At 59.8% G+C, this 112,791-nt stretch carries 108 protein-coding genes and 1 pseudogene (2 of these 109 cut by a window edge); 43 read left to right on the plus strand and 66 right to left on the minus strand.

The genetic code is table 11. The features are described from left to right. Both infC and thrS read right to left on the minus strand, forming a co-directional pair. Positions 1-343 carry the 5' portion of a translation initiation factor IF-3 gene (gene infC, locus BLR16_RS16595; protein ID WP_170846037.1) on the minus strand. It extends 209 nt beyond the left edge of the window, so only the first 343 of its 552 coding nucleotides appear in the window; it begins with the start codon at positions 341-343; the stop codon falls past the left edge of the window. Continuing rightward, the gene (gene thrS, locus BLR16_RS16600; protein WP_003315564.1) at positions 343-2,265 is read right to left on the minus strand and encodes a threonine--tRNA ligase; all 1,923 of its coding nucleotides are present in this window, start codon (positions 2,263-2,265) and stop codon (positions 343-345) included. The genes infC and thrS overlap by 1 nt, the downstream gene beginning before the upstream one ends. Before the next feature lie 350 nt (positions 2,266-2,615). Between thrS and BLR16_RS16605 the strand changes: the two genes are divergently transcribed. Next, positions 2,616-2,921, plus strand: a complete 306-nt coding sequence (locus BLR16_RS16605; protein ID WP_003432999.1) for a hypothetical protein — start codon at positions 2,616-2,618, stop codon at positions 2,919-2,921. A 295-nt stretch (positions 2,922-3,216) separates the two neighbouring features. Beyond that, complete coding sequence (locus tag BLR16_RS16610) at positions 3,217-3,429, plus strand: cold-shock protein (RefSeq protein ID WP_003315566.1); 213 nt, start codon at positions 3,217-3,219, stop codon at positions 3,427-3,429. A gap of 64 nt (positions 3,430-3,493) precedes the next feature. On the opposite strand, the gene BLR16_RS16615 is transcribed toward BLR16_RS16610, so the two are convergent. Next, on the minus strand, positions 3,494-3,835 hold the full coding sequence (locus tag BLR16_RS16615) for an I78 family peptidase inhibitor (protein WP_003367010.1): 342 nt from the start codon (positions 3,833-3,835) through the stop codon (positions 3,494-3,496). A 309-nt stretch (positions 3,836-4,144) separates the two neighbouring features. On the opposite strand from BLR16_RS16615, the gene BLR16_RS16620 reads away from it, so the two are divergent. Next, on the plus strand, positions 4,145-4,339 hold the full coding sequence (locus BLR16_RS16620) for a hypothetical protein (protein ID WP_003367008.1): 195 nt from the start codon (positions 4,145-4,147) through the stop codon (positions 4,337-4,339). A gap of 22 nt (positions 4,340-4,361) precedes the next feature. On the opposite strand, the gene BLR16_RS16625 is transcribed toward BLR16_RS16620, so the two are convergent. The 8 genes from BLR16_RS16625 to BLR16_RS16660 form a co-directional block, all read right to left on the minus strand. Continuing rightward, entirely contained in the window at positions 4,362-5,387 is a 1,026-nt protein-coding gene (locus tag BLR16_RS16625) for a nucleoside hydrolase (protein ID WP_003319093.1), read from the minus strand. A gap of 166 nt (positions 5,388-5,553) precedes the next feature. Continuing rightward, the gene (gene rbsD / locus BLR16_RS16630; RefSeq protein ID WP_003350274.1) at positions 5,554-5,958 is read right to left on the minus strand and encodes a D-ribose pyranase; all 405 of its coding nucleotides are present in this window, start codon (positions 5,956-5,958) and stop codon (positions 5,554-5,556) included. Beyond that, a complete protein-coding gene (gene rbsK / locus BLR16_RS16635; RefSeq protein ID WP_044308301.1) occupies positions 5,955-6,875 on the minus strand; it encodes a ribokinase in 921 nt (306 codons plus the stop codon). The genes rbsD and rbsK overlap by 4 nt, the downstream gene beginning before the upstream one ends. A gap of 30 nt (positions 6,876-6,905) precedes the next feature. After that, the gene (locus tag BLR16_RS16640) at positions 6,906-7,922 is read right to left on the minus strand and encodes a LacI family DNA-binding transcriptional regulator (protein ID WP_074808487.1); all 1,017 of its coding nucleotides are present in this window, start codon (positions 7,920-7,922) and stop codon (positions 6,906-6,908) included. 1 nt (position 7,923) lies between these two features. Then, a complete protein-coding gene (locus tag BLR16_RS16645; RefSeq protein WP_003366998.1) occupies positions 7,924-8,916 on the minus strand; it encodes an ABC transporter permease in 993 nt (330 codons plus the stop codon). Next, the gene (locus tag BLR16_RS16650) at positions 8,913-10,466 is read right to left on the minus strand and encodes a sugar ABC transporter ATP-binding protein (RefSeq protein WP_003366996.1); all 1,554 of its coding nucleotides are present in this window, start codon (positions 10,464-10,466) and stop codon (positions 8,913-8,915) included. The genes BLR16_RS16645 and BLR16_RS16650 overlap by 4 nt, the downstream gene beginning before the upstream one ends. Before the next feature lie 53 nt (positions 10,467-10,519). Continuing rightward, complete coding sequence (locus BLR16_RS16655) at positions 10,520-11,479, minus strand: sugar ABC transporter substrate-binding protein (RefSeq protein ID WP_003366993.1); 960 nt, start codon at positions 11,477-11,479, stop codon at positions 10,520-10,522. Positions 11,480-11,672: 193 nt separating this feature from the next. Continuing rightward, positions 11,673-11,897, minus strand: coding sequence for a YgdI/YgdR family lipoprotein (locus BLR16_RS16660; protein ID WP_003433005.1), 225 nt, complete (start codon positions 11,895-11,897; stop codon positions 11,673-11,675). Positions 11,898-12,036: 139 nt separating this feature from the next. Between BLR16_RS16660 and BLR16_RS16665 the strand changes: the two genes are divergently transcribed. The 3 genes from BLR16_RS16665 (at position 12,037) to BLR16_RS16675 (ending at position 13,453) form a co-directional block, all read left to right on the plus strand. Beyond that, positions 12,037-12,288, plus strand: coding sequence for a DUF1654 domain-containing protein (locus tag BLR16_RS16665; RefSeq protein ID WP_003366989.1), 252 nt, complete (start codon positions 12,037-12,039; stop codon positions 12,286-12,288). A 4-nt stretch (positions 12,289-12,292) separates the two neighbouring features. Then, entirely contained in the window at positions 12,293-12,994 is a 702-nt protein-coding gene (locus tag BLR16_RS16670) for an endonuclease (protein ID WP_060707593.1), read from the plus strand. Between the two features lie 222 nt (positions 12,995-13,216). Continuing rightward, on the plus strand, positions 13,217-13,453 hold the full coding sequence (locus tag BLR16_RS16675) for a DUF6555 family protein (RefSeq protein WP_003366986.1): 237 nt from the start codon (positions 13,217-13,219) through the stop codon (positions 13,451-13,453). A gap of 74 nt (positions 13,454-13,527) precedes the next feature. Here BLR16_RS16675 and map read toward each other — a convergent pair whose 3' ends face one another. The 4 genes from map to BLR16_RS16695 all read right to left on the minus strand — a co-directional run bounded on the left by map (position 13,528) and on the right by BLR16_RS16695 (position 15,992). After that, positions 13,528-14,319, minus strand: coding sequence for a type I methionyl aminopeptidase (gene map / locus BLR16_RS16680; protein ID WP_003433008.1), 792 nt, complete (start codon positions 14,317-14,319; stop codon positions 13,528-13,530). Continuing rightward, on the minus strand, positions 14,316-14,573 hold the full coding sequence (locus BLR16_RS16685) for a ParD-like family protein (protein WP_003366981.1): 258 nt from the start codon (positions 14,571-14,573) through the stop codon (positions 14,316-14,318). Before BLR16_RS16685 ends, map begins: the two co-directional genes overlap by 4 nt. Before the next feature lie 87 nt (positions 14,574-14,660). After that, complete coding sequence (locus BLR16_RS16690; RefSeq protein ID WP_003366979.1) at positions 14,661-14,858, minus strand: hypothetical protein; 198 nt, start codon at positions 14,856-14,858, stop codon at positions 14,661-14,663. Between the two features lie 102 nt (positions 14,859-14,960). Then, positions 14,961-15,992, minus strand: coding sequence for an Ldh family oxidoreductase (locus BLR16_RS16695; protein WP_074808490.1), 1,032 nt, complete (start codon positions 15,990-15,992; stop codon positions 14,961-14,963). A 270-nt stretch (positions 15,993-16,262) separates the two neighbouring features. Here BLR16_RS16695 and BLR16_RS16700 point away from each other — a divergent pair, with 270 nt between their 5' ends. Both BLR16_RS16700 and BLR16_RS16705 read left to right on the plus strand, forming a co-directional pair. Continuing rightward, entirely contained in the window at positions 16,263-17,291 is a 1,029-nt protein-coding gene (locus tag BLR16_RS16700) for a FecR family protein (RefSeq protein WP_074808492.1), read from the plus strand. A 227-nt stretch (positions 17,292-17,518) separates the two neighbouring features. Next, positions 17,519-17,923, plus strand: a complete 405-nt coding sequence (locus BLR16_RS16705) for a Fe2+/Zn2+ uptake regulation protein (RefSeq protein ID WP_074808494.1) — start codon at positions 17,519-17,521, stop codon at positions 17,921-17,923. 33 nt (positions 17,924-17,956) lie between these two features. On the opposite strand, the gene BLR16_RS16710 is transcribed toward BLR16_RS16705, so the two are convergent. After that, a complete protein-coding gene (locus BLR16_RS16710) occupies positions 17,957-18,145 on the minus strand; it encodes a hypothetical protein (protein ID WP_003366968.1) in 189 nt (62 codons plus the stop codon). A 249-nt stretch (positions 18,146-18,394) separates the two neighbouring features. Between BLR16_RS16710 and BLR16_RS16715 the strand changes: the two genes are divergently transcribed. Then, positions 18,395-20,203 (plus strand): monovalent cation:proton antiporter-2 (CPA2) family protein, encoded by a 1,809-nt coding sequence (locus BLR16_RS16715; protein ID WP_054081860.1) that lies wholly within the window; start codon positions 18,395-18,397, stop codon positions 20,201-20,203. A 37-nt stretch (positions 20,204-20,240) separates the two neighbouring features. On the opposite strand, the gene BLR16_RS16720 is transcribed toward BLR16_RS16715, so the two are convergent. The 3 genes from BLR16_RS16720 to moaB all read right to left on the minus strand — a co-directional run bounded on the left by BLR16_RS16720 (position 20,241) and on the right by moaB (position 23,014). Further along, entirely contained in the window at positions 20,241-21,167 is a 927-nt protein-coding gene (locus BLR16_RS16720) for a glycosyltransferase family 2 protein (RefSeq protein ID WP_003366963.1), read from the minus strand. An 89-nt stretch (positions 21,168-21,256) separates the two neighbouring features. Continuing rightward, positions 21,257-22,468 carry a molybdopterin molybdotransferase MoeA gene (gene glp, locus BLR16_RS16725; RefSeq protein ID WP_003433014.1) on the minus strand — a complete coding sequence of 404 codons (1,212 nt, stop codon included), beginning with the start codon at positions 22,466-22,468 and terminating at the stop codon, positions 21,257-21,259. 6 nt (positions 22,469-22,474) lie between these two features. Then, positions 22,475-23,014 (minus strand): molybdenum cofactor biosynthesis protein B, encoded by a 540-nt coding sequence (moaB, locus tag BLR16_RS16730; RefSeq protein ID WP_002553131.1) that lies wholly within the window; start codon positions 23,012-23,014, stop codon positions 22,475-22,477. A 75-nt stretch (positions 23,015-23,089) separates the two neighbouring features. Here moaB and mobA point away from each other — a divergent pair, with 75 nt between their 5' ends. After that, on the plus strand, positions 23,090-23,695 hold the full coding sequence (gene mobA / locus BLR16_RS16735; protein ID WP_074808496.1) for a molybdenum cofactor guanylyltransferase MobA: 606 nt from the start codon (positions 23,090-23,092) through the stop codon (positions 23,693-23,695). Between the two features lie 96 nt (positions 23,696-23,791). Next, positions 23,792-24,016, plus strand: coding sequence for a YgdI/YgdR family lipoprotein (locus tag BLR16_RS16740; protein ID WP_002553129.1), 225 nt, complete (start codon positions 23,792-23,794; stop codon positions 24,014-24,016). Positions 24,017-24,093: 77 nt separating this feature from the next. On the opposite strand, the gene BLR16_RS16745 is transcribed toward BLR16_RS16740, so the two are convergent. Next, entirely contained in the window at positions 24,094-24,984 is an 891-nt protein-coding gene (locus BLR16_RS16745; RefSeq protein ID WP_074808499.1) for a pseudouridine synthase, read from the minus strand. Between the two features lie 184 nt (positions 24,985-25,168). On the opposite strand from BLR16_RS16745, the gene BLR16_RS16750 reads away from it, so the two are divergent. Next, positions 25,169-26,023 carry a shikimate dehydrogenase gene (locus BLR16_RS16750; RefSeq protein ID WP_003433016.1) on the plus strand — a complete coding sequence of 285 codons (855 nt, stop codon included), beginning with the start codon at positions 25,169-25,171 and terminating at the stop codon, positions 26,021-26,023. A gap of 3 nt (positions 26,024-26,026) precedes the next feature. Here BLR16_RS16750 and BLR16_RS16755 read toward each other — a convergent pair whose 3' ends face one another. Further along, positions 26,027-26,683, minus strand: coding sequence for a TetR/AcrR family transcriptional regulator (locus BLR16_RS16755; RefSeq protein ID WP_003433017.1), 657 nt, complete (start codon positions 26,681-26,683; stop codon positions 26,027-26,029). A gap of 107 nt (positions 26,684-26,790) precedes the next feature. Then, positions 26,791-28,698 carry a 3-dehydroshikimate dehydratase QuiC gene (gene quiC / locus BLR16_RS16760; protein WP_003433018.1) on the minus strand — a complete coding sequence of 636 codons (1,908 nt, stop codon included), beginning with the start codon at positions 28,696-28,698 and terminating at the stop codon, positions 26,791-26,793. 617 nt (positions 28,699-29,315) lie between these two features. Between quiC and BLR16_RS16765 the strand changes: the two genes are divergently transcribed. Next, positions 29,316-30,644 carry an MFS transporter gene (locus tag BLR16_RS16765; RefSeq protein ID WP_092194428.1) on the plus strand — a complete coding sequence of 443 codons (1,329 nt, stop codon included), beginning with the start codon at positions 29,316-29,318 and terminating at the stop codon, positions 30,642-30,644. A gap of 611 nt (positions 30,645-31,255) precedes the next feature. On the opposite strand, the gene BLR16_RS16775 is transcribed toward BLR16_RS16765, so the two are convergent. Beyond that, positions 31,256-32,143 carry a DMT family transporter gene (locus tag BLR16_RS16775; RefSeq protein WP_054081863.1) on the minus strand — a complete coding sequence of 296 codons (888 nt, stop codon included), beginning with the start codon at positions 32,141-32,143 and terminating at the stop codon, positions 31,256-31,258. Between the two features lie 246 nt (positions 32,144-32,389). Here BLR16_RS16775 and BLR16_RS16780 point away from each other — a divergent pair, with 246 nt between their 5' ends. Then, entirely contained in the window at positions 32,390-33,646 is a 1,257-nt protein-coding gene (locus tag BLR16_RS16780) for an OprD family porin (RefSeq protein ID WP_074808504.1), read from the plus strand. A gap of 55 nt (positions 33,647-33,701) precedes the next feature. On the opposite strand, the gene pcaC is transcribed toward BLR16_RS16780, so the two are convergent. From pcaC to BLR16_RS16820, 8 genes are all read right to left on the minus strand, one after another. Next, positions 33,702-34,100, minus strand: a complete 399-nt coding sequence (pcaC, locus tag BLR16_RS16785) for a 4-carboxymuconolactone decarboxylase (RefSeq protein ID WP_003366946.1) — start codon at positions 34,098-34,100, stop codon at positions 33,702-33,704. Next, positions 34,097-35,458 (minus strand): 3-carboxy-cis,cis-muconate cycloisomerase, encoded by a 1,362-nt coding sequence (locus BLR16_RS16790; protein ID WP_058416996.1) that lies wholly within the window; start codon positions 35,456-35,458, stop codon positions 34,097-34,099. The genes pcaC and BLR16_RS16790 overlap by 4 nt, the downstream gene beginning before the upstream one ends. A gap of 24 nt (positions 35,459-35,482) precedes the next feature. Further along, entirely contained in the window at positions 35,483-36,832 is a 1,350-nt protein-coding gene (locus BLR16_RS16795; RefSeq protein WP_044308284.1) for a 4-hydroxybenzoate transporter PcaK, read from the minus strand. Between the two features lie 87 nt (positions 36,833-36,919). Then, positions 36,920-37,522 carry a protocatechuate 3,4-dioxygenase subunit alpha gene (gene pcaG, locus BLR16_RS16800; RefSeq protein ID WP_003366941.1) on the minus strand — a complete coding sequence of 201 codons (603 nt, stop codon included), beginning with the start codon at positions 37,520-37,522 and terminating at the stop codon, positions 36,920-36,922. Between the two features lie 11 nt (positions 37,523-37,533). Then, positions 37,534-38,253 (minus strand): protocatechuate 3,4-dioxygenase subunit beta, encoded by a 720-nt coding sequence (gene pcaH / locus BLR16_RS16805; RefSeq protein ID WP_003366939.1) that lies wholly within the window; start codon positions 38,251-38,253, stop codon positions 37,534-37,536. A gap of 137 nt (positions 38,254-38,390) precedes the next feature. After that, complete coding sequence (gene pcaQ, locus BLR16_RS16810; protein WP_003366937.1) at positions 38,391-39,311, minus strand: pca operon transcription factor PcaQ; 921 nt, start codon at positions 39,309-39,311, stop codon at positions 38,391-38,393. Positions 39,312-39,363: 52 nt separating this feature from the next. Further along, positions 39,364-39,606, minus strand: coding sequence for a glutaredoxin family protein (locus BLR16_RS16815; RefSeq protein WP_003433025.1), 243 nt, complete (start codon positions 39,604-39,606; stop codon positions 39,364-39,366). 57 nt (positions 39,607-39,663) lie between these two features. Next, complete coding sequence (locus BLR16_RS16820) at positions 39,664-40,734, minus strand: acyltransferase family protein (protein ID WP_074808511.1); 1,071 nt, start codon at positions 40,732-40,734, stop codon at positions 39,664-39,666. A 247-nt stretch (positions 40,735-40,981) separates the two neighbouring features. On the opposite strand from BLR16_RS16820, the gene BLR16_RS16825 reads away from it, so the two are divergent. From BLR16_RS16825 to BLR16_RS16855, 7 genes are all read left to right on the plus strand, one after another. After that, complete coding sequence (locus tag BLR16_RS16825; protein ID WP_002553118.1) at positions 40,982-41,296, plus strand: ElaB/YgaM/YqjD family protein; 315 nt, start codon at positions 40,982-40,984, stop codon at positions 41,294-41,296. A 4-nt stretch (positions 41,297-41,300) separates the two neighbouring features. Then, the gene (locus tag BLR16_RS16830; RefSeq protein ID WP_002553117.1) at positions 41,301-41,693 is read left to right on the plus strand and encodes a phage holin family protein; all 393 of its coding nucleotides are present in this window, start codon (positions 41,301-41,303) and stop codon (positions 41,691-41,693) included. After that, complete coding sequence (locus BLR16_RS16835; protein ID WP_003366928.1) at positions 41,690-42,046, plus strand: hypothetical protein; 357 nt, start codon at positions 41,690-41,692, stop codon at positions 42,044-42,046. The genes BLR16_RS16830 and BLR16_RS16835 overlap by 4 nt, the downstream gene beginning before the upstream one ends. Before the next feature lie 178 nt (positions 42,047-42,224). Then, positions 42,225-43,556 carry a deoxyguanosinetriphosphate triphosphohydrolase gene (locus tag BLR16_RS16840; RefSeq protein WP_003433027.1) on the plus strand — a complete coding sequence of 444 codons (1,332 nt, stop codon included), beginning with the start codon at positions 42,225-42,227 and terminating at the stop codon, positions 43,554-43,556. A gap of 249 nt (positions 43,557-43,805) precedes the next feature. Next, positions 43,806-44,198: a response regulator gene (locus BLR16_RS16845; protein ID WP_003366924.1), complete on the plus strand. Its 393-nt coding sequence runs from the start codon at positions 43,806-43,808 to the stop codon at positions 44,196-44,198. Between the two features lie 358 nt (positions 44,199-44,556). Beyond that, positions 44,557-45,183: a response regulator transcription factor gene (locus tag BLR16_RS16850; protein ID WP_003366922.1), complete on the plus strand. Its 627-nt coding sequence runs from the start codon at positions 44,557-44,559 to the stop codon at positions 45,181-45,183. Between the two features lie 8 nt (positions 45,184-45,191). Further along, positions 45,192-48,812: a transporter substrate-binding domain-containing protein gene (locus tag BLR16_RS16855; protein ID WP_058396437.1), complete on the plus strand. Its 3,621-nt coding sequence runs from the start codon at positions 45,192-45,194 to the stop codon at positions 48,810-48,812. 91 nt (positions 48,813-48,903) lie between these two features. On the opposite strand, the gene BLR16_RS16860 is transcribed toward BLR16_RS16855, so the two are convergent. Next, a complete protein-coding gene (locus BLR16_RS16860) occupies positions 48,904-49,248 on the minus strand; it encodes a YggL family protein (RefSeq protein WP_003346101.1) in 345 nt (114 codons plus the stop codon). Between the two features lie 338 nt (positions 49,249-49,586). Between BLR16_RS16860 and dacB the strand changes: the two genes are divergently transcribed. Next, positions 49,587-51,053 carry a D-alanyl-D-alanine carboxypeptidase/D-alanyl-D-alanine endopeptidase gene (dacB, locus tag BLR16_RS16865; RefSeq protein ID WP_003366890.1) on the plus strand — a complete coding sequence of 489 codons (1,467 nt, stop codon included), beginning with the start codon at positions 49,587-49,589 and terminating at the stop codon, positions 51,051-51,053. A gap of 55 nt (positions 51,054-51,108) precedes the next feature. On the opposite strand, the gene BLR16_RS16870 is transcribed toward dacB, so the two are convergent. Both BLR16_RS16870 and rlmKL read right to left on the minus strand, forming a co-directional pair. Next, the gene (locus tag BLR16_RS16870; RefSeq protein ID WP_092194430.1) at positions 51,109-53,499 is read right to left on the minus strand and encodes a sensor domain-containing diguanylate cyclase; all 2,391 of its coding nucleotides are present in this window, start codon (positions 53,497-53,499) and stop codon (positions 51,109-51,111) included. Between the two features lie 202 nt (positions 53,500-53,701). Further along, complete coding sequence (gene rlmKL / locus BLR16_RS16875; RefSeq protein WP_074808520.1) at positions 53,702-55,954, minus strand: bifunctional 23S rRNA (guanine(2069)-N(7))-methyltransferase RlmK/23S rRNA (guanine(2445)-N(2))-methyltransferase RlmL; 2,253 nt, start codon at positions 55,952-55,954, stop codon at positions 53,702-53,704. A 588-nt stretch (positions 55,955-56,542) separates the two neighbouring features. Between rlmKL and rmf the strand changes: the two genes are divergently transcribed. Next, positions 56,543-56,758 carry a ribosome modulation factor gene (gene rmf, locus BLR16_RS16880; protein ID WP_002553055.1) on the plus strand — a complete coding sequence of 72 codons (216 nt, stop codon included), beginning with the start codon at positions 56,543-56,545 and terminating at the stop codon, positions 56,756-56,758. A gap of 142 nt (positions 56,759-56,900) precedes the next feature. Here the strand turns inward: rmf and BLR16_RS16885 are convergent, their stop codons facing one another. Beyond that, positions 56,901-57,932 (minus strand): quinone-dependent dihydroorotate dehydrogenase, encoded by a 1,032-nt coding sequence (locus BLR16_RS16885; protein WP_003346110.1) that lies wholly within the window; start codon positions 57,930-57,932, stop codon positions 56,901-56,903. Between the two features lie 251 nt (positions 57,933-58,183). Between BLR16_RS16885 and BLR16_RS16895 the strand changes: the two genes are divergently transcribed. Together BLR16_RS16895 and BLR16_RS16900 are read left to right on the plus strand one after the other, a co-directional pair. Beyond that, entirely contained in the window at positions 58,184-59,395 is a 1,212-nt protein-coding gene (locus tag BLR16_RS16895; RefSeq protein ID WP_065350071.1) for a CmpA/NrtA family ABC transporter substrate-binding protein, read from the plus strand. Between the two features lie 14 nt (positions 59,396-59,409). Continuing rightward, positions 59,410-59,985, plus strand: a complete 576-nt coding sequence (locus BLR16_RS16900) for an ANTAR domain-containing response regulator (protein WP_074808524.1) — start codon at positions 59,410-59,412, stop codon at positions 59,983-59,985. Between the two features lie 59 nt (positions 59,986-60,044). Here BLR16_RS16900 and BLR16_RS16905 read toward each other — a convergent pair whose 3' ends face one another. Further along, positions 60,045-61,292 carry a glycoside hydrolase family 68 protein gene (locus BLR16_RS16905; protein ID WP_092194432.1) on the minus strand — a complete coding sequence of 416 codons (1,248 nt, stop codon included), beginning with the start codon at positions 61,290-61,292 and terminating at the stop codon, positions 60,045-60,047. A gap of 899 nt (positions 61,293-62,191) precedes the next feature. Here BLR16_RS16905 and BLR16_RS16910 point away from each other — a divergent pair. From BLR16_RS16910 to cobA, 5 genes and pseudogenes are all read left to right on the plus strand, one after another. Then, positions 62,192-63,403: a nitrate/nitrite transporter gene (locus BLR16_RS16910; RefSeq protein ID WP_003433035.1), complete on the plus strand. Its 1,212-nt coding sequence runs from the start codon at positions 62,192-62,194 to the stop codon at positions 63,401-63,403. 7 nt (positions 63,404-63,410) lie between these two features. Next, positions 63,411-65,072, plus strand: a complete 1,662-nt coding sequence (locus BLR16_RS16915) for a bifunctional protein-serine/threonine kinase/phosphatase (protein WP_003366867.1) — start codon at positions 63,411-63,413, stop codon at positions 65,070-65,072. Positions 65,073-65,348: 276 nt separating this feature from the next. Continuing rightward, positions 65,349-66,548, plus strand: a pseudogene (locus BLR16_RS16920) (NAD(P)/FAD-dependent oxidoreductase); the annotation flags it as partial. 26 nt (positions 66,549-66,574) lie between these two features. Continuing rightward, positions 66,575-69,295: a nitrate reductase gene (locus BLR16_RS16925; RefSeq protein WP_074808530.1), complete on the plus strand. Its 2,721-nt coding sequence runs from the start codon at positions 66,575-66,577 to the stop codon at positions 69,293-69,295. Between the two features lie 10 nt (positions 69,296-69,305). After that, a complete protein-coding gene (gene cobA, locus BLR16_RS16930; protein WP_060707578.1) occupies positions 69,306-70,067 on the plus strand; it encodes a uroporphyrinogen-III C-methyltransferase in 762 nt (253 codons plus the stop codon). 87 nt (positions 70,068-70,154) lie between these two features. On the opposite strand, the gene BLR16_RS16935 is transcribed toward cobA, so the two are convergent. The 8 genes from BLR16_RS16935 to ppsA all read right to left on the minus strand — a co-directional run bounded on the left by BLR16_RS16935 (position 70,155) and on the right by ppsA (position 78,278). Next, positions 70,155-71,189, minus strand: coding sequence for an OmpA family protein (locus BLR16_RS16935; RefSeq protein WP_003366856.1), 1,035 nt, complete (start codon positions 71,187-71,189; stop codon positions 70,155-70,157). 105 nt (positions 71,190-71,294) lie between these two features. Then, positions 71,295-71,885 (minus strand): RNA polymerase sigma factor SigX, encoded by a 591-nt coding sequence (gene sigX / locus BLR16_RS16940; RefSeq protein WP_003315686.1) that lies wholly within the window; start codon positions 71,883-71,885, stop codon positions 71,295-71,297. 82 nt (positions 71,886-71,967) lie between these two features. After that, positions 71,968-72,792: a mechanosensitive ion channel family protein gene (locus tag BLR16_RS16945; protein ID WP_003315687.1), complete on the minus strand. Its 825-nt coding sequence runs from the start codon at positions 72,790-72,792 to the stop codon at positions 71,968-71,970. A 2-nt stretch (positions 72,793-72,794) separates the two neighbouring features. Continuing rightward, positions 72,795-73,043, minus strand: coding sequence for a hypothetical protein (locus tag BLR16_RS16950; RefSeq protein WP_003433041.1), 249 nt, complete (start codon positions 73,041-73,043; stop codon positions 72,795-72,797). A gap of 86 nt (positions 73,044-73,129) precedes the next feature. After that, positions 73,130-74,125 (minus strand): zinc transporter ZntB, encoded by a 996-nt coding sequence (locus BLR16_RS16955; protein ID WP_003366851.1) that lies wholly within the window; start codon positions 74,123-74,125, stop codon positions 73,130-73,132. An 11-nt stretch (positions 74,126-74,136) separates the two neighbouring features. Further along, positions 74,137-74,625 carry a ribonuclease E activity regulator RraA gene (gene rraA / locus BLR16_RS16960; protein ID WP_092194434.1) on the minus strand — a complete coding sequence of 163 codons (489 nt, stop codon included), beginning with the start codon at positions 74,623-74,625 and terminating at the stop codon, positions 74,137-74,139. Positions 74,626-74,723: 98 nt separating this feature from the next. Next, entirely contained in the window at positions 74,724-75,713 is a 990-nt protein-coding gene (locus BLR16_RS16965; protein ID WP_074808538.1) for an alpha/beta fold hydrolase, read from the minus strand. Between the two features lie 189 nt (positions 75,714-75,902). Further along, positions 75,903-78,278 (minus strand): phosphoenolpyruvate synthase, encoded by a 2,376-nt coding sequence (ppsA, locus tag BLR16_RS16970; protein WP_003366845.1) that lies wholly within the window; start codon positions 78,276-78,278, stop codon positions 75,903-75,905. Between the two features lie 221 nt (positions 78,279-78,499). Here ppsA and BLR16_RS16975 point away from each other — a divergent pair, with 221 nt between their 5' ends. After that, positions 78,500-79,318, plus strand: coding sequence for a posphoenolpyruvate synthetase regulatory kinase/phosphorylase PpsR (locus tag BLR16_RS16975; RefSeq protein WP_003347114.1), 819 nt, complete (start codon positions 78,500-78,502; stop codon positions 79,316-79,318). 31 nt (positions 79,319-79,349) lie between these two features. Here BLR16_RS16975 and prpF read toward each other — a convergent pair whose 3' ends face one another. The 5 genes from prpF to BLR16_RS17000 form a co-directional block, all read right to left on the minus strand. After that, the gene (gene prpF, locus BLR16_RS16980; RefSeq protein ID WP_003366843.1) at positions 79,350-80,540 is read right to left on the minus strand and encodes a 2-methylaconitate cis-trans isomerase PrpF; all 1,191 of its coding nucleotides are present in this window, start codon (positions 80,538-80,540) and stop codon (positions 79,350-79,352) included. 136 nt (positions 80,541-80,676) lie between these two features. Then, the gene (acnD, locus tag BLR16_RS16985) at positions 80,677-83,265 is read right to left on the minus strand and encodes a Fe/S-dependent 2-methylisocitrate dehydratase AcnD (protein WP_003433048.1); all 2,589 of its coding nucleotides are present in this window, start codon (positions 83,263-83,265) and stop codon (positions 80,677-80,679) included. 69 nt (positions 83,266-83,334) lie between these two features. Then, a complete protein-coding gene (gene prpC / locus BLR16_RS16990) occupies positions 83,335-84,462 on the minus strand; it encodes a bifunctional 2-methylcitrate synthase/citrate synthase (RefSeq protein WP_003433049.1) in 1,128 nt (375 codons plus the stop codon). Positions 84,463-84,530: 68 nt separating this feature from the next. Beyond that, positions 84,531-85,424, minus strand: a complete 894-nt coding sequence (gene prpB, locus BLR16_RS16995) for a methylisocitrate lyase (protein ID WP_003433051.1) — start codon at positions 85,422-85,424, stop codon at positions 84,531-84,533. Continuing rightward, the gene (locus tag BLR16_RS17000) at positions 85,421-86,140 is read right to left on the minus strand and encodes a GntR family transcriptional regulator (RefSeq protein ID WP_003433052.1); all 720 of its coding nucleotides are present in this window, start codon (positions 86,138-86,140) and stop codon (positions 85,421-85,423) included. The genes prpB and BLR16_RS17000 overlap by 4 nt, the downstream gene beginning before the upstream one ends. A gap of 297 nt (positions 86,141-86,437) precedes the next feature. On the opposite strand from BLR16_RS17000, the gene BLR16_RS17005 reads away from it, so the two are divergent. The 4 genes from BLR16_RS17005 to pabB all read left to right on the plus strand — a co-directional run bounded on the left by BLR16_RS17005 (position 86,438) and on the right by pabB (position 90,910). Then, positions 86,438-86,974 (plus strand): retropepsin-like aspartic peptidase RloA, encoded by a 537-nt coding sequence (locus tag BLR16_RS17005; protein WP_003366834.1) that lies wholly within the window; start codon positions 86,438-86,440, stop codon positions 86,972-86,974. 4 nt (positions 86,975-86,978) lie between these two features. Further along, positions 86,979-88,514, plus strand: a complete 1,536-nt coding sequence (locus BLR16_RS17010) for an osmotic stress tolerance membrane protein RloB (protein ID WP_003433053.1) — start codon at positions 86,979-86,981, stop codon at positions 88,512-88,514. Continuing rightward, on the plus strand, positions 88,514-89,491 hold the full coding sequence (locus BLR16_RS17015; RefSeq protein WP_161428781.1) for an alpha-L-glutamate ligase-like protein: 978 nt from the start codon (positions 88,514-88,516) through the stop codon (positions 89,489-89,491). Before BLR16_RS17010 ends, BLR16_RS17015 begins: the two co-directional genes overlap by 1 nt. Positions 89,492-89,566: 75 nt before the next feature. Further along, positions 89,567-90,910: an aminodeoxychorismate synthase component I gene (gene pabB / locus BLR16_RS17020; protein WP_074808544.1), complete on the plus strand. Its 1,344-nt coding sequence runs from the start codon at positions 89,567-89,569 to the stop codon at positions 90,908-90,910. 43 nt (positions 90,911-90,953) lie between these two features. Here pabB and thrH read toward each other — a convergent pair whose 3' ends face one another. After that, on the minus strand, positions 90,954-91,571 hold the full coding sequence (gene thrH, locus BLR16_RS17025; RefSeq protein ID WP_003366824.1) for a bifunctional phosphoserine phosphatase/homoserine phosphotransferase ThrH: 618 nt from the start codon (positions 91,569-91,571) through the stop codon (positions 90,954-90,956). A 139-nt stretch (positions 91,572-91,710) separates the two neighbouring features. On the opposite strand from thrH, the gene BLR16_RS17030 reads away from it, so the two are divergent. Continuing rightward, positions 91,711-92,445, plus strand: coding sequence for a phosphoadenylyl-sulfate reductase (locus BLR16_RS17030; protein ID WP_003366821.1), 735 nt, complete (start codon positions 91,711-91,713; stop codon positions 92,443-92,445). Between the two features lie 78 nt (positions 92,446-92,523). Here BLR16_RS17030 and cysB read toward each other — a convergent pair whose 3' ends face one another. The 4 genes from cysB to BLR16_RS17050 all read right to left on the minus strand — a co-directional run bounded on the left by cysB (position 92,524) and on the right by BLR16_RS17050 (position 96,115). Beyond that, the gene (gene cysB / locus BLR16_RS17035) at positions 92,524-93,498 is read right to left on the minus strand and encodes an HTH-type transcriptional regulator CysB (protein ID WP_003315705.1); all 975 of its coding nucleotides are present in this window, start codon (positions 93,496-93,498) and stop codon (positions 92,524-92,526) included. Between the two features lie 150 nt (positions 93,499-93,648). Next, entirely contained in the window at positions 93,649-94,143 is a 495-nt protein-coding gene (locus tag BLR16_RS17040; protein ID WP_044308264.1) for a universal stress protein, read from the minus strand. Between the two features lie 76 nt (positions 94,144-94,219). After that, entirely contained in the window at positions 94,220-95,140 is a 921-nt protein-coding gene (locus BLR16_RS17045; RefSeq protein ID WP_003347087.1) for a 5'-nucleotidase, read from the minus strand. A gap of 3 nt (positions 95,141-95,143) precedes the next feature. Further along, complete coding sequence (locus tag BLR16_RS17050; protein ID WP_074808547.1) at positions 95,144-96,115, minus strand: putative 2-dehydropantoate 2-reductase; 972 nt, start codon at positions 96,113-96,115, stop codon at positions 95,144-95,146. A 233-nt stretch (positions 96,116-96,348) separates the two neighbouring features. Here BLR16_RS17050 and BLR16_RS17055 point away from each other — a divergent pair, with 233 nt between their 5' ends. After that, the gene (locus BLR16_RS17055) at positions 96,349-97,425 is read left to right on the plus strand and encodes a 3-deoxy-7-phosphoheptulonate synthase (protein WP_003366814.1); all 1,077 of its coding nucleotides are present in this window, start codon (positions 96,349-96,351) and stop codon (positions 97,423-97,425) included. An 88-nt stretch (positions 97,426-97,513) separates the two neighbouring features. Here BLR16_RS17055 and BLR16_RS17060 read toward each other — a convergent pair whose 3' ends face one another. Next, positions 97,514-97,801, minus strand: a complete 288-nt coding sequence (locus BLR16_RS17060; protein WP_003315710.1) for a GNAT family N-acetyltransferase — start codon at positions 97,799-97,801, stop codon at positions 97,514-97,516. 461 nt (positions 97,802-98,262) lie between these two features. Between BLR16_RS17060 and oprI the strand changes: the two genes are divergently transcribed. Continuing rightward, positions 98,263-98,514, plus strand: a complete 252-nt coding sequence (gene oprI, locus BLR16_RS17065) for an outer membrane lipoprotei OprI (protein WP_002553018.1) — start codon at positions 98,263-98,265, stop codon at positions 98,512-98,514. A 185-nt stretch (positions 98,515-98,699) separates the two neighbouring features. Here oprI and BLR16_RS17070 read toward each other — a convergent pair whose 3' ends face one another. The 3 genes from BLR16_RS17070 to BLR16_RS17080 form a co-directional block, all read right to left on the minus strand. Next, a complete protein-coding gene (locus BLR16_RS17070) occupies positions 98,700-99,665 on the minus strand; it encodes a L,D-transpeptidase family protein (RefSeq protein WP_003433060.1) in 966 nt (321 codons plus the stop codon). 112 nt (positions 99,666-99,777) lie between these two features. Further along, positions 99,778-100,059: a hypothetical protein gene (locus BLR16_RS17075; protein WP_003315714.1), complete on the minus strand. Its 282-nt coding sequence runs from the start codon at positions 100,057-100,059 to the stop codon at positions 99,778-99,780. A 56-nt stretch (positions 100,060-100,115) separates the two neighbouring features. After that, positions 100,116-100,721 carry an arylesterase gene (locus tag BLR16_RS17080; protein WP_003366808.1) on the minus strand — a complete coding sequence of 202 codons (606 nt, stop codon included), beginning with the start codon at positions 100,719-100,721 and terminating at the stop codon, positions 100,116-100,118. 10 nt (positions 100,722-100,731) lie between these two features. Between BLR16_RS17080 and BLR16_RS17085 the strand changes: the two genes are divergently transcribed. After that, the gene (locus BLR16_RS17085) at positions 100,732-101,415 is read left to right on the plus strand and encodes an ABC transporter ATP-binding protein (RefSeq protein WP_003366807.1); all 684 of its coding nucleotides are present in this window, start codon (positions 100,732-100,734) and stop codon (positions 101,413-101,415) included. Then, complete coding sequence (locus tag BLR16_RS17090; RefSeq protein ID WP_074808548.1) at positions 101,415-103,931, plus strand: ABC transporter permease; 2,517 nt, start codon at positions 101,415-101,417, stop codon at positions 103,929-103,931. Before BLR16_RS17085 ends, BLR16_RS17090 begins: the two co-directional genes overlap by 1 nt. Positions 103,932-104,169: 238 nt before the next feature. On the opposite strand, the gene greB is transcribed toward BLR16_RS17090, so the two are convergent. From greB to BLR16_RS17115, 5 genes are all read right to left on the minus strand, one after another. Further along, complete coding sequence (gene greB / locus BLR16_RS17095) at positions 104,170-104,643, minus strand: transcription elongation factor GreB (protein ID WP_003316622.1); 474 nt, start codon at positions 104,641-104,643, stop codon at positions 104,170-104,172. Positions 104,644-104,690: 47 nt separating this feature from the next. After that, positions 104,691-105,020 (minus strand): hypothetical protein, encoded by a 330-nt coding sequence (locus BLR16_RS17100; protein WP_003316621.1) that lies wholly within the window; start codon positions 105,018-105,020, stop codon positions 104,691-104,693. Between the two features lie 104 nt (positions 105,021-105,124). Beyond that, positions 105,125-105,433, minus strand: coding sequence for a hypothetical protein (locus BLR16_RS17105; protein ID WP_003366800.1), 309 nt, complete (start codon positions 105,431-105,433; stop codon positions 105,125-105,127). A 244-nt stretch (positions 105,434-105,677) separates the two neighbouring features. Then, positions 105,678-106,112, minus strand: coding sequence for a DoxX family protein (locus tag BLR16_RS17110; protein WP_003366798.1), 435 nt, complete (start codon positions 106,110-106,112; stop codon positions 105,678-105,680). A 112-nt stretch (positions 106,113-106,224) separates the two neighbouring features. Further along, positions 106,225-107,646 (minus strand): MltF family protein, encoded by a 1,422-nt coding sequence (locus BLR16_RS17115; RefSeq protein ID WP_054081881.1) that lies wholly within the window; start codon positions 107,644-107,646, stop codon positions 106,225-106,227. 180 nt (positions 107,647-107,826) lie between these two features. Between BLR16_RS17115 and BLR16_RS17120 the strand changes: the two genes are divergently transcribed. The 3 genes from BLR16_RS17120 to BLR16_RS17130 all read left to right on the plus strand — a co-directional run bounded on the left by BLR16_RS17120 (position 107,827) and on the right by BLR16_RS17130 (position 110,576). Beyond that, entirely contained in the window at positions 107,827-108,666 is an 840-nt protein-coding gene (locus BLR16_RS17120; protein WP_074808551.1) for a TatD family hydrolase, read from the plus strand. 84 nt (positions 108,667-108,750) lie between these two features. Continuing rightward, on the plus strand, positions 108,751-110,226 hold the full coding sequence (locus BLR16_RS17125; protein WP_074808554.1) for a methyl-accepting chemotaxis protein: 1,476 nt from the start codon (positions 108,751-108,753) through the stop codon (positions 110,224-110,226). A gap of 107 nt (positions 110,227-110,333) precedes the next feature. Beyond that, complete coding sequence (locus BLR16_RS17130; RefSeq protein WP_003366791.1) at positions 110,334-110,576, plus strand: hypothetical protein; 243 nt, start codon at positions 110,334-110,336, stop codon at positions 110,574-110,576. A gap of 12 nt (positions 110,577-110,588) precedes the next feature. On the opposite strand, the gene BLR16_RS17135 is transcribed toward BLR16_RS17130, so the two are convergent. The 3 genes from BLR16_RS17135 to BLR16_RS17145 all read right to left on the minus strand — a co-directional run. Continuing rightward, complete coding sequence (locus BLR16_RS17135) at positions 110,589-111,386, minus strand: acyl-CoA thioesterase (protein WP_074808557.1); 798 nt, start codon at positions 111,384-111,386, stop codon at positions 110,589-110,591. A gap of 119 nt (positions 111,387-111,505) precedes the next feature. Beyond that, a complete protein-coding gene (locus BLR16_RS17140) occupies positions 111,506-112,258 on the minus strand; it encodes a CHAD domain-containing protein (protein WP_044308253.1) in 753 nt (250 codons plus the stop codon). Positions 112,259-112,291: 33 nt separating this feature from the next. Then, a protein-coding gene (locus tag BLR16_RS17145; RefSeq protein ID WP_092194436.1) for a transglutaminase TgpA family protein crosses the window boundary here: on the minus strand, positions 112,292-112,791 show its final stretch. The gene runs 1,510 nt beyond the window's last position; only the last 500 of its 2,010 coding nucleotides appear in the window; its start codon lies off the right edge, out of view — the gene reads right to left on this strand; it ends in the stop codon at positions 112,292-112,294.

Below are 112,791 nucleotides of genomic sequence, written 5' to 3' on the forward strand. Positions count from 1 at the left end.
GTTTTACCTGGTAATCCCCTTCCTCCGTCCCTGGACGAAACTTGATTTCTTTAACCTGGATCTGCTTCTGGTTCTTCTTCGCTGCAGCAACCTGCTTCTTCTTCTCGAAGATCGATTTGCCGTAATCCATCACACGGCAGACCGGAGGGACTGCGTCGGCAGAAATCTCTACCAGATCCAGCTTCGCCTCTTCGGCAATACGAAGCGCTTCATCAATCGAGACGATGCCAATCTGCTCGCCGTCAGCGCCAATTAAACGAACCTCGCGGGCCGAGATATTTTCATTGATCGGGGCCTTGGGTGCAGCTCGTTTATCTTGTCTCATTTCACGCTTAATAATAATTACTCCGTATCTTGGCGACCACGCCGGGAAACCGCTTGTGCGAGGAATTCAGCGAATTGGGCGACCGGCATCGAGCCAAGGTCAGCGCCTTCACGTGTACGCACAGCGACAGTTTGCATTTCAACCTCCCGATCTCCAATCACGAGGAGATAAGGAACCTTGAGCAAAGTATGCTCACGGATTTTAAAGCCGATCTTTTCATTTCTCAAGTCGGACTTGGCACGAAACCCGCTTTCAGCCAGAGTTTTTTCCACTTCGAGGGCAAAATCGGCCTGTTTGTCAGTGATATTCATGATCACTGCCTGGGTGGGTGCCAGCCAAGCCGGAAACGCGCCTTCGTAATGCTCGATCAGAATTCCGATGAAACGCTCGAAAGACCCGAGAATTGCGCGGTGCAGCATGACCGGATTCTTACGGCTGTTGTCTTCCGACACGTACTCGGCACTCAAGCGGATCGGCAGATTGAAGTCCAGCTGCAAGGTGCCGCACTGCCATACCCGACCGAGACAATCCTTGAGGGAGAACTCGATTTTAGGACCGTAGAACGCGCCCTCGCCCGGCTGCAGGTCATAAGGCAGACCTGCGCTGTCGAGTGCGGAAGCCAGCGCCGATTCGGCACGGTCCCAAAGCTCGTCGGAGCCTACACGCTTTTCAGGGCGAGTGGACAATTTGAGTTCGATATCCTTGAAGCCGAAATCGGCATAGACATCCAGCGTGAGCTTGATGAACGCGGCGGACTCAGCCTGCATCTGGTCTTCGGTACAGAAGATGTGTGCATCGTCCTGAGTGAAGCCACGCACGCGCATGATGCCGTGCAGGGCACCCGACGGCTCGTTACGGTGACAGGCACCGAACTCGGCCAGACGCATCGGCAGCTCGCGGTAGCTCTTCAGGCCCTGATTGAACACCTGCACGTGGCAAGGGCAGTTCATCGGCTTGATCGCGTAGTCGCGGCTTTCGGACTCGGTGGTGAACATGTTGTCGGCGTAGTTGGCCCAGTGCCCGGATTTTTCCCAGAGCGAGCGATCGACCACTTGCGGGGTCTTGATCTCGAGGTAGCCGTTTTCACGCTGCACTTTGCGCATGTACTGCTCGAGCACCTGATACAGGGTCCAGCCCTGTGGGTGCCAGAAGACCATGCCCGGCGCTTCTTCCTGGGTATGGAACAGGCCAAGACGCTTGCCGATCTTGCGATGGTCGCGTTTTTCGGCTTCTTCGATGCGCAGAATGTAGGCCGCCAGCTGCTTCTTGTCAGCCCAGGCAGTGCCGTAGACACGCTGCAGCTGCTCGTTTTTGGCATCGCCACGCCAGTAGGCGCCAGACAGCTTGGTCAGCTTGAATGACTTCAGGAAACGCGTGTTCGGCACGTGCGGACCGCGGCACATGTCGACGTATTCTTCGTGGTAATACAGGCCCATGGCCTGCTCGTTCGGCATGTCTTCGACCAGACGCAGCTTGTAATCTTCGTGACGGGCGGTGAACACCTCGATCACTTCAGCGCGCGGGGTGACTTTCTTGATGACGTCGTAATCTTTTTCGATCAACTGCTGCATGCGCTGCTCGATCGCCGCCATATCGTCAGGCGTGAACGGGCGCTCGTAGGCGATATCGTAATAGAAGCCGTCGTCGATCACCGGGCCGATGACCATTTTTGCAGTCGGATACAACTGCTTGACCGCGTGCCCTACCAGGTGCGCGCAGGAGTGACGGATGATTTCCAGTCCTTCCTGATCCTTGGGGGTGATGATCTGCAGGCTGGCATCGTTTTCGATCAGGTCGCAGGCGTCGACGAGCTTGCCGTCGACCTTGCCGGCGACGGTGGCCTTGGCCAGACCGGCACCGATTGAAAGCGCGACATCGGCTACGGAAACCGCATGATCGAATGAACGTTGACTGCCGTCGGGAAGAGTAATAGTTGGCATGGCGCCTCCTCTCCTAGTGGTGACCCCTACCAAAGGTCACGTGGGTTGGGATGAGCCAGTACGTGATCCGGTGGTATGCCTGCCTCACAGTGGCAGGAGCCTTGGGGCGAACCTTGAACCGGACCAGATGACTGGAATGTACGAAAAAACCTGCCTGCGCGGCACCGAAAGCCATTGGCCATGGGGCGCTTGAAAATAACAGGACGCGCATCCTAACACAGCCAGACCGGCCGGGATGCACATCCACGCAAATGAAATGGAATTGGCACACCACCTGAACTGGCAGGCTTCATGGGCGTCAGAAACCATCGAGACCCCGAACGTTTTTTCCAGCAATCAAGGAGAACACCATGAAGTTTTCACGCCTGACCAGCCTCCTCCTCTGCAGCGCCGCCCTTATCCCTCTGGGTGCTCAAGCCGCAATGGACGGAACGACACGCACTACCTTCACTCAGGAATGCGTGGCTGCGGCCAAGAAACAGGGGCTGGATGACAAGACCGCAACGACTCACTGCGAATGCGGTGCAAAACAGGTGGACAGTCATTTCACCGACAAGGAAATAGCCTCACTCAAGGACACCAAGACAGCGCCACCGGCTGCATTGACGGGAAAACTGCAAAAACTGGTCGCAGAGAACTGCACGGCGACAAAATAATCATTTTTTTCAGCCGGGGTAAAACGCGCACGCCGGGCGCTGATAGCAGTTGGCCCAGCCCCTTCTGAAAGCCATTGAAATCATGGCGTTAAGCGCTATTGCCACAGCCCGTTCAGTACCGGGTCTGACACGCCGGAGGGCGCTTTGCGGAGTATGGTGAACTGCATATACGGGACCTTTACGCAAAGCGCCCACCTTAATAGCTGTTTTTTTGCCCATTTCGACTATGATAGCCCGGTGTGCCCAGTTGGCCTGAGCAGCACGTTACTGAAAATTATGTTTCTGGAGATACACCATGTCTAATCGCCAAACCGGCACCGTAAAATGGTTCAACGATGAAAAAGGCTTCGGCTTTATCACTCCACAAGGTGGCGGTGACGACCTGTTCGTACACTTCAAAGCAATCCAGAGCGACGGTTTCAAAAGCCTGAAAGAAGGCCAGACCGTTACTTTTGTTGCTGCTAAAGGCCAGAAAGGCATGCAAGCAGAAGAAGTTCAGGTGGCCTGATTCACCTGACACAAAAAAACCCCGTCACTGACGGGGTTTTTTATGCGCGGAAGAAAGTATCGGCTCAACCGCAATTGATACGGGTCACCTTCCCCGACGCATCGGTGTTGACGTTTACCCGCTCGGACCGGTATTCCAGCGTGACCATGTCGTCAGGACCGAGAATGCGCGCATCCTGCGAACCGGAACGGGTGCGGACTTGAGAAAGGAGGTCTATGGAAGCCTGCTTGCCGACAGCGAACTGGGCAAGCCCTGCATCACAACGGCCAGGTATCGCGTTGCTGGCGGGCGCGTCGGCCTTGACGGGCGCCTCAGCACTGGCACTGCTATCCGAAGCCGTACTGCTGCAGCCTGCCACCAATGAAGCCACGACCACAAAACCCAATGTTGCGAATTTCCGGGGCATACACCCTCCTCTGCCAATGAACATTTCCAGACCTGTCCGACCGCGCTAAGGCGCGTTGGTTGCACGGTCCGACCGACATGCCTTGTGTAACCTGTTGATCTGCCTGGACCGGGAGTCTGCCTTGGCATGACACAGGGCGCGCGAAGAAATCGTCACAAAACGTTTATCGCCGATGCGCATTGAAGCGGGCTATCAGGATCATATGTAAGTAGGAGTGTCAAAATGCGCACGGGATGGTTTACTGCCAGAGACACAAGCGCCGGGAAGCGAGCAGCGTGTGCGTGACCCTTCACTGGAGATCAGACAGACATGACAGCCATAACCCTAGACGCAGACATCAAGGCCAGATGGCCTCAGGGCCACTGCTCGCACAGCCCCGGGAATCCGGAAGAACTGATGATCATCGCAGTTGACCTGTTGATCAAGGAACTGGGCACCGAGGGTGCCCGTGCCTTCATCAGCCAGGTGCTGAGCCGCTACGCCACGGCAGGATTGCCCGCCTGATACGCGGCTTCAGAATGCGTGATTATTTGAGGCGCGCCAGACGCTCGGTCAGCAGATCGAAGAACCCCTGAGCGTCGCCGTTCTCGACCCAGAATACGTTCTGCGGCTGCTTGAGTGTGCCGTACCAGTCGGCCACTGTCTGACCGAAACCGATACCCTCACGGGTGTCCACTGCGACGTTGATCTGCCGTCCGGAAAACAACTCGGGCTTGAGCAGCCAGGCAATCACGCTGGCATCGTGTACCGGTCCGCCGGGCAAACCGTAATGCTCCATGTCCAGCTTGACGTATTCATTGAGAATGCCGTCCACCAGCTTGCCCGCATTATTGCCCAGTGCGGCGATCTGCTTGAGGCGCTGTTCACTGGTGAGAATCTTGTGGGTCACGTCCAGCGGCACGTACGTCAGCTTCACACCACTGGCCAGAACGATCTGCGCGGCGTGCGGGTCGGCGAACAGGTTGAATTCGGCAACCGGAGTGATATTACCGCCGTTGAAATGCGCGCCACCCATGACCACCACTTCCTTGATGCCCTGGGTGATTTCCGGAGCCTGCACCAGCGCCAGCGCCAGGTTGGTCTGCGGGCCGAGCATGGCGATGGTGATGCTGTGCGGCTTGGCCTTGCTCAGGGTGCGAATCAGGTAATCGACGGCATTGCCTTCGGCCAGCCCCTTGGCGGGCTCATGCACGGGTACACCCGGCAGGCCTTCCTGACCGTGAACGTTCTCGGCATAGATTGGTGTACGCACCAACGGCTTGGGCGCACCGGCATACACAGGCACCTCTTCGCGCCCGGCCCATTCCCGCGCCAGCCTGGCGTTACGCGAGGTCTTGTCGAGGCGCACATTACCAGCCACCGTGGTGATAGCCATCACGTTCAGCTCTTCAGGTGACGCCAGCGCCAACAATAGCGCGACGACATCGTCCGCACCCGGATCGGTATCGATGATCAGATCGCGCTTTTCAGCCGCCTGGACAGCGGCAGTACCGAGGATGGACAAGAGCAACGCTCCACGAATGAACTGTCTGGAAAACTGTATCAATGTCATATGAAACTCCCTTTCTTGAATAACTAGGCTTTTTGCGAAAAGTCGGCGAGCGAAGGTCAGGCAAGGCAAAAACAGGCGAGGAAGCGGAGTCTACGTGTTGTAAATGAGCATTCCGAGCCTGTTTTTAACGCAGCATCACCGAGCGCAGCCACTTTTTGCACATAGCCTAGAAGACGACTCCGGACACCAGCGCCACATTACTGTACGGCTGACATTCTCCGGTACGGATGATTGCCTTGGCCTTGCGACTCAAGACCTTGAGGTCTTCATGGCTTATCCAGCGTTGTTGCCCCAATTGGTCGTCCAGATTCAGGCTTTCGATCACCTGCAACGCAGGCGGCTTGATCTCGGCCATCTCGTTGGCCAATACGTGGCTTTCAACCTGCATTTCACTCAGCACGACATCCAGCACACTGATGAAATCCGGCACACCGCGGGTCAGCGCGAGGTCGATCAATTCCACGCCCGCCGGTACTGGCATGCCGGCGTCGACGATCATCAGGATGTCACCGTGACCCAGCGATGCAATCACGCGGGACAGGGCAATATTGAGTAGCGGGGTCTTTTTCATAGCGAATTGAATTCCTGTACTTCCTCGAACGTCGGGATGGACGGCTGGGCACCCGCTCGGGTGACGGAGATGGCCGCCGCAGCCTGACCGAAACGAATTGCCTGCAATTCGCCATGGCCTGCGGACAATGCCGCCGCAAAACCGCCGACAAAGGTATCACCTGCAGCGGTGGTGTCCACGGCCTGCACACGACGTGCGGGAATATGCTCAACGCCAGACGCATTGGCGAACAGGGTTCCGCGCTCGCCAAGGGTAATGATCACGTTGCGCGCGCCGGCCGCCAGCATCGCCGAAGCCGCGTTTTCAGCGGCCGCCGGTGAGTCAACGCTGACACCGGTCAGGGTCTGCGCTTCGCTTTCGTTGGGGATCAGGTAGTCGATCAGGGCATACCAGTTTGCCGGCAGCGGCTCGCTGGCCGGCGCAGGATTGAGAATGACGGTCTTGCCCAGCGCACGTGCGCGGGCCAGGGTATGGAAAACGGTCTCGGTCGGCACTTCGAGCTGGCAGATGACGATTTGCGAATCCGCCAGCAGCGCATCGAAGCGCTCGATCAATGCCGGACTGAGCCGGCCATTGCCACCGGCCACGATGACAATAGCGTTCTGGCTGTTGGCGTCGACCACGATCGAGGCGATCCCGGTGGACACACCCTCAACGACGGTCACCGCCTGGCAATCGATATGCTCGGCCAGCAGCGCCGCACGCAGTTGCTCACCGTAGGCATCAGCCCCGACACAACCGATCATCGCTACGCTGGCCCCCAGACGTGCCGCAGCAACCGCCTGATTCGCCCCCTTGCCGCCCGGCACGGTATCAAATGTTTCCCCGCTCAAGGTCTCGCCGGGACGCGGCAGACGCTGGGCGCGGATGACCAGATCCATGTTCAGACTGCCCACTATCACTATTTTTGCTTGCATGGCTCATTAATCCGTTGCTGCGCGTGCGCGTCATTCGTTGGACAAAGTAGTGGGCGCTGCCGTGGACTCGCGCACCACGACGCTGGGCGTCACGAGTCTTTTTTCGGCAGGAAGCCCATGGGGTATGGCGATTCTGCTCAGCAGCATTTCTGCGGCGGTTTCGCCCAGTTGCATGATCGACTGCCCCACGGTGGTCAGCGCCGGATAAACATAGCGACTCATCTGGATATCATCGAAACCGATCACCGACAGGTCCTGAGGCACGCGAATCAAGCGCTCGGCGGCGGCGCGCAATACGCCGATGGCAATGACGTCGTTGCCGGCAAAAATCGCCGTTGGCGGATGCGCTGCCAGAAGCTGACACGCTGCCTCATGACCGGCAGAGCTGGTGAACTCACTGTGCGCCGCCCATTCGGCCCGGGCCTGAACGGACGCCTGCTGCAGGGCGCGCCGGTACCCCGCCAGACGCATCTCGGCCACTGTGCTGTGTAATGGCCCGCCGATGCAGGCAATGGCGCGATGCCCGAGGTCCAGCAAGTGCCGAGTCGCCAGATAAGCGCCCTGCTCATGGTCGATACGGATCATGTCGGCATCGATACCGTCCAGTTCCCGGTCAACGATCACCAACGGCGTACGAACCTCGGCAAGGCCACCTGCAATACCGGCATCGCCACCCACCGAAGAAACAATCAGACCGTCGACACGCTTTTCCAGCAGCACGCGCAGATAGCCACGCTGTTTCTCCGGATTATCATCGGAGTTGCAAAGGATCACGCAAAAACCGTTGCGCTCGCAGTAATCCTCGATGCCCCGCGCCAATTCGGCGAAATACGGGTTCATGCCGTTGGGAATCAACAGGCCGATGGTCGAGGTGGTCTTGGCCTTCAGCGAACGCGCCACTGCACTGGGGACATAATCGAGCTGTGCAATGGCGGCTTCGACCTTGAGCCTGACCGGCTCGCTCACCGGCCGGGTCTTGTTCAACACGTGGGAAACCGTGGTGTACGAGATCCCTGCCAGGGCCGCGACATCCTTGATGGTTGCCATATCAGCCCTGGCGCCGAGCCCGATGGCTGCGATAGGTGTCCAGTACCACAGCGATCACAATCACCGCACCGGTGATGATCCGCTTGGTCGGCTCGGTCGCACCGATCTGCGCCAGGCCTGCGGCCAGCACGGAAATGATCAGCACACCGAAAAAGGTGCTGATGATCGAACCGCGTCCGCCCATCAGGCTGGTGCCGCCGATCACCACGGCTGCAATGACCTGCAGTTCAAGCCCGGCGCCGGCATTCGGATCGGCCGCTTCCAGCCTGGATATCTGGAACAATGCCGCGACACCGGCCAGCAGCCCCATCAGCGAGAACACCAGAATCTTGTAAGGCTTGGGATTGATACCCGCCAGACGCACGGCCTCTTCGTTGGTGCCGATACCGATCAGGTAGCGACCGAAAACGGTCCGGGTCAGTACTGCCTGAGCGACGAAGATGATCAGCAACGCGATGATGAAGGACGGCGCAATGCCGAAGGCAATCGGATCGGACAGCCAGGCGAACGAATCACCGATGTAGGCGGTACGCGAATTGGTCATCTGGTAGGCCGCGCCACGGGCCATTTCCAGCACGCCCAGAGACACGATGAACGAAGGGATGCGCCAGGCGACCGTGATCGAACCGGTGACCGTACCCGCCAGCGTCGCACAGGCAATGCCCAGCAGCGCCGCCGGAAACACGCTCCAGCCCCAGCCGAGGATTGCCACACTGACCGCCGAAGCGGCCAGGGCCAGCACCGAGCCGACCGACAGGTCGATGCCGCCGATGATGAGGATCAGCGTCATGCCGACCGACAGCACCATCAGGTCCGGGATCTGGTTGGCGAGCATGCTGAAGGTCTGGTAGGACAGGAAGTGATCGCTGAGCAGCGAGAACAGCACAATCATCACCAGCAACGCACCGGCCAACCCGATGTAGGTACCCAGACCAAAGTAGTTGCCGCCGCGACGGACTGGCACAGTCAGCGTCGGAGAAGGAGTATTTTTCATGAGTCGTTCCTGGGCGCCGCATCATTGAGCAGCGCGTCACGTTTCTGATAACCGGCGAAGGCAGCGGCCAGCAATTGGTCCTGGGTCCAGCTGTCGCGTTCGAACGTGTCGATCAGGCGACCGGCAGACAGCACGCCGATACGATCACAGATCAGCATCAGCTCGCGCAGATCACTGGAAACCACCACCAGCGCCCTGCCCTGACGGGTCAATTCGGCCAGCAGCGCGTAGATATCGAACTTGGCACCGATGTCGATGCCCCGTGTCGGCTCGTCGAACAGCATCACCGTGCAGTCACGTTCCAGCCAGCGACCGATCACCACCTTCTGCTGATTGCCACCCGACAGCTCGGAGACCAATTGGCCCGGACTGGAGCTGCGAATGCGCATGGCCGCTACCTGGCGCTGCGCCAGCTTCAGCTCGTCGTCGCTGTTGACCATGCCCGCACTGGAAATCGAATGCATGTTGCCCAGCGCAATGTTGGCGCTGATCGATTGCGACATCAGCAGGCCTTCGCTCTTTCGGTCTTCCGTGATCAGCGCGATACCCTGCTCCACCGCGTCGGCTGGCGAGCGAATGCTGACTTTCCGCAGCGGCTTTCCGACTTCGATGTCACCGCTGTCGGCAACGTCTGCACCGTAGATCAGGCGTAACAACTCGGTACGCCCGGCACCGATCAGCCCGGAAATACCGAAGATTTCACCTCGACGCACGTCGAAGGACACATCCTGAACCTTGCCGGCGCGATTGAGCCCCTTGACCGACAGCGCCACCTCACCAATCTGCCGGGCGCCCATGTCGATATGCTCGCCGAGCTCACGGCCGACCATCAGGGTCACCAGTTGCTCACTGTTGTATCGGGCAATCGGCTCGACACACACCAGCTTGCCGTCGCGCAGCACGGCGATGCGCTGGGACACCCTGGCCAGCTCTTCAAGCCGATGGGAGATGTAGATGATCGAGACGCCACGTGCCTGCAGCCGTGTGATCTGCTCGAAGAGCATTTCCACTTCTCGCGAGGTGAGCATGGCAGTGGGTTCGTCGAGAATCAGCACGTGACAGTCGCCGATCAGGTTGCGGGCGATCTCGACCATCTGTTGGTGGCCGATCCCCAATTCGCCGACCAGCGTGTCGGGATCAATGGCGTCCAGCCCCACTTGGGCCATGGCCTCGATCGCGTTTTCGCGCAAGCGCTTGCGGTCGATCCAGCCGGCCCTGCGTGGCAGGTCGTGAAGAAACAGATTTTCGGCGACGGTCAGGGTCGGCAGCAGGTTGAGCTCCTGCATGACCATGCGAATGCCGAGTTTTTCGGCCTGGGTACGACTTGCAGGCTGATAAGGCTGGCCCTGGAACTCCATGTTTCCGGTGGTAGGGGTTACCAGCCCGCCGATGATTTTCGACAAGGTGCTTTTACCGGCACCGTTTTCCCCGGTCAGGGCGAGCACTTCGCCACGCATCAACGTCAGGTCGACGTCACCAAGTACGGGCTGTGCGTAGGTTTTGCCGATGCCACTGACCGAAAGAACAGCTGTCTGAGCAGACGCTGACATACATTTCTCCCAGCGCCCGTCCTCTGCGGACGGGCACCTTTACACGGCGTGGATCAAGGTTGAGTAACGAGTTGCACCGGCGTTTCGATCACGCCCTTGTCGTTAGTGTCGACCTTCTCGCCTTTGACGAGCTTGAGGGCAGCTTCGATGCCGAAGACCGCCTGCCTGGCTGCGTACTGATCGGCCGTGGCCAGAACCCGGCCATCCTTGAGCATCGGCTTGATCGCATTGATGTTGTCGTAGCCCACGACCATGACCTTGCCAGCCTTGCCTGCCGCACGCACTGCAGAGACGGCGCCCAGCGCCATGCTGTCATTACCGGCCAGCAAGGCTTTCAGGTTCGGGTATTCGTTGAGCATCGCCGAGGCCACAGCGTTGCCCTTGTCGATTTCCCAGTTACCGGACTGCGTGGACACCACTTTCATTTTCGCTTCGTCCATGGCGTCCTTGAAACCGGCGGTGCGTTGCTGAGCATTATTGGTGGTCGACACACCTTCAATGATGCCCACCTCGTCGCCAGCGGTCAGTTTCTTGGCCAGATAGTCGCCCACCAGCTTGGCACCCTTGCGGTTGTCAGGCCCTACGAACGGGATTTGCAGGTTCTTGCTTTTGAGCACGTCGACATCGAGTTGGTTGTCAATGTTGACGACCTTGATTCCGGCATCGGTGGCTTTCTTGAGCACCGGTACCAGCGCCTTGGAGTCGGCTGGTGCGATCACCAGCGCATTCACGTTGGAGGCGATCATCTGTTCGACAATGCGGATTTGCGCGGACGTGTCGGACTCATCCTTGATCCCGTTGGAGATCAGATCGAATTCGGTGGCATGTTCTTTCTGGTAGGCCTTGGCACCGTCTTCCATGGTCAGGAAGAACTCGTTGGCCAGCGATTTCATGACCAGTGCGACCTTGGGTTTTTCAGGCGTCTGGGCATAGACGGTAGAGAGGGGCATGACTGCCGTGACGGCAGCAAACATGGCGACAGCGAGAAGGCGTCCAGCGAATGGCAGCTTCATGAGTTCATCTCCGATCTTGTGATTATTGTTCGGGCGAACGGCGCAGAATCGATGCCGGGCATCGACGCGCAAACGTTTGCGAGGAGCGAACTATGGAAAAAGCTGCAACCTTTGTCAATCCACCTGAAATTAAATCTTACCGAGCTGCCCGCCCCCGCTAGCGCGGGGAACGGGCGTCACGATCAGTCGGGTCTCACTCTTCAGGTTTGACCGTCGCTACATCATCAGCCTTGATCCGGACGGTCTTGCCGGAGATATCCTCGAACTCGTAGAAACCGTCGCGTGTCTTGGTCTTGGGCATGTCTTTGGTCACGTACTGAGTACCGTTTTGCAGCGTGACGACCGAGGGCGTGGAACAGCCTGCCAGCAGCACAACTGCCGAGGCCAGTAACGGAAATGCCAGTGACTTGATATTCATGCGTGACTCCGGAAACGTCAGGGTGTTTTTTCAAGGCAATAGTGTGCCACTTCGAGCGCTTTATCCTACATAGATGTTGCGAAAGATCCGACACTGAAATACTGTATGCCCGTACAGCAATATTCAGGGACCTTTTTCCGTGGCAAAACAAAGCGCAGCGACCCCTTCCATTCCCGGCCCTTACGAGCGCATGGGCATGCGGGTACAGAAGATCATCAACTCGCCCACCGCACAGAAATCCAGGGCTGCCCTGCTCTTTCGTCAGCCAGACGAGGCAGAGGACGACTGGGCACAACTCCTTGAAGAAATAGCCGAGAACGACAATGTTACCCTCGCCTGGCGCGACGACGGTGGCGTGCAAATATTCTGGACGTTGCCGAAGGAAGACTGACGGCATGACGTTTCGATTTCCCACACTGCTTTGCACCACCCTGCTCATCACCGCCTCATTCGCCGCCCAGGCACAAGCCCCGCGCACCTTCAGCGAAGCCAAGAAAGTTGCCTGGGGCTTGTATGCACCGCAGTCGACCGAGTTTTACTGCGGCTGCAAATACACCGGCAATCGGGTCGACCTCGCGGGCTGCGGCTATGTCCCGCGCAAGAGCGCCAAACGGGCCAGTCGTATCGAATGGGAGCACATTGTGCCTGCCTGGCAGATCGGCCACTTGCGCCAATGCTGGCAGAACGGCGGGCGCAAGAACTGCACACGAACTGACCCGATTTACAAACGCGCCGAGGCAGACCTGCACAATCTGGTACCCAGCATCGGCGAGGTCAACGGTGACCGCAGCAACTTCAGTTTTGGCTGGATACCCGAGCAAAAGGGCCAGTACGGTTCATGCCTGACACAGGTGGATTTCAAGGCCAAAAAGGTCATGCCTCGCCCCTCGATACGCGGCATGATCGCGCGCACCTACTTCTACATGAGCAAACAGTACAATCTGCGCCTCTCGCGCCAGGACCAGCAGCTCTATAAGGCCTGGGATAAAACCTATCCGCCCCAGGCATGGGAGCGCCAGCGTAACCAGCAGGTCGCCTGTGTCATGGGACGTGGTAATGATTTTGTAGGCCCGGTAGACCTGAAGTCGTGTAAATAACGAAGCTTGATCAAAGGCCGAGCCCTCAAACGGATGAGTGCTCGGCCATTGATTAACGCGCTTGAGTGAATCCAAAACCACTTATCGGACATCTCTTAACTCAATCCATGAACGCTACGATTTTCGGTCTACTCTCTGGAATCAAAGGCGTGATCGGGAGGCCCCCTTTCGTGTATATGCCCAAAACAGTCAGGCTGATTATCACGTTAGCAGGCAGGGAAGATGAATCATCAAACGGAATTTGAAATTCACTATCAATTCAATGGCCAACCTCACTGCTTTCTGCATCAGGCAACGCAACTGTGCCAGAGCGACGCCTTGCACTGTGCGACCCTGCATGCAGGTGTCGGGACCGTGAGCGGCAATATATCCGCAGGCCCGATAGGCGTCGCAACCTTGCAGGCAAAGCGTTTTGGCGTGACGCAGGTGCATTGGAGAAGGGCTTCGCTACAAGCCTGAAACATCGTCCTGTTCAACACAACAATGGCCTTCGAAAAGGCCATTGTTCCCATGCATTGCCAGACCCTTGCGGATCAAATGGCAGGGTAAGCGCCTGTGCCATCAGGCCACGGCGTCAGCAGCTCGAAACCGGTCGAGGTGACGGCAACCATATGCTCCCACTGCGCAGACAGTGAAAGGTCGCTGGTCAGAACCGTCCAGCCATCCGGCAACGTCCGGGTGCCCGCCCTGCCCGCATTGATCATCGGTTCAATGGTGAACACCATGCCCGGCTTGAGCCTGAGGCCTTTGCCCTGCGCACCATAGTGCAAAACCTGCGGCTCTTCATGGTACTTGCGCCCAATGCCGTGTCCGCAATATTCACGCACTACGCTAAAGCCTTCGCGATGAGCGACGCTCTGGATGGCGTAACCGATATCACCCAGGGTTGCACCCGGACGCACAGCATGAATACCGGCGCGGGTTGCCTCATAGGTCGTCTCGACCAGACGCCTGGCCAGGGGGCTGACCTCACCCACCAGGTACATACGGCTGGTATCGCCATACCAGCCGTCCTTGATGACCGCGACATCGATATTGACGATATCGCCTTCCTTGAGGATATCGGTGGCAGAAGGTATGCCATGGCACACCACGGCGTTCGGAGAGATACAGGTGGTCTTGGTAAAACCGTGATAGCCCACATTCGCAGGAATCACTTTCAGCTCTTTGACGATGTATTCGTTGCAGATGTCGTCAAGCGCTTCGGTGCTGACGCCCGCCTTGACGTAAGGCGTGATCATCGCAAGTACATCGGCAGCCAGTCTGCCGGCTATGCGCAGTTGCACGAGGTCCTGTTCGGTCTTGAGACCGATAGCGCTGCTCATGAGACCGCCTTGGAAAGGCTGGAAGCTGAAAGCTCCGAGACGTTGAAGTTCGAAGCGGTCAGCACGGTCTCACCGGCATTTTCGAGACGGATCAGCATCTGGCAGATCTCGCTGTAATCCAGCGTCGGGTGCAGTTCAGCGAGCATACCGACACGCATCCAGTGCTCGGCCTGCGCATTGATCGAGCGGCTGAGCGCAACGCTGGCAGAGCGCAGATTGGCGTGCATGTTTTCGGAAATTTTTACCAGACCCATGATTCACCTCAAGTTGAATATATGAAGCATATACGCTGCGTATACTCACAATCAACCCGAGACGTGCCGTGGCTGTGATCAGCCACCTTATTCCATCGAGCCAGCCTGGCGGTATTCGCCGCCCGCGCGGGCAGCCGCGATGACTATCGACACCTCTGGCTCGTAGGCATTGAACTGGCGCAGTGCGGCCGCCAACTGGAGAAAATCCTCACGCTGCATTTCATTGGCTGCAGAGAGCATGCGATGTTGTTGAGCAACCGGGCTTTGCGCTGACTTAAGGGACATGACAGACCTCATTCGTTCTTTACTGTTCATACATACAGTATTTTGAACTGCGCGCCGATACAAGACCGGTCGCGACGAATGGTCGGTGAATGTGTAAATGGCTCAATGCCCCGCCAGGGTCTGCAGGCGTTCCAGATCAGCCTGGGCGATGCTGATACCGTGCGACATTGATCGCGCGCGCTCGCTGTAGCGTCGATCCCCCGGCAGACGCTCCTGCCCGGACCCATGCAGTTGCCGCACCAGTTCCTCACTGCGCAGTGCAAACGACTGACCGCTGCCCTTGTCAGGATCGATGACGATCAGCAACTGGCCGGTCCAGGGCGTCTGCGCACCGGGATGCTTCGACCAGTCGAATTCGAACGAGAAATTGCCCCCTGTCAGCCCTGCGGCCAACAGCTCGACCATCATCGACAATGCCGAACCCTTGTGCCCGCCGAACGGCAACAACGCACCACCCTCGAGAATGGCGCGCGGCTCGTCAGTGGGCTGGCCGTCGCGATCGACACCCATGCCCGCTGGTAACAGCCGACCTTCACGTGCGGCGATCTGTACATCACCGTGGGCGATGGCGCTGGTCGCCAGGTCGAAAACAATAGGCTCGCCGCCTGCACGGGGCGCGGCGAAAGCAATCGGGTTGGTGCCGAACAGAGGCTGACGCGCACCATGCGGCACAACGCAGGTCATGCTGTTGACCATGCTCAGGGCAACCAGCCCCTGTTCGGCGAAAGGCTCGACATCCGGCCATAACGCAGCGAAGTGATGAGAGTTGCGGATGGCCAGAACCGCAATTCCGGCACTGCGTGCCTTGTCGATCAACAAGGCTCTGGCCGCCGCCAGTGCAGGCTGGGCAAAGCCGCCCCCGGCGTCGACCCGGACAAACGCAGCGCCGACATCCTCGACCACCGGCACAGCCTTGCCGTTCACCCACCCGCTGGCCAGCGATGAGAGATAGCCGGGAATACGAAAGATGCCATGGCTATGCGAGCCGTCGCGCTGGGCGCTGGCGCAGTTCTCGGCCAGCACGTCGGCAACCTCCGTGCTGGTGCCGTGGGCAAGGAAGATCCGGCGCAACAGATCTGTCAGTTGCTCAAAGGAAACGGTCCGGGTCGACTGATCGGCAGGGTTGGCGCGCATCTGAAACTCCTGTTCATGGCGGTAGATCGAGAACGCTAGCGAGAACGACAAGGCGAAGACAGGTTCCGAGAGTAGCGCCGAGGACTCTGCAAAGACACTCCCCGGGCACTAACTTCATTGCGGCGGGCAGACTGCGACGGATAGTTTTCAATGAGAGCAGCTTGCATTCACCAGAAAATACGCAGCACCTTGATAGGCGATAGCCGGCAAATGTTCTCTCTCTCTGAAATCAAAGGGTAGAATGCGCCGAAGGTATAGGCCGGAGCGCCCATGAGCGACCCTCTTTTCAGCAACGCAGAACACGACGCGATCACCGATGCCGCTGCGCATTGGTGCATGCGCCTGCATGCAGAAGACTGTACCGCTGCCGAACGAAAAGCATTCGAGCAATGGCTGAAGGCCCACCCCCTGCATGCGGTCGAATACAACGCCATGCTGGAAGTCTGGGATATCACCGGGCAAATCGAACCGCTTAATCCGGCACCTGTGCGCCAAGCCCAGACTGACCGGCCCGATCAGGTTCGGCCTCGTCGCGGTCGCCGCTGGGCAAAACTGACCGCAGCCGCAGCGGTCGTTGCCCTGGCGCTACCGATTGCCGGGTACGTCGGCTGGCATCAAGGCTGGCTGCCTGATACCTACGAAACTTACAACGCCGATACCACCACACGCCTGGTCATGCTGGAAGACGGCAGCCGCGCCGAGCTGAACCTGGGTACCGAGTTGACCTATGCCAATTACCGGGATCGACGCAGCGTCACGCTGAAAAAGGGCGAGGCGTTCTTTGAGGTCAGCCACGACAACACCCACCCCTTTGTTGTCGACGCCGGCTCAGGCAGCATCACGGTCACCGGCACACGTTTCAATGTATGGATGTACCAGGATCAGGTACGAGTGACGCTGGTCGAGGGGTCGGTTCAGGTCACCAGTGATCGTGCACATCCTTCCTCGAACCACCCTCTCGCCCCCGGCATGCAGGCCAGCTACAAGGCGGGCGACGATGCTCCACTGATCAGTCAGACCGAAGCACGCGATACCAGCCTGGCGTGGCGCAATGGCAAGCTGATCTTCAATGATCTGCCGCTCAGCCAGGCACTGCCGCTGATCAATCGCTACCTGCAAACACCTATCCTGCTGGCGGACAGCGCAACCGGTGCCATGCGTCTGGGCGGCAGTTACAACACCCATGACCTGTCGAGCCTGCTGACTTCTCTGCCCAAGGTGCTGCCGGTTTACGTGACGCAGAATCAGAACGGCAATCCGGTGCTCAATCGCCGCACCTCCGACACACCGAAAGGCTGATCGCACTCGCAGTCTTGCCGATGCGCAGCGACTTCGACTGCGCCCACCGTCGGAACAATATCCTCTCGCGACCGACGATTGTTCATCTAACCTCAAGCGCACAACGCTGCAGCGAGCCTGTACACGTTGAGCCGCACATTTTTTTCCGCTGATAACTGAGGTTTTGCCGAGCTCGTTCGTCTTAGTAATCGAGAGTGTTTAAAAAAAGCCTGAAAAGGAGTTTACGGATGTTCAATCGCCAAGGAATCACGACTCGCACCCTGCTGCGGCAAACCGCACTGGCTGCGCAGGCACAGTCGCCCGCTCTGGAGGCCGAGCGCCCCGGAAACGAGCACATCCGGATGCTCCTGAAAAGCTTTGGCCTACGCACCAGCCTGGTCAGGCTCAAGGTGCTCGATGCGCTGCTGGTCTCGAGCGAGGAAGGCCATCCCCTGGGAGTGCGCGGCGTACACAGCCAGTTGCTCAGGCTCGATGTGCCGCTATCGTTTCTGAGCGTGCGCGAGGTGCTCAAGCGTCTGTGCGACGAGGGCGTGATCCACCTCAACGACGACAAGACCTACAGTCTGCACCCTCGCGCCCGGGAATGGCTGGGAGACGTCGGTAAGGACAGCGCCCAGGACAGCGCCCAGTAAGCACAGCCCCCTTTCCGCATCGACCATCAGCGCTTAGCGCTTGACCTTGCGACGCATGATGCCGTTGAGGATCACTACCAGCACCGCCACGCTGATGGCGATGTACTGAAAGGTCTTTTCGGTGATGGCACCGGTGTTTTGCAGATGCGACAAGCCCAGCATGATCGCCAGAACGCCGAGGGCGATCAGAATCGAGTAAATCAAACGCTGCTTGTTGGTCATAACGGCTTCCTGAATGCTCATGAGCGGGCAACTGACGCTGCCTGTTTGCGCGCATATCTTACGCCGATGCGCGACGGATGGCATCGTCACCCTCTGTCTCGCCTCACTCTCCTGCGCGCCCTCTCCTGCACGTTCTATTAACGACGTTGATTATCGTCATGCCGCGATGCGCGTTGCCGTGTAAAACTCCCATGCTTTAATACCGCCCCTGCTTCAACAGTGTGTTCAATCATTACCAAGGAGTTTCACATGCCCCATGAAGGCAGCCTGCTGCAGGTCGCAGTAGTGTTTCTACTCGCCGCCGTGCTGACTGTGCCGTTGGCCAAGCGGCTGAAGCTGGGCGCGGTGATCGGCTATCTGTTCGCCGGCGTGATCATTGGCCCTTCGGTATTGGGTCTGATCGGCGATACCGAGAGCGTCAGCCATATTTCCGAACTTGGCGTAGTACTGCTGCTGTTCATCATTGGCCTGGAGCTTTCGCCCAAGCGTTTATGGGTGATGCGCAAATCCGTGTTTGGCGTCGGCATGGCGCAGGTGCTACTCACCGGCCTGATGATCGGCGGGGTCGCCTTCGCTGCCTTCGGCCAGTCGCTGAACACTGCGGTCATTCTGGGCCTCGGCCTTGCCCTGTCGTCCACGGCCTTTGGCCTGCAGAGCCTGGCGGAGCGCAAACAACTGAACAGCCCGCACGGCAGGATGGCGTTCGCCATTCTGCTGTTTCAGGACATCGCGGCGATCCCGCTGATTGCGATGGTGCCATTCCTGGCCGGGGCCGATCACGCGATGGACACCGGCGAAAGCATCAACCACGGCCTGCGCGTGCTGGGCAGCATTGCCATTGTGGTGATTGGCGGACGCTATTTGCTGCGTCCGGTGTTTCGTATCGTCGCCAAGACCAAAATCCAGGAAGTCTCGACCGCCACGGCCTTGCTGGTGGTGATAGGCACGGCGTGGCTGATGGAACTGGTGGGAGTGTCCATGGCGCTGGGCGCGTTTCTCGCTGGCCTGTTGCTGGCCGACTCCGAGTACCGTCACGAACTGGAAGCACAGATTGAACCGTTCAAGGGATTGCTGCTGGGGCTGTTCTTTATCAGCGTCGGCATGGGCGCCAACGTCGGCCTGTTGCTCAGCTCGCCGCTGATCGTGCTGGGCCTGACGCTGCTGCTGATCGCAATCAAGCTGCCGATGCTGTTCCTGATCGGTCGCACCCTTGGCGAACTCAACAACCGCAGCGCGTTGCAGTTGGGCCTGGTACTGGCCGCAGGCGGCGAGTTTGCCTTCGTGGTGTTCAAGATCGGCAGCGCTCAGGGGCTGTTCGAGGCCGGGCTGTACGACATGCTGGTGCTGACCATCACCTTGTCGATGGCGATCACGCCGTTGCTGTTCATTGCCCTGGCGCGCTGGATCAAACCCAGAATCAAGCCCGTCGAGGTGCCGGACGAGTACCGCGATATCCAGACCGATAAACCACGGGTGGTCATTGCCGGCATGGGCCGTATGGGGCAGATCGTCGCGCGTATCCTGCGCGCGCAGAAGATTCCTTTCATCGCTTTGGACACCGCCGTAGAGTCCATCGAGTTCTCACGCAGTTTCGGCAATGTCCCGGTCTTCTATGGCGACCCGCTGCGCCCGGAAATATTGCGTGCCGCTAAGGTCGATGAGGCCGAATTCTTTGTCATCGCGACCGATGATCCGGACACCAACATCAAGACTGCCGAGCTGATTCGCAAACTGTATCCGCACATGAAGATCATTGCTCGCGCACGTAACCGCCAGCATGTTCATCGATTGATGGACCTGGGGGCTCACGCGGTTCGCGAAACGTTCTACTCAAGCCTGGAAATGAGTCGCCAGACCCTCATGGGCCTGGGCCTCAGCGAAACACAGGCCGACGCACGCATCAGTCGCTTCAAGCGTCACGACGAACAGGTGCTGGCCGCTCAGCATGAGGTGTATGACGACGACGCCAAGGTGCTGCAGACCGCCCGCGAAGCCAGGGCCGACCTCGCGCAACTGTTCGAGGCAGACCGTCTGGACGAAGAAGCCGCAAAAAGCTGACCTGCCCATACGCCGCAGGCCTGGTCTGCGGCGCGACTCAGGCGTAAGGGCTGTCCCAGTAGCGCGCGTACATGCCGAGCTTCTTCTTCACGCCGCGCGGCAAGCGCTTTTCCTGTCGGCTCAGCTTGTAGGCCAGCAGCTTCAGCGCATTGCGCACGAACGACACAGGCCACCAGAGGATTCGCCGGGGACCGAGGAATTTCAGCTCGGACTTGACGTAACGCATGCCCTCGCCGCCAATGCCGCCAAAGGTTTCGTAGATCCACGCCTCGCGGGCCTGGAACACGCCGATATCAAAGTAACGGCGAAACTCTTCGCGCAGGCTGTAATTATGGGAATGTCGGCATACAGCCGAGCCTTCGTAAGCCGCTTTCCAGCCATCGATAAGCATTTTTGCGGTGACGTACATGTCCTCCGAAAGGATCACATGCTGCGGAAAACCGCCGATGGCCCGCAACGCTTCGCCTCGATAGGCCGCAAACGAGTTGGACATGAATGGCGTCTTGATACCCAGCGTACCGGCGTCGGCGAGCGTCTTGATCTGCGAGGTCGGCGGGTAATTGAACAGCCGCGCATGCTGGGCCAGCAGGTTGGCGTCCTTGTGCGGCAACTGTCGCCCGCATACCGCACCGACCTTCGAGTCGGCGAACGGCAGCAGAATGTTGGCGATGGCATTGATGTCTTCAACGTACGCATCCTGGGTCATGAAGACATACACATCATAGTCAGGATGCAGATCGACCATCATCTGCCGGGTACCGCCGTGGTTGAAATCCTTGCTGTCGATGCGCAGCACATTGGCACATCGGGCTTGCGCCAGCTCCAGCGTGCCATCCGAGGAACTGGAGTCCACGATCAGCGTATCGAAGCTGGCAGTCTGCGCAGCCAGTGAATCCAGCAGACGTTCCAGATCCTTGCGTCCGTTGTAGGTCGGGATCACACAAGCCACTCTCAATGGCGCCATAACAATACTCCAGGGCGAAGTCCGGTTGCCCACTGTGTCAGCGTTGTTGAGCGTAGCTCATGCGTACCCGCCCCACCATTCGAATGCACTCAGCCCAGCACTTCACTCAACGGGATGAAGTTGACCCAGTCGCCTTCGGCAACGGTCGAGCCTTCGCGCACTTCAATCAGACCATCGGCCCACGCAGCGCTGCGCAGGACTCCCGAACTCTGATTGCGATACGCCACCGCCCGGCCCTGCTCCAGACGGCCGCGCAGGTACTCGCGACGATTGCCAGGACGCGTCCAGACAAACCCGGCCGGCACCGGAAACTGCAAGGGAGCGACGTCGATCACGCCCTGGCGACGCAGCAGGTAAGCCCTGGCCAGCAAGGCGAAGGTAACCAGCGTAGAGGCTGGATTGCCAGGCAGACCGATCACCGGCACACCCCGAAAATGCCCGAAGGTCAGCGGCTTGCCAGGCTTGATGGCCAGCTTCCAGAGCGTCAGCTCGCCCTCCTCACGCAATGCGTGGCCGAGGAAATCAGCTTCGCCCACGGACACTCCGCCCGTGGAGAGAATCAGATCGACACCCTGCAGATTCGCCAGCGCAGCACGCGTCTTTTCCAGATCGTCCGGCAGGATGCCGGCATCCACGACCTCGCATTGAAGCCGCTTCAGCCAGCTGCACAGCAACACCCGGTTGCTGTTATAGATCTGCCCCGGCCCCAACGGCTGACCGGGCTCAATCAACTCATCGCCCGTAGACAGCACCGCGACCCGCACGCGGCGAATGACCTCCAGCTCGGCGAGGCCCAGCGAGGCCGCCAGACCCAGTTCGATCGGACCCAGCCGCGTGCCGGCGGCCAGCACAGTATCGCCGACCCGGGTTTCCTGGCCTTGCGGACGAATATTCTGCCCGGCGCCCAGCGGTTCGTTGAACCGCACACGCTGATCCGTCAGCACCTCAGCGTTTTCCTGCATCTCGACGCAGTCAGCGCCTTCGGGCATCGGCGCGCCAGTGAAGATACGCGCGCAGGTGCCAGGGGCCAGAGGCTCGGGGGCCTGACCAGCGAAGATACGCTGACTGACCGTCAACGGCTCGCCGTGCCAGTCCGCCGCGCGCAAGGCATAACCGTCCATGGCGCTGTTCGGCCAGGGCGGCAGATCCAGCGTGGAGACCAGATCCACTGCCAGTACGCGGCCTTCGGCATCGGCCAGCGAGACGCATTGGCGCTCGGTGATCGGCGTGGCTTCGGCCATTTTCAACAGACGCGCAATGGCGTCTTCAACAGGCAGCAGTGTTTTCGGCTCGTTGCTCATGAGCACTCAACCACGAGTCGCACAGGGCTCGGCCTGCTTGAGGTGAGGCACAAAGTTGCAGGGACGGAAACGCGAGTCCAGCTGCTGGGCAAGAATGCCGTCCCATGCCGTGCGCACCGCATTGGTGGACCCTGGCAGGCAGCAGACCAGCGTGCCATTGGACAGGCCGGCCAGCGCGCGGGACTGAATGGTGGACGTGCCGATATCCGGCACCGAGATCTGCCGGAACAGCTCGCCAAAACCATCGACTTGCTTGTCCAGCAGGCAGGCTACGGCTTCAGGTGTGCTGTCGCGGCCGGTAAAGCCGGTGCCACCGGTGATCAGCACGACCTGCACCTGATCGTCGGCAATCCAGGTCGCTACCTGAGCGCGGATCTTGTACAGGTCATCCTTGAGCAGCACGCGCTCGATCAGACCATGGCCTGCGTCGGTCAGGCGGTCGACAAACATCTGCCCCGAGGTATCGGTTTCACGTGTGCGGGTATCGCTGACGGTCAGTACGGCGATATTAAGGGGTACGAAAGGTGTGTCAGCCTTGGCTTTCATGGCCTCATCCAGTTGTTAAGAAAACAGGCGGGTGTTATATCACAGCCCTCCTTTTGACTGCCCGAAGAGTGTTCGATGAATGTTCCTGCCCCACTGCCGCCCTGCTCGATTCTGCTGCTGGCCGGAGGCCGGGGACAGCGCATGGGCGGGCGCGACAAGGGCCTGATCGAATGGCAGGGCACCCCGCTTATCGAACATCTGCATCGTCTGACCCGGCCGCTGACTGACGATCTGATCATTTCCTGCAATCGCAATATCGATCGCTATGCGCGTTACGCCGATAGACTGGTGCAGGACGACGATACCGATTTCAACGGCCCTCTGGCCGGGATTCGCGCCGCACTGCCCCTGGCGCGGCATCGATGGTTGCTGATCCTGCCCTGCGACGCACCTTTGGTCGATGAAGCGTTGCTGCACGCATTGCGTGAAAAAGCCTCTGAATACCCGGAGCGACCGATATTGGTGCGTGAAGGTCAGCACTGGCAGCCGCTTTTAGGTATGATCCCTGTCGCTCACACCGCAACGCTGGAAGCCGCATGGCAGGCCGGCGAACGCAGTCCGAGACGGGCTCTGGAACCGCTGCAGCCAGTCGCTCTGCAACTGGAAGCCGGTGATCCACGCCTGGCCAACCTGAACACCCCCTGTCTGTTGACCGGGATCAGTGAAAACCGCAACAAGTGACTGGTCATTGAAGTTGCTGCGGGTGTATACGGAACTTGCTGACGGTGTATCCGTCTGAGAGTTCAGCAAATCAAGAATCCATCTGGAGACACAGTAATGAAACAACGGACCCTCCCCGCTGCCTTCCTGCTTGCACTGAGCATTGCCTCCCTCGCCGGCTGCGCATCGCCCACTGTGATCACCTTGAACGATGGTCGTGAAATTCAGGCTGTCGACACGCCGAAGTACGATGAAGAATCCGGCTTCTACGAGTTCAAGCAACTCGACGGCAAGCAGACCCGCATCAACAAGGATCAGGTACGTACCGTCAAGGATCTGTGATCCGGATGTCGCGTTACTGATTTGAAAAAACCCGCCGAGTGCGGGTTTTTTTTGCCTGTCATTTCACTGTCCCTGTACTACCAGTCGAGCTGCAACAGGCTCTCGAAGTGGCGCGGCTCGCCATTGATGGGATCGATGAAGCGCAAGCTGCTGGCCAGCAGCTTCAAGGGATGCCGATAGTCGTCCACCGGGTCTTTCACCACGTCCGGGTAAAACGGGTCGTTGCAGATGGCAGCACCCAGCGCAGCCATGTGCACGCGCAACTGATGCTTTTTGCCGGTCACCGGATAAAGCCCGTAACGCCACAATTTATCCTGCCGTTCGAGCACCTCGATCTGCGTACGGGTGTTGCTCGCGCCGACGCCTTCCTGCATGCGAAAGAACGGTTCACCCTCGACCAGACGACTCTCGTGCAGACGCGGAAATATCAGTCCCGGCAGCGCTGGTGCAATGGCCTGGTAAAACTTGTCGATGCGCCGGGTGGGAAACAATGCCTGATAAGCCGAGCGCGTCTGCCGGTTGGCGGAAAACAGCACCAGCCCTGCGGTGTGCCGGTCGATGCGGTGCAGCGGCACCAGATCAGGGTTGTCCAGGCGATGGATCAAGCGCCGCAGCAAGGTTTGCTCGACATACTCGCCTGCGGGTGTCACCGGGAGGAAGTGCGGCTTGTCAGCCACCACCAGATGCTCGTCGGCGTAGAGGATCGTTTCAACCACAGGGATCGGCGTTTCGTTGGCAACCTCACGAAAGTAGTGAACCCGCAGCCCTTCCCGATACGCCAGATCAGGCGCGATGGCCTTGCCGTTTTCGTCCAGCACCCGGCCGCGGGCAAACCGATCCAGCCATTGTTCGCGGCTGATGGCCGGAAATTTCGCGCACAGGCAATCGAGCACCGTGGCCCACGAGCCCGGTGGCAGATACAACGTACTGGCTTGCTGCTGTGCGGCGCTGAAGACGGACTCGGACATGCGGGAACTCGGACTCGTGTAAGCCTGAAGCGGCTGGCGGTGGATTATCACTGATTAGTGCGATCACCGCACAACATCGCTGCGTGGTAATCGACTCCTGCCTGCGGCACTATTAACCATCTGGTACATTCCGTTTAACACCTGTCGCCAATCGGGCAGTGACACAAAAACAAGAGACGTATTTATGACTCATGCTGAAAAACCCTCCATCCTCGCCGGCCTCATCGGCTCGGGCATCCAGGCCTCGCGAACGCCCGCCATGCATGAGCATGAAGGCGATGCGCAAGGCATGCGCTACCTGTATCGGCTGATCGACATCGATGCCCTGCAAGTGGACATACACGCCCTGCCCCGGCTTCTGGAAGGCGCCCAACAGTGCGGCTTCACTGGCCTGAATATCACCTTCCCCTGCAAGCAGGCGGTCATCCCGTTACTGGATGAGCTGTCCGATGAAGCGCGCGGTATCGGCGCGGTGAATACGGTGGTGTTCAAGGACGGCAAGCGCATCGGTCACAATACCGACTGCCTGGGATTCGCCGAAGGTTTCCAGCGCGGCCTGGACAAGGCACCACGTCAACAGGTGGTGCAGATGGGTGCAGGCGGCGCGGGCGCTGCCGTGGCTCATGCGCTGCTGGGCGCGGGCGTCGAGCGCCTCAGCGTGTTCGAAGTCGAGCCGCAACGCGCCCAAGGGCTGGTGGACAACCTCAACCAGCACTTCGGTGCCGGGCGCGCTCAGGTGGGCATCGACCTGCCTGCGGCGATGGCCGAAGCCGACGGACTGGTCAATACCACGCCGGTCGGCATGACCAAACTGCCAGGCACGCCGTTGCCGGTCGGGTTGCTGCGGCCCGAGCTGTGGGTGGCGGAAATCATTTACTTTCCGCTGGAAACCGAGCTGCTCAAGCATGCCCGCGCATTGGGCTGCCGAACGCTGGATGGCAGTACCATGGCGGTGTTTCAGGCAGTCAAGGCCTTTGAACTGTTCAGTGGCCAGTCCGCCGATGCAGAGCGGATGATGGCGCACTTCCACACGTTGTAAACATCAGCGTTTGAGATAACGCAACACAGCGTCGCAGATCATTGCCTTGTGACGCTGTTTGACCTCCTCGCTCCACAACTCGATCTGAAAGATCTCGCTGAAGGTATGGCGATTGGAGACCCGGTAGAAGCAGAACGAGCTGATCATCAGGTGCAGGTCCACCGGATGAACACCGTCACGAAACAGGCCGCTGGCTTCGCCACGACGCAGGATGCCGTCGAGCGCCCTGATGATGTTCTGGCTCTTGGCCTGAATCGATTCGGACTGTTTGACGTTCTCGCCGTTATGGATGTTTTCGATGCACACGATACGGACGAAATCGACATTGCTGTCGTGGTGATCGAAGGTGAACTCGACCACACGATGAATCGCTTCCACCGGCTCGAGTTCGGACAGATTGAGCTGGCTCTCGGTGTTGCGAATCGCGCCGTAGAGTTTTTCCAGCACTTCGACGTACAGTTGCTCTTTGCTGCCGAAGTAGTAATAGATCATCCGTTTCGAGGTTTTGGTGCGTTCCGCAATAGCATCGACGCGCGCCCCCGACAGGCCATGGGCGACAAACTCGGCAACGGCGGCCTGCAGTATGTCTTCGCGGGTCTTTTCCGGATTGTTCTTGCGCCCTTTCGACGCAACGGCAACGGAGTCGTCAGTTGTTTTCATTGTTGGCTCATGACCACGAGTGATGCGCGGAGTATGAAGCCGACCGGCAACCGAGGGAAGCTGCGAGGGCATCGAACCCTCGCAGCAGCCCTGCAATCGGATTCGCCTTACAGACGCGCCTGACGTGCTGCCACATTGCGCGCCTTGGCCATCGCAGCCAGACGCACCGGGACGTTGGCAGCGCCGTACCCTACGTAGCCGTTCTTGCGCTGCAGGATTTCGAAAAAGAAGCGCCCGTCGAACGCATCGGTGTAGACGTGGAACAACTCGCCACCCTGCGCATCGCGGTCATAGAGCACGTTGTAGTACGCCAGTTCGCTGAGAAATTCCTCGTCGAAATCGAAACGCGCCGCCAGGTCATCATAGTAATTGAGCGGGATGTCCAGCAGCGGCACGCCCGCTTCCTTGGCACGGCTCACTTCGGCGAAGATGTCTTCACATGAGAACGCGATGTGGTGCACGCCCGAGCCACGATAGCTCGACAGCGCATGGGAAATGGCCGTATTGCGATTCTCGGAAATATTCAGCGGCAGGCGCACGGTGCTGCAACGGCTGCGCAGTGCACGGCTCTTGACCAGACCGTAGGGGTCGGGCAAAACCACTTCGTCGTCAGCCTCGAAGTCCAGAATGCTTTTGTAGAACAGCACCCAGCTGTCCAGGCTGTCGGCCGGCAGCGCCATGGCCATGTGGTCGATACGCTGCAACCCGCCCTTGGCGACTGCTTGCGGATCGACGACAAAATCGCTGTCGTAAATCGATTCTCCCGGTGCGGCGTTATCCACCAGATAAATCAGGCTGCCGTCGGGCGCACGGACCGAAGGAATCTCCCGTTCGTTGGGGCCGACCAGGCCACGATAGGGCTGGCCCTTGAAGGCACGCGCACGCTCCAGCGACTGATGACCGTCGTCGACACGCAAGGCGGTCGCGCACAACGAAGGGCCGTGCGCCTCGAAGAAGCTGTGGGCGAAGGAATAGGGTTCGGCATTGAGCACAATCCTGATATCGCCCTGCCCCAGCAGACTGACCGCCTTGGAGCGATGCTGACCCAGCTTGGCAAAGCCCAGCCGTTGCAGCCAGCCCGACAGGCGAGCGCCATGGCTCTCGTCAACGGCAAACTCGAGAAACTCGACGCCATTGTAGGTACTGGCAGCGGGTGGATTGAAGAGGATTTCGGGAGCGGCGGCCGGCTCGTCACGCGCCATCAGCTGGCGGGTTTTCTCTTCCAGATAGAGCAGCGAACGCAGACCGTCCGCGGCATTGGCGCGTGTCGGCGCTGCACGGAAGCCATCGTTGAACACTTCCAGCGACAACGGCCCGGTGTAGCCACTGCGCAGGATCGGCGCGAGGAAGCCGGCCAGATCGAATTCACCCTGGCCCGGGAAGCAGCGGAAATGACGGCTCCACTCCAGTACATCCATCGCCAGAAGCGGCGCGTCGGCCATCTGCACGAAGAAGATCTTGTCGCCCGGGATCTGCGCGATGGCGCTCGGATCGCCCTTCAGCGACAGGGTATGGAAACTGTCGAGCAGCACGCCAAGCGCCGGGTGGTCAACCTGACGCACCAGGTTCCAGACCTGTTGCCAGGTGTTCACGTGCTTGCCCCAGGCCAGCGCTTCATAACCGACGCGCAGGTTACGGGCGCCGGCGCGCTCGGCGAGCAGGCCCAGATCATCGAGCAGAATGTTTTCGTCGCCCACCGAATCGGCAGACGCATTGCTGCAGACCAGCACCAGATCGGTGCCCAGTTCCTGCATCAGATCGAATTTGCGTTCGGCACGGTCGATATTGCGCTGCAGACGGTCACGGCGGCAGCCTTCGAAATCGCGGAACGGCTGGAACAGGGTGATGGCGATGCCCAGGTCGGCACACATCTGCCTGATATTGCGTGGGCTGCCGTCGTAGTACAACAAGTCGTTTTCGAAAATCTCGACGCCGTCAAAGCCGGCTGCGGCGATGGCTTCGAGCTTTTCGGGCAGAGTACCGCTCAAGGATACGGTAGCAATTGAACGCTGCATGCTTTTCAGCTCCTGGATGAACGCGACCTGCTTGGGTCGCGACTGGACAGCACCGCATTCCTGGCCTTTCCCGGCCTTATTCAGAGGTGCGAGTAAAGTATTTGCCTGTGAAAATACTACAGCAACATAAAGTGTACGAACCGGTTAGTTTTACGTTCGATTATCGAACAAAAGCCGTTTTACTCAATTGACGCTGTATCTCGCAATGCTCAACATCAGTATCACATTGCAGGATAGACCCGCAGTCCAACATTTTTGATCGTCGCTTCATCAGCAGCAACCCATAACAATTCAAAAAACAGGAACATTGCTCATGTGCACCCTTCTCGCTTTGCTCGCCCGCTCGCCCATCCGTCTTACCAGACGTCCTGTTCGACGAACCCGCCCGGCCAAAAGCCCGGCCTGGGTACACGTCGCCTGAAACATTCCAACACACTTACGCGGCCCAACCTGTAAATTGTCGGCCCGACGGATCGTTTCGAGGACAGCCTGAGTCTACAGGCCAGTCGAATCACGGTTCTACGACTTCACTTTACCTGCACAACGCCTGCATCGAGTGGACTTCTCAGTCCGACTGTTGCCAGCAGCACAGTCCTGGAACGGATGGTTAGAACATCATGCTTAACACCCAGACCAACCCTGTCGCCCAGGCCGCCCGTGCCGGGATGGGCGAAAAGATCCGCGGCGCACTCGCCGTGGGCAAGACTCGCTGGGGCATGCTCGCCCTGGTGTTCTTCGCCACTACGCTGAACTACATCGACCGGGCCGCGCTCGGCGTCATGCAGCCCATCCTCGCCAAGGAAATGAGCTGGACGGCGATGGACTACGCCAACATCAACTTCTGGTTTCAGGTCGGCTACGCGGTCGGCTTCGTGCTGCAGGGTCGCTTCATCGACAAGGTCGGCGTCAAGCGCGCGTTCTTCCTCGCGGTGCTGCTGTGGAGCCTGGCGACCGGCGCACACGGCCTTGCCACTTCCGCCGTCGGCTTCATGGTCTGCCGCTTCATTCTGGGCCTGACCGAAGCCGCCAACTACCCGGCCTGTGTGAAGACCACGCGGCTGTGGTTCCCTGCCGGTGAGCGTGCGGTGGTCACCGGTATCTTCAACGCCGGCACTAACGTCGGCGCCATGCTGACCCCTGCCCTGTTGCCGGTGATCCTGACTGTCTGGGGCTGGCAGGCCGCCTTCGTGGCAATGGGTTCGCTGGGGCTGCTCTGGGTCATCACCTGGCGCTTGAAATACTACAACCCTGAAGATCACCCGACCGTCAGCAAGACCGAACTGGATTACATCAACCAGGAAGTAGAACCGGCGCCGGTCAAGGTGCCGTTCACCGGCATTCTGAAGATGCGTGGCACATGGGCGTTCGCGCTGGCGTATGCGATTACTGCTCCGGTTTTCTGGTTCTACCTGTACTGGCTGCCGCCGTTCCTCAATCAGCAATACAACCTGGGGATCAGCGTGACGCAGATGGGCATCCCGCTGATTCTGATCTGGCTGACGGCTGACTTCGGCAGTGTGGGTGGCGGCATTCTGTCGTCCTGGCTGATTGGTCGTGGCATGCGTGCGACGACTGCGCGCCTGTTGTCGATGCTGATCTTTGCCATCACGATCTGCAGCGTAGTGTTCGCTGCCAATGCCAGCGGGCTGTGGGTGGCGGTACTGGCCATCTCGCTTGCCGTGGGTGCGCATCAGGCCTGGACCGCGAATATCTGGAGCCTGGTGATGGACTACACGCCCAAGCACATGATGAGTACCGTGTTCGGCTTCGGCGGCATGTGTGCGGCCATTGGTGGTATGTTCATGACCCAGATTGTCGGTGCCGTGTTGACCGCCACCAACAACAATTACAACGTGCTGTTCACCATGATCCCGGCGATGTACTTCATCGCGTTGATCTGGCTGTACTTCATGGCACCTCGCAAGGTTCCGACGCTCAGCGAGTGATCGTCTGACACCATCAAAAAGGTCCGGCTCACTCAGTGACCGGGCCTTTTTACTATTGTGCCCACGCTTTGCGCAGAGTGACGAAAAGTGCTCTCCCGGACGCCGCTCGTTCCTCACGCTCCGCGTGGGAATGCAGTTCTTGACGCTCCGCGTCACAAAGCGGTTCTGTGGTTTCAGGTGGATTGGGTTCGACTCAGGTCACCTTTGTTATCACAGACGCCGCTCGTTCCTCACGCTCCGCGTGGGAATGCAGTTCGTGACGCTCCGCGTCACACGGCGATTCTGTGGTTTCAGGTGGATTGGGGTTCGCCTCAGGTCACCTTTTCGCCCCTCGGCGACCTACTTTCATGGGCCCAAAGTAGGCAAATCCCCTCGCGCCTGTTTCCGGCCCGACTTCGTCGGGTTCCTTCGCCCTGTCACTAAGGTCGCACTCTGCGTCGTCAGTGCCACCGCGATAAAAAAGCGCTTTATCTATGTAAAGTGATTGCGCGCAAGACACTACGTTGTGCTGCGGTACAGATGTGACGCAGAGCGTCACGAACTGCATGCCAACGCAGAACATTGGCACGATAGTCAGTTAGATTTGTGTATTCGTGCGAGGGAACAGCTCATCACCCACCCTTGCGCCGCTGTTGCCAAGCCGCCGCCAGGCCGCTGAGGCAGATGATGGCGATGCCTGCCTGTGCGGTCGGTGATGGCATGTGGTCGAACACCACGAAACCCAGCAGCCCGGCAAACACGATCTGGCAATAGCTGAACGGTGCGAGCATGGCCGGGGCGGCGAAGCGGAAGGCCTGGGTCAGCAGCAAATGCGCCGACATCCCGCACGCGCCGAGCGCCAGCAGAAACGGCAAGTGCTTGAGCGCCGGCACTTCCCAGAAGAACGGCACCAGCGCGCTCATCAACAGGGTATTGAACAGCCCGGCAAAAAAGTTGCTGGTGGTCGGGCTGTCGAACGGGCTGACCAGCCGCGTCAGGAGTTGATACAGCGCAAAGCACAAGGCTGACGACAGGGGCAACAGAATCGCCGGGGTAAACAGCTCGCCCCCCGGATGAATGATGATCATCACCCCGACAAACCCGACGACCACTGCTATCCACTGCCCACGCGTGACACGCTCATGCAACAGCGGCACCGATAACGCGGTAACGAGCAACGGCGCAAGAAAGTTGACCGCCGTCGCCTCTGCCTGCGGGATGAACATCAGGCTGCTGGTAAACAGCAGACTGGTGCCCAGCAAGGCCAGGGCGCGCAAGACCTGCAGGCCAGGACGCTTGGTGCGCAACACCCGCAACCCCGCTGACGGCATGAAGATGCAGGCCATCAACAGCGTATGCACCAGATAGCGTGCCCAGACCACCAGAATGATCGGATAGAAGCCGGACAGGTATTTGGACAGCGTGTCATGACTGGCAAACAGAAAGGTCGCCAGAAGAATGAAGCCAATACCTTTGAGAGGTTGATTGACGCCGGACAACGGCGTGCTGGCAGTGCTCATTGCGCTTCCTTGTTCAAGTTTCAGCAGCCTGACAGCGTGGCCGAAAGCGCCAGCGCCCGCTGCTCATATCGACAGACCCGTGAGCATCGCACACCCGTTTGCAGCGCTTCGCAGAAAATGTTCGAACCGGTTCATTAACGTTCGATAATCGCCCAGAACAGCTGTTTCACAATTGCACAGCGCTTTCCGGCATTTCACTATCGCAGCCAGCTACACGACTCAATAACTACAAAAAAGGTCTGCTCCATGCGCGTGAATTTCCCCTGCAAAATCCTTTGCGGCCTGTCAGCGGCCGTCGCTGCAAGCCTGACGCCCATCAGCGGCAACAGCGCCGGATTCGTCGAAGACGCCAAGGTCAATCTGAACCTACGCAACTTCTACATCAACCGCAACTTCGTCGACCCGGCCAACGCACAGAACTACGCCGAGGAGTGGACGCAGAACTTCATCCTCGACGCACGCTCCGGCTTCACCCAGGGCACCGTCGGCTTCGGTGTCGACGCGCTGGGCCTCTACTCGCTCAAGCTCGACGGCGGCAAGGGTACCGGCGGCACGCAATTGCTGCCCATCCATAGCGATGGGCGCCCGGCCGACGACTTCGGGCGACTGGCCGTGGCCGGCAAGGCGCGCTTCTCGAAGACCGAATTGAAGGTCGGCGAGTGGATGCCGGTGCTGCCGATCCTGCGCTCGGATGACGGCCGCTCGCTGCCACAAACCTTTCAGGGCGGGCAGATCACCTCCAAGGAGATCGACGGCCTGACCCTCTACGGTGGTCAGTTCCGTGGCAACAGCCCGCGCAACGACGCGAGCATGGAAGACATGTCCCTGAATGGCCGTACCGCGTTCACTTCCGACCGCTTCAACTTTGGCGGCGGCGAGTACGTGTTCAACGAAAAGCGCACCCAGGTCGGCGTGTGGTACGCCGAGCTTGAAGACATCTACCACCAGCAATATTTCAACCTGCTGCACAGTCAGCCGTTGGGCAGCTGGACGCTGGGGGCCAACCTTGGCTACTTCCAGGGCAAGGACGACGGTCAGTCGCTGGCCGGCGAGCTGGACAACAAGACCTGGTCAGCGCTGCTTTCGGCGCGGCACGGTGGCAACACCTTTTATGTGGGCCTGCAGAAAGTCAGCGGCGACAGCGCCTGGATGCGCGTCAACGGTACCAGTGGCGGGACGTTGGCCAACGACAGTTACAACTCCAGCTTCGACAACGCCAGGGAGAAATCCTGGCAGTTGCGCCACGACTATGACTTCGCAGCCTTGGGCGTGCCCGGCCTGACCCTCATGAACCGCTACATCAGCGGCGACAACGTGCATACCGGCGCCATCACCGACGGCGAAGAGTGGGCACGGGAAACCGAGCTGGCCTACGTGTTCCAGAGCGGCGCGTTCAAAAGCCTGTCAGTCAAATGGCGCAACTCCACCATGCGCCGCGACTACAACACCAACCAGTTTGACGAAAACCGCCTGATCGTCAGCTACCCGTTGTCGCTGCTCTGATCCAGACAGAACGCCGCCGTGGCCGATGGCGCGGCGGCGTTCTCGATCACCACCCTCAATTGTCCTGCAACGACTCCACGCCCATTTCATCCCACACCGCTTCAGCGAGGTGGAACGTTGCATTGGCCGCCGGAATGCCGCAGTAGATAGCGCTCTGCATCAGCACTTCCTTGATCTCTTCACGGGTCACGCCGTTGTTTTTTGCGGCCTTCAGGTGCAGGCGCAATTCGCCTTCTCGATTCATGCCGATCAGCATCGCAATGGTGATCAGGCTGCGCGTGTGGCGCGGCAACCCCGGACGGGTCCAGATATCACCCCAGGCGTGACGGGTAATCATCTCCTGGAATTCTTCATTGAACGGCGTCAGTTTGCTCAGGCTGTTATCGACATGCGCATCGCCCAGCACAGCGCGGCGTACGTGCATGCCGGCTTGGTAACGTTCGTCTTCGGTCATCGGGAAATCCTTGTGTGTTCAGCCACGGCGCGCTCGACCCAATGGCGAGCCTGGCCAAGGTAATGGGCCGGATCGAGCAGTCGATCCAGCTCGTCGGAAGAAAACTGCTCGCTGATCTGCGGGGTTTCGCCGAGCACCTGACGCAAATGGTCGCCCTGCTCCACCGCACGCCGGCAGCACTGTTCAACCAGATGGTGGGCAGCATCGCGGCCGATACGCTGAGCCAGGGCAATGCTCACTGCCTCGGCGAGAACCAAGCCTTTGGTGGATTGCAGATTGATCGCCATACGCTCGGCATCGACCTGCAGGCCGGGTATCACCTGCAACGCCTGCTGCAGCGAACCGGAAACCAGGCAGCACAGCTCCGGCAAGGTCTCCCACTCGGCATGCCACAGGCCCAGACTGCGCTCGTGCTCCTGCGGCATGGCGGCCAGCATCGTGGCGACCAGCCCCGGTGCGCGGGTGGCGGTGCTGATCATGACCGCAGCACCGACCGGGTTGCGTTTGTGCGGCATGGTCGAAGATCCGCCCTTGCCCGGTGCCGAAGGCTCGAAGACCTCGCCCACTTCGGTCTGCATCAGCAGGCTCACGTCGCGCCCCAGTTTGCCGAGGCTGCCGGCGATCAGGCCCAGCAGACCGGCAAACTCTACCAGTCGGTCACGCTGGGTGTGCCAGGGCTGCTCGGGCAACGCCAGTTGCAATTCACCGGCCAGCGTTTCGGCCACCGAAAACGCCTGATCGCCCAGCGCCGCGAGGCTGCCGGAAGCACCGCCGAACTGCAGGCACAGCAGGCGTGGTTTGATCTCGTTCAAGCGCTGTCGATGACGAGTGACCGCGCCCAGCCAGCCGGCGATTTTCATCCCCAGGGTGACCGGCGTGGCCTGTTGCAGCCAGGTGCGTCCAGCCAGCGGCGTGCCAGCATGACGCTGTGCCTGCTCAGCCATCGCATCGGCCAGTCGAGCAAGATCATGCTCAAGCAGTACGATGGCTCGACGCAGTTGCAGGATCAGACCGCTGTCCATCACATCCTGACTGGTCGCGCCCATGTGCACGTAGCGCTCGGCTTCAGCACTGCGTGCGGCAATCTGTTTGCCCAGCGCCTTGACCAGCGGAATCGCCGAATTGCCGGCGCTGCCGATGGCGATTGCCAGCGCGTCGAAATCGAACAGCCGTGCGTCGCAGCTCAGCTCGATGTCAGCGACCACCTCGGGCGGGATCAGGCCTACTCGTGCCTGTGCCCGAGCCAGGGCAGCCTCGAAATCGAGCATGCCCTGCACCCGGCCTTCATCCGAAAAGATCTCGCGCATTTCGGGTTGCATGAAGTAGGCATCGAAAAGTTGATTGCTCGCTCTGTTCACATCACCACTCCAGATTGAAAGGTTTCAGGTAGCGTCCGAATGACTGACCCAGCCCTTGATCAGCACCGCTATCGCGGCAAGCGCCGCCGGAACCACCAGCGCGGTCAGCACCTGCTCGAACGTCCAGCCCAGGCCCAGCAGCGTGGCACCGGCCCAGGCGCCGAGAATCGCGCCGAAGCGGCCGATCCCGAGCATCCACGACACGCCCGTGGCACGCCCCTGGGTGGGATAGAAACGCGCTGCCAGTGACGGCATTGCCGACTGTGCGCCGTTGATGCACATACCGGCCAGCAGCACCAATGTCGCCAACAGTGCGACGTTACCCAGACTCTGCCCGACCAGCCAGGCAAATACCCCGGCCAGCGCGTAGGCACAACCAATGACCTTGTGCGGGTTGTAACGATCCATCGCCCAGCCCACGCCTACAGCGCTCAACACCCCGCCGAACTGAAACAGCGCGCCGATGAAGGCCGACTGTTCCATGCTCGCGCCGCTGTCGCGCATCAGCGTCGGCAGCCAGCTGGTCAGCAGGTAAACGATGACCAAGCCCATGAAATATGTCAGCCACAGCAACAGGGTGCCTGCGCTGTACGTGCCGGAAAAAATCACTTTCAGCACATTGCGGCTGCTCACCGTTTTCTGCTCGGGAACGCTGAAGTCAGTGATGCCAGCCAGCGCCTTCGGCGCAATCGGTGCCAGCACTTTGCGAATCCGCTCTGCACCGCGATTGCGTACCACCAGAAACCGCGCCGACTCCGGCAGCCAGACCATCAGCACCGCCGCCAGCAGGATGGGCAGGATACCGCCCAGCATCAGCAGGCTGTGCCAGCCCATGCTGGGGATCAGCTTGGCTGAGACAAAACCGCCGCAGGCCATGCCCAGATTGAAACCGCAGAACATGCTCGTCACCAACAACGACTTGAGCCGCTCCGGGGTGTATTCCGACAGCAACGTGGTGGCATTGGGCATCGCTGCGCCAAGCCCCAGCCCGGTCAACAGGCGCAGCACCAGCAATTGATCGATGTTGCTGCTATAGGCTGAGGCCAGGCTGAAAAGACCGAACAGCAGCACCGCGACCACCAGCACCACCTTGCGCCCGAAACGGTCGGCCAGCGGGCCGGAACCCAGCGCGCCGAACACCATGCCGATCAGCGCGGCACTCATCACCGGCCCCAGACTGGCCCGATCGATTCCCCAATCCTGGCTGAGCGCGGGTGCAATGAAGCCCATTGCGGCAGTATCGAGGCCGTCGAGAAACACGATCAGAAAACACAGCGCAACCACTCGCCACTGATAGCCGGACAGCGGTTGCGCATTGATGAAAGCCTGAACGTCTAGCGTACTCGACGCAGGGCTGCTGGCGGAAAGCGTCATGAAGGTGTCCTTTTATTTTTATAGGGTCGCCTGCCGATGCAGGCGCCTTGAAACGCACGCACATTGATTTCTGAATCGACAAGCGATTCAGAAATCGAAAAACACTGTCTCGCCTTCACCCTGCACACGGATATCAAAACGATAGGCCGTCTGCCCCTCGTGCGTGCAACGGCGCGCCACCAGGGTTTCGCGACGCGGGGGCTGCTCGATCAGATTGAGCACCGGGTCCTGCGCATTCGCCTGGGCTTCGTCGTCGAAATACAGCCGCGTCTGCAGATGAATATTGATGCCACGGGCAAACAGCGAGACATTGATGTGCGCCGCCATCGGCACACCCGCCGCATTGCGCGCCGAGCCTGGCTTGATGGTCTTGAGGATCCATTGACCATCGTCCGCGGTAGCCGTGCGACCAAAGCCGTTGAACGGCCTGTCCGGGTCGAATTCGCTGTGATACGCGCCCTGATGATCCGCCTGCCAGAATTCCAGGTAGGCATCACGGATCAGATGACCGTTGCCGTCGAAGACGTTGCCCAGCAACACGATATGCTCGCCGGGCGCCTCGGGCCTGGCCATCTCGTTCCAGATTTCCAGTTCGCGGGTCGGGTTGCCGGCCACCTGTGGTGCAAGACCGATGTGGACGTAAGGGCCAGCGGTTTGCGAAGGGGTTTCCTGCAGCAATTGAACGGGCATGTCGGGCCTCCTCAGCAATTTTCGAAGTGAGTCTTGCGCTGACCGCGCAACACGATATCAAAGCGGTACGCCAGGCAATCCATCGGATTGCCCATGCCCAGGTCGAGTCTGGCAATCAGGCTCTGCACGGCGTCCGGATTGGCGATGGCCTTGACGATCGGGCAGATCGGAATAAGCGGATCGCCTTCGAAATACAACTGGGTAATCAGGCGTGTGGCAATCGACGGCCCGCTGATCGACACGTGAATGTGCGCCGGGCGCCAGTCGTTGGGACCGTTGCGCCACGGGTAAGGCCCTGGCTTTACGGTACGGAAGCTGTAATTGCCTTCGCTGTCGGTCAGTGCACGTCCGACGCCGCCGAAATTGGGATCGATGGGCGCCAGATAGGCATCGCGCTTGTGGCGATAACGCCCACCGGCGTTGGCCTGCCAGATCTCCACCAACGTGTGCGGAATCGGCTTTCCGTACTGATCGCAGACCCGCCCGGCCAGCAGGATACGCTCGCCGATGGGCAGACCGCCGTTGTTGAAATTGAGCAGCAGATCATTATCGTGCTGACCGAATTTCAAATGCGAGAAATCCGGGCCGGTGGTTTCGGAAATGGACTGCGGGATACTGACCAGCGCCTGACGCGGCGAGCGCAGGATTGAGGTCTTGTAATCAGGGGTGAGAGCTTTTGGATGCCAGTTTCGGTCACGAATGACGAAGCGGCTGTTGTCCGCGGCAGACATGGCGTTCTCCTCGTTTTTCTTATGGGGCGCGCAGGCGTGGGTCACATGCGCTACAGGCTGCGGCGAAGTGTCGCGCGATCCATGCTTATAGAGAACTGAAATAAACCCCATGATCCATAACCAATTGGTTATGGATGCTAGACGTTGCGATAGGCCTCTCCAAGGCTCCGCAGTTCGTCCACGCACCACTGCGCTGCGCGCGTGAGTGGCAAGGCCGGGTTGCTGCACAAACCGACCGAGCCGCCCGGTTCACGAATACCCATGTCCAGCTCCACCAGCGTGCCGCCTTTCAACTCCAGCGACACGGCATCCAGTGGCGCGATCCACACCGCATCGCTGCATTGCACATAGCGGCGGCTGAGGGTGAGCGAGAGGGTTTCAAGGCGTTGACGCGGCATGCGGATACCGCACTGCACGAACAGGCTGTCGGCAAACTTGCGGATGGTGGTGCCTGCCAGCGGCAATACCAGCGGGAATTGCTCCAGACTTTCGGGCTTGAGCGGCGCAGCCAGCAACGGGTGATCGCTGCGCACCACCAGCGTCATCGACTCGTTGTACAGGTGCTCGAACGTCAGGCCCTGAATCTGCGGGCTGTCTGTCATGCGCCCGACCACCAGATCCAGCTCCCCTACCCTCAATTGCGACAGCAGATACGCGCTGGGCCCGGTCATCACGCTGACGATCAGCGCCGGGTGCCGCTGGTGCAGGCGATGAACGACCTCAGGCACCAGCAGGCTTTCGGCCGTCGACAGTACACCCAGTCGTGCAGTGACGGTGTCATGCTCACCCGAGCGCAGGCTGCTGACGCCCTCGCGCAGGGCCTGCACGCTGGGCCCGGCAAACCGCATGAACGCCACGCCGGCTTCGGTGAGTGCCGCGCCGCTCTTGCTGCGCACGAATAACGTGGTGTCGAGCAGGGTTTCCAGCTCTTTGAGACTTTTCGACAGCGCAGGCTGACTGATCGCCAGAACGTCGGAAGCACGCGCCAGACTGCCCTGCCGGGCCACTTCGAGAAAGCAGACCAGATGGCGAAATTTGATGCGTGTATCGATATTCACTGCGCGTCGTGTCCGGTAAATGAAAGGGAATGCAGCTCAACGACAAGGCAGCTCAGCGACTCAGAAACGACGCCACCTGAGGCGCGTCAAATGGCCAGTCCAGCTCGTCACCGGTGTCGATCCGACGCAACACAGGAACGCGCAACTCATAGCGTTCATGCAGTTGCTCATCCTCGCAGATGTCGACCAGCTCAACCAGCAGGCCGTGCTCAATGGCAAACGGCAGTAAAACTGCTTCGGCAACCTCGCACAGCGGGCATCCCAGGGTGCTGAACAGCTGGCATTCGGGGGTCATGAGTCGATCCTCGGCGAATCCTTGGTAAGCGGAAATTATTCTAGGCGCGCACCGGGATCACGTCGACACCCGTAAATGCGCCTTGCTGAACGCATTGGCGCGGTCCAGTACCGGTTTCTCGAAACAACGATAACCGACCCAGCCATAGCAAACCGCGGCAGCCATCATCAGCAGCGCGAAAAACAGGTTGTCCAGGTAGCTTTCGGGCCAGGCCCCCACCAGACTCCAGACCCTGCCGATCACCCCCAGCACCAGCAGATGAGACAGATAGATCGTGTAGGACATATCGCCCACGGCAACCAGAAACACCGGCACCACCAGCTGTCGGCGCCGTTCGAGCAAGGCCAGCGTCACTACCAGTACGCCGAACGTGCCGCCGACCATGAGCATGCGCAGCAGCCCCTGACTTTCGTACAACCGGTAATAGCCGATCAGGGGCACCGCCGCCAACAACGCGACACCGAGCAGCAACCAGACCGCAGCCGTCGGCACGCGGGCACTGTGGCGACCGTAAAAGAACAAGGCCAGCGCGGCACCCAGCATGAATTCGAGGGCATAGGGATGCAGGACGATCTTCACTGCCGAGGAATAGTCCTGCCAGTCTGCCAGCGTATTGAACACCACGATGATCATGCCCCAAACACCGAGCAGAAACGGCAGACTGCGCTCGCGAAACAGCAGGAAGCCCGAGAACACCACGTAGAACCACAGCTCGAACAGCAGCGACCAGGCCACCATCACCAGCAGCACCTTGTCGTTGGGCAACAGCAGGAACGACATGATCAGATTGGACGAGCCATGCCCGCTGTTGACCATGCCCGGCTGCACCAGATAAACCGCCAGGGTGATGAAAAAGTACAACCAGTAGGTGGGATAGATCCGCGAGACCCGATTGAACAGAAAGCGCTGAGCCTCGACTCCGCTCTGAAAACGGCCACGGCTGACAATCACCATGACGAATCCGCTGATGACGAAAAACAGATCGACGCCCAACTGAAAAAAATCGAGCCAGGGCGGCAAAAGGATATCGCCACCGGAAAACTTGCTCTCCACCGACATCATGTGAAACAACACAACGCCAAGGACCGCTACGCCCCTGAGCCCCTGCAGGGAATACAGCCGCTCCATGCCTCTCTCCATTCAACGGATGTCGCGCGCGCCAGGCCATCCCGTGGTCACGCGTGTGGAGCATAGCCAATGGCCAGAAATACGGAACCCCAATCTTCCAGTGCTTGCGGTTTTTCCTGGCAGATAGTTTTGGAGTAAGGTGCAGCGGCTGCGTAAAGCCTGATCGAACACGATACGCCAATCGAAGTGAACCTTCAGGAATCACCTGTACTCGAAACATTCATACGCCCACCAAACGGAGAACATCATGGCCCGCCAAACTGCACAGAATGCTCAGGAAATCCTGAGAGCCGACTTCCAGGTACTGGTTGCCGACACTGAGAAATTGCTGGCGCATACCGCCTCTCTCGCTGGTGATCAGGCCGATGAACTGCGCGCCCAGATCCGCGAAAGCCTGCTGCGTGCCAAGGAAACCCTGAAGACCACCGAAGATTCGTTGCGCGAGCGCGGCGAAGCTGCAGTGATCGCCACCGAAGATTACGTTCAGAACAACCCCTGGCAGTCCGTCGGTATCGCCGCAGGTGTCGGCTTTCTGATCGGTCTGCTGGCTACAAGGCGCTAACATCATGACTCTGGGAACGGAATCAGCACCGCCCGAGGGAACTCCGGGCTCTTCACCGCGGCGCCTGGGCGCTGCCTTCCTTGGCCTGTTGCACACTCACGTCGAGCTGTTCGGCATCGAACTGCAGGAACAGAAAGCGCGAACCGTCAGCCTGCTGCTGTTCGCCGGTCTGGCACTGGTTTTCGGCCTGCTGCTGCTCACTGGGCTCTCGGCCTTGCTGCTGATCGTTCTGTGGGACAGCTACCGCCTGGCCGGCATCGTCGGCCTGTGTACGTTTTACCTGCTGGCCGCGATTTTCTGTGGATTGCGCCTCAAGGCAGCGATCTTCGACGAGTCTTCGCCCTTCCATGCGACCCTCGAAGAACTGGCCAATGACCGCGAGCGATTGATGCCATGAGTGAACCCAAGTCGCACCAGAGCAATACCCGTCGAGAACTGCGCAAGGCATTGATTCGCTTGCGCATGGAAATGCACCGCCAGGAAATTCGCCACGAATCTGCGCAACTGATGCAACCGTTGCAACGCTTTCGCGGCATCCGTCACGACTGGAAAAGCGCGCTTGGCTTTCGCCACGCGCCGCTCTGGGGCGTGGGCTCGGTTGCCCTGCTGGGTTTTCTGAGCGGCAAACGTGCCAAGACCGGACGTACCAGCCTGCTGGGTCGCCTGTTGAAGCTGGGCATCACGTTGACGCCAGTGGTCAAGGTCGCCATGCAAACGCGCGCCCTGCAGAATCGCAATCGCAAAGTCTGATTGCGCCATGCGTCCAGCGTGACCCAGGCCTGACTGTATCGGCCTGAACATAAATGCCCGCTCCGGTATTCCGGAGCGGGCATTTGTTTTTCTACGGGCCTGTTTTCATCAATGCAGCCCTTGCGGCAGGCGTGTCGAACCGGGAAGCTACGCCCCTATTACTGACGGAGTGAACGCATTGGATTGGCAAACGCTGCTTAACCGCGAACGACTGGGCAAGACCCTGCACAGCCCCGAGGAACTGGGGCGCAGTCCGTTTCACAAGGACCATGACCGGATCATCTTTTCCGGCGCCTTTCGCCGCCTGGGGCGCAAGACCCAGGTGCATCCGGTGTCCAGCAACGATCATATTCATACGCGCCTGACCCACTCGTTGGAAGTCAGTTGCGTCGGCCGTTCGCTGGGGATGCGCGTCGGCGAAACGCTGCGCTCTGCCCTGCCCGACTGGTGCGATCCGAGCGACCTGGGCATGGTCGTGCAATCGGCCTGCCTGGCGCACGACATCGGCAATCCGCCGTTCGGTCACTCGGGCGAAGATGCGATTCGCAACTGGTTCAATCAGGCGGCCGGGCGCGGCTGGCTTGATGCGATGAGCGACACCGAGCGCAATGATTTTCTCAATTTCGAAGGCAATGCCCAGGGCTTTCGGGTGCTGACGCAGCTGGAATACCACCAGTTCGACGGCGGCACCCGCCTGACCTACGCCACGCTGGGCACTTACCTCAAATACCCGTGGACCGCGCGCCACGCAGATTCGCTGGGCTACAAAAAGCACAAGTTCGGCTGCTATCAGAGCGAATTGCCGATTCTTGAGCAGATTGCCGGCAAGCTGGGTTTGCCGCAGCTCGAAGATCAACGTTGGGCCCGCCATCCGCTGGTGTATCTGATGGAGGCTGCCGACGACATCTGTTACGCCCTGATCGACCTGGAAGACGGTCTGGAGATGGACCTGCTCAACTACGCAGAAGTGGAATCACTTTTGCTCGGGCTGGTCGGTGATGATCTTCCGGAAACCTACCGGCAACTGGGTCCGGGCGACTCACGGCGGCGCAAACTGGCAATCCTGCGCGGCAAGGCCATCGAACACTTGACCAACGCGGCCGCCAGAGCCTTCGTCGAGCAGCAGGATGCCTTGCTGGCCGGCACCCTGCCTGGCGACCTGGTCGAGCACATGCACGGTCCGGCCAAACGCTGTGTGCTGAATGCCAAGGACATGGCGCGCAAGAAAATCTTCCAGGACAAGCGCAAGACCCTGCATGAAATCGGTGCCTACACCACGCTGGAGATCCTCCTCAATGCGTTCTGCGGCGCGGCCGTCGAACAGTTCGGCGGCAGGACGCCATCGTTCAAGCATCGGCGCATCCTCGACTTGCTGGGTAACAGTGCGCCCGATCCCAAGGCACCGCTGCATACCTCGTTCCTGCGCATGATCGACTTCATCGCGGGCATGACCGACAGCTACGCCAGCGAAATGGCCCGGGAAATGACCGGCCGCTCCGGACAGATATAGCCTCCCTCGACCCGCCCGCTGCCTGAACGGATGCAGGCAAAAGGCTGGTCAGACTGATTGCCTCGCAAAACTCAGACAGGCCCTACAAGCATGTCGGACGGGTCCTATCGCAGGTTTTCTTGCATCCCTCAATAATTCCAGCCACTTCAACTGCCATCCGGCACGTCATCCATCCGCCTGCGATACTCACGGGTCCGCACGCCGCCTGCCGATGCCTGAACGCTTCGCCAGGGCCTTTCCGGAACGCTCATGTCCACACATAGCCTGCGCATCCTTCTGGTGGAAGATCACCCGTTTCAACTGATTGCCACCCAAGTGCTGCTCAACAATCATGGCTACTTCCTGCTGACTCCCGTGCTTACGGCTGCCGAGGCGATGGCCGCCATGCAACGCAGTGCCGAACCCTACGGGCTTGTGTTGTGCGATCAGTGCCTGCCGGACATGTCGGGCCTCGACCTGATCGACGAGGCATCCCGACACGGCTGGCTGCGCCAAGCCATTCTGCTCAGCGGCTTGCCGGATACACAGCTTGAAAACCTGCAGCAACTCGCCCTGCAGCGCGATCTCCCTCTGCTCGGTTGCCTGAGCAAACCCCTGCACGGACCCGACCTCAGCCGCCTGCTGGGGCACCTCGTTGACTGACATCGGCAACCCGGCTTTATGCGCTTTTGGATATCCCGGGTAAAAACCGGTACATACCTTAAACCGGCAAACCGTACCGATTACATTCGACGTTCAGACGCGTAGGAAATCATCAGTCAACATGAATGATGATTCCAGAAAGTAATAAACATTGGGTGCATCGCTCGCCAAACACACAATGAAATAAGCGTTAACGTTTAAACACACTTGTGTTCTACGTAGGCTTTTACGTACTCCAATACGCTAATTTTTGTAGGACTTTTCCTATATATGCCTGCCGAGCAAGTCTCTTTATGTGCCTGCCCGAACATCTGAGCTAAGGTGCGCGCTTTCTTCACTGCTTGTTATGGAATGGAATATGAACTCAGTTTTTATCATCGACGATCACCCGGTCATCCGGATGGCGGTAAGAATGCTTCTGGAGAACGAAAACTATGAGGTGGTCGGCGAAACCGATAACGGTGTCGACGCCATGCAAATGGTTCGTGAATGCATGCCCGACCTGATCATCCTCGATATCAGCATTCCCAAGCTCGACGGCCTTGAGGTGCTGGCTCGCTTCAATACGATGGGGCTGTCCTCCAAGATTCTGGTGCTGACGTCGCAAACTCCCAACCTGTTTGCCATTCGCTGCATGCAATCGGGCGCCTCGGGTTATGTGTGCAAGCAGGAAGACCTTAGCGAGCTGCTCAGTTCGGTGAAAGCGGTATTATCCGGCTACAATTACTTTCCCAGTCAGGCGTTGACGTGCGCAGTTCGTGAAGATGGACAGACCCACGAGCTGGAGCTGTTCAAGTTGGTCAATGACCGCGAACTGATGGTATTGCAGTTATTTGCCCAAGGCCGTTCCAACAAGGAAATAGCCAAAGGTATGTTTCTCAGTAACAAAACCGTCAGTACTTACAAAACGCGACTGATGCAAAAACTAAAAACAAGAACCTTGGTAGAACTTATCGAGATGGCAAAACGCAACGCGCTAGTGTGAGAAAACGGATGCCCAAGCGCTTCAGACAATTATTAATACTGGCTACAAGCCTGTGCACAGGCTGGGGTGCTGAGGCCGGTCCTCATGCGGCCGATCACTATACCCTGCTCGGTCGCTCGAGCCCGGCGCACATGGATGTGAAGCTGGACAGTCACCAGTGGCAGTGGGTGCGCGGTCAACGCGAACTGATTCTCGGCACCTCGAACCCCGATTACCCGCCCTTTGATATCACGATGTCGGGTAACGATTACGAAGGCATCACTGCCGATTATGCAGGGATCATTTCGGATGCGCTGGACCTGCCCGTCAGGGTTCAGCGTTTCGAAACCCGTGATGCGGCGATCAAGGCCCTTGCCGCAGGCCAGATCGATCTGCTGGGTACCGCAAACGGTTTTGAAGCCATCGATCGAAACATCAGGCTTTCGCAGCCCTACTCGGTGGATCAACCCGTTCTGGTCACCCGGGTCGGAGACACCCGCCCCCTGAACGAGGGCCTGAAAGGCATGCGGCTGAGCATGGTCTATCACTACCTGCCGCCTGCCGAGGTCGAAGCGTCCTATCCAGGCGCAACGCTGAAAACCTATCCCTCTTTTCAGAACGCCATCAACGCAGTCGCTTTCAATCAGGCGGACGTGTTTCTGGGCGATACGATTTCCACCCAATACATCATCAACAAGGGTTATCTGAACAACGTGCAGATGTCGAATTTCGGCCAGCACGAGCCCAACGGTTTCAGCTTCGCGGTCAGCAACGAAAACACGCAACTGCTGGGCATCATCAATCAGACGCTGAAAGCCATACCCGTCGATGAACGCATCAATATTTCCAGACGCTGGAGCACGGGCAGCGACCTGATGCTCACCGACCAGAAGCTGCAACTGACGCAACGCGAGGAACGCTGGATCGCGCAGCACCCGACCGTACGCGTGGTCGTCAACGAAGCGTATGCGCCGCTGACATTCTTCGATGCCAAGGGTAACTTTCGCGGCATCACCGCAGACTTGCTCGAACTGGTGCGTCTGCGTACCGGGCTTAGGTTCGACGTCAAACGCTCGCCCAGCCTGACCGACATGCTCAATCAGGTCAGCGAAGGCCAGGCCGACATGATCGGCGCGCTGGTGTCCAGTGATGCGCGTGAGGACCGCTTGAGCTTCACCCGCCCCTACATCGACAACTCGTTCGTGCTGGTCACCCACAAGGGCCAGGGTGCCCCCAGCTATCTGGAGCAGATGGACGGCAAGCGTCTGGCGATCACCCAAGGCAGCCCGGTGCTGGACTGGCTAAGCCGCAAATACCCCAGGGTCGTGCCGCTGGAGATCGACAATCCATTCCAGGCGCTGGACATGTTGTCGCTGGGCAGAGCGGAAGGTGCGGTCATCTCGCTGCTCAGCGCGGACTATTTCCTGTCTTCCGGCATCTTCGAGGAGCGTTTGCAGATGACCGCCACCGTCGGCGAGGATCCGGCGCTGATTTCGATGGCGACCTCACGCAATGCCATCGAGCTGAGTTCGATTCTCGACAAGGCGCTGGCGAGTATCGCGCCGCAGGATCTGGCAGCGATCAACAACCGATGGCGCGTCTACACCCCCTCACGCGCCAACTGGCATGACTATGAGCGGCTGATCTATCAGATTGTGGTGGGTGCAGGCCTGTTGCTGCTGGGCCTGCTGGCCTGGAATGCCTGGATGCGCCGGCAGATACGTCAGCGCGAGGCTGCGGAACGAGCGCTGGGCGATCAGTTCGAATTCATGCGCGCGCTGGTCGAGGGTACACCGCATCCAATCTACGTACGGGATCGCGAAGGTATGCTGCGCATGTGCAATGACAGCTACCTCAGGGTTTTCTCCGCGCAACGGGAGGACATCATCGGCAAGAGCGCCACCGAAGGGGTGCTGGGCAATGCCTTCGAAGCCCGGGAATATGCTGCCGACTATCAGCGGGTCATGGCCAGCAATACCGCACTGATCCTCGACCGCCCTCTGCGCATTGGCGATCGACAGTTGACCATCTACCACTGGATCCTGCCGTTTCGTGACTCTCTGGGCGAAGTGCAGGGCATCATCGGTGGCTGGATCGACATCAGCGAGCGTCGCCAGCTCATCGAGGACTTGCAGGCTGCCAAGGAGCAGGCCGACGCCGCCAGCCGGGCCAAGAGCACCTTCCTTGCCACCATGAGCCATGAAATCCGCACGCCCATGAATGCAGTGATCGGCATGCTGGAACTGGCGCTCAAACGTGCCGATCACGGCGAACTGGATCGCTCCGCCATCGAAGTCGCCTACAGTTCGGCCAACGACCTGCTCGACCTGATCGGCGATATCCTTGACATCGCCCGCATCGAATCCGGGCGGCTGTCACTCAACCCCGAGCGGGCGAATCTGCGTCGTCTGGTGGAATCGGTGCTCAGGGTATTCGACGGTCTGGCGCGGCAGAAGGACCTCGAGCTGGTACTGGAACTGGACAGCAGGATCAATGCCGACGTATTGATCGACCCGCTGCGCTTCAAACAGATACTGTCCAACCTGGTCAGCAATGCCATCAAGTTCACCCCGATGGGGCGGATCAAGGTCGTACTGCAGGCAGCCGAAAGTCCGGACCCGCAACTGCTGCATCTGCACATCACCGTTCAGGACAGCGGCATCGGCATCAGTGTCGAAGACCAGCAACGCCTGTTTGAACCGTTCGCTCAGGCCGATAACACCGGACAAATGGCGCGTACCGGCGCCGGGCTCGGGCTGGTGATCTGCCGCAGCCTGTGCATGATGATGGGCGGCAATCTCTCGCTCGACAGCACACCGGGGCATGGTACCCGGATCAGCATGAACCTGGTGCTGACCACACTTGAAGCGCTGACCGGGCAGCCCGTCGTTGCGCAACCGGCAGCCGTCGTTCATCAGGCACTCAGAATCCTGATCGTCGACGATCATCCGGCCAATCGACTGCTGCTTTGCCAGCAGCTCGGCTTTCTAGGCCATCACTGCGAAATGGCCGAAAACGGCGCGCAAGGGCTCGAGCGCTGGAAGACCGATACCTTCGATCTGGTCGTCGCCGACTGCAACATGCCGATCATGAACGGCTACGACATGACCGCGGCTATCCGCGAACAGGAGCGCGCCTGCGAACGCCAACGCTGCCCGGTCTGGGGCTTCACGGCCAACGCGCAGCCCGACGAGATAGAACGCTGCCGGGCAGCAGGCATGGACGATTGCCTGTTCAAACCCATCAGCCTCTCGATGCTCAGCGAGCGGCTGGCAGCCATTGCCCCGCTTGCGCCCCCGCGGGCCCTGCCCTTCAGCCTCGACAGCGTCAGCAACCTGACCGGTGACCGTCCTGAAATGGTTGAGCGCCTGCTCGCGCAACTGCTGCACAGTAACCACGAAGACCGGCTGTTGCTCGCCAGACTGATGCCGGAAAAAAATCGTCAGAAAACCCGTGACCTGGCGCACAGGATCAAGGGCGCAGCGCGGATCATCCAGGCTTCAAGGGTGGTCGACGCCTGTGATGCGCTCGAACTGGCCTGCGAACCGGACACGCCGGATGAACAGTTCCGCACCTGCCAGCAGGCGGTCGAACTGGCCATGATCGAGCTTGAGGACGCACTGATGCTGCAACAGGCAAAGCCTGACTGAGCGAGCGCTGAAGACGGTACGGCGAGGGTATGTACGAAAGGGTACGCGGGAACAGGCAAGGGAAGCAGGCGCTTGCCTGCTTCCCGCTACATCAGGCGGCCGGATTGATTTCTTTTTCCGGGTACCAGACGTCGATCAGCGGGCTGACAGTGACTTCTGTCAGTTCGCTGCGGCCCTTGAGCCAGGCTTCGACAGCAGCACGCTGCTCTTCGCTGACCGAGCCACGCTTGCTCAGGCAAACCAGACCGAAGTCGTCGCCGCCCACATAGCCAAGACCGTTGGCTTCCATTGCTTCTTTCAGGAAAGCGTCAAGGAAAGCATCGATTGCCTTGTCGTCCAGCTCTTGCTTGAAGTCCAGGTTCAGTTCGAAACCCAATTCCTGGAACTCGTCCACACACAGTTTCTTGCGCAGACGGCGGGAGCGGTTAGTGGCCATGGGACAATCCTCATCAATAAATATCGGGCGGCACTTTACCAGCTTGGCAATTTAAAAGCCCGACAATTACAGCGGGTGATGGATATCCGGCCTTGCAGCAGCCGGCGATGCCGAATCAATAAAAAATAGCATTTACCGGCTTACTCCCCGGTCACAAGCCTGCCCCGCTTGGGGCATAATGCGACTCGTTTCATGCGTGGCATTGCGTGTTACAAAAAAAGCCCGCCGCGCATTCACTACTATAGTTATCGAAATCGAATCGCCATTTGCAATAGTTACCGAGGGAATTCATCCATGCCCTCTTTTTCGTTTCCCTCTTTGCAGTAGGGTTTTAGTCAATGATCAAGTCGCTACGTCCATTGTTGCTCGCGTCACTTTTTTTGCCCCTGGCTCTGCCCTCCTACGCCGCCGTCATCAACACCACGCTGCCCCCCAAGGTTCAACAGGCTATGAAAGCCAGCAAACTCAGCGATGACGCACTGTCGCTGGTGATGTTGCCGCTTAACGGCCCGGGCACGCCGACCGTATTCAACGCCGACGTATCGGTCAATCCGGCTTCTACCATGAAGCTGATCACCACTTATGCGGCCCTGGAAATGCTCGGCCCGACCCATCAGTGGAAAACCGAATTCTTCACCGACGGCACTCTGAGCAATGGCGTGCTTCGCGGTAACCTGTATCTCAAGGGCGGTGGCGATCCCAAGCTGAATATGGAAAAGCTCTGGCTGCTGATGCGTGACCTGCGCGCCAACGGTGTACAGCAGGTGACCGGCGACCTGGTACTGGACCGCAGTCATTTTGTGCAACCGCAATTGCCGGTGTTCAACGATGACGGCAATGACGACAACAAGCCGTTTCTGGTCAAACCCGACGCGCTTATGGTCAACCTCAAGGCGCTGCGATTCGTGACCCGTAATGACGATGGCAGGATTCTGGTCTCGGTCGAGCCGCCGATTGCCAGTATCCGCATTGATAATCAGGTCAAGGCAAGCGCCTCGAAGCAATGCACCGGGGATGTGCGCTACAACCCGGTCACCCAGGCCGATGGCAGCGTCAACGTGACGGTCACCGGCCAGCTGGGCAATGGCTGCAACTCACAGACCTACCTGTCACTGCTGGACCATCCGACCTACGCGGCCGGCGCAGTGCGAGCCATCTGGCAGGAACTGGGCGGCACCATTCAGGGCAAGGACCGCGTTGGCGTGCTGCCCGGCAATGCCAAGTTGCTGGCCAAGGCCTTTTCACCGGACCTGGTGGAAGTCATTCGTGACATCAACAAATTCAGCAACAACACCATGGCCCAGCAACTGTTCCTGAGCCTGGGCGAAGAGTTCCGCAACGAAGCGGACGGTGACGACGGCAAGGCCGCGCAACGTGTCATCCGTCAGTGGCTGGCGAAGAAAGGCATCACTGCGCCGCATCTGGTCATGGAGAACGGCTCCGGGCTTTCGCGGGCCGAGCGTGTCAGCGCGCGTGAAATGGCGGTGATCCTGCAAGCGGCCTGGCGCAGCCCCTATGCGGCCGAATTCATGAGCTCGATGCCGCTGGCCGGCCTCGACGGCACCATGCGCAAGCGACTCAAGCGCACCCCGCTGCTGGGCGAGGCGCACATCAAGACCGGCACCCTGAATACCGTACGCGCGATTGCCGGCTTCAGCCGCGACAGTAATGGCAACACCTGGGCAGTCGTGGCGATCCTCAACGACCCGCGTCCGTTCGGCGCATCCTCGATACTCGACGAGGTACTGATCGATCTGTATCGGCAGCCCAAGCTGACCAACACCACGGTCTCGATCCAGCAATAACCAACCGATACTGGCCATCAACAACAGACCCGCTGTCGCAGCGGGTCTGTCTTCATCAGCGTTGCTCGGGCTCGACCCGATCGCGACCGGCCTGTTTCGCCGCATAGACACCCGAGTCGGCGCGCAGCAACATCGCGTCGACACCCTCACCCTCGCGCCAGCTGGCGATCCCGAAGCTGCCCGTGACCACCTGATCGACGCCTTCGATAACCTGCTTGCGCAGTTCATCGCGCAGGCTCAGTGCCAGTTGATAGGCCTGGGCACCGCGCGTTCCCGGGCAGATCACCATGAACTCTTCGCCACCCAGGCGGCAGAACACATCATCGCTGCGCAGCCGCTGGCTGATCTTTTCCGAAATGGCCTTGAGCACCTGATCGCCTGCGGCATGCCCGAAGCGGTCATTGATCCGTTTGAAGTGATCGATATCGAGCATGATGACCGACAGGTTACCGCCGTGCCGGTCGATTCTTTTCAGCTCGGACTGCATCCGGTCCTGAAAGTAGCGCCGATTATAGGCACCGGTCAGCACGTCAGTGACCGACAGCGCACGCAACTCCTGCTCGACGCGCTTGAGGTCGGTGATATCGGACACAAAGCCATGCCACAGCACGCTGCCATCGGCCAGGCGCTCAGGCGTCGACGCCGAGCGTAGCCAGCGCAAACCCTTGCGTGGCAGATCGACGCGGTACTCCTGACTCCACGGTGTCAGGTGTTTGGCGCTGATCAGAATGGAGCTTTTGACCCGTGTCAGATCCACCGGCTGTATGCGTTGCAGGATAGTTTCAGAGTCGCCCAGCAACTGCTCTTCATCCACTTCGAACAGCTCGCACATGCCGGCGCTGGCGTACCTGAAACGCGCGCTGCCATCAACGGCCAAATGGTACTGGTAAATACCGCCTGGGACTTGCGAGCCGAGCTTTTTCAGCAACTGCCCCTGCTCGGCAAGGGCCTGATTGACACGCTTGTGCTCGGTAACGTCGATGCACACGGCCAGATACCCGGTCCAGAGCCCCTGATCGTCACGCACCGCGGTGACCAGCATATTCACCACCAGCGTGCTGCCATCGCTGCGCTGCAGGGTCCACTCCTGCGAAGGGTGGTTACCATCCTGCACGGCGTCGAGAAACATCAGTTGCGAGGCGCTGATCGGTTGCCCGCGGCTTTTGCTCAAGCGGCTCGCTCGGGCCTCCAGATCAGCAGACTGATAAAAGTCCATGAGGCGAAACCTGCCCAGCACATCCTCCTGTGCATAGCCGAGCATTTTCTGTGCCCCGACATTGAACGTCTTGATCAGCCCGTCCAGATCGGTCGCGATGATTGCCACTTCTGTCGCCGCATCCAGCACACTGCGCAGTTGACCGTGCGCAGCCCTCAATTGTTGCTCGCGCTGGCGCAGCTCGCGGGTACGCTGCGCCACCCGTTGCAAGGCGCGCTGACGCTGGCTGATCAGGCTGTAGAGCAAGGCACTGAGCATCAGGCTCAAAAGTCCTCCAAGCCACAGCACCCGACCGGGCATCATGATCTGGTTATTCAGACTGAAAATCTGCGTAGGGCGAACCTCGACCAGATAATCCCTGTCGCCCAGGCTCAGCAGGCTGCTGGCGTACAGCTGATTGCGTATTGCGGGGAGCGGAGACTGGTAGACCTGCTCGGGCGTTTCTGGCGAACTGAGGTCGAGCATGGTCACGGCAAGGTTGTCCTGCTCCGCCGTTCCAACGTTCATCAATTGCGTCAGGCTGATCACTGCGGTGACGTAGCCCCTCAATTGCGGAACCGGCTGGCCAATCGAGAACACCGGTGCGACCAGCAAAATGCCGTAGGTATCGGACGGCTCCAGGGACAGCAGGCGAATACGAGGCGTTGCGACCGTTCGTTTCAGCAACCGCGCACGCTCCAGAGCGGCACGCCGCACCGGCTCGGAAGCAATATCAAAGCCCGCTGGCGTTGGAATGTTGCTGAGGGTCTGGATGAATCGAACCGGGAAGTATTCATTTCGCACGGCGGCGATTTTCAAGGCGCCGTTTTCATCCATCTCGCGTATGGCATACCCGGACGATCCTTCCTCACGCGACTGTCGTTCAAAGGCTGCACGCTCGGCCTGCAGCACCCTCGGGTTCCAGGCATACGCCTGGGTGCCAATCAGCAATGGCGCGACAAACCCGTCGAATTCGGACAGTTCAACCTGATGGGAGTAGATAAAGAAGCGAGCCAACGTGTCGAGCCGGGTGACCTGCCGGTCCAGACGCTCCTGCAGGCGACTGAAGCGCTCCGCGGCAACCATGTCGAAACGCTGACGCAACTGGCGCTGATACAACTCGTTATCGGCCAGCGCCAGCATGATCGTAAGTGCCGTACCGACCAGCAATACCAGAACCGCGATAAGCCACGCTGATCGCTGACCATTGATGAAACTCAGAATTCTCAGCTTGAACCGTTTCACTGTCATACACACAAACTCATGACGCCAACATACGGAAGCGTCAGGCTGGCTATGACTTCTGTTATAGCTATTCGCCAGTAATTTTCATAGGCTTATGGCGGTTTCAGGACGATCCGTTGGTCTGTCTGCACGGGCATGCAAGCGAGTGCAGGAGGTATCGCGAGGCGCGATGAACGGACCATTACCGATCAGTTCATCGCGCACCGGATCAGCTACGCGCCATGATTTTCCAAGCGCGGTGGATCTTGCCGTTACGGGCGAAGTCCTGATCGATGGTTTGCGCGGTAATGTCCTCGACCGCGTAACGCTGACTCAGGTTTTCATCAAGCACAAACTTGCGGAAGTTGTTGGAGAAGTACAACACGCCTCCCGGTGCGAGACGCGCCATGGCCAGATCGATCAGCTCGACCTGATCACGCTGGACATCAAAAATGCCTTCCATGCGCTTGGAATTGGAGAACGTCGGCGGGTCGATGAAGATCAGGTCGTACTCGTCGCGATTGGCCTGCAGCCAGGCCATCACGTCGCCCTGCTCGAGACGATTCTTGTCGGAGAAACCGTTCAACGACAGGTTACGACGCGCCCAGTCCAGATAGGTCCGCGACAGGTCGACGCTGGTGGTGCTGCGCGCACCGCCCTTGGCAGCATGCACACTGGCCGTCGCCGTGTAGGCAAACAGGTTCAGGAAGCGCTTGCCGGCCGCCTCGCGCTGAATACGCATGCGCATCGGCCGGTGATCGAGAAACAGCCCGGTGTCCAGGTAGTCGGTCAGATTGACCAGCAGCTTGACGCCGCCTTCGCTGACTTCCAGAAACTGGCCCTGGGCGCTCTGGCGCTCGTACTGCTTGGTGCCGCTCTGACGCTCGCGACGCTTGATCACTACGCGGTTCTTGTCGATGTTCAGGGCTTGCGGAATGGCCGCCAGCGCATCGAACAGCCGGGCTGACGCCTTTTCTGGATCGATGGACTTGGGTGCGGCGTATTCCTGAACATGCACCCAGTCGTGATACAGATCGATCGCCAGCGAGTATTCAGGCATGTCGGCGTCATACACGCGGTAGCAATCGATCCCCTCGCGACGTACCCACTTGCCCATCAGCTTGAGGTTCTTTTGCAGGCGATTGGCAAACATCTGCCCGCCTTCACTCAGGCGCGCCTGTTCGACCACCACCGGTTCCGGCTTGATCGGGTTGCCGTTCTTGTTGAGTTTGCGCTCAACGACGTCAACCTCGACCGGGTTTTCGCGTTCGATCTGACGCTGCTCGGGGGTGCGTCGCTCGCCGGTCACGAACTGGTCAGGCGTGACCTTGATCAGCAGCAGCTTGCACGGCAAGGCGCCGTTCCAGAACGAATACTGTTTGTGGCTGCGAATGCCCATGCGCTTGCCGAGGTCCGGCGCGCCGGTGAACACCGCAGCTTCCCAGTTAAGGCAGGCCTGACGCAGGCGCTCGCCGAGGTTCTGGTAGAGATACAGCAGGCTGGCTTCGTCACCCAGGCGCTCGCCGTACGGAGGGTTGCAGATCACCAGACCTTTCTGGTTCTGGTCGGGACGCGGCTCGAAGGTCGCGACTTCGCCCTGATAGACCTTGATCCAGTCACTCAGACCAGCACGTTCGATGTTGTTGCGTCCCGGCTGGATCAGTCGCGGATCAGCCTCGTAACCGCGAATCCACGAAGGTGTTTTGGCCAACCCGGCTTCTGCGCGGGCCAGCGCTTCGTCGTGCAGCTTGCGCCACAGCGCCGGGACGTGGCCCAGCCAGGCCGAGAAGCCCCAGCGTTCACGCTTGATGTTCGGGGCGATGTCGGCGGCGATCATCCCGGCCTCGACCAGAAACGTACCGACACCGCACATCGGGTCAGCCAGCGCGCCGCCCTCGGCAGCGATGCGCGGCCAGCCAGCACGAATCAGGATAGCGGCGGCGAGGTTTTCCTTCAGCGGTGCAGCGCCCTGCTGCAGACGGTAACCGCGCTGGTGCAGGCTATGCCCGGACAGGTCGAGGGACAGAATGGCTTCGCCGCGATCCAGGCGCAGGTGCACGCGCAGATCGGGGTTGATCTTGTCGACCGAAGGACGCTCGCCATCCGGAGTACGCAGCTTGTCGACGATCGCATCCTTGACCTTCAATGCACCGAAATGGGTGTTATCGATGCCCGAACCATGACCACTGAATTCCACCGCAATGGTGCCGTCGGATTCAAGATGATCCTGCCACTCGACATCCAGTACGCCGTGGTAGAGGTCTTCGGCATCCTTCATCGGGAAGCGCTTGAGCACCAGTAACACGCGGTTGGCCAGTCGCGACCAGAGACACAGCCGGTAAGCGGTCTCCATGTCGGCCGAGCCGCGAATGGCTGAAGTGTGCTCGCGGGTCTCTTGCAGGCCCAGCGCAGTGGCTTCCTCGGCAAGCAGGCCTTCGAGGCCCTTGGGGCAAGTGAGGAAAAGTTCGTAGCGATCCGACATGTGTATTCCAAGGCCTGAGCCGTCTGCGGCGGGCAACGCATTGCCCTGCCAGATTTGAACAGGCGTCTTTCATGGAGAACGCCTGCGTGGCACGTGATGTGTGCCGGTCCACCGCATGATCCTGTCATGTCATTGCGGCAGCTCTGGCGCGTATTAGAACAGATATCAGGCAAGTCGATGTCGGCAATAAGGCACGCAATCAAAAGTGGTCTTTTGAAAAGTCACATGTGTGCAGCGCCGATCATGACCCTTCGTCGCTTAACCAGCCAAGGCATTGAGCCAGTATATGAGCCTGATAAGCGATTTCAATTAGCCTGCAAACGCCCATGTTCAAGGGGCTGCAGAAAAAATCATGGTTGAAACAGGTCATCGCTTATTGCTCGACAGACCTGAATGTGACGTGCTTATGACAAAACGATCATTCACACCGCCCTGCGCTTTGGTTAGAAATCGTCTCAGGTCATCGCCGCAATGGTTATGGCATCAAGGCCCGCGACGCCGGCAGCGGGCCCCAACGGCAGAAGATTCTGCCCGACCTCATCACGGGGTCTCAGGGATATTACAGTCAACAGACGAGGGCATTACCCTATGAGAAGACTTAAGCGTGATCCGTTGGAAAGAGCATTTTTACGCGGATATCAATACGGCGTTCATGGTAAATCCCGTGAGCTTTGCCCTTTTACTCTACCGTCAGTACGCCAGGCATGGATCAATGGCTGGCGCGAAGGACGCGGCGACAACTGGGACGGTATGACCGGCACTGCGGGCATCCACAGACTCAACGAACTTCACGCGGTCGGATGAGGCGATTCACATCAAAGACTTTCGGCCTCTGTCGGGCCACACACATGATTGACTGATTCACACCTGCACCATGCACGCCCGACCCGGGCGGCGGGCCAACGCCCAGGGGCTCTCTTGCAGAGCCCCTTTTTTTATCCCGGGCTCAGCGTGCGGCGCGAGGCATTGCCGCAATGGCATCCACCGACTCGCGAATCAGCGCAGGGCCCTTGTAGATGAACCCCGAATAGATCTGCACCAGACTGGCCCCCGCGGCGATCTTCTCGGCGGCGTGTCGGCCTTCGGTGATCCCGCCTGCGGCGATGATCGGCAGACGCCCCGCGAGCTCACCGGCCAGGACCTTGACGATGTGCGTGCTTTTTTCCCGAACCGGCGCGCCCGACAAGCCGCCTGCCTGATCAGCATGCGGAAGGCCTTCGACGCCTTGGCGGCTAAGCGTGGTGTTGGTGGCGATGACTGCGTCCATACCGGACTCGATCAGGGCTGCGGCCACCAGCACGGTCTCTTCGTCGGTCATGTCCGGGGCAATCTTGATCGCCAGCGGCACACGCCTGCCATGCCGTTGCGTCAGCTCCTGCTGGCGCAGGCTCAGGGCCTGGAGCAGTTGCTTGAGCGAGTCGCCGAACTGCAGGCTGCGCAGCCCCGGCGTATTGGGCGAACTGACGTTGACCGTAACGTAGCTGGCATGGGCATAGACCTTGTCCAGACAGATCAGGTAATCGTCGACCGCACGCTCGACCGGCGTGTCGAAGTTCTTGCCGATATTGATGCCCAGAACGCCGCGATATTTTGCCGCTTCGACACGGGACACCAGGTTGTCGACACCCAGATTGTTGAAGCCCATGCGATTGATGATCGCCTCGGCGTTGGGCAGGCGGAAAATACGCGGTTTGGGGTTGCCCGGCTGCGGACGTGGCGTCACTGTGCCGATCTCGACGAACCCGAAGCCCAGTTGCGCGAAGCCATCGATGGCTGCACCATTCTTGTCCAGGCCGGCTGCCAGCCCCACAGGGTTGGGAAATTCAAGGCCCATCACACTGACCGGCAACTTCGCCGGGGACTTGCTCAGCAGGCCATTGAGGCCCAGCCGTCCGCCTGCACCGATCAGGTCCAGCGACAGGTCATGAGAGGTTTCCGGGGAAAGTTTGAACAGTAACTGGCGGGCCAGGTTATACATGGCGGGATGGGCTCGTGAGCAGCTGAATTCAGGGTGGCGATTATAGACGTGTGCGGGCCTGTCAGGCGAGGCGCGCGACAAACTTGTTGCTCGCCCCTCCCCGGCGATGGCATATGCCTTGCTTGAAACCGCTATCGGCACTCACTCCAAAGGCGGAGCGGTGCATGGACAACGGCGTCGCTTCGACACTTGCATTGCAATGGGTCGGACGACGCCTTTTTTCTGGACGGACCTTTGATGAAGCACGCGCGATGAACGAACGAACCGGTAATGCGCTGGACTGGGTGGCCGGTAGCGACGCCCCGGAAATGAACAGCCTGGACGTGGGCTTCATGGCATTGACCGACTGCGCCCCGCTGGTGGTCGCGGCCACTCAGGGTTTCGCCCAGCCTTACGGCCTGAGCCTGAACCTCGAGCGTCAGACCTCCTGGGCCGGGCTGCGCGACAGGCTGGTCAGCGGGCAGTTGCAGGCGGCACACAGCCTGTACGGCCTGATCTATGCGGTGGAACTGGGCATCAGCGGTGGCCCGGCGGCCGACATGGCCATCCTCATGGGGCTCAACCAGAACGGCCAGTGCATCAACCTGTCCCGCGAGTTGCAGCAGGCGGGCGTGATCACTCCTGAAGCACTGGACAAACGCGCGCACCAAAGCGGATCAAGGCTGACCTTCGCGCAGACCTTCCCCACCGGCAACCACGCCATGTGGCTCTACTACTGGCTGGCCAGTCAGGGCATTCATCCGCTCGATGATGTGACCAGTGTCGTGGTGCCGCCCACGCAAATGGCGCAACACCTGCAGGCTGGGCGCATCGACGGTTTCTGCGTCGGCGAACCCTGGGGTGCCAGCGCCGTTCAGCAGCAACTGGGCTTCACCATGGCGACCAGCCAGTCGATCTGGCCGGATCACCCGGGCAAGGTGCTGGGCTGTACCCGTGAGTTCGTCGAGCAGAACCCCAACACCGCCAGAGCGCTGATCATGGCCGTACTGGAAGCGAGCCGCTTCATCGAGGAAAACGATCATAACCGGCGCAGCACCGCACAACTTCTCAGCGGTGCCGATTACCTGGACACCTCAGTGGACTGCATCGAGCCGCGCCTGCTCGGTCAGTACAGCGACGGTCTCGGCAATCGCTGGCAAGACCCTCACGCGGTCAGCTTCCATGCCCAAGGACAGGTCAACTACCCCTGGCTGTCCGACGGCATGTGGTTCATGACCCAGTTCCGACGCTGGGGCCTGTTGCGCGAAGACCCGGATTACCTGGCGGTCGCCAGTCGCGTCCAGCAACTCGACCTGTACCGTCAGGCGGCCAGCGCGCTGGGCATCGACGTACCCGCCGCAACCATGCGCAGCAGTCAGCTGATCGATGGCAGGATCTGGGACGGCAGCGATCCGGCGGGCTACGCGCGTAGCTTCAAGCTCCATTCGCTGGCCGACGACGCGCCCGCTGTGGCCAGTCGTTGACGGAGAACGTGACCATGCTGCGTATCCTGCTTATCAATGACACCGCCAAAAAGGTCGGTCGCCTCAAGTCAGCCTTGATAGAGGCCGGTTTCGAAGTGATCGACGAATCCGGCCTGATCATCGACCTGCCCGCACGCGTCGAAGCCGTGCGCCCGGACGTCATCCTCATCGACACTGAATCGCCAGGTCGCGACGTGATGGAGCAGGTGGTGCTGGTCAGCCGCGACCAGCCACGTCCCATCGCGATGTTCACCGACGAGCACGATCCAGGCGTGATGCGCCAGGCCATCAAGTCCGGGGTCAGCGCTTATATCGTCGAGGGGATTCAGGCACAACGGCTGCAACCAATTCTGGATGTGGCAATGGCCCGCTTTGAAAGCGATCAGGCGCTGCGTGCGCAACTGCATGCCCGCGATCAGCAACTGGCCGAGCGCAAGCGCATCGAACTGGCCAAGGGGCTGCTGATGAAGATGAAGGATTGCAACGAAGAAGAGGCTTATACGCTGATGCGACGTCAGGCAATGAGTCGTCAGCAGAAGCTGATTCAGGTGGCCGAGCAGATTATCGCAATGAGCGAACTGCTGGGCTGAAGCCAGGAAGAACGCCTGCCCGCACAGGCGTTCTTCACCGTTTACAGAGGCGCAGCCTGTCAGCTCAACTGCACATCCTTCATCGCCGGGACGTAGCCGTAGTCATACTCTTCCTGCACGAACGAGCGGTCGCCCTTCAACAGGATTCTGACCGTCGGCGCCTCGGTGCCGCCGATACGGTAGTCATCGCCGCTGGTGGGCACGCTGTCGATGAACGAAGTCACCAGGCCGTTGGGCATCACACAGTGGGAGTACGTCTGGAATGGCTGTGCAGGCGGATTGCCCAGCACCAGTCCGGAAGCGTTCATCGGCCGGTAAGGCCCGAACAAATGCTCGCCCACAAAACCGTAAACGCCGTCCGGCCCGGTCACACCGTCGGCATACGTAAACTTGTGACTAATGGTGAATAAATAATACTTGCCGTCCTGAAAGACATAATGCGGACGTTCAGTCTGGTCATTGACGCCCACCGCAGTCACCAGTGGCGGTAGTATTTCCCACTCTTCTCCGCTGAGATCTTTCGCAACTGCCAGGCCGATACAGCCCACTTGAAAACGCGCACCCCCCACTTCTTCATGGCCGGGTGGCACCGGGCCAAGTTCTGCAGCGCCAACGGTATGCGTACCGCGTTCACCGGCCACATTACCTTCAAAGACCATATACAACTTGCCATCATTGGGATCAATAAACGGACTCGGGTCGCGGAAGTTCCACGTCGAGTTCTGCGCCTCGGTTTGATAATAAGTGCCGTCGGCCTCGAACAGTTTTTTGACCTGGGTAAAGTCTTTCAACTCCACGCCCTGATCGGACGTCACAATACGGCCGCGCATTTTGGCAATGGTCGCCCCCGGTGTCACGCAGGTGTAGTAAAGATCGATATCACCCTTGTCATTCAATAATACCGGTGTGCCCGCCCACTCACGGGTGGTGGGCGACACGCCTTCGGCCATGACCCGGCCACCGAAGATCCAGTTCTTGCCGGTGCGCGAATACCAGTAGCACATGCGCGCCCGTCCATGACGATCCTCCCAGTCGCGCTTGATGTCGCAGCGGCCGTTGGCGCCGAGATACTGCGGGTCGTCGGGGTGGCGATCAGCCGTCAGTGTGACGATAACCGACCAGCCGTTGACTGAGACCACCGTGCCGTCAAGCTCTCGCAACGGCATGGTGTCCCAGATGAAGACCTTATCACTCATGACCGGAAAGTCCGCTTTTACCAATGGCTGCGTGGTGGTCGGGTCATTTTCATTGACCTTCAACGCATCGGCACGGGACCAGATGGTAGGTGCGTAATTGATGTTACTCATGATGATGTCCTTTGCTGGCGCCTGTACAAGCAGCGCGTATAGGAAGACAACACGGCAGGCATGCGTGCAATGCCGAGGTGCAGAGTGTGTCGGGCATTCAGGTGTCGAGGACAGCCGGACGCCGATAAAAGAGCGAGTAGCCGATGACTTCTTTCGAAGTAAGCATTTATCGAGATTGACTGGCAAACTGCAACTACAGATTACCGGATTGAAAAGTGAAACCACCTTTTTTAATAAGCGTCACACGTCGCAACAGAAGCGATGCTCTCAGAGATGCCACGCAAAGTAAATTAAATATTTACAGCGTTGCTATCGTACAACGGTGAGAGCTGCGCATTAAATTATATATATTAAGGCCACCATAGCTGCGTATCGAAACAGCATCACAATGACAGTACTTACACGCAAAACTGATGGCACATTAAATAATATTAAATAGTTTGAACTTTAATAAAACATACTTAAACCCTGTTAACTGCCTGTTTCTGTTGACTGATACGGACTGTGCAAGCCGTTATCTGGCTTTTCGCCGCCACGCCCTTTTTTGCAGCGCGTCTGATGGCCCACGCCCGGTTCGAGGTCATACATCAGTCTGCTCGCAGTCTCTGAAAGCCATACAACCTGCCTGCAACGTATGGCTGACGCGCCTGCACGACCATTGGCCCGTCTATTGCTAATGCAATCGCACCGGTAGCCAACGGCGGCTATCACCTTTTACGACAAAGACGTCGCTCATCTCTTTCCGCCCCGTGGACAGAGAGGCGACGTTTTTTGCGTTTTGGCCCCGGCGAAGGGGCCGGTGGAGTCGCCGTCATTCGGAACACTCCACCACAGCGTCTGAACCACCCGTGTCGCGGTCATGGCCCGACTGACTAACTAGCAGATGATGAGGTGTGCACATGGATACAAGCTTCTGGAAGGCAGGCCACAAACCGACCCTGTTCGCGGCCTTTCTCTATTTTGACCTGAGTTTCATGGTCTGGTACCTGCTGGGCCCACTGGCGGTACAGATTGCCACTGACCTGCACCTGACCACTCAGCAACGTGGCCTGATGGTCGCCACGCCGATTCTGGCGGGCGCGGTGCTGCGCTTTTTCATGGGCCTGCTGGCCGACCAGCTGTCGCCCAAAACCGCCGGAATCATCGGCCAGGTGATCGTCATCGGCGCGCTGCTGGGTGCCTGGCAATTGGGCATTCACACCTACGGCCAGGTGCTGGTACTGGGCGTGTTCCTCGGCATGGCCGGTGCTTCGTTCGCCGTCGCGCTGCCCCTGGCGTCGCAATGGTATCCGGCGCAGCACCAGGGCAAGGCCATGGGCATCGCCGGTGCGGGCAACTCCGGCACTGTACTGGCCGCGCTGATCGCGCCGGTGCTGGCCGCCAGTTTTGGCTGGGGCAACGTCTTCGGCCTGGCACTGATCCCGCTGGTTCTGACCCTGATCGCCTTCACCCTGATGGCCCGCAACGCCCCGCAACGCAGCAAACCCAAATCCATGGCGGACTACCTCAAGGCGCTGGGTGACCGTGACAGTTGGTGGTTCATGTTTTTCTACAGTGTGACGTTCGGTGGCTTCATTGGCCTGGCCAGCGCCCTGCCCGGCTATTTCAACGACCAATATGGCTTGAGCCCGATCACTGCCGGTTACTACACCGCTGCCTGTGTGTTCGGTGGCAGCCTGATGCGTCCGTTGGGTGGTGCGCTGGCCGACCGTTTCGGCGGGATTCGCACACTGACCGTGATGTATGCGGTTGCCGCCATCGGCATTGCCGCCGTGGGCTTCAACCTGCCGAGTTCGTGGGCAGCACTGGCGCTGTTCGTGGCCGCGATGCTGGGCCTGGGGGCCGGCAACGGCGCGGTGTTCCAGTTGGTACCGCAGCGCTTCCGCAAGGAAATCGGGGTCATGACCGGCTTGATCGGCATGGCCGGTGGCATCGGTGGCTTCCTGCTGGCGGCGGGCCTGGGCAGCATCAAACAGAACACCGGCGACTACCAGTTGGGTCTGTGGCTGTTCGCCGGCCTGGCGATACTGGCCTGGTTCGGCCTGCTGAACGTCAAACGTCGCTGGAGAACCACCTGGGGTTCGGCCGCGGTCACGGCGGCCCGGGTCTGAAGCGCCGATGACCCTGCAACTGCAGTTCGCTCAATTCAGCGCCAGCGGACCGCGAGCGGAGAATCAGGACGCCGTGCGCCTGGTCACGCCAGTCCCGGCACTGGCGGCCAGCAAGGGCTATCTGTTCGCCCTTGCCGACGGCGTCAGCCAATGTGCCGACGGCGCACTGGCCGCGCAATCGACCCTGCAGGCGCTGGCCCTCGACTATTACGCCACGCCGGAAACCTGGGGCGTGGCGCAGTCCCTTGATCGCCTGCTGCTGGCGCAGAATCGCTGGCTGCTGGCCAACGGCCTGTTGACCACCCTCAGCGCTCTGGTACTGCGTGGCAGGCGTTTCACCCTCGCCCATGTCGGCGACTGCCGGGCTTACCGCTGGCACACCGGAACGCTGAAACGCATCAGTGAAGATCACGTCTGGGAACAGGCCGACATGCAGCATGTGCTCAAACGTGCGCTGGGCCTGGATCAGTACGTGGTCATGGATTACCTGGACGGCGAGCTGTGTGAAGGCGAACGCCTGCTGCTGGTCAGCGACGGCGTATGGGCGGCACTGGGCGATGCAAGTATCCGCTCGATTCTGGGCGAACAGCACGACCTCGACGCGGCGGTGAAAACCCTGGTCAGCGCGGCGCACCTGGCCGGCAGTCAGGACAATGCCAGCGCCCTGCTGATTCAGGTCGACACGCTCGGCGAGGACGATCTGGGCGATACGCTACTGCAATTGCAGCAATGGCCGCTGCCACCCGCACTCAAGGCCGATCAGACATTCGAAGGCTGGAAAGTCGTCAGCATCGTGGCGCAATCACGCCAGTCCATCGTTTATCGAGTCACCGATATCAATGAGCAGCCCTGGCTGCTGAAGACCCTGCCAGCCAGTCGTCATGACGAGACCGGTGCCGGTCAGGGTTTACTGCTGGAGGAGTGGTTTCTGCGTCGGGTCGCCGGGCGTTTTTTTCCCGAGATACACCCGCTGCCAGACCGTCAGCATCTGTATTACGTCATGCGCGAGTATCGCGGGCACACACTGGCCGAGCGCTTCACCGACAAAGGGCCGTTGCCGCTGGCCCAGTGGCAGGACTTGGCCACCCGACTGTTACGGGCCACGGGCCTGCTGCATCGACGCAACATCATCCATCGCGATATCAAACCGGAAAACCTGCTGCTGGCCGACGACGGCGAGTTGCGCCTGCTGGATTTCGGCCTGGCGTTCTGCCCGGGCCTGTCGGCGGTCAACACCGAAGACCTGCCCGGCACACCCAGTTATATAGCACCGGAAGCCTTCAACGGCGCCGAACCGCATCCGCAACAGGACCTGTACGCAGCAGGCGTCACCTTGTACTACCTGCTGACAGGGCAATACCCTTACGGCGAGATCGAAGCCTTTCAGCACCGTCGCTTCGGCGCACCGATACCTGCCAGTCGTTATCGACCGGATCTGCCGCAGTGGCTGAGCCAAAGCCTGGACAAGGCACTGCACGCCGACCCGAGCCAGCGTTATGAAACCGCCGAACAGTGGTTGCTGGAGCTGGAGCAGGCCGAGCATCGTCCGCTGGTGGCAAAGCCGCGTCCGCTGCTGGAACGCGAACCGCTGAAAGTCTGGCGAACACTGGCGTTGCTCTCTCTGCTGTTCAACCTGATGCTGGTGATCTGGTTGATGGGCCGCCACTGAGCCCTTGCGCCCCGCTTCTGTGCAACGCGCCTCAACGCAGTGCAGAAAGCGCCAGGGTTATCGACTGCACACCGCGCAGGCTGGCAAATCCGAGTTGGCACAAGCGCTGCATGGTCACTGGCAGATAATTCATAACACGCCGCCCTCAACGATGAAGGCTGCGTCTCCCGAGCGAACGGGACCGGACAAAGGCGTCCTCGTCAGGCCACTGACGGGACGCCTTTTTTTGTTTGCGCGAAACGTATCGAGCACGCGCTGCAGTGACTCGGAGGCAAGATGACCAAACTCAAACTGGTGATGATCGGCAACGGCATGGCCGGCGTGCGCACACTCGAAGAGTTGCTGAAACTGAGCGAAGACCTTTACCACATCACGGTCTTCGGCGCCGAGCCACACCCCAATTACAATCGCATTCTGCTGTCGCCGGTACTGGCCGGCGAGCAGAATTTCGAAGACATCGTGCTCAACGACCTCGACTGGTACGAACGCAACGGTATCCAGTTGTTGCTCAACCGTCGCGTGGTGAAGATCGACCGCATCAGACGCCTGGTGATCGCCGATGACGGCACCCAGGCCCATTATGATCGGCTGCTGATTGCCACCGGTTCGCGGCCGTTCATACTGCCGATCCCCGGCAACACGCTGAACGGTGTGATCGGTTATCGCGACATCGGCCACACGCGGCAGATGATCGACACCTCCGTCACGCACAAGCGCGCAGTCGTCATCGGCGGCGGACTGCTCGGCCTGGAAGCGGCCAACGGCTTGAGCCTGCGCGGCATGCACGTGACGGTGGTGCATAACGGCCAGACGCTGCTGGAGCGCCAACTGGACAAGACCAGCGGGCGCATGCTGCAAGCGGCGCTGGAAAAGCGCGGCCTGAGCTTTCGCCTCGACGAACAGACCAACGCCTTGCTCGGCGATGATCAGGGCCGGGTAACCGCGGTGCAATTCAACAATGGCGACAGGATCGACGCCGATCTGGTGGTCATGGCAGCAGGCATACGGCCCAACACCGAATTGGCCGAGCAAGCCGGCCTGCCCTGCAACCGTGGCATTCTGGTCAATGACACCTTGCAGACCTACGACCCGCGCATCTACGCGATTGGCGAATGTGTCAGCCACCGTGGCATCGCCTATGGGCTGGTGGCGCCGCTGTTCGAGCAGGCGCGGGTCTGCGCCAACCACCTTGCGCAACTGGGCTTTGCGCGTTATCCGGGCTCGGTCACCTCGACCAAGCTGAAAGTCACCGGTATCGACCTGTTTTCCGCCGGGGATTTCCTCGGCGGTGAAGGCACTGAAAGCATCACCCTTTCCGACCCCATCGGCGGTATCTACAAGAAGCTGGTAATAAAGAACGATGTACTGGTCGGCGCCTGCCTGTACGGCGACACCGCCGACGGCAACTGGTACTTGCAGCAGATCCGTGATGGCCAGGGTATCGACGCCATTCGCGACCACCTGATGTTCGGCAAACCCGTTGCTCCAGAGGCTGCCTGCGCATGAACAGCCTTGCCCTCCACACCCCCCGGGTCACGGCGTCTACCTGCTGCTATTGCGGCGTAGGCTGCGGCGTACTGATCGAACATGACGGCGAGCATATTCTTGGTGTCAGCGGCGACCCGAAGCACCCGGCCAACTTCGGCAAGCTGTGCAGCAAAGGGTCGAGCCTGCACCTGACCGGCGACATTGAAGCCCGCGCGCTGTACCCGGAACTGCGCCTGAGCAAGGGCCTGGCGCGCAGCGTCACCGATTGGGATACCGCGCTGGAGCATGCGGCCAATGTGTTCGCCGAGAGCATTCGCGAACATGGCCCCGACAGCGTTGCCTTCTACATTTCCGGCCAGTTGCTGACCGAAGACTACTACGCGTTCAACAAACTGGCGCGCGCACTGATCGGCACCAACAATATCGACAGTAATTCACGGCTGTGCATGTCATCGGCCGTGGCGGGCTACAAGCGCAGCCTGGGTGCCGATGCCCCACCGTGCAGCTATGAAGATATCGAACTGAGCGACTGTGTGATGATCGTCGGCAGCAACATGGCGTACGCACACCCGATTCTGTTTCGCCGTCTGGAAGAGGCAAAAAGCCGTCGTCCGCAGATGAAACTCATTGTCATCGATCCACGACGCACCGACACCTGCGAACTGGCCGACCTGCACCTAGCGATTCAGCCCGGCACGGACGTCGCGCTGTTTCACGGCATCTTTCATATACTGATGAACGAAGGGCTGATCGACTCGGCGTTCATTGCCGCGCACACGCAAGGCTATGAGGAACTGGCCACGCTGGCCCGTGATTACCCGCCTGAGCATGTGGCCGCCCTCTGCGGTATTACTCTGAAACAGCTGTACACCTGCGCCCGATGGGTGGGCGAAGCGCCGGCTTTTCTGTCGCTGTGGTGCATGGGGCTGAATCAGTCCACGGCCGGCAGCGCGAAAAACAGCGCGCTGATCAACCTGCACCTGGCGACCGGACAGATTGGCAAACCCGGCGCAGGTCCCTTCTCGCTCACCGGCCAGCCCAACGCCATGGGCGGACGTGAAACCGGCAGTCTGTCCAACCTGTTGCCTGGCCATCGCGACGCGGCAAATCCTCAGCATCGTCAGGAGGTTGCAGACTACTGGGGCGTCGATAGCCTGCCTGCCAACCCCGGCCTTTCAGCCATCGAACTGTTCGAGCAATTGCAGAATGGAACGATCAAGGCCCTGTGGATTGCCTGCACCAACCCGGCACAGTCACTGCCCGACCAGAACCGCATCAGGCAAGCGCTGGAAACCTGCCCGTTCGTGGTACTCCAGGAGGCCTTCAAGACCACCGAAACCGCGCGTTATGCCGATCTGTTGCTGCCTGCTGCCAGCTGGGGTGAGAAAGAAGGCACGGTGACCAACTCCGAACGACGCATCTCCAACGTGCGCAAAGCTATTCAGGCGCCCGGCGAAGCGCGCTCCGACTGGGCGATCACCGTGGATTTCGCCCAGCGCCTGCAAAAACGCCTGCAACCCGGCGCACCCGCGCTGTTCGACTTCGCTACACCCAAAGCCTTGTTCGATGAGTTCAAGGGCCTGACGGTCGGGCGCGATCTGGACATGTCCGGAATCGACCGCGAGCTCATCGATCAGCAGGGTCCGCAACAATGGCCCTTCCCGCGTGGCGCCAGCAGCGGCACGCCGCGCCTGTACAACAATGGCATCTTTCCCACCGATTCAGGCCGGGCGCAGTTTCTGTCCGAGCCTTACATCGCCGCCAGGGAAGTGCGCGATGCCGACTACCCGCTGACGCTCAACACCGGCAGACTGCGCGATCAGTGGCACGGCATGAGCCGCACCGGCACCGCTGCCCGCTTGTTCGGGCATGTCAGTGAAGCGGTGCTGAGCCTCAATCCGCAGGACATGCTCAGCCATGACCTGCAACCCGGCGACCTGGTCAAACTGATCAGTCGGCGCGGCGAGCTGCTGTTGCCGGTCGGCAGTGAGGACAGCGTTGCAGTCGGCCAAGCCTTTGTGCCGATGCATTGGGGCGACAGGTTCCTCAAGGCGGGTGTCAACGTTCTTACCCAGCCAGCCTTCGACCCGGTTTCGAAGCAACCGGAACTCAAGCACGCCGGCGTCAGGATCGAAAAAGCCCGACTGCCCTGGCAGTTCTTTGCGCTGGTCGAGGGCAACGTGCAGCAACGGATGGAAAAGCTGCGCCCCTTGTGCGACACCTTCACCTATCTGAGCATGAGCCTTGCCGGACGCGAGCGACCGGCGCTGGTGATACGCGCCGCCAGCGCAGCAGCACCCGATTCAGCGCTGCTGCAGCAGATTGATCAAGTACTGGGCCTGGACGAAGGACCGGTCATGGCGTATGACGACCCCAAGCGCTCGATCGGCAAACGGGTACGGATCGACGGCGAACGTATTACTGCTATTCGCCTGGCCGGTGAAACACTTGCCCGGTATTGGCTGCAGACGTTGTGGCTGGAAGAGCGCGTTGAGGCTTCGTTGCGGCGCTGGCTGTTGGCACCGTTGAGCAGCGAACCGGGCAAAGACTCGACACAGCCTCGCGACAAGACCTTGTGCAACTGCATGAACGTCAGCCAGAGCGCGGTAATGAGCGCTATCGAGCGTGGCCTGGACCTGAATCAACTCAAGACACAGTTGGGCTGCGGCACCCAGTGCGGCTCCTGCGTGCCGGAAATAAGACGACTGATCCATACCGTGGCGGTTACAGAATGAGGAATGCGGCATGAGCGCAAAAGTATGGCTGGTGGGCGCGGGCCCAGGCGACCCGGAACTGCTGACTCTCAAGGCAGTACGTGCCCTGGCTGAAGCCGACGTGGTGCTGATCGACGATCTGGTCAACCCCGCAGTGCTGGAACATTGTCCGGGAGCGCGGGTCATCGCGGTCGGCAAGCGCGGCGGTTGTCGTTCGACGCCGCAAGCGTTCATCCATCGCCTGATGCTGCGCTACGTACGTCAGGGCAAATGTGTCGTTCGCCTCAAAGGCGGCGATCCGTGCATCTTCGGACGTGGCGGTGAAGAGGCTCAATGGCTACAGGAGCGCGGTGTCGCCGTGGAGCTGGTCAACGGCATTACAGCGGGTCTTGCCGGCGCAACACAGTGCGGCATTTCGCTGACCCTGCGCGGTATAAGCCGTGGCGTAACACTGGTCACCGCCCACACTCAGGACGACAGCACCCTCAACTGGCAGGCACTTGCGCAAGGCGGAACCACCCTGGTGGTTTACATGGGCGTGGCGAAACTGGCGGAAATTCGCGAGAGTCTGCTGGCAGGCGGAATGAGTGGCGAGATGCCGGTGGCGATGATCGAGAACGCTTCGCTGCCGTGGCAGCGCGAATGCCGCAGCACCCTGAATGCCATGCAACAGGACGCAGCCGCTTTCCAGTTGAAGAGCCCCGCCATCCTGGTGATCGGTGCGGTTGCCGCGTACAACAATGAGCTGATCGATCAAACCCTGATGGACCTCGCGCAATTGAATGCCGGCTGACCCTAGGCTCGTCTGAGCAGACGCCCCGCCAAATCGCAGGCAAAGAAAAGCCCGGCCTAAGCCGGGCTTTTCAGTACAAGCGGCTAATTACTTAGCTTGAGCTTCTACTTCTGCTTCTACGCGACGGTTAACTGCGCGGCCAGCTTCAGTTGCGTTGTCAGCAACTGGACGGGATTCGCCGTAACCAACCGAGTTTACGCGGTTAGCGCCAACACCGTACTGGTTAACCAGAACCTGTTTAACGGCGTTTGCACGACGCTCGGACAGTTTTTGGTTGTAAGCGTCAGGACCGACGGAGTCAGTGTGACCTTCAACAGTGGTGGTGGTCTGTGGGTACTGCTGCATGAAGTCAGCGAGGTTCTTGATGTCGCCGTAGCTGTTAGGCTTGACTACGGATTTGTCGAAATCGAACTTCACGTCCAGCTCAACACGAACCACTTCGGCAACTGCTGGGCAGCCATCAGCGTCAACGGTAACGTTGGCTGGGGTGTCCGGGCACTTGTCGACGTTGTCGCACACGCCGTCGTTGTCGCTGTCGGAGCACACTTCAGCTACTGGAGCTGGCGCTGCTTCAACTTTCTTGCTGCCGCCGCCGAAGTTTACACCGATACCGACGCTAGGCGCCCACTCGGTGTTGCCTTGGTCGATGTTGTACTGAGCTTCAACGCCTGCACGGGCATAGAAGTTGTCAGTGAAGTACAGCTTGGCGCCGCCGCCGATGTTGGCGAAGGTGGAACCGTCACGGCCACGGCGAGCGTCTTGACCGATGCTCTGGTCAGAGAAACCGGCAGATACGTATGGACGCAGCATGTCGCCTGGGTTGTTGAAGTGGTACAGAGCGTCCAGAGCAGTGTCTGCGCCCTTGATGTTCTTGCCGCTGTCGCTACGGACGTTGTGGACTTCGTCGTAGCCCAGACGCAGCTCAACATCGTCAGTCAGGAAGTAGCCAACGGAGCCGCCGAACAGGTTGCCGTCGTTTTTGAAGTTACGATCGCTGTCGTAGTACTCTTTCTTGGCGAAGCCTTCGATTTCGACCGCGCCTTGGCCTTGAGCCAGAGCGCCGAACGAAGTTGCGGCAACAATAGTACCAATGGCCAAGCCCAAGGTGTTTTTCAGTTTCATCCGTTAAATCCCCATCTGATGATTATTAAGCAGTCCCACACAGGGGGACAACTCAGCGGCAAGTCTACCAGACCTTGCCAGTTTGTTAGAGATATTTGCACCGTATTAAGTTTCGGCGATTCCCGCAAATTTCTCTCGTAATTTATCTAAAGCCCGCTTGTAACGCATTTTCGTTGCGCTCAAGCCCATGTGCATGATGTCAGCGATTTCCTGGAATTCAAGTTCTGCTACAAACCGCAGCACCAGAATCTCCCGATCGATCGGGTTCACATACACAAGCCAGCGATCAAGTCCGCCCCGTTCTTCAGGTTTGGGCGCCTTTTCTTCCGACGCTTCCTCAAGTGGATCCAGACTCAGCGCGTCCATCAAGCGACGCTTACGCCGTTCCTTCCTGTACTGCGTGATGCATTCATTGTAGGTGATGCTGTACAGCCAGGTTTTAAATTTAGATTTACCTTCAAAATTTTTCAACCCATACAACACTTTAAGCATCACCTCCTGACAGACATCGTCAGCATCGCGATCGTTCCCCAGATAACGTGCACAGACGTTAAAAAGTGTTCTCTGGTAACGGCGCATCAATTCTTCGTAGGCCCGCGTCACATTGAACAGCTCAACGTGGGCGCGCGCAACCAGCTCCTCATCTGAGAGCTCGCGTGGATCGTAGCGCGTCGAAAACGGTTGAGGTTTATTCAAAACAAATCTTGCCGACAGTCAGGTCAGTGTCCGCCATGGCCTGTATCGGCAACCTGGCGGCATACATTAGCAGGTTAACCGCTTAACGGCTGCTTACTCTCTGCTCGAGCAGGATGCGATTGGAAAACGACACCAGCTCCCCCTCGTCTGTCAGCAGCGTTGTCTTGACCGTACCGATTTCCTCGATCTGCCCTTCCGTATCGCCTATCTGTACCTGTTGGCCGACCTGAAACAATTCGCGAACGTAGATTCCGGCAATGATCTGCCCGGCAATTTCGCGACTTCCGAGGCCCAGGGCAAGCGCCACTGTCAGACCAACGGTAATCAACGCAATCACAATAACGTGGTTCAGCAGGTCGGTCTTGACCTCGAGCTGGCTGATGGCGACCGAAATACTGATGATAATGACCAGCCCCTGGGCAATTCGCCCCAGGCCGGCAGAGTAGTCGATCCCTACACCTTCGGCAGCACCGCGCACCAAACCATTGACCAGTTGCGCCAGCAGCACACCGACCAGCAGCACCAGCGCGGCACCAAACACCTTGGGCAAATACAGCGCCAGCATGTCCAGCGTCGCTGAGACCCGCTGCAGGCCCAAAGATTCAGCGGCCGATACGAGAAAGATAAGCAGAACGAACCAGTAGACGACCTTGCCGATCAGCGTGGAGACCGGCACTTTGACGCCAGCGCGGCCGATGATCTTGGTCAGGCCGGTACCGCCGACCAGACGATCAAGGCCCAGTTTGGCCAGTAATTTGGAAAGCAGTGCGTCGAGCAGTTTGGCGACGACAAAACCGAGCAGCACCACAACCAGGGCGCCGAACAGGTTGGGAATGAAGTTTGCGACTTTGGTCCACAATGCAGTCATTGCAGCAAGAAGGCTCTGGGTCCAGAGATTCAATTCCATGCTCAATCAGCCTTATCGAGAGAACGCGCACCGTTCGAGGTGCGACGAGAAACGGGAGAGACGTGGGCCGAGCCGTTGTTCACGGCGATCATCAGCGCCTCCGACCAGCGGCCCAGCAACCCGAACAACACACCGGCGCCGACCTGGCGATTGGCGGTTTTCAGGACGCGTCCCAGACATGCGTCATCATCCCGGCTGGAGGATGAAGAATTGAGCATGTCGCGTAAAGATTCTTCAAACGGATCGTGCATCAGGCACCTCACGTAATGTCATTCAAAGACGCGACGCGAAAACAACAAGTCACACAGGCTCGCCAAATAACCATCACAGGCCCGCCCTATACCCAACGCAAACGGCGGAACAACCACCACTGCCCTGCGCCCAGCGCGACGATCAGCAGACAGGCCACCAGGAAGCCGTACGAACTGCTCGACCCCGGAATGCCGCCAACATTAATACCCAGCAGACCGGTGAGAAAACTCATCGGCAGAAAGATACAGGTAATGATCCCGAAGCGGTACATGGTGCGGTTCATGTGCTCGCGCAGGCGCCGGTCCTCGGACTCCAGCAGCAGCCCCACCCGCTCGCGGGTCAGCTCAAGCTCTTCCAGGTAACGGGTCAGGCTATTGTTCAGCTCATTCCAGTAGTCAGCGTCGTCATGCGCAAACCAGGACAGCTTGATGCGTGAAAGCTGGCCATAAATATCCCGCTGCGGCCCGAGGAACCGGCGCAGGCCGGCGGCGCGCCGACGAATATGCAGCAGCTTGCCGTGCTCGGGGCTGTACCATTCGTCGGCATCGTTCTTTTCTTCCTCTTCATCGACCGATTCGGTCAGCTCACCCACCAGATCCTGAACCTTGTCGGTGAGGTGCTGCGCCAGGTGCAGGATCAGCTCCGAGGCGCCCTTCGGGCCTTTGCCCTGCCCCAGCAGCTCAATCAGCTCCTCGGTGGCACGCAACGGACGCAGGCGCAGCGAGATGACTCGCTGCGCGGCGGCGAAGATACGCACCGAGACCATGTCTTCAGGTTCCGCACCGGGATTCAGATTCACGCCGCGCAGAAACAGCAGCAGTTCCTGCTCCGGCAACGGCAGTAAACGCGGCCGGGTGTTCTCTTCCAGCAACAGGTCGCAGGCAAACTCGCTCAGACCGCTGCCGGTGCGCAACCACGCATGTGTCTGCGGGTGACTACGATCCCAATGCAGCCACAGGCTTTCTTCTGGCTGCAATGCAAGGTCCTGCAACTCGGTTCGAGCGATGAAACGCGCCCCACCCTTACCGTCCAAAACGAGGGCATGAACCAGCCCCCACTGCGCGTTTGCTTCATCGAACATGGATACTTCGCTTATTCCGGCATGGTCAGGGGTGATGGGGAAATGACGACGCCATTGTTGTCGGCATACAGGTACTCACCCGGGCGGAACGTCACGCCGCCAAAGGTCACCGGCACATTCAGTTCGCCTATGCCGCGCTTCTCGGTTTTCTTCGGATGACTGGCGAGCGCCTGGACACCCAGGTCGGTCTGGGCGATGACATCCACGTCACGGATGCAGCCGTAGATCAACATGCCTTCCCAGCCGTTCTTGGCAGCCTTGTCTGCCAGCATGTCACCCAGCAACGCGCAACGCAGCGAACCACCGCCGTCGACGACGAGCACCTTGCCCTTGCCGTCGAGCTCGACCTGCTCCCTGACCTTGGAGTTGTCCTCGAAACATTTCAGCGTGACGATCTGGCCACCAAACGAATCGCGGCCGCCAAAATTGCTGAACATCGGCTCCACGACCTGGATCAGGTCCGGATAGGCGTCACACAGATCGGGGGTGAGGTAGTGCATGGGTCAACTCCTGTCATCGGCTATGGGGTCGCGATTGATACAGACGATTTATTGAAACAGACACGACCGGATGAGCATAACCATAGCGACTTTACCGGCTAACTGCCTACCGCGACCTGAAACTCTGCAACCTGTTCAGGAACGGAACGCTCACCCAGCCACTCGATCACTCGCGGCCAGACCTGCTGCTGCGCAGCCTTGCTGACCAGCATCTGCACATGGTCGAAATCCTCGCTGAAGCCGTATTCGCGGCCCAGGCAGAGGAATTGCCTGTGTGCGCTGCCGATCTGCTCGAACAGTTCACGGCAAGCCCACACCGGGTCCTGCTGGTCGCCGACCGCAGCGACAGCCAGAAGCGGCACCTGAACCGCGCTCAACCCTGCCCACCAGTTGTTGTCACGCTCGCCGAAACGCCCGAACAGCCCGTGCCAACGCATGCTTTCCAGAACCAGACCGATCGGCTCGTCTTCCGGCCCGCGCTTGAAACGCGGGCCGGAAATATGCTCGAAGGACCTCAGCAGCAACTTCGCAGACCATTGCAGTGGCGGGACTTTTAGCGGCCAGTAGGTGCGGGTGACCTGGCTGCCGAACAGCGCCACGGACGCCGCAGTATCAGCACCCAGATACTGACCGCCCAAGGCTGCCGCCAGGCTGGTGCCGCCCAGCGAGTGGCCGATCCAGTGCGGTATCTGCCCGCTTTGCTCGACGACGAATGCGGCAATGGCTGGCAAATCGAAACGCGCGTAGTCCGCCACGCAATTGCTGCGATAACTCAGGTTGCGAGCCGACAAGCCATGGCCGCGCATTTCGGGAATCCACACGTCATAGCCGGCCCGCGCCAGATACGCACCCAGACCGATGCCCTTGGGCGAATACCAGAAACGCCGGTTGGAAAAGCTGCCATGCAGCAGTATGACTGGAGTACCACGCACATCGGGCTGATCGGCGCGCCCCAGCCGGGTCACCGCCAGTTCGACACTGGCGTCGGGACTGTTGGCAGGTTTGAGACGGTAGACGTCCTCGACCAGATCGCCACGACGCTCGGCGCTGATCAAGGCAACGGGAAAAAGCTGGCTGCTGCTCTGCATATCACTCTTTATCTGGCTTGACAGACGGGATGAAACCACGCGCTCCGGGATCTCGCGATGCGCCATAAAAAAGGCGGCTTCCGAAGAAACCGCCTCATTCAAACACCTGAACCACATGACGGCTCAGGCCGCGTTCGCGTCACACGGCAGCCCGCTCCTGCGAGGACCGCGCCTCAGGCGAGCCGCCTGTCAGACAGGCGACTGTGCTTCGGCGAGGAAGAACCAGGTCTCCAGTACCGAGTCGGGGTTGAGCGACACACTCTCGATGCCCTGATCCATTAGCCAGCGCGCCAGATCCGGGTGATCGGAAGGCCCCTGCCCACAGATGCCGATGTACTTGCCGGCCTTGTTGCACGCCTGAATGGCGTTGGACAGAAGCTTCTTGACCGCCGGGTTACGTTCGTCGAACAGGTGGGCGATCACGCCGGAGTCACGGTCGAGACCGAGTGTCAGCTGGGTCAGGTCGTTGGAGCCGATGGAGAAGCCGTCGAAGTACTCAAGGAACTCTTCAGCCAGAATCGCGTTGGACGGCAGCTCGCACATCATAATAATGCGCAGGCCGTTTTCGCCACGCTTCAAGCCGTTGGCGGCCAGCAGATCGATCACCTGACTCGCCTCGCCCAAGGTACGGACGAACGGCACCATGATCTCGACGTTGGTCAGGCCCATCTCTTCGCGCACACGCTTGAGCGCACGGCACTCCAGCTCGAAACAGTCACGGAAGTTCTCACTGATATAGCGCGACGCACCGCGAAAGCCCAGCATCGGGTTTTCTTCTTCGGGCTCGTAAAGCTTGCCGCCAATCAGGTTCGCATACTCGTTGGACTTGAAGTCCGAGAGGCGCACGATGACCTTTTTCGGCGTGAACGCGGCGGCCAGGGTGCTGATACCCTCGACCAGCTTGTCGACGTAGAAACCGACCGGATCATGGTAACCGGCGATGCGCTTGTCGACGCTTTCCTTGATTTCCGGTGGCAGCACCGAATAGTTGAGCAACGCCTTGGGGTGCACGCCGATCATGCGGTTGATGATGAACTCCAGACGCGCCAGACCCACCCCGGCATTGGGCAATTGGGCGAAATCGAAGGCACGGTCCGGATTGCCGACGTTCATCATGATCTTGAACGGCAGATCAGGCATTGCATCGACCGAATTGGTCTTGATGTCGAAGCCCAGCTCGCCTTCGAAGATGTAACCGGTGTCGCCCTCGGCGCAGGAGACCGTGACGCCCTGGCCATCCTGGAGGGTCTGCGTGGCGTTACCGCAGCCAACCACTGCCGGGATGCCCAGTTCACGGGCGATGATCGCCGCGTGGCAGGTACGACCGCCACGGTTGGTGACGATTGCACTGGCGCGCTTCATCACCGGCTCCCAGTCCGGGTCGGTCATGTCCGACACCAGCACGTCGCCGGGCTGTACCTTGTCCATCTCGGACACGTCCTTGATGATGCGCACCTTGCCCGCGCCGATGCGCTGACCGATGGCACGGCCTTCGACCAGCACCTTGCCGGTCTCCTTGAGCAGATAGCGTTCCATGACGTTGGCCGACGCACGGCTCTTCACCGTTTCCGGACGCGCCTGGACGATGTACAGCTTGCCGTCGTCACCGTCCTTGGCCCACTCGATGTCCATCGGGCACTTGTAGTGCTTCTCGATGATCATCGCCTGTTTGGCCAGTTCGGACACTTCGGCATCGCTCAGACAGAAACGCGCGCGATCGGCAGGCTCGACGTCGATCACCTTGACCGAACGACCGGCCTTGGCTTCTTCGCCGTAAATCATCTTGATCGCCTTGCTGCCCAGATTGCGGCGCAGGATCGCCGGGCGGCCAGCCGCCAGCGTGTCCTTGTGCACGTAGAACTCGTCCGGGTTGACGGCGCCCTGCACAACCGTCTCGCCCAGGCCGTAAGCACCGGTGATGAACACCACGTCGCGGAAGCCGGACTCGGTGTCGAGGGTGAACATGACACCGGCCGTACCGGTTTCGGAGCGCACCATACGCTGCACGCCCGCAGACAGCGCGACCAGCTTGTGGTCGAAACCCTGGTGTACGCGGTAGGAAATCGCACGGTCGTTGAACAGTGAAGCAAAAACTTCCTTGGCCGCGCGGATCACGTTCTCGACGCCGCGGATGTTCAGGAAGGTCTCCTGCTGGCCGGCGAACGACGCATCCGGCAAGTCTTCGGCAGTTGCGGAGGAACGCACGGCCACAGCCAGGTTCGGATTACCCGCAGACAGCTCGGCAAACGCAGTACGAATCTGGGCGTTGAGCTGCTCGGGGAACTCGGCTTCCATGATCCATTGACGAATCTGCGCACCGGTGCGGGCCAGCGCGTTGACATCGTCGACGTCAAGGGCGTCCAGCGCAGCATGGATCTGCTCGTTGAGGCCGCTGAGCTCGAGAAAGTCACGGTAGGCCTGGGCGGTAGTCGCGAAGCCGCCGGGCACCGACACACCAGCACCTGCGAGGTTGCTGATCATCTCGCCGAGGGACGAGTTTTTGCCCCCCACGTGCTCTACATCATGGACGCCGAGCTTATCGAGGGAAACTACGTACTCTACCAAGGTGATCTCTCCACTAACTGTGTTTGTTGTTGGGAAAAGCTCATTCGCCTGCGCCACATGCGGTGTGGCTTCAGGCGTGTCTGCCCGGACGTACAGATCGGGCGTTGAAAACCGTGCTTCAAAACCAGGTGTGCAAAAAAGCTGCACCTGCGGGCTCTCATGGCAGGCCAGCACGCCTATGATAGCCAGAATTCGTCAACTGCTTAAGGCCTGGGGCAAAAATGAAACGATCCGCTTTTTTCATCTCGGACGGCACGGGTATTACCGCCGAAACCCTGGGCCAGAGCCTGTTGGCACAATTTGAAAACATTACGTTCAACAAGTTCACCAGGCCCTATATCGACAGTGTCGAGAAGGCGCGGGCGATGGTACAACAAATCAATAATGCCGCCGACAAGGACGATGTGCGGCCGATCATCTTCGACACCATCGTCAATCAGGACATTCGCGAGATTCTGGCGACGTCCAATGGCTTCATGATCGATATCTTTTCGACCTTCCTGGCCCCGCTGGAGCAGGAGCTTAGTTCACACTCGTCCTACTCCGTGGGTAAATCGCATTCCATCGGGCATAACTCCAATTACATGGAGCGCATCGAGGCGGTCAACTTCGCGCTGGACAACGATGATGGCGCACGGACGCATTATTACGACAAGGCCGACATTATCCTCGTCGGCGTCTCGCGCTGCGGCAAAACCCCGACCTGTCTGTACATGGCCATGCAGTTCGGTATCCGGGCCGCCAACTATCCGCTGACCGAAGATGACATGGAGAGGCTGCAACTGCCTGCGGCGCTCAAGCAGCATCGCGAAAAGCTCTTCGGCCTGACCATCGACCCGGACCGTCTCACCGCGATTCGCCACGAGCGCAAGCCCAATAGCCGCTACTCCAGCTACGCGCAGTGCGAATTCGAGGTGCGCGAGGTGGAAAGCCTGTTCCGCCGCGAGAACATCGCGCACATCAACTCCACGCATTTTTCGGTGGAAGAAATCTCCGCCAAGGTGCTGGTCGAAAAAGGCGTGGAGCGACGTTTCAAATAGACGCTGCGGTCACCCCGCCAAACTGATCACTTCACTCGCCTGACTGCGGCACACGTACCCAGCCTTCCATCAGCACTCGGGCGCTGCGGCTCATCAGGGCCTTGGTGACTTTCCAGTCACCGCCCTCCTGAACAGCCTGGGCGCCGACTCGCAAGGTGCCGGAGGGATGGCCAAAGCTGACCGCACTGCGCGCCTGACCGCCAGCGGCCAGATTGACCAGCGTGCCCGGAATGGCTGCTGCCGTACCGATGGCTACCGCAGCCGTACCCATCATCGCGTGGTGCAGCTTGCCCATCGACACGGCGCGCACCAGCAGCTCGATATCCTGCGCAGCGACAGGCTTGCCACTCGACGCCAGGTAATCGGCAGGCGCCGCCACAAAAGCCACTTTGGGTGTGTGCTGGCGTGCGGCAGCTTCATCGATGTTGCCAATCAGGCCCATCCGCACCGCACCGTAGGCGCGGATGGCCTCCAGACGGGCCAGCGCCTGCGGGTCAGCGTTGATATCGCCCTGCAACTCAGTGCCGGTATAGCCGATGTCAGCAGCGTTGACAAAAATCGTCGGAATGCCGGCATTGATCATGGTCGCTTTCAGAAGGCCGATACCGGGCACTTCCAGATCGTCCACCAGATTGCCAGTGGGGAACATCGAGCCGCCCGCGCCCTCTTCGTCCGCCGCCGGGTCAAGAAACTCCAGTGGCACTTCGGCTGCCGGGAAGGTCACGCCATCCAGCTCGAAATCGCCGGTTTCCTGCACCGCGCCGTTGCAGATCGGCACATGGGCGATGATGGTCTTACCGATGTTGGCCTGCCAGATACGCACCACCGCAACGCCGTCCTGCGGAACGCGGTCAGGGTCGACCAGACCGCTCGTAATCGCGAATGGCCCCACGGCCGCTGACAGGTTGCCGCAATTGCCGCTCCAGTCGACAAACGGCTTGTCGATGGACACCTGGCCGAACAGGTAATCGACATCGTGGTCGGGCCTGCTGCTGCGCGACACAATCACGCTCTTGCTGGTACTCGACGTCGCGCCGCCCATGCCATCGATCTGCTTTTCATAGGGGTCAGGGCTGCCGATGACCCGCAACAGCAACGCATCCCGCGCCGATCCCGGAATCTGTGCGGCTTCAGGCAGGTCCATCAGCCTGAAAAACACACCCTTGCTGGTGCCGCCACGCATGTAGGTGGCCGGGATGCGGATCTGGGGTAAATGAGCCATGAATTCGTTGTCCTGTTCAAAGAGCGCGCTGCGCGCTCAAAATCGGACGCAGAGCGTCCAGAACTGCATGCCCACGCGGAGCATGAGCACGATAGTGCTCTTGCGCACGCTTATCGTTCTTCACGCTCCAGCGTAGCTACGATGCAGTAGCCTCCAGAAAATCCTGAGCAAAACGCTGCAACACGCCGCCCGCCTCATAAATAGAAAGCTCTTCAGCAGTGTCCAGACGGCATGTCACCGGCACCTCGACGCGTTCGCCGTTACGGCGCTGAATCACCAGCGTCAATGTCGCGCGCGGTGTGCGCTGGCCGATCACATCGAAGGTTTCACTGCCATCGATACCCAGAGTCAGACGGCTGGTGCCGGGCTTGAACTCCAGCGGCAGCACGCCCATGCCGACCAGGTTGGTGCGGTGAATACGCTCGAAACCTTCTGCAGCAATCGCTTCGACGCCCGCCAGCCTGACGCCTTTGGCCGCCCAGTCACGGGACGAGCCCTGCCCATAGTCGGCACCGGCAATAATGATCAACGGCTGCTTGCGCGCCATGTAGGTTTCGATGGCTTCCCACATGCGCGTGACCACGCCTTCGGGTTCGATGCGGGTCAGCGAGCCTTTCCTGACCTTGCCATCGACCACTGCCATCTCGTTGACCAGTTGCGGGTTGGCAAAGGTCGCGCGCTGGGCGGTCAGGTGGTCGCCCCGATGGGTCGCATAGGAGTTGAAGTCTTCTTCCGGCAGTCCCATTTTCGCCAGGTACTCGCCCGCCGCACTGTCGAGCATGATCGCGTTGGACGGCGACAGGTGATCGGTGGTGATGTTGTCCGGCAGCACGGCGAGAGCCCGCATGCCCTTGAGCGTACGTTCTCCGGCCAATGCGCCTTCCCAGTAGGGCGGGCGACGGATGTAGGTGCTCATCGGACGCCAGTCGTACAGCGGCTCGACCTTCGGCCCGCTGTGTTCTTCGATGGCAAACATCGGGATATAGACCTGACGGAACTGCTCGGGCTTGACCGACGCCTGCACGACCGCATCAATCTCTTCATCGCTCGGCCAGATGTCCTTGAGACGGATTTCCCGGCCCTCGGCGACGCCCAGCACATCGTTTTCTATATCGAAGCGGATGGTCCCGGCAATGGCATACGCCACCACCAGGGGCGGCGAGGCCAGAAAGGCCTGCTTGGCATAGGGGTGAATACGCCCGTCGAAATTACGGTTACCGGACAAGACCGCCGTGGCGTACAGGTCGCGGTCGATGATTTCCTGCTGGATCAGCGGATCGAGCGCGCCGGACATGCCATTGCAGGTGGTGCAGGCAAAGGCCACGACGCCAAAACCCAGTTGCTCCAGCTCCGAGGTCAGCCCTGCTGCGTCCAGGTATAGCGCCACGGTTTTCGAGCCGGGTGCCAGCGATGATTTCACCCACGGCTTGCGCAGCAGCCCCAGGCGGTTGGCGTTGCGTGCCAGCAGACCGGCGGCAATGACGTTGCGCGGGTTGCTGGTGTTGGTGCAACTGGTGATCGCCGCGATGATCACCGCGCCGTCGGGCATCTGCCCCGGCACCTCGTCCCATTGCCCGGCAATACCTCTGGCCGCCAGATCGGCGGTGGCAACCCGCGCATGAGGGTTGGAGGGCCCGGCCATGTTGCGCACCACACTGGACAGGTCGAAACTCAGCACCCGCTCGTAGTGCACCTCGCTGAGGCTGTCCGACCAAAGGCCAGTGTGCCGGGCATACAGCTCGACCAGTTTGACCTGCTCGTCCTCGCGCCCTGTCAAACGCAGGTAGTCGATGGTTTGCGAGTCAATGGAGAACATCGCCGCCGTCGCGCCGTATTCAGGCGCCATGTTGGAGATCGTCGCCCGGTCGCCCAGGGTCAGGCTCGACGCGCCTGCGCCATAGAACTCCAGGTAAGCGCCAACCACCTTCTGTTGGCGCAGGTATTCGGTCAGCGCGAGCACTACGTCGGTGGCGGTGATGCCTGGCTGGCGGCGCCCGGTCAGTTCGACACCAATGATGTCCGGCAGGCGCATCCACGAGGCGCGCCCGAGCATGACGTTTTCGGCCTCGAGCCCGCCGACGCCGATGGCAATCACGCCGAGGGCGTCGACGTGCGGCGTGTGGCTGTCCGTGCCCACCAGTGTGTCGGGAAAGGCTACGCCGTCGAGCACCTGCACCACCGGCGACATTTTCTCCAGATTGATCTGGTGCATGATGCCGTTGCCCGGCGGGATCACTTCGACGTTCTTGAACGCCTGCTTGGTCCAGTCAATGAAATGAAAACGGTCTTCGTTGCGACGGTCTTCAATGGCGCGGTTCTTGGCGAACGCCTGCGGGTCGTTACCGTCGGACTCCACTGCCAGCGAGTGGTCGACGATCAATTGCACCGGAACCACCGGGTTGACCAGCGCAGGATCGCCACCCTGCGAAGCGATCGCGTCGCGCAGTCCGGCAAGGTCGACCAACGCGGTCTGACCCAGAATGTCGTGGCAGACCACACGTGCCGGGAACCAGGGAAAATCCAGATCACGCTTGCGCTCGATGAGCTGGGTCAACGAGGCATTCAAGGTCGCCGGATCACAACGGCGCACCAGGTTCTCGGCCAGCACCCGCGAGGTGTAGGGCAGCGTGGCATAGGCGCCGGGCTTGAGCGCCTCGACGGCCGCCCGAGCGTCGAAATAATCCAGTCGGGTGCCAGGGAGCGGTTTGCGAAATTCACTGTTCATTGCGGGACTCGATCACGGAGTGTTCGGAATACGGGTGGGGAGCTCGTCGGCGGCTCCCCTGCCCCCTTTTCAGCGCTGTTCCAAGGGTACGAACGCGCGCTGTTCGACGCCGATGTACTCGGCGCTCGGGCGAATGATGCGGTTATTGGCACGCTGTTCGAAAACGTGAGCGGCCCAGCCGGTCAGGCGTGAGCAGACGAAGATCGGGGTGAACAGCTTGGTCGGGATGCCCATGAAGTGATACGCCGACGCATGGTAGAAGTCGGCGTTGGGGAACAGTTTCTTCTGCTCCCACATGACCTTGTCGATGGCCTCGGAAACCGGGAACAGCACCGTATCGCCCACTTCGTCAGCGAGTTTCTTCGACCAGCCCTTGATCACCTCGTTGCGCGGGTCGGACTCCTTGTAGATCGCATGGCCAAAGCCCATGATCTTTTCCTTGCGCTCCAGCATGCCCAGCGTGCCTTTGGTGGCCTCTTCAGCCGAGGCGAAGCGCTGAATCATTTCCATTGCAGCCTCGTTGGCACCACCGTGCAGCGGGCCGCGCAAGGTGCCGATGGCGGCTGTGACGCAGGAATACAGGTCCGACAGCGTCGACGCGCAGACGCGGGCGGTGAAGGTCGAGGCATTGAATTCGTGCTCGGCGTACAGAATCAGCGAGACGTCCATGACCTTGCGGTGCAGTTCGCTGGGCGCCTTGTCGAGCAACAGGTGCAGAAAATGCCCGCCGATGGAGTCTTCTGCGGAGGTGCAGTCGATACGCTTGCCGTCATGACTGAAGCGATACCAGTAGCACATGATCGCCGGGAACGCTGCGAGCAGACGGTCGGTTGAGTCGCGCTGCTGATCGAAGCTGCGCTCCGGCTCCAGGGTGCCGAGCATGGAGGCACCCGTGCGCATGACATCCATCGGGTGAGTGTCGGCGGGTATGCGTTCCAGCACTTCCTTCAAGGCCTGCGGCAGATCGCGCAGGCCCTTGAGTTTGTCCATATAGGCAGACAATTCGGCTTTATCAGGCAGTTCGCCGTACAGCAGCAGATAGGCAACTTCTTCAAAGCGAGCTTCGGCGGCCAGATCGCGCACATCATAGCCACGATAGGTCAGCCCGGCACCGGCCATGCCCACCGTGGACAACGCCGTCTGCCCGGCCACCTGCCCGCGTAGTCCGGCACCACTCAATACTTTTGCTTCAGCCATGGTTTTCTCCAATTTTGTTTTTGTGTGACTGGACGCGGAGCGCGGGGACGAGTGTCAGCCTGCCCCTTTCAGCCCTTCTTCTGCGCGAACAGTGCATCCAGCTTCTGCTCGAATGTGTGGTAATCGATCGCGTCATACAGCTCCATGCGCGTCTGCATACTGTCGATCACGTTTTTCTGGCTGCCGTCACGGCGGATCGCGCCGTAGACATTTTCCGCAGCCTTGTTCATCGCACGGAATGCGGAAAGCGGGTACAGCACCAGCGACACGTCCGCCTCGCGCAGCTCATCGACCGTAAACAACGGCGTGGCGCCAAACTCGGTGATGTTGGCGAGGATCGGCACACCTGCACGGTTGGCGAATTGCTTGTACATTGCCAGTTCGGTGATGGCCTCGGGGAACACCATATCCGCGCCGGCTTCAATACAGGCAGCGGCACGCTCCAGCGCCGACTCCAGCCCTTCAACCGCCAACGCATCGGTACGCGCCATGATCACGAAGCTGTCGTCAGTCCGGGCATCCACGGCAGCCTTGATCCGGTCGACCATTTCCTGCTGAGAGACAATTTCCTTGTTGGGACGATGCCCGCAACGCTTGGCACCCACCTGATCCTCAATGTGAATCGCCGCCGCTCCGGCCTTGATCATCGAGCGCACGGTACGCGCCACATTGAAAGCCGAAGAACCGAAACCGGTGTCGACATCCACCAGCAACGGCAGGTCGCAAACGTCGGTGATACGCCGCACATCGATCAGCACGTCTTCAAGACCGGTGATTCCCAGGTCCGGAATGCCCAGTGATCCCGCCGCGACTCCGCCGCCAGATAGATAAATGGCCTTGAACCCGGCACGTTTGGCGAGCAGTGCGTGGTTGGCATTGATCGCGCCGACCACTTGCAGCGGCTGTTCGCTGGCGACTGCGTCGCGGAAACGCTGGCCGGGAGTGCTGTTGTTATGACTCATTGCGTACCTCGGTCGGAAGTCGTCTGGGAAGCCGCCTGATAATGGCGCTCGATGTTGCGTCTGGACGCGCCGATATGGCGGCGCATCAACAATTCGGCCAGCTCACCGTCGCGGTCGGCGATAGCGTCGAGAATGCGGTGATGTTCGGCAAAAGCCTGGCGAGGCCGGTTGGGCGTGGTGGAATACTGAATGCGGTACATGCGCACCAGCTGGTAGAGCTCACCACAGAGCATCTGGCTGAGGGTGCGATTGCCGCTGCCCTGGATGATGCGATAGTGAAAGTCGAAATCGCCCTCTTGCTGGTAATAGCCGATACCTGCCTGAAAGGCGGCATCGCGCTCATGGGTATCCAGAACGCCGCGCAGCTCGTCGATTTCGGCCTGGGTCATGCGTTCGGCGGCCAGACGACAGGCCATACCCTCCAGTGACTCGCGAATTTCATAGAGTTCGATCAGTTCGGCATGACTGAGCGACACCACCCGGGCGCCCACATGCGGCACACGAACCACCAGTCGCTGCCCTTCGAGCCGGTGAATCGCTTCGCGCAGCGGCCCGCGACTGATGCCATAGGTGCGAGCCAGTTCCGGCTCGGAAATCTTGCTGCCGGGGGCAATCTCGCCTTTCACGATAGCCGATTGAATGCGTCGGAAAACGTTCTCGGAGAGGGTTTCCGAGTCGTCGGCAACCGTCATTGTTTTTTCGACCACATTCAGCATTGTCGACACCTCATGGCTATATGCGCTCAAATCTAGTCATATTTAGTCAATCCGTCAAAGCCAAACCCAGCATTGTCGACAATCAGTCAAAGCGGGTGAACTCTGCTCGACAACGCAACCTGAACAGCTACACAGGTTGATCACTGGCAGCCGCAGGGCTTCATGCTAGAATGCGTCGCGTCCGTACAGCGCGCTCCGCAGCGGAGCCAGCGACTGCGAACCGCCTGCCCTACTATCATCAGGTCAATTCCATTTGCGCCCTGACCCTGAAGTTGTTCGCTCATCGCGCCAGGATTTATGAGACTGACTACCCTCCCCACACTGCTCAGCCTTCTGTTTTTGCCCGGCCTGACCCTGGCCGCCAACAAGACAGTCTATGGCCTCAACGAATACGCCCGGCTGATCGAAATCGATATCGAGATCGCCGCCAAGCTCGACACCGGTGCCAAGACCGCCTCGCTGAGCGCCCGCGACATCAAACATTTCAAGCGCGATGGCGAAAGCTGGGTGCGTTTCTATCTGGCCAGCGACAGCAAGCATGTACACCCCATCGAACGCCCCCTGGCGCGGGTCAGCAAGATCAAGCGGCGTGCCGACGATCTCGACCCGGATGACGACAATCGCTATTCGTCACGCCCGGTGATCAGCCTCGATATCTGCATGGGTGAATCTTTACGCACCATAGAAGTGAACTTGACTGACCGAAGTGCTTTCCAATACCCGCTTTTGATCGGCTCCGAAGCCTTGAAACGCTTTGATGCGCTGGTCGATCCAAGTCTTAAATATGCGGCAGGGAAGCCCGGCTGCGCTTCCGTCGCTCAAAACGCAGAGTAAATCCATGCGCTCTCTTACACTCCATCTGAAGATCCTGATCACTGCCCTGGTGACCCTCGGCATCGCGATCACGGCCTATCAGATTCTGGCGCTGGGCATACCCGTCAGCGAAGACGAAACCGATGACCTGTGGAATATCGACGCCAAAGTCGAATTCGTCGCCAATCCCAAGGATTCGGTGAAGGTACAGATGTTCGTGCCGCCGCTCGCCCACGACTACATCAGCCTCAATGAAAGCTTCATCTCGAACAATTACGGCGTCAGCGTCAACCGCGCCGACGGCAACCGCAAGGTCACCTGGTCGGCCCGTCGCGCCACCGGCAACCAGACCCTCTACTACCGACTGGTGCTGACCAAGCGTTACAGCGGTGAAAAACCCAAGGTCAAAGGGCCTATCTTTCGCGACAGCATGACCGTCGAAGGCCCGGAAAAGATCGCCGCCGAAGCACTGCTGGCGCCCATTCGCCAGCATTCGGCGGACGTGGAGACCTTCATTACCGAGGCCATCAAGCGCGTCAACAACCTGAATGACGATAACGTCAAACTGCTGCTGGCCGGTGATAACTCGGCGTCCAACAAGGCTCGGGTCACCGAACTGCTGCTGTCGATCGCCCACGTACCGCTGGAAAAAGCCCACACCATTCGCCTGGATGCCGAGCAGCAGACGCCGGAACTCTGGCTGCGCAGCTTCAACGGCAAGGAATGGCTGTACTTCAATCCCGACACCGGTGAAGCCGGCCTGCCGGATGACCGCCTGCTCTGGTGGACCGGCGAGGAAGGCCTGGTCAGCGTCGAAGGCGGCAAGAAGGTGCAAGTCACGTTCAGCCTCAACAACAGTGAAATGAACGCGATGCGGCTCGCCAAACTGACCGATGCCAGCACCGATTCGGACTTCCTGGCCTATTCGCTGTACGGCTTGCCGCTGCAAACCCAGCAGACCTTCATGATCATGGTCATGATCCCGATTGGCGTGCTGGTCATCCTGATCCTGCGCAACCTGATTGGCCTGCAGACACTGGGCACCTTCACCCCCGTGCTGATTGCGCTGGCATTCCGTGAAACGCAACTGGGCTTCGGCATTGCACTGTTTACCGTGATCACGGCGCTGGGCTTGTCCCTGCGCTCGTATCTGGAGCACCTGAAACTGCAAATGCTGCCGCGCCTGTCGGTGGTACTGACCTTCGTCGTGGTGCTGATCGCGGCCATCAGCCTGTTCAGCCACAAGCTCGGGCTGGAGCGCGGCCTGTCGGTTGCGCTGTTCCCGATGGTGATTCTGACCATGACCATCGAGCGCCTGTCGATCACCTGGGAAGAGCGCGGTGGCAGCCATGCCATGAAGGTCGCCATCGGGACGCTGTTCGCCGCGTCGCTGGCGCACCTGATCATGAGCGTGCCGGAACTGACCTATTTCGTCTTCACCTTCCCCGCAGTGCTGCTGATACTGGTCGGCTTCATGCTGGCAATGGGCAGATACCGTGGCTACCGGCTGACCGAGCTGATGCGCTTCAAGGCATTCCTGAAAGAGGAAAAGGCCAAGTGATCGGCTGGTGGAAGACCTGGAAGGCGCTCGAAGCGCGCGGCATCATGGGCATCAATCGACGTAACGCCGACTATGTGCTCAAGTACAACAAGCGCAGCCTCTATCCGATCGTCGATGACAAGATCATCACCAAGGAGCGAGCCATCGCCGCAGGCATTCATGTGCCGGAGATGTACGGCGTGATTTCCACGGAAAAGGAAATCGACAGGCTCGACGAGATCATCGGCGCGCACCGCGACTTCGTGATCAAACCTGCACAGGGCGCAGGCGGCGATGGCATTCTGGTGATCGCCGACCGTTTCGAGGAACGCTTTCGCACCGTCTCGGGACGCATCATCAGCCACTCGGAAATCGAGCATCAGGTTTCCAGCATTCTCACTGGCCTGTATTCCCTGGGCGGTCACCGCGACCGGGCGCTGATCGAGTACCGGGTCGTACCGGACCCGATCTTCAAAAGCATCAGTTACGAAGGCGTACCGGACATCCGCATCATCGTGCTGATGGGTTATCCGGTGATGGCCATGCTGCGCTTGCCTACCCGTCAATCAGGCGGCAAGGCTAACCTCCACCAAGGCGCCATTGGCGTAGGTGTGGACCTGGCCACCGGTGTCACCCTGCAAGGAACGTGGCTGAACAACATCATCAGCAAGCACCCGGACACCACCCACTCGGTGGATGGCGTGCAATTGCCCAACTGGGACGGCTTCATGAAGCTTGCCGCCGAGTGCTACGAGTTGTGCGGCCTGGGCTACATCGGCGTCGACATGGTGCTGGACCAGGACAAAGGCCCGTTGATTCTGGAGCTCAACGCCCGTCCCGGTCTGAATATTCAGATCGCCAACGACAGTGGCCTGACCCATCGCACTCAGGCCGTCGAGGCGCGTCTGGAGCAACTGGCTCTTGAAGGACGCCACGAATCGGCGCAGGAGCGGGTCAGCTTTGTCCAGGACCTGTTCGGCCACGTGCCCGGCGCCTGAACCGACATACCGCTAGGACTGCCGCACCGGCAAGGCTACAATCGCCAGCCGCGTTTCCAAGACCGATATTCGACGATGCCGATCTGCTCGATACACCCCCTGCCCTACAGCGCCGACCCGATCGCGTTCTTTGCGCGAATCCGCGAAGCGCCGGGTGCGGTGCTGCTCGACAGCGGCAGGCCAGCAGCCGTTCGGGGCCGACATGACCTGCTCAGCGCATGGCCGCTGCAGGAACTGAGCGTGACCGATGACGAGAACGGAGCCACCTATCTCCAGCGCTTGCGCGACAGTCTCGAGGCGCTCGGCACAGCACAGCTGCCTGACGGATGCGAACTGCCCTTCGCTGGCGGCCTGATCGGTTATCTGAGCTATGAATTCGGTCGACGCCTGGAGCCTTTGCCGGATCAGGCCATTGACGACCTGCAACTGCCCGAGGCCCGTCTGGGGCTCTACGCCTGGGCGCTGATCAGTGATCATCAGGATCAGACCAGCCAGCTGATTTTTCACCCGTCCCTGGCCACACGCGAGCGCAAACGGCTGATTGAGCTGTTCTCTGTCGATGTCCCTGAGCCGCACGCGGAGTTCCGCCTCAGCCAGCCGTTTCAAGCCAGCATCAGCGCGGATCACTATCGCCAGGCTTTCCAACGAATTCAGGCCTACATTCAGGCTGGTGACTGCTATCAGGTGAACTTCGCACAACGCTTTCAGGCGCAGTGCGCTGGTGACCCGTGGGCCGCTTATTGTGCACTGCGAGCGGCTTGCCCGACGCCGTTCGCCGGCTACCTGAGCCTGCCGGGAGCCGATGCGATTCTGAGTCTTTCGCCGGAGCGCTTCGTGCGGGTCAGCGCCCGGCAGGTCGAAACCCGCCCGATCAAAGGCACTCGCCCCCGTAGCGCGGACCCCGCGCAGGATGCCGCCTTCGCCGCCGAACTGCTGGCCAGCGAGAAGGATCGCGCAGAAAACCTGATGATCGTCGATTTACTGCGTAACGACCTGGGCCGCAGTTGCCGCATCGGCTCGGTGAAAGTCCCCGAGCTGTTCAGCCTCGAAAGCTACCCCAATGTGCACCACCTGGTGAGCAGCGTGACCGGCGAGCTGGCCGCTGGCAACGATGCACTGGACCTGATCGGCGGCAGCTTTCCCGGCGGCTCGATCACGGGTGCGCCGAAGATCCGCGCCATGCAGATCATCGACGAGCTGGAGCCGACCCGTCGCAGCCTGTATTGCGGCTCGCTGATGTACCTGGACGTGCGCGGCGAGATGGACAGTTCGATCGCCATCCGCAGCCTGCTGGTCAAGAACGGACAGATTTCCTGCTGGGGCGGTGGCGGCATCGTCGCCGATTCCGACTGCGACGCCGAGTATCAGGAAACTTTCACCAAGGTTCGTGTGCTACTGGAGACGCTTGAGGCGCTCTGAGATCCGGCTTCTGTGGGAACGAAGCGCCGGGAGTTCGCCCCGCCTAAAGCATCAGATCCCGATTCGAGGCCTTGATGAATTCCTTTTTCAGGTCATCGAACGTGTGCACCGCCGGAAACTGCGGGAATTCGCGGATCACGTTATTGGGAGCGTGGAACAGGATACCTGCGTCGGCCTCGCCCAGCATGGTCGTGTCGTTGTACGAATCACCGGCAGCAATGACCCGGTAATACAGGCTCTTGAAGGCCAGCACCGACTGACGCTTGGGGTCTTTCTGGCGTAACTGGTAACTGACCACCCGATCGGTCTCGTCAGTGATCAGACGATGACACAGCAGGGTCGGAAAACCCAGTTGACGCATCAGTGGCTGAGAGAACTCATAGAAAGTGTCCGAGAGAATCACCACCTGAAACCGCTCACGCAGCCAGTCGACAAACTCCACGGCGCCCTCCAGCGGCTTGAGGGTGCCGATCACTGCCTGAATGTCCGCCAGTTTCAGACCGTGCTCATCAAGAATGCGCAGGCGCTGCGTCATCAGCACGTCGTAATCGGGAATGTCCCGCGTGGTGGCACGCAGCGATTCGATACCGGTTTTTTCGGCAAAGGCGATCCAGATTTCCGGAACCAGTACCCCTTCGAGGTCCAGACAGGCAATTTCCACAACACACTCCTCAGACCATTCACGCTCGACGCAAGCAGCACTCTAGCCGCTGGCAACGGCCACTGAACAGCGGATTTTGTTACCATTGCCGCCATCACGAGCGCTTAAGCGCCACTCTTGCATTTTAGGAAGCCGCCTGATGAGCCAACCTTTCGACGTCGCTGAACTGGCGACGACCTATGCGAACAAGTCTGCACAAGACATTCTGAAGCTGGCCTTCGAACACTTCGGCGACGACCTGTGGATCTCGTTCAGCGGTGCCGAGGACGTGGTTCTGGTCGACATGGCCTGGAAGCTGAACAAGAACGTCAAGGTCTTCAGCCTGGACACCGGGCGCCTGCACGCGGAAACCTATCGTTTCATCGAACAGGTCCGCGAGCACTACAAGATCGAAATCGAGATCGTTTCGCCCGACCACAGCAAACTTGAACCTTTCGTCAAGGAAAAGGGCCTGTTCAGCTTTTACCGGGATGGTCACGGCGAATGCTGCGGCATCCGCAAGATCGAGCCGCTGCGTCGCAAACTGTCTGGCGTCAGCGCCTGGGCAACCGGCCAGCGCCGTGATCAGAGCCCCGGCACCCGCAGTGCCGTTGCTGCAGTGGAAGTCGACAGCGCATTTTCGACGCCCGAGCGCACGCTGTACAAATTCAACCCGTTGGCACAGATGAGCAGCGAGGAAATCTGGGGCTACATCCGCATGCTGGAGCTGCCCTATAACAGCCTGCACGAGCGCGGCTTCATCAGCATCGGCTGCGAACCCTGCACCCGCCCGGTACTGCCGAACCAGCACGAGCGCGAAGGTCGCTGGTGGTGGGAGGAAGCCACGCAGAAGGAATGCGGGCTGCATGCGGGCAACCTGATAGCGCGCAACTGACGCAGCCAGAGGCACGCCTCGACCTGCAAGCTACAAGTCAACGCGCGTCCGGCGCTGACTTGCAGCTTGCCGCTGCTCCTAGTGCACCGGCAACTCGACGTTGGCAAACAGCTCTTCCATTTCCTGCTTGTTATGGCACTGAATCGCCTTGGCCATGACTTCGCGGGTCAGGTGCGGTGCGAATTTCTCGATGAAATCGCACATGAAACCACGCAGGAAGGTGCCGCGACGGAAAGCGATTTTTGTCACGCTAGACTCGAACAGGTCACTGGCATCGAGCACCACCAGGTCGCTGTCCACTGCCTCGTCTATCGCCATTCTTGCCACGATGCCCACGCCCAGATTCAGCCTGACGTAGGTCTTGATCACGTCGGCATCCGCCGCCGTAAACACGACCTTGGGCACCAGCCCGCGATGGCTGAACGCCTCATCCAGCTTGGAACGGCCGGTAAAGCCGAAGACGTAAGTCACGATCGGGTATTCGGCGAGCAATTCCAGCGTCAGCTTCGGTGCCTTGGTCAACGGGTGCCCCTGCGGCACGACAATGCAACGGTTCCAGCGATAGCACGGCATCATCACCAGATCGCTGAACTGCTCGAGGGCCTCGGTGGCGATGGCAAAATCAACCGTCCCGTCAGCCGCCATTTCAGCGATCTGCATCGGTGAGCCCTGATGCATGTGCAGCGCGACATCTGGGTATTGCTTGATGAAGTTGCTGATTACCGGCGGCAAGGCATAACGCGCCTGGGTGTGAGTGGTGGCGATCGACAGCGTGCCCTTCTTCTCGTTGGAGAACTCCTGGGCAATCTGCTTGATGCTCTCGACCTTGCGCAGGATCTCGCCCGCTGTGGTGATGATGCGCTCGCCTGCCGGTGTCACACGCGTCAGGTGCTTGCCACTGCGGGCGAAAACCTCGACGCCCAGCTCGTCTTCAAGCAGGCGGATCTGCTTGCTGATACCGGGCTGGGAGGTGTAAAGGCTCTGGGCCGTCGCGGAAACGTTGAGGTCGTGGTGCGCCACTTCCCAAATGTAGCGCAGTTGTTGGAGCTTCATATGTATCCCTCAAAGCAGATAAACCCTATGGGTATCGGCGACGGTATATAACTGGATTAATGGTGAGACGAATAATTCTAGAACTTTTTATCACCTTTGTAAGGTGATCGCACGCTCGATTTCATTAAAACCACCAATTGGACCTTCCCTCTACCCCCGCCCCTTTTTCAACATCATCGGAACCATGTAGACCGGCACGTCGGAAAACTGCAGGACCCTGGCAGCCGTGCGGCCTATAGAGGTGCCCTCTTCCATCCTGCGGCTGTGACTGCCGACCACCAGCAAATCCACATTCAGCCTGTGCGCCTGTTCGAGAATCACGCTGGCAGGCTCGCCCTGAACGACACGCACCGTACGAATCAGGGAAAGGTCCGAGTGCCCTTCGCCCAGTTCGTCACGAAACCCGTCGAGCATTCGTTGCTCTATTCCACTCAGAAACGCATTCACACCCTTGCCGCGAAGCTCTTTCAACGCTTCCTCGCCCAGGTAACTCTGCAGCACCGACTCGGCGAACAGGCCCAAAGGCTCGACGACATGGATAACGTACAGCTCGGCGTTGAACGTTCGAGCCAGCGCCAGCGCGTGCTGCGTTACATAAGGCGCGTACAGACCGAGGTCTGCGGCATACAGCATCGAACGGACCATACAACCTCCCATACAACCGGAATGGCGGAGATTGACTCAGCGTAGCAGCGCATCCTCGGCTGCGACGGCGGACTTCTCAGCCCCCGTCGGCAAGTGGCACTATTTCGTTGCTGATGCCGTGCGGAACGTGCCCCGTCGCCACCACATCGCGCGCCTTCTCGCAATGGCCGGGCTGATCGTCGAAAAACACATCGGCGGCGAACGCTTCAAGAAAGGCCGACTTTTGCAAGCCACCGAGAAACAGCGACTCGTCCAGACGAATGTCCCATTCGCGCAAGGTGCGGATCACGCGCTCATGGGCAGGTGCCGAGCGAGCCGTGACCAGCGCGGTGCGAATCGGGCAGCTCGCGTCGGGAAACTCGCGCTGCAGTTGATTGAGTGCGGCGAGAAATGGCTTGAAGGGACCGCCGCGCAACGGCTCGCGAGCCCACTCACGCTCGCTGGCCTGAAAGGCCGCCAGCCCGCCGCTCTGGTACACCCGCTCTGATTCGTCGGAAAACAACACGGCGTCGCCATCGAAGGCAATCCGCAGCTCAGCGCTGGCTGCACGCCGTGCGCCACCCGAAAGGATGGTCGCGGCCGCAAACCCCGCATCCAGGGCGCTGCGCACATCCTCGGCATGCGTGGAGAGAAACAGGTGGCAGCCAAACGCTGCGAGATACGGGTAAGGACTGCGTCCGCCGGCAAAGGCGGCCCGGCTGATGTCGAGGCCATAATGCTGAATCGAGTTGAAGACCCGCAGGCCGGTATCGGCACTGTTGCGTGACACCAGCACCACTTCGACGCGCGCCTTTTGCAGACTGGCATTGAGGCTCAGGAGTTTTTCGACCAGCGGGAACGCATCGCCCTGCGCGAGAATTTCATCCTCATGCTCGATCTGATACTTGCGGTAGGCCTCGACCCCATCGGCCATGTACACCTCATGACTGTCGCGCAGATCGAACAGCGCGCGCGATGAAATCGCCAGTACCAGCTTGTGGTCTTCAGCTTCTGTCATGAATCACTCCTTGCTTGCCGGGTGGTTGCCCCGATCGATGAACGCCAGTGCCTGATAAAGCGCCCGCACGCGAGGCATGTCAAACCCGGCGGCAAGCGCCGCTGCAAGGGGCCGGGCATAAATGGCGTCCAGCTCCAGTGGGCGTCTTTCGGCCAGGTCGTGGTACATGCTGGGCCTGTAATCCGGCATGCTTTCGGTCACTGTAAACAGATGCTGCGCGAAACCCGGCGGCAAGGTATGCCCACAGGCCTCGGCGCCCTGCACGACCTCGTCCATCAGCGCCCGGATCAAGGCCTGGCTGTCCGGATCGGCCATCAATCGCCCGGTACTGGTCTGCAACAAGGCCGACAGCCCGTTGTAGGGCACATTCCAGACCAGCTTCTGCCAGCGGGCCTGCTGCAGATTGGCCATGACCGGGGCGTCGATGCCGGCCGTGTTGAACAGAGCCGCACAGGCTTCGACGACCGCCATGCGGCTCGCCTCATCGGCTGCCGGGCCGCTGTGATAGCCAATGCTGACCGCGCCGAAAGCTTCATGGGCAACGACGCCGGGCGCAACCCGGTTGACGCAGACGAAACACAGCCCGCCGAGCATATGCAGGCTGTCGGGCAGGACATTACGCAGTTGGTCTTCGACAGCCAGACCGTTCTGCAACAGCAGCACGCTGGCGTTCGGCGCAGCCGCCTGGCGAATGATCGGACCGAGCGCGGCATTGCCGGTGCTCTTGGTGCCGACCAGCAGCCAGTCACAAGGCGGCATTTCAGCCGCCGAGCGATACGCCTGAACGGGCTTGAGGGACAATTCGCCATGCACGGCGCTTTTGACCTGCAAACCTTCGCGCGCCACCGTGTCAAACTCGCTGCGCAGCAGAAAATGCACATCGTATCCGGCACGCGCCAGCATCAGTCCGTAAAAGCCACCGATGGCACCCGTACCTATGATGCCGACGCGCGGACGACGAGAATCAACACTCATGACCTCTCCCTTGACTGTCTCGCTATTTGCGGCCGTACACTATCCGTCGCAGCGGATTGTCTTGCAATAAGGCAGCGCATCTCGGCCAAAGACCTGGCCGATACCTCGTTTACTTATTGTCGAACAACGCGATAACGCGCTAAGGTTCGGCTCCCCGCTGCGCTCAAACCTGCTGGGCACCGCCGCACGGGGGACCGTTGGCGGCCAGTACCCGCGACCTGATGAGTAACACGATGGCTGATTTACCGATTGACGACCTCAACGTTGCCTCCAACGAGACTCTGATCACTCCGGATCAGCTCAAGCGCGACATCCCCCTGACCGATGCTGCCCTGCAGACCGTCAGCCAGGGTCGCGAAGTGATTCGCAACATTCTCGATGGCCATGATCACCGCCTGTTCATTGTGATCGGCCCGTGCTCGATCCACGACCTGAAGGCAGCCAAGGAGTACGCCGAGCGTCTCAAGGCGCTGGCGGCGGAAGTATCCGACACGCTGTATCTGGTGATGCGCGTCTACTTCGAGAAGCCACGCACCACGGTAGGCTGGAAAGGTCTGATCAACGACCCGTACCTGGATGACTCGTTCAAGATCCAGGACGGCCTGCACATCGGTCGCCAGCTACTGCTGGATCTGGCCGAAATGGGGCTGCCCACCGCCACCGAAGCCCTGGACCCGATCTCTCCGCAGTATCTGCAGGACCTGATCAGCTGGTCGGCCATCGGCGCGCGCACCACAGAATCCCAGACTCACCGTGAGATGGCTTCGGGCCTGTCCTCGGCAGTCGGCTTCAAGAACGGGACCGACGGCGGCCTGACCGTTGCCATCAACGCCTTGCAATCGGTGTCGAGCCCGCATCGTTTCCTGGGTATCAACCAGGAAGGCGGCGTGTCGATCGTGACCACCAAAGGCAATGCCTACGGTCATGTGGTGCTGCGCGGCGGCAACGGCAAGCCCAACTATGACTCGGTCAGCGTCGCGCTCTGCGAACAGGCCCTGAACAAGTCCGGCATTCGTCCGAACATCATGGTCGACTGCAGCCATGCCAACTCCAACAAGGACCCGGCCCTGCAACCGCTGGTGATGGAAAACGTCGCCAACCAGATCCTGGAAGGCAACGAATCGATCATTGGCCTGATGGTCGAGAGCCATTTGAACTGGGGATGCCAGGCGATTCCCAAGGACCTGTCGGAATTGCAGTACGGCGTGTCCATTACCGATGCCTGCATCGATTGGGAAAGCACCGAAAAGACCCTGCGCAGCATGCATGCGAAACTCAGGGATGTGCTGCCAGCTCGCAAGCGCAAGTGATTGCCTGACCGACTGCACCGCAATAAACGAAAACGCCGAGCAAATGCTCGGCGTTTTTTTTATGCTTGCTGTCGGTAGTGACAGGTCCTCAGAGTTTGGCCGCCTGCGACTGCAGATCATGCAACTCCATATAACGCTCTACATAAGAGCAGGACGGTATGACGGAATAGCCCATGCTGTCGGCATAATCGAGCGCCTCCTTGGTCAGCGCCGCGGCAATTCCGCGACCTCGCAAGGCGTCCGGCACAAAGGTCCGATAGAAATCCAGGGTCTGCTTGCCGAGATCCATGTAGGTCAGATAAGCACGGTGGCCGTCGATAATGATTTCGAAATGGTGGCCGACTTCGTCATGGTGGATGGACAACGCCTCGCTCATCGCTACTCCTCGCGGGTCTTGGAATTTGACCCCTACCTTACCGGTCTTTTTCAGGCGAAGGAACATCTACGCCACCCAGTGTCTGTTTTCGACACCGGTAGAGCACTGCCGATCTCGACGGACATCACATTGAGATAGTAGGCGCCATTAGCGACTATGCTCAAGCGCGGTCGATGTAAAAACACCTTTAAATGTTCGCGTGCCGACCGACAGTCGATCAGGCCAGGGCTGATGAGAACTGTCGGGAACGCTTCAGCACGGCATGGGTCCCGTTAAAGTGGATAGTTTTTGTACAGAACGCTTGAGAAGTAACGCGGAACGCTTTCAAAGCGAGGAATTTTAGCAGCTTCTTGCGCCGGGTCCGTTTACTTACTACAAACAATGGGTACTATGTACGCCGGTCGTTTTCTCATTTTCGAGAGATGACTAATTTGAAAAAAAATTCCTTGAAGGTGAACACGATGAACAACGTTCTGAAATTCTCTGCTCTGGCTCTGGCCGCAGTTCTGGCTACCGGTTGCAGCAGCGTATCCAAAGAAACCGAAGCTCGTCTGACAGCTACCGAAGACGCAGCAGCTCGTTCGCAAGCACGTGCCGACGAAGCCTACCGCAAGGCTGACGAAGCTCTGGCTGCTGCTCAAAAAGCTCAGCAAACTGCTGACGAAGCCAACGAGCGCGCGCTGCGCATGTTGGACAAAGCCAGCCGCAAGTAATAATCCCCCGGGGTTATTGAAAGCCGACCCGGCAACGGGTCGGCTTTTTTTTGCCTGTTGTCTGGCTGAGTGATTGCCTGCAGAAGCCTGAATGACTCCAGGGACAGGGCTAAGACCCGATGACTTTTCTTTTGACTATCATGCCAACGCTGAGCATTGGCACGAGAGCAACTGCCGGCGACGATTTACTGAAAAATCACCGGTTCTTCAGCACTCGCAGGCGCTTTGCCCGGTTCTGCGATCTCCACCGGTATGCCGTCTTCGGCCGCGACTACATCACGCACCACGTCCCAGTTCATGCGCAGGTTATTGGCCAGGTCGTCACGCTTGAGCAGCGCATTGATCACCGCAGTGTGCTTGTCGACCACCGACGGGTTGCCCAGGTCATCAACCGGCGTGTGCGCTTCCAGGTAAACCTTGCCGCCGCTGATCCCGAACTTGTAAGGCTCGCTGATGATGCGCACCGTCGTACCGACCGGGGCCATGTCGGCCAGTTCCAGCACGTTATTGTTATACATGCGGAAACAACCATGACTGGTGCGCATGCCGATGCCGAACTTCTTGTTCGAGCCGTGGATCAGGTAGCCGGAAAGCCCGAGGCCGAATTTGAACGGCCCCAGCGGGTTGTCCGGACCGGCCGGCACCACGTCTGGCAGCGGATCACCATCGGCCGCATGCTCGGCCTTGATCGAGGCTGGCGGCGTCCAGGTCGGGTTCGGCGTCTTGGCCGTCACCTTGGTCACGCCGATCGGCGACCCCCAGCCTTCACGACCGACACCCAGCGGATAGGTGTGCACGACATTCTGACCCTTGGGGTAGTAATACATGCGGTATTCGGCAAGGTTGATGACAATCCCTTCGCGCGGCCCCGGCGGCAGAATGAAACGGGTCGGCAGCACGATGTCCTTGCCTGCACCCGGCAGCCAGGGATCGACACCAGGGTTGGCGGCGATCATTTCCAGGTAGCCCAGATCATATTGGGTGCCAAGGTCGGCGAAGGTGTCTTCGTATTTGGCCTTGATGACCTGCACCTGCCCCACGATGTCTTCGCCGGGCGGCGGCAACGGAAACTCCAGTGCATGGACAGAGCTCGCCGCGCACAGAGCAGCAAGCGACAGACAGCGGGTAACGGCTGGAATGCGCGACAACATCCGGGAAGATCCTTCGGGTAACGACTAAAGAGATGGAAACAAGAACTGAAGTGTACACCGGCCCTTGCCGGATCGGGGATATCTGCGGTTGCCCTTCGGGCAGTCATGACAGCTAGAGTTCAGGCCAGATCGGATTCATCCCTCTGCGCTGCGCATCCATGATGGCCTTGCACAGGGGACACAGACGCTCATCGCGCATGGCCTGCAGTTCGACGGCGCGCATTTGCGGCTGGGCCGGCAACAACGTGCCACATAATGTACGGTCGATCGAGCCGCCCAGCTCCAATTGGCGAGCGATCAAATGGACGCGCACTTCCTGACAGGCGAACAGATCCAGCTGCTCATCGGGTTCAAGCATTTGATAGGCATACAGGGACCAGGCGGGACGCGGCATGGGGGGCTCCAGATCGGGGGCGCCACATTAGCCGAAAGCCCCCGCCCGGGAAAGCCTCAAAGCAGCGGTTTCAGGCTCGGCCAGACATTTTCCAGCAACTTGCCCTGAGCAGCGGCGGCCGGATGCAGACCATCGGCCTGCATCAGTTCAGGCACCCCGCCTACACCTTCGAGAAAGAATGGCACGAAGGGGACCTTTTTCTCCTTGGCCAGGTTGCTGTAAACCTCTTCAAAGGCCTTGGTGTAGCGTGGCCCGTAGTTGGGCGGGATACGCATGCCCAACAACAGCACTTTGGCACCCGCCGCTTGCGAGCGGTCGATCATCGATGAAAGGTTTTGTTGCAATTGAGCAGGCTGCTGACCGCGCAGGCCATCGTTGCCCCCCAACTCCAGAATAACCAGCTCCGGCTTATGCTCTGCAAGCAGCGCAGGCAAACGCGCCTGGCCGCCTGCACTGGTGTCGCCACTGATCGAGGCATTGACCACCTTGTCGTCGAATCCCTCCTTGCCCAGACGCTGTTCCAGCAGGCTGACCCACCCCACGCGGGTATCCAGCCCGAAAGCCGCACTGATACTATCCCCAACGATCAATACCGTGCCCGCCAACGCGCCCTGTGACAGCAGCAGTAACCCCAGGCCAGCACTTAAAAACAACGCACGCATCGGATTCTCCATGAGTGAAAGTATTCTCAGTGCCCAAAGCCTCAGCAAAGTAGTCCCCAGCACCGAAGGTGACCTGACCATCCTGCACGAACTCTCCCTGGAACTAAACAAGGGCGACACGCTGGCCATCGTCGGCGCCTCCGGTTCGGGCAAATCCACCCTGCTCGGTTTGCTCGCCGGACTGGACCTGCCGAGCGCCGGTTCGGTCATCCTTTCAGGCCGCAATCTCAGCGAGCTGGATGAAGACCAGCGCGCCAGAGTGCGGGCCGAGCACGTCGGGTTCGTGTTTCAGTCGTTCCAGTTGCTCGACAGCCTGAACGCGCTGGAAAACGTCATGCTGCCGATGGAGCTCGAAGGCCGCAAAGACGCCCGCGAAAAAGCCCGCGATCTGCTGCAACGGGTGGGCCTTGGCCAGCGCCTGACCCATACCCCGCGTCAGTTGTCCGGTGGTGAACAGCAACGGGTCGCCATTGCCCGCGCCTTCGCTGCCGACCCCGACGTGCTGTTCGCCGACGAACCCACCGGCAACCTCGACAGCCACACCGGCGAACGTATCAGCGACCTGCTCTTCGAACTGAACAAGGAGCGCAACACCACGCTGGTGCTGGTCACTCACGATGAGCGTCTGGCGCATCGCTGCCGTCGACTGATCCGTCTTGAAGGGGGCCGACTGGTCGCCCCGCTGGAGCCTTGATGGCACGTTTGCCTTTTGCCCGCCTGCTGAGCCTCGCTGTCCGCCAACTGATGCGCGATGCCCGCGCCGGAGAGTTGCGGGTATTGTTCTTTGCCCTTCTGGTCGCTGTGGCGGCGAGCACCGCCATCGGTTATTTCGGCGCCCGTCTGAACGGCGCGATGTTGCTGCGGGCGACCGAGTTCCTGGGCGCAGATCTGATCCTTGAAGGCTCGAGCCCGGCGCGTGCCGAGCAGGTCGAAGAAGGCAAACGCCTGCAACTCAAGCATGCGCAGATCGTGGTCTTTTCCAGCGTGATCGCGACCGACGCGGGCATCCAGCTGTCGAGCATCAAGGCGGTGGACGACGCTTACCCATTGCGCGGCGAACTGAAAAGCGCCGCAGACCTGTACCAGCCGGAACAGGCTGGCAGCGGCCCGCAACCGGGTGAAGCCTGGGTCGAGGCACGCCTGCTTCCTGCGGTCGACCTGAAGGTGGGAGACGACCTCGACGTCGGCTCCAAAACCTTGAAACTGACCCGCATACTGACTTATGAGCCAGACCGGGCAGGCAACTTCTACAGCCTGACCCCGCGCGTGATGATCAACCTGCAGGACCTTGCCGCCACTGGCGTGGTGCAACCGGGCAGCCGGGTCACCTATCGGGAGATGTGGAGCGGCCCGCCGGAAGCACTGGCGGCCTATCGCAAAGCCATCGAGCCGGGTCTTGAGCCGCATCAGGAAATCAAGGACGCCCGCGATGGCAGCCAGCAGATTGGCGGCGCACTGGGCAAGGCCGAACGTTATTTGAATATGGCCAGTCTGGTTGCCGTCTTACTGGCGGGCGTTGCCGTGGCGCTGTCGGCATCCCGATTCGCTGCACGACGCTTTGATGCCAGCGCCCTGCTACGCTGCCTGGGGCTGTCGCGCGGTGAGGCGATGACCCTGTTCAGCCTGCAACTGGCGATCATCGGCTTGCTGGCCAGCCTGAGTGGTGCCTTGCTGGGTTGGCTTGCACAACTCGGGCTGTTCGCGCTGCTGCAAAATCTGCTTCCGGCAACCGTTCCGCCAGGCGGCGTGCTGCCTGCGCTGGCCGGCATGGGCACCGGGCTGGTAGCACTGGCCGGTTTCGCCCTGCCGCCGCTGGCTGCACTGGGTCGCGTGCCGCCGCTGCGTGTTCTGCGCCGCGACATGCTGCCGATCCCCGCCAGCTCCTGGCTCGTGTATGGCGCGGCGCTGCTTGCGCTGGGCCTGATCATGTGGCGTCTGAGCCTGGATCTGGTGCTGACCTTCGCCCTGCTGGGTGGCGGTATCGTCGCCGCGCTGCTGCTCGGCAGTCTGCTGTTACTGGCGCTCAACAGCCTGCGCCGTCTGCTGTCCGGCGCCTCGCTGCCCTGGCGACTGGGCTTGGGGCAACTGCTGCGTTACCCGCTGGCCGCTGCCGGACAATCACTGGCTTTCGGCCTGATCCTGTTGTCGATGGGCTTGATCGCCCTGCTGCGCGGTGAGCTGCTCGACACCTGGCAAAATCAGCTGCCCAAGGATGCACCGAACTATTTCGTGCTCAACGTACTGCCAGCCGATAAAGAAAACTTCGCCCAGACCCTGAGCAAGCTGTCCACTCACGCTGCGCCCCTTTACCCGGTGGTGCCAGGACGCCTGACCAGCATCAATGGTGAACCGGTCAGTAACTTCGTGACCAAGGATTCGCGCGGTGAAAATGCCACGCGTCGCGACCTGAGCCTGACCTGGGCCGCCGAGCTTCCCGAGGGCAATACCCTGACTGCCGGCAGCTGGTGGAAGGCGTTGCCTGACTCCGGGCAACGTGATGCAACGCCCGGTGTCTCGATCGAGGCCAAACTGGCCGACAGCCTGAAAATCAAGCTGGGCGACCGCCTGAGCTTCATTGTCGGCGGACTGACCCGCGAAGCCGTGGTGACCAGCCTCAGGAATGTGAACTGGGATACCTTCCTGCCCAACTTCTTCATGATTTTCCAGCCCGGCACCCTCGCCGACCTGCCGACCACCTACCTGACCAGTTTCTACCTGCCACCCGGCCAGGACAAGCAGATCGTCGAGCTGTCGCGCGCCTACCCGTCCATCAGCATTCTGGGTGTAGAGGCTTTGCTGGCACAGGTACGCAGCATCCTCGATCAGGTCACCCTGGCCGTGCAGTTCGTCCTGCTGTTCGTGCTGGCCGCGGGTATCGCCGTGCTGTTTTCCGGATTGCAGGCCACGCTGGATGAACGCATTCGGCAAGGCGCACTGCTGCGGGCACTGGGCGCAGAGCGAGCACTGCTGATCAAGTCGCGACGCATCGAATTCGGTTTGCTGGGCGCCGCGAGCGGTGTATTGGCGGCACTCGGTTGTGAGCTGGTGAGCTTTGTACTGTACCGCTACGCCTTTTCGCTGGAATGGCAACCGCATCCGTGGCTATTGCTGCTCCCGGTGATCGGTGCCCTGCTGGTCGGCGGTGCCGGTGTATTCGGCACCCGCCGCGCATTGAACGTCAGTCCGCTGACCGTGCTACGCGAGGGTTGAGGCTACTCACCAATCCAGTGGGAGCGAGCTTGCTCGCGAAGAGGCCGGTACAGCCTTCGGAAATAGGGCGTTTGGACCAACGTCTTCGTGAGCAATGCGGATCGCCGCCCCGGTCACTCGCACAGAGATCTGCACCCTGCCTGACGCTACGGTTTTAGCCCCACTCTCCGGGCTCATCAGGAGTTGTGTATAGCGATGAGCGCATGAGAATGGAGGTCCGGGCGCTCTGCGTCCGGCCTCACTTCTCGTAATCAATCGAGTTCACGAACCACAGCTTCTCGCCTTCGGGCGTATTGACCAGCACCTCGTCGCCGACTTCCTTCTTCAGCAAGGCGCGCGCCATGGGCGAGTCGATGGAGATGTAGTCGTTGCGCCCATAGATTTCGTCATAGCCGACAATGCGGAATTTCTTGAGATCGCCCGCTTCGTTTTCGATCTCGACCCAGGCACCGAAGAACACCCGCCCTTCCTGCTCCGGCGAATACTGCACGACACGCATGTCTTCGAGGCGCTTGCGCAGGTAGCGCACGCGTCGGTCGATCTCGCGCAGCAGCTTCTTGTTGTACTGGTAATCGGCGTTTTCGCTGCGATCCCCGAGCGATGCCGCCCAGGCGACCTTTTGCGTAATGTCAGGCCGGTGCTCTCGCCACAGGTAGTCGAGCTCTTTCTTCAGGGCTTCATGCCCGTCACGGGTGATGATCTTTGTACTCAAGCGGTTTCTCCGGCCCTGCGAAAATCAGTTCGACAGGCGACAAAGACTCAACGTCGCGCCACCTCGTGCTGGATGCAGCCGTCGTAATAGACCTTGGTCACCGCATCAGGCTTCAGCCGCGACTCGCTGTCGTAGGTCTGTTCCGTGATGCGCAATGCCATGGGCCGCATCCATTGTTTGGCAAACTTGCGCGCCTGCAGCTTCTGCCGCGCCCCATAGCGGGTAACGCCTGACAACTTGGAGGCCTGCGCACCGCCCGCAATGGCCGAGCCCCAACGACACAGATAACGCTCGTTTTCCGTCGCGTTTCTGGCCTGTACGGAGAAAGCCAGCCCGGAAAGCGTCAGGCACGCCAGAGCACAATAGACCAAACGCATGCGAAAACCACCTAATCCTTTGATAAGGCGGCGATTTTGCCTGTCCGTTCACACGTCGGGGGCCAGCAATATGCCTTCTATGCCAATTGGCTGACTCAGGCCATTCAACCCAGCGTAATCAAGCCCTGCCGGGCAATGCGGGTCAGGTCACTAATCACCTGCCCGACATCATCTGCCTGCGGCGATTGCACCACGGCGAGGTCGAATTGATCGTCGGCAAAATGGCTCAGCGACTGGTGGGTCTCGACGAACTGAATCAGAAACGCACAGGAACCGCCACGCCGACGGGGCCAGCCGTCGAGATAGCGCAACAGCGTGGGCTGATGGGAGCCGCTGAGAAGGATTTTCGGGTTCTTGCGTGACAAGACCGTGCTGATCGGGGAAAGACGAATGAGGGGGCGCAGGTTGTTCATGGTTGTTTCTCTGCCTCGCAAGATCCGCTGGGCAGCGGTGAGAGGCAACACCGAACCAACGTTTTAGCGGTATTTCGACAAGGCCTCAGCCTTGCCAGGCGCCCCGCAAGTAGTTGTTAAATCGGCGCTTGAGCACGCATCCTAGAGAAACGTCCCATTCATTGTCAATTGCCATTCATGGCGGGTGCCTGCAAACGCGCAAGGCCCGCCACAAGAGCGGGCCTTGCAGAGCAAGCGTAGCCGGTTATCGGGCGATGATACGGTCCAGCGACAACTTGCCTGCACCTTCGATGAGTACCGCCACGGCACCGCCGAGCAGTGCCAGCGCGTACTCGTAGCCGTTTTTGGCCATGAAGAAACCGTTGTGGATGTGAACGGTGAAGATCGCCACCAGCAACAGCAGGATCACCACGACCGCAGCCGGACGAGCCAGCAGCCCCAACAACAGACCCAGACCGCCAAAGAATTCGGCGCTGCCTGACATCAGCGCCATCAGGTAACCCGGCGTCAAGCCCAGGCTTTCCATGTACTGCGCAGTGCCTTCCAGGCCATAACCGCCGAAGGCGCCGAACAATTTCTGGCTGCCGTGCGCGATGAACGCGATACCGACGATGACGCGCAGGACAGTCAGGCCGTAACCGGCGCGAGTGGTGAGGACCGACTTGATCAATGTGTTCATGGGCGACGTTCCGTGAGTGGTGAGTAATTAACAACGAGTGGCGCCATGATAATCAAATTCACTCATGTAAAAACCGCAAATAACGGCGCATACAAATCGAATAAATCGATCTTTAGCGTTTTACCGCAGGTTTCGTGCCGCTCTTTTCCAGCGAGTCACGCTCGCGGTCGAAAGCCAGGTAGTACTTGTTCACGCTGTTCACGAACGCAACGACATTGGCACCGCCCTGCTCCATTGCCACACGTTCGGTCTGGAAGAACCACTGATTCGGGTTCAGCCCGCGACGCCGCGCTTCCTCGCGCATGCCCTGCACGCGCTCGGGCCCCAGGTTATAGGCGGCCATCACGAATGCCATGCGCTCGCGTTCGTTGACGCGGTTACTGGAGAAATACTTGCGCTGGATCAGCGCCATATAGCGCGAGCCGGCACGGATATTGTCGTCAGCGCTCTGGATACTCGGTACGCCAACGCTTTTTGCCGCCGACGGAGTGATCTGCAACAGACCTGTCGCGCCGCCGCTGCCCTTGGCAGTCGGGTCGAGTCTGGATTCCTTGAACGCGAGGGCAGCCAGGTCCAGCCAGTCCATGCCCTGCGCATCGGCATGGCGCTGCAGCATCGGACGCAGTTGTTCCAGGCGCTGCAGGTTGTTGCGCACCAGCGGGTTGTTGACCTTGTAGGTGTTCTTGTACGCCTTGGCCAACACCTGATCCTGCTGGGCCGAGGGCTTATAGCCTTTGAGGAAATCATCGACACTGGCCCGCAGCTGGGTGGCATTGTCACGCACGAACCAGCTGATATCCCCGTGGGTCTGCAAGGTAAGGCCGCGGTCGATGCGCAGTTTGGGCATGATCTTCGCCCAGCGCTCGGCGATCGGCTGCTCGACCAGCGTCATCGGGTAAATCCCGGCCTGGACCATTTCCAGCACATCCTCGACGGCCAGACTGGGGTCGACCCATTCGATTTTTGCCAGGGGCAGCTTGCGCAGCTCCAGTTGTCGATTGACCTGATGCAGGGCTTCGTCGGCCGCACTGCCGGTGGGCAGGCTCAGGGTCTTTCCGGACAATTGCTCCACACGGCGCACACTGCGCTGACCACTAACGCCGACCAGCACCAGAGGCACGTCATGCACGATCGGTGCGCTGGCCTGAATACCCTTGGCGTCGCTGACATCGAGCAGTTCCCCCGGTGCGATCATGTCGCCTTCTCCGCGCTGCAAGGCGGTGAGCAACTGGTTCTTGGCCTTGGGGACGACCTTGATCGTGACCCTCTGCCCCGCTCGGGCATGGCTGTTGAGGTACTGCTCAAAGGCTTGCAGGCGATGGTATTCGATGCCGATTTCCTGGCCCTTGACGTCACCGGAGCTGTTACGGCTCTGATTGACCAGCACGCGCAGCACCTTGCTGCTGCGAATCGCCGGCAAATCGCGCACCTGCACAGTGTGCTGCACCACCTCGGGACCGGTCTGACGAGCAGAAACCTGCAGGGGCAGCAGCGGTAACAGGCACATCAAAGACACAAGCGCGGATCGGATCATTCACTTCCCCAGGGCAATGCCGGAAAAAATCAGGAAAAAGGAAATCTTGAGGTCACGCAGCAGCATCGAACAGCGAAGGAAATCGTTGAACCCTCAGGTTCAATCGCTTGAATACCCAGCGTTTTCTTGTTGTGGCCAGAGCTCTGGTATGCTCGACAGCCTTCAGCTGGAGGTAGCACCATGCAACTCATCGACATCGGCGTCAATCTGACCAACGCAAGCTTCGCCTCGCAGCGACAGGCGGTACTCGACCGCGCCTATGCCGCAGGCGTCCAGCAACTGGTGGTGACCGGCACCAGTGTCGAGGGCAGCGAACAGGCCCTGCAGTTGTGTCACGAGCTGGATGAGAGCGCGCAACGCCTGTTCTGCACGGCGGGTATTCACCCGCATTCGGCGAGCGATTGGACCGGCGACACCGAGAAACAGTTGCATGCCCTGCTCAAGGAAAATCGCGTTCGCGCCGTGGGTGAATGCGGCCTGGATTACAATCGCGATTTCTCGCCTCGCCCTCAGCAGGAAAAGGTCCTCGAAGCGCATCTGGCCATGGCCGTGGAACTGCAATTACCGGTGTTCCTCCACGAACGCGACGCCAACCAGCGGCTGCTGGAAATTCTGCGCGACTACCGCGACCGCCTGCCCGCGGCAGTCGTGCATTGTTTCACCGGTGAGCGCGCCGCGCTGTTCAGTTACCTGGACCTTGATCTGCATATCGGCATCACCGGCTGGATCTGCGACGAACGACGCGGCACCCACCTGCACGCGCTGGTGGGCAACATCCCTCGCGGCCGATTGATGCTGGAAAGCGACGCACCCTACCTGCTGCCACGCAGCCTGCGTCCCAAGCCGAAAAACGGTCGCAACGAGCCGGCTTACCTGCAGGAAGTCTTGCGCGAAGTCGCCTTGCACCGGGGCGAAACGCAGGAAGACCTCGCACGCCACAGCACAGATTGCGCACGGCAGTTTTTTGCCTTGCCAGTGCTGAAAACAAACCCGGAGGATGAAAATCTGCAGCTTTCTTGACCCGCATCAAGAGTCTCTTCGTTGGCTGAGGCACAGTAATGGCATCTTGCTGCTATCTCAACCGATCACCGAAGAAGACCACTCATGGGCTCATGGCTTGGCAACCTGTCACTGAAATATAAGTTCTGGGCCGTCAACGCGGTCGCTTTCGTCACCACCCTGTTGCTGGTGCTGTACGCCATGCAAACTGAACAACACGCGCGCACGGATGCGTCGCGTCAGGCAGCACAAGCGCAGGCGCGCCTGCTGGCCGCATGGCCCGTCGACGCAGCGCTGCCCTCCAACGATACACTGCTGACTTACCGCCAGGGTCAGACACCGGTCGTCGATAACCTTGCGCTGCCGGAATTGGCTGACGCCCGCGACTGGGTGACGCTGGACAAGCCCGCTGGCGATCGATGGCTGAGCGGTGCACAGATCATCACCCGGGGCGCCGAGCAACGGATTGCGCTACTGGCATTCACCCCGACCTTCATGCAAATCCTGCTGGATCGCTTCACGCACTACGCGATTGCGGTTTTCGTGCTGATGTTATTGATGCTCTGCGCTTCGCAACTGCTGATCCGCTTTCTACTCAGCCAGCTCAACGCGCTCAAGGATGTGATGCTGCATGTGGAAAAAAGCGGCGACCTGGCGGCCCGTGTTCCCAATCGCAGTGACGATGAGGTCGGACAGATGGCCAAGGCCTTTAATGCCATGCAGGCCGGCTATCAGCGAGTGGTCAATACCGTTTCACAAACCGCTGGCCGTCTCGATCAGGGTGCCGCGCACCTGGCGGCGGGCATGAAGGAAGTGCGCCAGGGCATGCTCGGCCAGCAAAGCGAAACCGACCAGGTGGCCACGGCCATCAACGAGATGACCGCTACGGTTCATCACATTGCCCAGCACGCCACGGCTACCCGTGATCAGTCGCAGACCGCCGACGCGCTGGCGGGCAGTGGCAAAGTGGTGGTCGACCGCGTGCAGGTGTCCATCGCAGGGCTGTCCAGCGGCGTGCAGCAGACGGCGGAAATGATCCAGCGCATGGCCGAAGACAGCCAGAAGATCAACGGTGTGGTCAACGTGATCCACAGCATCGCCGAGCAGACCAACCTGCTCGCCCTCAACGCAGCCATCGAAGCCGCACGCGCCGGGGAAATGGGTCGGGGTTTTGCCGTGGTCGCCGACGAGGTACGCAATCTGGCCAAGCGGGTGCAAACCTCCACCGATGAAATCACCACGATGGTCTCGACCCTGCAAAGCGGCACCCGCGATGCGGTGGATTTCATGCAGGAAAGCTCGTACAAGGCCGACGAATGCGTGCAGCAGGCGCGGGAAGCCGGCGATGCACTGGCGGCGATTGCCGGTGCCGTGGCGCAGATGCGCGAAAGCAACACGCAGATCGCCGTCGCGGCTCAGCAACAAAGTCAGGTCGCCGAGGAGATGAACCGTGCGGTGGTGAGTATCCGCGATGTCACCGAACGCACGGTGATCCAGACGGTTGACTCGGCCAGCACCAGTGACGAACTGGCCACGCTGGCAGGCGAACTGAATGCCGCCATTGGCCAGCTCAAGCTGTAACAGGCTATCGCCACGATAGACAGGCTTGACTCGTCAGCCATCGGCGCGCGGGCCTATCCTTCAGGCATTGAACGACGCTTTACGCGTTACCTGAAGAGGACCGCATCATGAACAAGCCACTTTCCGATCTGCAGTTGAATCAATGGCGTGACAGCAACGACAGTCAGGAGCACTCGACCAGTCTGGCCCTGTACCTGATCGCCGTACCGCTGTTCATTCTGGCGGCCCTGCTGATCCTCAACGGTCTGTTTTCCGAAAGCCTTTCATCGGTTGCCATCGGCGTGATCGGCCTAGTGGCGGCGCTGGGTTTTCAGCGCCAGGACGCCGCTCGGGCCGCTCGCAAACCTTGATCCGGTTGCCGGTCAGCCAAACACGGTGACCGTCTGGCGACTGATCGCGATCAGCTCGCCGTCGGAGCTCCACAATGCCGCGGCGGTGTGACCATAGCCATCGCGGGCATGCTCGATGACTGCGCGATAGCTGCACCACTGCAGGGTATCCAGCGACGGCTGGGGCTGGACGAACTCAATGGTCCAGGTCAGTGAACTGCCGGGTGCCGGCTTGTCCAGGTGCGGCAACACCGCAGGCGGCCAGGTGTCCACCAGGGCCAGAATATGCGCTTCGCTCATGGGCGTGGCGTGCGGCTCATCGCGAAAGCGCACGTAGCCGCCTATCGCCGGCGATTGGGTGTTACTGAAAGGCATGCCGCCCAACGCCCAGCGGATGTCCATGAAACGCAGGTAATCAGGCATCACGCCGCTGGCGAACGGTAGCTCCGGGCATTGTTCGACCGGTTTGAGGACCGGCGCGGCCTCTGCGGCAAAGGTGATCATTGATTCTCGAGGGGCACCGAAGCTGCCTTGTATCAGGGTCATTACCTGACCATTCTGCACTGCGCGCCCCAGCACCTGACTGACTGCCTTGCCATGGCGCAGGATGTCGACCTCGAAAGCAATCGGCACCCCGGGCGCCGCCGGCCCAACAAAGGTGATCGCCAGCGAACGAACCGGCCGCCCTTCCGGCACCTGTGCACGCATCGCTTCGTAGGTCAGCGCAGCCATCAGCCCGCCAAAGCAGGCACGCCCCTGCGACCATTCGGCAGGGATCGTGACAGCGCGAGGATCACGACGCAGCGCATCGATCAGTTCAGAAAAGGTCATGTTCACTCCACACGTCAACACACAAGTGGATGGATGATAACCATCCTCTTAGTTATCGACAGGCCGCATAATGGCCATTTTTGCGGCCTGAATGACATGCCTCACGATAAATTACCGGATCAGAAACAGGCCTTGGCCAGGCGTTTGAGCGACGCTTCGGCCTTGCGTTCGGCACGTACTATGCCGATTTGCCAGCCCGGCACGCAGGGGGCCAGATCAGGTTGTTCCGCAGCCTGCGCCAGCCATTGCAGATGATCATGCCAGTCGCCCAGTTCGCCTTGTGCGGATTTGAGCCGGGCTTGCATGTTTTTCCGCTGATGACTGAGTTGCGGATAGGCTTCGGCAGCGTAGCGCACGCGCTTGATCAGCAAACGCAGGTCATGCCGATCGTGTCCCGGTTCAGCGATGGCCACACGCAGCTTGTGCCATTGCTTGTCCATGCGTTTTTCAATGGTCTTGCGCAGCCCCCGCAACATGCCCTGGCGTTGTTGCAGACGCAGCATTTCCGGGAACCGGTCAATCAGCTTGAGCAGACGGGTCAGCTCGGACGAGCTGGCGACCTTGGGGCAGGCGGTTTCCAGGTAGCGGTTGCGTGTGAACGCGGCCTCGTTCAAACCCTGCTCTTCAAGAAACCCGGCGAGCACCTGCATGTCACGCAGCGGCGTGGTCAATTGGCCGACCGCCTTGGCCGCCTCTTCCAGCTCTGCCGCACTCGGGTTTTCCCGCAGGGGCCGCAATACGCTGCGCAGACGGCGCACCGTGGTACGTAAATCGTGCAGCGCTTCGCTGTCAGTCGAAACGGCAAGGCGTGCCTGACACGCGAGTAATTTGACATCCAGCGCCAGCACTTCGGCGACCAGATGATCCACCATTGAAGACATGCAATTCCCCTTCGACAAACTGATTCATGAATGCCTGTCCCTGACGGCTGACAACCTCCATGGCAAACCCCGACGCAACGTGCTCAGCGCCTGCCTCAAGCGGCTCGCCGAAGCCAGCCGCCCAGCGTAGCGCTGCGCCTGAAATTCGCGGATGAAACCTTCAATGGCCTCGGCATGCTGCGGAAAGTAGAGTACCGCCCTGCGGCAGAATGCGTCAGCGCCTTCACCCGGCATACGACGCAGACCATGACGGGCGAGCAAGCGTTCAAATGCGTTGAACACGCGCAGCTGCGAGTCGCTTTTGCGTTGCCAGGGTTTGAACAGCCATAACGCCACCAGCCCCAGTGAAAACAGGGTTCCCAAGACGAAAACCGGCGCCTGGAAGCCTGAAAACCAGCGACCGAGAATTTGTAACTGCTGTTGTCCCTGATAGCCCAGTACCCAGCGCTGCCAGCCGTAATTGAGGTTATCCCAACTGAGGCGCAGGGCGTTGACCCAAGCCACGTTACGATAGCGCAACGCTG

Source organism: Pseudomonas sp. BS3767, from assembly GCF_900099665.1.
In the GTDB taxonomy this organism is placed as follows: domain Bacteria; phylum Pseudomonadota; class Gammaproteobacteria; order Pseudomonadales; family Pseudomonadaceae; genus Aquipseudomonas; species Aquipseudomonas cerasi.

What these genes read in the sequence shown, in the direction of transcription:
- BLR16_RS16815 (WP_003433025.1), bottom strand. Translation starts at nt 39,606, where the DNA reads ATGACCCCCGAATGCCAGCTGTTCAGCACCCTGGGATGCCCGCTGTGC.
- rmf (WP_002553055.1), top strand. Translation starts at nt 56,543, where the DNA reads ATGAGAAGACTTAAGCGTGATCCGTTGGAAAGAGCATTTTTACGCGGA.
- BLR16_RS16640 (WP_074808487.1), bottom strand. Translation starts at nt 7,922, where the DNA reads ATGGCAACCATCAAGGATGTCGCGGCCCTGGCAGGGATCTCGTACACC.
- BLR16_RS16895 (WP_065350071.1), top strand. Translation starts at nt 58,184, where the DNA reads ATGAACGAACGAACCGGTAATGCGCTGGACTGGGTGGCCGGTAGCGAC.
- BLR16_RS17090 (WP_074808548.1), top strand. Translation starts at nt 101,415, where the DNA reads ATGGCACGTTTGCCTTTTGCCCGCCTGCTGAGCCTCGCTGTCCGCCAA.
- BLR16_RS17080 (WP_003366808.1), bottom strand. Translation starts at nt 100,721, where the DNA reads ATGCGTGCGTTGTTTTTAAGTGCTGGCCTGGGGTTACTGCTGCTGTCA.
- BLR16_RS16825 (WP_002553118.1), top strand. Translation starts at nt 40,982, where the DNA reads ATGGCCCGCCAAACTGCACAGAATGCTCAGGAAATCCTGAGAGCCGAC.
- rraA (WP_092194434.1), bottom strand. Translation starts at nt 74,625, where the DNA reads ATGCACTACCTCACCCCCGATCTGTGTGACGCCTATCCGGACCTGATC.
- pcaG (WP_003366941.1), bottom strand. Translation starts at nt 37,522, where the DNA reads ATGCCCGTTCAATTGCTGCAGGAAACCCCTTCGCAAACCGCTGGCCCT.
- BLR16_RS17060 (WP_003315710.1), bottom strand. Translation starts at nt 97,801, where the DNA reads ATGAGCGAGGCGTTGTCCATCCACCATGACGAAGTCGGCCACCATTTC.
- moaB (WP_002553131.1), bottom strand. Translation starts at nt 23,014, where the DNA reads ATGAAAGCCAAGGCTGACACACCTTTCGTACCCCTTAATATCGCCGTA.
- BLR16_RS17055 (WP_003366814.1), top strand. Translation starts at nt 96,349, where the DNA reads ATGGCTGATTTACCGATTGACGACCTCAACGTTGCCTCCAACGAGACT.
- BLR16_RS17105 (WP_003366800.1), bottom strand. Translation starts at nt 105,433, where the DNA reads ATGAACAACCTGCGCCCCCTCATTCGTCTTTCCCCGATCAGCACGGTC.
- dacB (WP_003366890.1), top strand. Translation starts at nt 49,587, where the DNA reads ATGATCAAGTCGCTACGTCCATTGTTGCTCGCGTCACTTTTTTTGCCC.
- BLR16_RS16765 (WP_092194428.1), top strand. Translation starts at nt 29,316, where the DNA reads ATGCTTAACACCCAGACCAACCCTGTCGCCCAGGCCGCCCGTGCCGGG.
- BLR16_RS17000 (WP_003433052.1), bottom strand. Translation starts at nt 86,140, where the DNA reads ATGCTGAATGTGGTCGAAAAAACAATGACGGTTGCCGACGACTCGGAA.
- prpB (WP_003433051.1), bottom strand. Translation starts at nt 85,424, where the DNA reads ATGAGTCATAACAACAGCACTCCCGGCCAGCGTTTCCGCGACGCAGTC.
- BLR16_RS17135 (WP_074808557.1), bottom strand. Translation starts at nt 111,386, where the DNA reads ATGACCTTTTCTGAACTGATCGATGCGCTGCGTCGTGATCCTCGCGCT.
- BLR16_RS16950 (WP_003433041.1), bottom strand. Translation starts at nt 73,043, where the DNA reads ATGCACGATCCGTTTGAAGAATCTTTACGCGACATGCTCAATTCTTCA.
- BLR16_RS16850 (WP_003366922.1), top strand. Translation starts at nt 44,557, where the DNA reads ATGAACTCAGTTTTTATCATCGACGATCACCCGGTCATCCGGATGGCG.
- BLR16_RS16905 (WP_092194432.1), bottom strand. Translation starts at nt 61,292, where the DNA reads ATGAGTAACATCAATTACGCACCTACCATCTGGTCCCGTGCCGATGCG.
- BLR16_RS16860 (WP_003346101.1), bottom strand. Translation starts at nt 49,248, where the DNA reads ATGGCCACTAACCGCTCCCGCCGTCTGCGCAAGAAACTGTGTGTGGAC.
- BLR16_RS17030 (WP_003366821.1), top strand. Translation starts at nt 91,711, where the DNA reads ATGAGCCAACCTTTCGACGTCGCTGAACTGGCGACGACCTATGCGAAC.
- BLR16_RS16915 (WP_003366867.1), top strand. Translation starts at nt 63,411, where the DNA reads ATGACCCTGCAACTGCAGTTCGCTCAATTCAGCGCCAGCGGACCGCGA.
- BLR16_RS16820 (WP_074808511.1), bottom strand. Translation starts at nt 40,734, where the DNA reads ATGGAGCGGCTGTATTCCCTGCAGGGGCTCAGGGGCGTAGCGGTCCTT.
- BLR16_RS17100 (WP_003316621.1), bottom strand. Translation starts at nt 105,020, where the DNA reads ATGCGTTTGGTCTATTGTGCTCTGGCGTGCCTGACGCTTTCCGGGCTG.
- BLR16_RS16830 (WP_002553117.1), top strand. Translation starts at nt 41,301, where the DNA reads ATGACTCTGGGAACGGAATCAGCACCGCCCGAGGGAACTCCGGGCTCT.
- BLR16_RS16975 (WP_003347114.1), top strand. Translation starts at nt 78,500, where the DNA reads ATGAAACGATCCGCTTTTTTCATCTCGGACGGCACGGGTATTACCGCC.
- BLR16_RS16625 (WP_003319093.1), bottom strand. Translation starts at nt 5,387, where the DNA reads ATGACATTGATACAGTTTTCCAGACAGTTCATTCGTGGAGCGTTGCTC.
- BLR16_RS16935 (WP_003366856.1), bottom strand. Translation starts at nt 71,189, where the DNA reads ATGAAACTGAAAAACACCTTGGGCTTGGCCATTGGTACTATTGTTGCC.
- BLR16_RS16745 (WP_074808499.1), bottom strand. Translation starts at nt 24,984, where the DNA reads ATGTCCGAGTCCGTCTTCAGCGCCGCACAGCAGCAAGCCAGTACGTTG.
- rlmKL (WP_074808520.1), bottom strand. Translation starts at nt 55,954, where the DNA reads ATGTCGGATCGCTACGAACTTTTCCTCACTTGCCCCAAGGGCCTCGAA.
- BLR16_RS17140 (WP_044308253.1), bottom strand. Translation starts at nt 112,258, where the DNA reads ATGGTGGATCATCTGGTCGCCGAAGTGCTGGCGCTGGATGTCAAATTA.
- BLR16_RS16740 (WP_002553129.1), top strand. Translation starts at nt 23,792, where the DNA reads ATGAAACAACGGACCCTCCCCGCTGCCTTCCTGCTTGCACTGAGCATT.
- BLR16_RS16670 (WP_060707593.1), top strand. Translation starts at nt 12,293, where the DNA reads ATGACGTTTCGATTTCCCACACTGCTTTGCACCACCCTGCTCATCACC.
- glp (WP_003433014.1), bottom strand. Translation starts at nt 22,468, where the DNA reads ATGAGCAACGAGCCGAAAACACTGCTGCCTGTTGAAGACGCCATTGCG.
- BLR16_RS16775 (WP_054081863.1), bottom strand. Translation starts at nt 32,143, where the DNA reads ATGAGCACTGCCAGCACGCCGTTGTCCGGCGTCAATCAACCTCTCAAA.
- BLR16_RS16870 (WP_092194430.1), bottom strand. Translation starts at nt 53,499, where the DNA reads ATGACAGTGAAACGGTTCAAGCTGAGAATTCTGAGTTTCATCAATGGT.
- BLR16_RS16690 (WP_003366979.1), bottom strand. Translation starts at nt 14,858, where the DNA reads ATGTCCCTTAAGTCAGCGCAAAGCCCGGTTGCTCAACAACATCGCATG.
- BLR16_RS16615 (WP_003367010.1), bottom strand. Translation starts at nt 3,835, where the DNA reads ATGCCCCGGAAATTCGCAACATTGGGTTTTGTGGTCGTGGCTTCATTG.
- BLR16_RS17050 (WP_074808547.1), bottom strand. Translation starts at nt 96,115, where the DNA reads ATGAGTGTTGATTCTCGTCGTCCGCGCGTCGGCATCATAGGTACGGGT.
- BLR16_RS16660 (WP_003433005.1), bottom strand. Translation starts at nt 11,897, where the DNA reads ATGAATATCAAGTCACTGGCATTTCCGTTACTGGCCTCGGCAGTTGTG.
- BLR16_RS16945 (WP_003315687.1), bottom strand. Translation starts at nt 72,792, where the DNA reads ATGGAATTGAATCTCTGGACCCAGAGCCTTCTTGCTGCAATGACTGCA.
- BLR16_RS17130 (WP_003366791.1), top strand. Translation starts at nt 110,334, where the DNA reads ATGAACAAGCCACTTTCCGATCTGCAGTTGAATCAATGGCGTGACAGC.
- BLR16_RS16645 (WP_003366998.1), bottom strand. Translation starts at nt 8,916, where the DNA reads ATGAAAAATACTCCTTCTCCGACGCTGACTGTGCCAGTCCGTCGCGGC.
- BLR16_RS16835 (WP_003366928.1), top strand. Translation starts at nt 41,690, where the DNA reads ATGAGTGAACCCAAGTCGCACCAGAGCAATACCCGTCGAGAACTGCGC.
- BLR16_RS17110 (WP_003366798.1), bottom strand. Translation starts at nt 106,112, where the DNA reads ATGAACACATTGATCAAGTCGGTCCTCACCACTCGCGCCGGTTACGGC.
- BLR16_RS16885 (WP_003346110.1), bottom strand. Translation starts at nt 57,932, where the DNA reads ATGTATAACCTGGCCCGCCAGTTACTGTTCAAACTTTCCCCGGAAACC.
- acnD (WP_003433048.1), bottom strand. Translation starts at nt 83,265, where the DNA reads ATGAACAGTGAATTTCGCAAACCGCTCCCTGGCACCCGACTGGATTAT.
- BLR16_RS16720 (WP_003366963.1), bottom strand. Translation starts at nt 21,167, where the DNA reads ATGGCGCCATTGAGAGTGGCTTGTGTGATCCCGACCTACAACGGACGC.
- BLR16_RS16855 (WP_058396437.1), top strand. Translation starts at nt 45,192, where the DNA reads ATGCCCAAGCGCTTCAGACAATTATTAATACTGGCTACAAGCCTGTGC.
- BLR16_RS17070 (WP_003433060.1), bottom strand. Translation starts at nt 99,665, where the DNA reads ATGTTGTCGCGCATTCCAGCCGTTACCCGCTGTCTGTCGCTTGCTGCT.
- BLR16_RS16705 (WP_074808494.1), top strand. Translation starts at nt 17,519, where the DNA reads ATGTTCAATCGCCAAGGAATCACGACTCGCACCCTGCTGCGGCAAACC.
- cobA (WP_060707578.1), top strand. Translation starts at nt 69,306, where the DNA reads ATGAGCGCAAAAGTATGGCTGGTGGGCGCGGGCCCAGGCGACCCGGAA.
- BLR16_RS17120 (WP_074808551.1), top strand. Translation starts at nt 107,827, where the DNA reads ATGCAACTCATCGACATCGGCGTCAATCTGACCAACGCAAGCTTCGCC.
- BLR16_RS17010 (WP_003433053.1), top strand. Translation starts at nt 86,979, where the DNA reads ATGCGCTCTCTTACACTCCATCTGAAGATCCTGATCACTGCCCTGGTG.
- BLR16_RS17075 (WP_003315714.1), bottom strand. Translation starts at nt 100,059, where the DNA reads ATGCCGCGTCCCGCCTGGTCCCTGTATGCCTATCAAATGCTTGAACCC.
- BLR16_RS16650 (WP_003366996.1), bottom strand. Translation starts at nt 10,466, where the DNA reads ATGTCAGCGTCTGCTCAGACAGCTGTTCTTTCGGTCAGTGGCATCGGC.
- BLR16_RS16610 (WP_003315566.1), top strand. Translation starts at nt 3,217, where the DNA reads ATGTCTAATCGCCAAACCGGCACCGTAAAATGGTTCAACGATGAAAAA.
- BLR16_RS16955 (WP_003366851.1), bottom strand. Translation starts at nt 74,125, where the DNA reads ATGTTCGATGAAGCAAACGCGCAGTGGGGGCTGGTTCATGCCCTCGTT.
- oprI (WP_002553018.1), top strand. Translation starts at nt 98,263, where the DNA reads ATGAACAACGTTCTGAAATTCTCTGCTCTGGCTCTGGCCGCAGTTCTG.
- BLR16_RS16700 (WP_074808492.1), top strand. Translation starts at nt 16,263, where the DNA reads ATGAGCGACCCTCTTTTCAGCAACGCAGAACACGACGCGATCACCGAT.
- BLR16_RS16710 (WP_003366968.1), bottom strand. Translation starts at nt 18,145, where the DNA reads ATGACCAACAAGCAGCGTTTGATTTACTCGATTCTGATCGCCCTCGGC.
- cysB (WP_003315705.1), bottom strand. Translation starts at nt 93,498, where the DNA reads ATGAAGCTCCAACAACTGCGCTACATTTGGGAAGTGGCGCACCACGAC.
- BLR16_RS16925 (WP_074808530.1), top strand. Translation starts at nt 66,575, where the DNA reads ATGAACAGCCTTGCCCTCCACACCCCCCGGGTCACGGCGTCTACCTGC.
- BLR16_RS17085 (WP_003366807.1), top strand. Translation starts at nt 100,732, where the DNA reads ATGAGTGAAAGTATTCTCAGTGCCCAAAGCCTCAGCAAAGTAGTCCCC.
- BLR16_RS17040 (WP_044308264.1), bottom strand. Translation starts at nt 94,143, where the DNA reads ATGGTCCGTTCGATGCTGTATGCCGCAGACCTCGGTCTGTACGCGCCT.
- BLR16_RS16780 (WP_074808504.1), top strand. Translation starts at nt 32,390, where the DNA reads ATGCGCGTGAATTTCCCCTGCAAAATCCTTTGCGGCCTGTCAGCGGCC.
- BLR16_RS17005 (WP_003366834.1), top strand. Translation starts at nt 86,438, where the DNA reads ATGAGACTGACTACCCTCCCCACACTGCTCAGCCTTCTGTTTTTGCCC.
- BLR16_RS16715 (WP_054081860.1), top strand. Translation starts at nt 18,395, where the DNA reads ATGCCCCATGAAGGCAGCCTGCTGCAGGTCGCAGTAGTGTTTCTACTC.
- BLR16_RS17125 (WP_074808554.1), top strand. Translation starts at nt 108,751, where the DNA reads ATGGGCTCATGGCTTGGCAACCTGTCACTGAAATATAAGTTCTGGGCC.
- BLR16_RS16620 (WP_003367008.1), top strand. Translation starts at nt 4,145, where the DNA reads ATGACAGCCATAACCCTAGACGCAGACATCAAGGCCAGATGGCCTCAG.
- BLR16_RS16965 (WP_074808538.1), bottom strand. Translation starts at nt 75,713, where the DNA reads ATGCAGAGCAGCAGCCAGCTTTTTCCCGTTGCCTTGATCAGCGCCGAG.
- BLR16_RS17115 (WP_054081881.1), bottom strand. Translation starts at nt 107,646, where the DNA reads ATGATCCGATCCGCGCTTGTGTCTTTGATGTGCCTGTTACCGCTGCTG.
- BLR16_RS16750 (WP_003433016.1), top strand. Translation starts at nt 25,169, where the DNA reads ATGACTCATGCTGAAAAACCCTCCATCCTCGCCGGCCTCATCGGCTCG.
- BLR16_RS16755 (WP_003433017.1), bottom strand. Translation starts at nt 26,683, where the DNA reads ATGAAAACAACTGACGACTCCGTTGCCGTTGCGTCGAAAGGGCGCAAG.
- BLR16_RS16910 (WP_003433035.1), top strand. Translation starts at nt 62,192, where the DNA reads ATGGATACAAGCTTCTGGAAGGCAGGCCACAAACCGACCCTGTTCGCG.
- BLR16_RS16685 (WP_003366981.1), bottom strand. Translation starts at nt 14,573, where the DNA reads ATGGGTCTGGTAAAAATTTCCGAAAACATGCACGCCAATCTGCGCTCT.
- pcaH (WP_003366939.1), bottom strand. Translation starts at nt 38,253, where the DNA reads ATGTCTGCCGCGGACAACAGCCGCTTCGTCATTCGTGACCGAAACTGG.
- BLR16_RS16655 (WP_003366993.1), bottom strand. Translation starts at nt 11,479, where the DNA reads ATGAAGCTGCCATTCGCTGGACGCCTTCTCGCTGTCGCCATGTTTGCT.
- prpC (WP_003433049.1), bottom strand. Translation starts at nt 84,462, where the DNA reads ATGGCTGAAGCAAAAGTATTGAGTGGTGCCGGACTACGCGGGCAGGTG.
- BLR16_RS17045 (WP_003347087.1), bottom strand. Translation starts at nt 95,140, where the DNA reads ATGACAGAAGCTGAAGACCACAAGCTGGTACTGGCGATTTCATCGCGC.
- quiC (WP_003433018.1), bottom strand. Translation starts at nt 28,698, where the DNA reads ATGCAGCGTTCAATTGCTACCGTATCCTTGAGCGGTACTCTGCCCGAA.
- map (WP_003433008.1), bottom strand. Translation starts at nt 14,319, where the DNA reads ATGAGCAGCGCTATCGGTCTCAAGACCGAACAGGACCTCGTGCAACTG.
- thrS (WP_003315564.1), bottom strand. Translation starts at nt 2,265, where the DNA reads ATGCCAACTATTACTCTTCCCGACGGCAGTCAACGTTCATTCGATCAT.
- prpF (WP_003366843.1), bottom strand. Translation starts at nt 80,540, where the DNA reads ATGGCTCATTTACCCCAGATCCGCATCCCGGCCACCTACATGCGTGGC.
- pcaC (WP_003366946.1), bottom strand. Translation starts at nt 34,100, where the DNA reads ATGACCGAAGACGAACGTTACCAAGCCGGCATGCACGTACGCCGCGCT.
- BLR16_RS16900 (WP_074808524.1), top strand. Translation starts at nt 59,410, where the DNA reads ATGCTGCGTATCCTGCTTATCAATGACACCGCCAAAAAGGTCGGTCGC.
- BLR16_RS16605 (WP_003432999.1), top strand. Translation starts at nt 2,616, where the DNA reads ATGAAGTTTTCACGCCTGACCAGCCTCCTCCTCTGCAGCGCCGCCCTT.
- mobA (WP_074808496.1), top strand. Translation starts at nt 23,090, where the DNA reads ATGAATGTTCCTGCCCCACTGCCGCCCTGCTCGATTCTGCTGCTGGCC.
- BLR16_RS16675 (WP_003366986.1), top strand. Translation starts at nt 13,217, where the DNA reads ATGAATCATCAAACGGAATTTGAAATTCACTATCAATTCAATGGCCAA.
- BLR16_RS16695 (WP_074808490.1), bottom strand. Translation starts at nt 15,992, where the DNA reads ATGCGCGCCAACCCTGCCGATCAGTCGACCCGGACCGTTTCCTTTGAG.
- rbsK (WP_044308301.1), bottom strand. Translation starts at nt 6,875, where the DNA reads ATGCAAGCAAAAATAGTGATAGTGGGCAGTCTGAACATGGATCTGGTC.
- BLR16_RS16845 (WP_003366924.1), top strand. Translation starts at nt 43,806, where the DNA reads ATGTCCACACATAGCCTGCGCATCCTTCTGGTGGAAGATCACCCGTTT.
- BLR16_RS16795 (WP_044308284.1), bottom strand. Translation starts at nt 36,832, where the DNA reads ATGACGCTTTCCGCCAGCAGCCCTGCGTCGAGTACGCTAGACGTTCAG.
- pabB (WP_074808544.1), top strand. Translation starts at nt 89,567, where the DNA reads ATGCCGATCTGCTCGATACACCCCCTGCCCTACAGCGCCGACCCGATC.
- rbsD (WP_003350274.1), bottom strand. Translation starts at nt 5,958, where the DNA reads ATGAAAAAGACCCCGCTACTCAATATTGCCCTGTCCCGCGTGATTGCA.